The following is a 110967-nucleotide window of genomic DNA, read 5'->3' on the forward strand; positions in this document are numbered from 1 at the left end:
GCCCGATGGGCCGCCGCGTCGCCGGCTGCGTGCCGGCGGGCCTCAGGTGATCGCGCTCCGTCTTGCCCCGCCTCAGTCCAGGCGGCGGCACATGCAGTGCGTCCAGGCGCCGAAGCGGCGTTGAAATTCCCTGGACAATTCCAGCTCGGTCGGCAACTCGTCCACGGATGTCAGCGAGAAGCCATAGCGCGCAAAAAAGGCCGGATGCTCCGTCGTCAGCAGGACGGCCTTGGTGCAACCATTAGCGCGGGCGCGCATCAACAGGGCGGCAACCAGATGGGTGGCAATTCTTCGGTCCCGAAAATCGGGAAGCACGCCAACGGTCCTGACGACAAAGGTCTGGTCGAATATTTCCCCGCAGGCACAACCAGCTACGATTTCCCCGAATTCAGCGACATGGCACAGACATGCGGCCGGCTTCACATTTTCAACTGGCAACCCACATTGCTGCAGCACTTCCGAAATAGCTTGAATATCGGCAATTCCAGCGGCTCGGATACGGACGTCCCTTGGCATCGCCTCTCCTGAATCACTTGATCAGCTTCCGCCCCCACAGTGACCATCACGGCACCAGGCAAGGGCGCAGTAGTAATTTAGCGCATACATAAAAGACAGCCCAATCCGGGTAAACACACGTGCCGCGGCGCCGGCATTATGGGGACGATAATGCAGCCCCAAACCGGCAGAAAACGCAATGGGATAATCCTCGCGAGAGGTCCCGCCAGGAATAATGCACAACTTGCGATTTGCGCCAATCTCGCATTGCCGCGCGCCTGGAAAATCGTGGCGATATTCATCGATGCAGAATCCCCAAAGAAAAAAGCCGCGTAATCAGAATTACGCGGCTTTTTTCTTTGGGAGCGGGAGCGCTTCAGCGGCGGCGCATGTAGAACACAAACACCTTGTCCACTTCCGAGTGCGACAGCAGCTCATTGCCGGTCTGCTTGGCAAAGGCCTGGAAATCGCGCGTGGCGCCGGGATCGGTGGCCAGCACCTTGAGCACATCGCCGCTGGCCATGTCGGCCAGGGCCTTCTTGGTGCGCAGGATCGGCAGCGGGCAGTTCAGGCCGCGCGCATCCACTTCTTTCTGGAACTCCATTCGTCTCTTCCTTCGATTCTGGGGGCTGGGCGGCTGGCCGGAGGCCAGCCTCACCAACGGTATTGTAGCGAACCCCCGACCAGGCTGAAGTCGTGCGGGCGGCGCGGGTCCGGAATGTCGGCGCCGGTCTGGCGGTCGAAGAAGCGCACCGGATAGCCGCGCGCGGCCAGCCAGTCGGCCACCGCGAAGCCGGTGCCGGCCGACCAGACACGCACATCCTCCGGCGCCACCAGCTTGTAGTCGGCCAGCTCCTCGGACAGCGCCACGGTGCCGGTCGCCTTGACGTGGTAGGCGATGATCAGCTCGTTCTTGCGCATGAACTCGTAGACGCCGATCAGCGACACCGACTCGGTATCGAGGTTGGTCTCTTCCTTCAGTTCGCGCGCCACGCCCAGCTCGGGCGGCTCGTCGCGCTCCAGGAAGCCCGTCACCAGCGCGAACATGGTCTCCGGCCAGGCGGCATTGCGCGCCAGCAGCAGCTTGTCCTGGTACTCCACCACCGCCGCCAGCACCGGCAGCGGGTTGTTCCAGTGCACGAAGCCGCATTCCTGCTGCACGCAGGCGTGGCGTTCGCGCCCGGACAGCGGCAGCACCTCAAGCGGCGCGCCGCACTGCGGGCAGAATCGGTATTGCATTTGGGGGCTCCTGAAGGGTCTCGTCGTTATAGGTATGGGTGCCGGTCAGGCGCCGCAAGCCGCCCGCATGTCGGCGGCCAGCGCCTCGACCGTCTGCGGCTGCAGGTCCCATGAACACATGAAACGGCAGCCGCCGGCGCCGATAAAGGTATAGAAGCGCCAGCCCCTGGCGCGCAGCGCCTCGATCGCGGGCAGCGGCAGCTCGGCGAACACGGCGTTGGACTGCGTCGGGAACATGATGCGAACGCCCGGAATATCGCTGATGCGCTGCTGCAGCAGTTGCGCCATCGCATTGGCATGGCGCGCGTTGGCGAGCCATACGTCGTTCTCGAGCAAACCCAGCCACGGCGCGGAGATAAAGCGCATCTTGGACGCCAGCTGCCCGGCCTGCTTGACGCGGTAGGCAAAGTCCTCGGCCAGGCGGCGGTCGAAGAACACCACCGCCTCGCCCACCGGCAGGCCGTTCTTGGTGCCGCCGAAGCACAGCACGTCGACGCCGGCGCGCCAGGTGATCTCGGACGGATGCACGCCCAGCGACGCCACCGCGTTGGCAAAGCGCTCGCCGTCCATGTGCACGCGCAGCTGGCGGCGCTTGGCGATGGCAGCGATCGCGCGCACCTCTTCCACGCTGTAGACGGTGCCGACTTCGGTCGACTGCGTCAGCGACACCACCTTGGGCTTGGGGTAATGGATATCGGAGCGGCGCGTCACCAGCGCCTCGACCGCGTCGGGCGTGAGCTTGCCGTCGGCGCCGGGCGCGGTCAGCAGCTTGGAGCCGTTGGAGAAGAACTCCGGGCCGCCGCATTCGTCGGTCTCGATATGCGCCAGCTCGTGGCAGATCACCGAGTGGTATGACTGGCACAGCGCCGACAGCGCCAGCGAGTTGGCCGCCGTGCCGTTGAACACGAAGAACACTTCGCAGTCGGTCTGGAACAGGTCGCGGATACGGTCGCAGACCTTCTGCGTCCAGGTATCGTCGCCGTAGGCCTGCTCATGGCCGCTGGCGTTGGCTTCCAGGAAATACTTGAGCGATTCCGGGCAGAAGCCGGCGTAGTTGTCAGAGGCGAAGTGCTGCATGGTGGTCAGTGTGGGGCTGAATGGAGCCTTACTTCTTGTCGGCCCACAGCTCGCCGCCGGTGGCCCAGTTCTCGCGCTTGATGTCGGTGATGATGATGTCGACGGCCGAGGCCGAGCAGCCCAGGGTCTCGCAGCTGACGCGGGTCACTTCTTCGACAAACTTGCGCTTCTGCTCGATGGTACGGCCTTCAAACATTTCGACGTGGAAAGTCGGCATGCAATGCTCCTTTGATGTATGTGGTTGAGTCGCGGCGGGAAATCGATCCCGCTCAGTCCCGGTATGAAGGATCGATTCTATCCAGTTTGCGCAGCAGCGCGGGCCACTCCATCACGCCTTCGACGGCGCCATTGTCGTAGAGCTGCTCCGAGGTCTTGTCCGCCACGGCCGCGCCGGGCTGCACCAGCGCACCGCCCGCCTGCGCGGCAATCTGGATCTCGCAGGCCTTGATCAGCGTCGCCATCAGCACATAGGCCTCGGCCACGGTGCGGCCCACCGTCAGCGTGCCGTGGTTGCGCAACAGCATGGCCGGATGCGCACCCAGCGATGCGGTCAGCCGCGCGCCCTCGGCCGGGGTGAAGGCCAGGCCTTCGTAGTCGTGGTAGGCCATGCGGCCGTGGAAGCGCATCGCATGCTGCGACAGCGGCAGCAGCCCCTCGGCCTGCGCCGATACGGCAATGCCGGCGGTGTTATGCAGGTGCATCACGCACATCGCGTCGGCGCGCGCCGCATGCACCGCGGCGTGCAGCGCAAAGCCGGTCACATTGACCGGATGCACGGTCGCGCCGACGACCTCGCCGCGGCCGTTGATCTTGACCAGGTCGCTGGCGCGGATCTCGTCGAAGGCAAAGCCGAAGGGGTTGATCAGGAAGTGATCGGGCTCGCCCGGCACCGTGGCGGAGATATGGGTGTAGATCAGGTCGTCCCAGCCCTCGCGCGCGGCCAGGCGGTAGGCGGCGGCCAGGTCGACGCGCACGCGCTGTTCTTCGGCGGAAACGGGCTGGATGGGGGCACCCGCGGCGCGCGCGGGCTGCAAGGCAAAAGACATGGGGTCGCTCCTGCGCCGCCCGGTCTCGCGTGCCGGGTACAGCCCCGGCCTTCTGTGCCGCGCCACGGGCTGCACGCCAGGCGCGGCAGCCGCTCGCGTGGCGCGCCAGGCGGCAAAGGCAATACTTTAGCGCACCTTGCCGATCAGCTCCGGGCAGCCGCGAGCGGCCAGGCGCGGCACATCCAGGCGAACACCAGCGCGCCGAGCAGCAGCGCCGCCGCCGCGCACGCCAGCGAGCCGGCAAAGCCGCCGGTGCGCGCGACCAGCGCGGTCGCCAGCGGCGGCCCGGCGATCTGGCCCAGGCCGTAGGATGCCGTCATCAGGCCCATCAGCCGCGCCGCTTGCGGTCCCCACAGGCGCCGCGCCTCGCGCATCGCAAACGCCACCAGCGCGGTGAACGGCAGCCCCGCCAGCAGGCTGCTGAGGGCAAAGCCGGCCACGGTCGGGAACACCACCGCGATCGCCACGCCCAGCGCCTGCATGCCGTACAGCAGCGTCAGCAGCTTGCGGTTGTCGTGCGCCATGCCGACCCGCGTGACCAGGAACGCGCCCACCGTCACGCCCGCGCCGAAGATCGGCCAGAACAGGTCGGCCCAGACCGTGCCGGGCAGCGCCTCGCGCGCAATCACCGGCAGGAAGGTCGCGGTGATGATGTAGCCGAAGCCGGCCAGGCCGTAGGCAAAGGTCAGCGCCCAGGTCTGGGCATCGAGCCGCGCGGCGCCGGTGTCGGCTGCCGCCGGGGATGCCGCCGCCGTCGCCGTCATCGGCACGGCCGGCTGCGCGACGAAGATCCGCCAGACCGCCGCCGCCAGCGCCACCGCCAGCGCCGTGAACGCGAGCCAGCCATAGTCCGCATGCCAGCCCGCGCCGACCATGCCGGATGCACCCAGCCCGGTGACCACGATGCCCAGCCCCGGCCCGCAGAAGATCAGCCCGGCGAGTTCCGGCTTGCCCAGTTCCGCCAGCCGCTGCAGGCACCAGCCCGCGGTGTAGACCATCACCACCGCGCTGGCCACGCCCGCGGCGGCGCGCCACAGCGACCATGCCGGCATGCCGCCCGGCAGGGCCATGCCCAGCGTCAGCAGCACGGTTGCGGCCAGGCCCCAGCGCACCATGCGCACCGCGTCGGGCCGGATGAACATGCACACTGCGGCGCCGGCGAAGTAGCCGATGTAGTTGACCGTGGCCAGCCAGCCGCCCTGATCCAGCGTGACGGTGCCGTCATGCAGCATCATCGGCAGCAGCGGCGTAAAGGCAAAGCGGCCGATGCCCATCACCACCGCCAGCGACACCAGGCCGGCCATGGCCACCGCCACCGCGCCGGCTTCGCGCCGTGCCGACGCCCGGGTGGCCACGCGCGCAGCGGCGGGGTGTTCAGGGTCGAGGCTGTGGGGGTTCGGCATGGCTGGGGCTGGCGGAGCAGCGGTTGCATTGCGATGCCTGTATGCTACGCTGGCTTCAGCATCCCCAAAAATGAATTATCAAGATGCCATGCATCTTGATAAGAGATGGATAGCCTCAGGAGTTCCGCATGGATCTTGCCGCCCTCGAGATCTTCCGCGCCGTCGTCGAAGCCGGCGGCATCACCCGTGCGGCCGAGCGGCTGCACCGTGTTCAGTCCAATGTCACCACGCGCATCCGCCAGCTGGAGCAGTCGCTCGGGGTCGACCTGTTCGTGCGCGACGGCCGGCGCATGGTGCTGACGCCTTCCGGTCAGACCCTGTTCGACTATGCCTGCCGCATCCTCAGCATGACCGAAGAGGCACGCCAGGCGGTGCTGCCGGCGCGGCCGCACGGCCGGCTGCGCATTGCCTCGATGGAGAGCACCGCCGCCAGCCGCCTGCCCAATGTGCTGGCCGCGTACCACCAGGCCTGGCCCGCGGTGCAGCTGGAGCTGGTGACGCTGGCCACGCGCCAGGCGCTGGATGCGCTGGCGCGCTTCGAAGTCGAATGCGCCTTTGTCGCCGAGCCGCTGACCGACCCGGCACTGAGCGCCGTCCCGGTGTTCGAGGAAGAGCTGGTGGTGATCACGCGCGCGCGCCATCGCCCGGTGCGCACCGCGGCCGACCTGGAGGTGCCGACGCTGCTGGCATTCGAGCCCGGCTGCAACTACCGCGCCCGGCTCGAGAACTGGTATGTGATCGGCGATGCGCCGACGCCGCGCGTGCTGCAACTGAGCTCGTACCATGCCATCGTCGCCTGCGTCGCGGCCGGCATCGGTGCGGCGATCGTGCCGCGCTCGGTGCTGGGGCTGTACCGCGACCTGCCCGCCATCCGCCAGCACAGCCTGGGCGCGGCCGGCCGCGTGCGCACGCTGCTGGCCTGGCATCCGTCCATGGCCAGCGCGGCCTTGCATGCGCTGATCGACACCCTCACCGCCCACTCACCCGGCCCCTCGGCCAGGCCTGACCTGGCGGCGGCCTGAGCGCCCGGCGCGCGGGCCCGAGGCAGCCCGCGTGCAAGATGTGCCCGGTGGCCTACACTTGAAGTGGCGCCATCACGGCACCTTGCGTGCCCCGCCCCTCTCATGAAACCTGCCACCGCGCTGCTGCGGGCCCTTCGGCCAATGTCCGGCCGGCTGCTGGCCGGCCTGGCGCTGGCGTGCGGCGCCGTTGCCCTCGCCGGCCCAGGTGCCCGTGCGGCGCCGCCCTCCGGCGCCTCGGCGCCCGCCGCCACCGTCACGACCACGACAACCGCGCCGGTCTACGTGATTCCGCTCAAGGGTGCGGTCAGCCCCGCCAGCGCCAGCTTTATCCTGCGCAGCATGGAACGCGCGCGCGAGGGCGGCGCCCAGCTGGTGGTGCTGGAAATGGACACCCCGGGCGGGCTGGACGCGTCGATGCGCGAGATCATCCAGGCCATCCTGGCCTCGCCGATACCGGTGGCCAGCTACGTCTATCCCGGCGGCGCGCGCGCGGCCAGTGCCGGCACCTACATCCTCTACGCCAGCCATATCGCGGCGATGGCGCCGGGCACCAACCTGGGCGCGGCCACCCCGGTGCAGGTCGGCATCGGCGGGCCGCAGAAGCCAGAGGCCCTGCCCGGCGCCAAGCCCGCCTCCGCCCCCGCCAGCGAGCCAGCGCGGGCCGACGCGATGGAACGCAAGCAAATGCACGATGCCTCGGCCTATATCCGCGGCCTGGCCCAACTGCGCGGACGCAATGCCGAGTGGGCCGAACGCGCGGTGCGCGAGTCGGTCAGCCTGTCGGCCGACGAGGCGCTGGCCCAGCGCGTGGTCGACCTGGTCGCCCCCGACCTGCCCGCGCTGTTGCGCCAGGTTGAAGGCCGCACGATCACCGCTGCCGGCGGCAAGGCCGGCGTGCTGCACACCGCCAATGCGCCGGTGGTGACGCTGGAACCCGACTGGCGCAACCGCTTCCTGGCCGTGATCACCGAGCCCAGCGTGGCGCTGCTGCTGCTGATGATCGGCATCTACGGCCTGATCTTCGAATTCTCCACGCCGGGCATGGTGGTGCCCGGCATTGCCGGCGCGATCTGCCTGCTGGTGGCGCTGTTCGCGCTGCACATGCTGCCCGTGAACTACGCCGGGCTGGCGCTGGTGGCGCTGGGCATCGGCTGCATGGTGGCGGAGCTGTTCCTGCCGACCTTCGGCGCGCTGGGCGTGGGCGGCATCATCGCCTTCGCCTTTGGCGCGGTGATGCTGATCGACACCGACGTGCCGGGCTTCGGCGTGCCGCTGCCGATGGTGGCGGCGATGTCGGCGCTGTCAGCGATTTTCGTGTTCGGCATGTCGGCGATGCTGGTGCGCTCGCGCAAGCGCCCGGTGGTCAGCGGTGCCGACACCCTGGTCGGCGCCCGCGGCGAAATGCTGGACGACCTGCGCGAGGAAGGCTGGGCCACGGTGCGCGGCGAGACCTGGCGCGTGCACAGCGCCAGCTCCTTGCCGCGCGGCACGCCGGTGGTCGTCACCGCGCGCAAGGGCCTGGTGCTTGAGGTGATCGCCGCCGGCAACGCCCCGCTTGTCCCGACCACTCCACCCCAACCGACGCCAGACAAGGGAGCCTGACCATGGCCTACGGATTCAGCTTCGGCGGTTTGATCTTCCTGCTGGCACTGCTGGTGATCACCTCGTTCCGCGTGCTGCGCGAATACGAACGCGGCGTGGTGTTCATGCTCGGACGCTTCTGGCGGGTCAAGGGCCCGGGCCTGGTGCTGCTGATCCCCGCCGTGCAGCAGATGGTCAGGGTAGACCTGCGCACGGTGGTGATGGACGTGCCGCCGCAGGACGTGATTTCGCGCGACAACGTCTCGGTGAAGGTCAATGCGGTGGTGTACTTCCGCGTGGTCGATCCGGAACGCGCCATCATCCAGGTGGCGAACTTCCTGGAAGCCACCAGCCAGCTGGCGCAGACCACGCTGCGCTCGGTGCTGGGCAAGCACGAGCTGGACGAGATGCTGGCCGAGCGCGAGAAGCTCAACCTCGACATCCAGCAGGCGCTGGACGCCCAGACCGACGGCTGGGGCATCAAGGTGTCGAACGTCGAGATCAAGCATGTCGACCTGAACGAAACCATGATCCGCGCGATTGCGCGGCAGGCCGAGGCCGAACGCGAGCGGCGCGCCAAGGTGATCCATGCCGAGGGCGAACTGCAGGCTTCGGTGAAGCTGCTGGAAGCGGCCCAGATGCTGGCGCGCGAGCCGCAGGCCATGCAACTGCGCTACCTGCAGACGCTGACACAGATTGCAGGGGACAAGAGTTCCACCATCGTCTTCCCGCTGCCGATCGACATTTTCAACCGGCTCGCCGGCAAGCCGCCCGGCGACGAACGCCCATAGAAAATGGCGCCGAAGCGCCATTAGCAGTTGCCGGGCCTGAGGGGGTTGCCCCCCTCAGGCGCTCACACCTTGCCCGCCACCCACTCGCTGACACCAGCCAGCGCCTGCGGCAGCTTGGCCGGCTCGGTGCCGCCAGCCTGGGCCATGTCGGGACGGCCACCACCCTTGCCGCCCACCTGCTGCGCGACAAAGTTGACCAGCTCGCCGGCCTTGACCTTGCCCGTGGCATCGGCGGTGACACCGGCGATCAGGCTGACCTTGCCGTCGGACACCGCACCCAGCACGATGGCCGCGCTCTTCAGCTTGTCCTTGAGCTTGTCCATGGTCTCGCGCAGGGTCTTGACGTCGGCGCCGTCCAGTTGCGCGGCCAGCACCTTCAGGCCCTTGATATCGACCGCCTGCGCGGCCAGCTCGTCGCCCTGCGAGGCGGCCAGCTTGCTCTTCAGGCGTTCCAGCTCCTTCTCCAGCGCGCGCACCTGGTCCTGCACCTGGCCGATGCGCGGCACCAGCTCCGACGGCTGGGCCTTCAGCACGGCAGCGGCTTCGTTCAGCCTGGCGTCCAGGCCCTGCAGGTAGTGCAGCGCGTTGTCGCCGGTAATGGCTTCCACGCGGCGGATGCCGGCGGCAACGCCGCCTTCCACCACGATCTTGAACAGGCCGATATCGCCGGTGCGGTGCACGTGGGTGCCGCCGCACAGTTCCTTCGAGGTGCCGATCGACAGCACGCGCACGTCGTCGGCGTACTTCTCGCCGAACAGTGCCATCGCGCCGCTCTTGACGGCGTCGTCGAACGGCATGATTTCGGCATGCGTGTCGTCGTTGCGCAGGATCTCGGCGTTGACGATCTCTTCCACGCGGCGGATCTGCTCGTCGGTCAGCGCCGCGTTGTGCGAGAAGTCGAAGCGGGTCTTGTCCGCATCCACCAGCGAGCCCTTCTGCTGCACGTGGCTGCCCAGCACTTCACGCAGGGCCTTGTGCATCAGGTGGGTGGCCGAGTGGTTGCGCACGGTGCGCGCACGGCGCTGCGCGTCGACCTGGGCCGACACGGCATCGCCCACCTTCAGCGCGCCGCCTTCCAGCGTGCCCTGGTGGCCGAACACGTCGGCCTGGATCTTGGTGGTGTCAGCCACGGCGAAGACGGCATTGCCTGCCTTCAGCACGCCCTGGTCGCCGGCCTGGCCGCCGGATTCGGCGTAGAACGGGGTGTTGTCGAGCACCACCACGCCAGTCTGGCCCGGCTGCATGGTGTCGACCGCGGCACCGTCCACGTACAAGGCGGTAACCTTGGCCTGCGGCAGTTCCAGCTTCTCGTAGCCGTGGAACACGGTCTTGTCGCCGGTGTACTCCAGGCCGGCGGCCATCTTGAACTTGCCCGCGGCGCGGGCCTGCTCGCGCTGGCGGTTCATGGCCGCGTCGAAGGCGGCCTCGTCCACGCCGATTTCCTGCTCGCGGCACACGTCCTGCGTCAGGTCCAGCGGGAAGCCGAAAGTGTCGTGCAGCTTGAACGCCAGTTCGCCGTCCAGCGTCTTGCCGCCCTTGAGCTTCAGGTCGGCCAGCGCGGCGTCAAGGATCGACATGCCGTTCTCGATGGTCTCGAAGAAGCGCTCTTCCTCGGCCTTCAGCACTTCGGTCACGCGCGACTGGGCTTCGGCCAGTTCGGGATAAGCCTGGCCCATCTGCTCGACCAGATCGGCCACCATCTTGTGGAAGAACGGGGTCTTCTGGCCCAGCTTGTAGCCGTGGCGGATGGCGCGGCGGATGATCCGGCGCAGCACGTAGCCGCGGCCTTCGTTGCCGGGGATCACGCCGTCGACGATCAGAAACGAGCACGCGCGGATATGGTCGGCGATGACCTTCAGCGAGTTCTGGTTCAGGTTGTCGATATGGGTTTCACGCGCGGCGGCCTTGATCAGCGCCTGGAACAGATCGATCTCATAGTTGCTGTGCACGTGCTGCAGCACCGCGGCAATGCGCTCCAGGCCCATGCCGGTGTCCACGCACGGCTTGGGCAGCGGCGTCATATTGCCCTGCTCGTCGCGGTTGAACTGCATGAACACCAGGTTCCACACCTCGATGTAGCGGTCGCCGTCTTCCTCGGGCGATCCCGGGGGGCCGCCCCAAACGTCCGGGCCGTGGTCGTAGAAGATCTCCGAGCACGGGCCGCACGGGCCGGTGTCGGCCATCTGCCAGAAGTTGTCCGACGCATAGCGCGCGCCCTTGTTGTCGCCGATGCGCACGATGCGCTCGGCCGGCACGCCCACTTCCTTGGCCCAGATGTCGTAGGCCTCGTCATCTTCCGCGTAGACCGTCACCCACAGCTTCTCGGCCGGCAGCTGGTAGGTCTTGGTCAGCAGTTCCCACGCGTACAGGATGGCATCGCGCTTGAAGTAGTCGCCAAACGAGAAGTTGCCCAGCATCTCGAAGAACGTATGGTGGCGCGCGGTGTAGCCCACGTTCTCGAGGTCATTGTGCTTGCCGCCGGCGCGCACCGAGCGCTGCGCCGAGGTGGCGCGGGTGTACGGGCGCTTGTCGGTGCCCAGGAACACGTCCTTGAACTGCACCATGCCGGAGTTGGTGAACAGCAGCGTCGGGTCGTTCGCCGGCACCAGGCTGGACGAGCGGACCACGGTATGGCCCTTCGATTCGAAGAACTGCAGGAACTTGCTGCGAATGTCTGAGACTTTCATGGGATGGCGGACGCTTGCCCTGGCGTGGCCGGGCGCGACGAATCAGTATTGGATTTGCAAACCGTTGATTATACGGGCAAGGCAGCTTGCCGGGCACGTCAGGCATGGCGCCGGGGAGCCGGCCGGCTATCGCCCAAATCCCATCGCCACAAGCGCCTTATAAGGCACTCGAAGCCGCACCGGCGATTTGCTGGTGGTACATTGCAGGCAACCCGTGCCGGCCCCTGTTTCCAGGGGGCGCGCCGCCCCCCCTCGCCGTTGCGACCGATCCCCCGCCTTACCCACTGCATTGACTACCGCCATGGGAGCTTTAAGCCATCTCCGCGTCCTCGACCTGACCCGCGTCCTTGCCGGGCCATGGTGCGCCCAGAACCTTGCCGATTTCGGCGCCGACGTGATCAAGATCGAGCGCCCCGGCGCCGGCGACGATACCCGCACCTGGGGCCCGCCCTGGCTCAAGGACGAGGACGGCCGCGACACCGCCGAGGCCGCCTACTACCTGGCCGCCAACCGCAACAAGCGCTCGGTGACGTGCGACATCAGCACGCCGCAAGGCCAGCAGATCGTGCGCGAGCTGGCGGCGCAGAGCGACGTGGTGCTGGAGAACTACAAGGTCGGCCAGCTCAGGAAGTACGGCCTGGACTATGAGTCGCTCAGGCAGGTCAAGCCCGACCTGATCTACTGCTCGGTCACCGGCTTCGGCCAGACCGGCCCGTACGCCGCGCGCCCGGGCTATGACTTCATCATCCAGGGCATGGGCGGCTTCATGAGCCTGACCGGCGAGCGCGACGACCTGCCCGGCGGCGGCCCGCAGAAGGCCGGCGTGGCCATTTCCGACCTGATGACCGGCCAGTACGCCACCATCGCCGTGCTGGCGGCGCTGGCGCACCGCGACCGCACCGGCGAGGGCCAGTACATCGACATGGCACTGCTGGACGTGCAGGTGGCGATGCTGGCCAACATGAACACCAACTACCTGGCCAGCGGCCAGGCGCCGCGCCGCTGGGGCAATGCGCACCCCAATATCGTCCCCTACCAGACCTTCCAGGCCGCCGATGGCTGGATCATCGTGGCGGTGGGCAACGACGGGCAGTTCCGCAAGTTCGTCACCGACGGCGGCAAGCCCGAGCTGGCCGACGACCCGCGCTTTGCCACCAACCCGCAGCGCGTGGCCAACCGCGACGTGCTGGTGCCGATCCTGGCCGAGATGGTGCGCCCGCGCACCCGCGCCCAGTGGATCCGCGACCTGGAGGCCGCCGGCGTGCCGTGCGGCCCGATCAACACCCTCGACGACGTGTTCGAGGACGACCAGGTCAAGGCGCGCGGCCTGCGCGTGGACCTGCCCCACCCCAGCGCCGGCGAGGTCAAGCTGGTGGGCAGCCCGATCAAGATGAGCGCCACGCCGCCGCAGGCGCTGCGCCACCCGCCGCTGCTGGGCGAGCACACCGACACGGTGCTGGCCGACACGCTGGGCTACAGCCCTGAGCAGATCGAAGCACTGCGTGCAAAGGGTGTGCTGTAAGATTCTCCTCCTGCCGGCGGGCGGCCCTGGTGCCCCCGCCGGTGCCTTCCCGAAGCAATTCAGTCCCACTGAAGCAAAGGCAAAGGAGAATCCATGCTGACCGACGCCATACTGTCCTTCCTGCATTTCCTTGCGATCTTCGTCCTGATCACCCTGATGGCCGCCGAGGCCGTGGTGCTGCGCCCGGAAATCACGCCGGCCGCGGTGCGGCGCCTGTCGCTGTACGACCTGTTCTATTTCCTGTCGGCGATGGTGGTGCTGGGCACCGGCCTGCTGCGCCTGTTCTACGGTGCCAAGGGCGCCGACTTCTACCTGCACAACCCGTGGTTCCATGCCAAGGTGGGCGTGTTCGTGCTGATCGCGCTGTGCTCGCTGCCGCCGACCTTCGCCATTGCGCGCTGGCGCAAGCAGGCGCGCCGGCTGCCGGATTACGTGCCGCCGCCGTCCGAGTTGAAAGCCGCCCGCCGCTGGGTGATGATCGAAGCCCACCTGGTGATCCTGCTGCCGCTGTGCGCGGTCATGATGGCGCGGGGCATCGGCGCCAGATAAGAATCCCAATCCCCTGAAGTCCGAGACATGCTGAAGAAACTGCTTGCCGCCGCGCTGACCGCGGCCCTGCTGCCCGCCGCCGCCGTGGCGGCCACCAATGCCTACCCGACCAAGCCGGTCCGCTTCGTGGTGCCCTACCCCGCCGGCGGCCCGCTCGACACCGTCGCGCGCGCCATCGGCGAGAAGCTGCGCGACAGCCTGGGCCAGCCGGTGGTGGTCGAGAACAAGCCCGGCGCCGGCGGCAACCTGGGCGCGGACTACGTCGCCAAGCAGCCGGCCGACGGCTACACCATCGTCATGGGCGCGGTGGCCACGCACGCCATCAACCCGACGCTGTTCAGCAAGATGCCGTACGACCCGGTGAAAGACTTCGCGCCGATCACGCTGGTGGCCGACGTCCCCAACGTGCTGGTGATGCACCCGGGCAAGGCCGCCGACCTGCACATCAACAACGTGCGCGACCTGGTCGCGTACGCGCGCAAGAATCCGGGCAAGCTGGACTACGCCTCGGGCGGCAACGGCAGCGCCGGCCACCTGTCGGGCGAGCTGTTCAAGAGCATGGCGAAGGTCAGCATGGTCCATATCCCCTACAACGGCGCCGCACCGGCGCAGTTGTCGGTGCTGTCGGGCCAGACCGACCTGATCTTCGACAACCTGGCTTCGGCCTCGGCCAATATCAAGGCGGGCAAGCTGAAGGCCTTTGCGGTCACCACCGCCAGCCGCGCCGCGGCCTTCCCGGAACTGCCGACCATTGCGGAAGCCGGCAAGGGGCTGGGCCTGGAAGGCTTCGACATCTCGACGTGGTTCGGCGTGTTCGCGCCGGCCAACACCCCGCGCGAGATCGTCGAGCGGCTTAACCATGAGATCGTGGCAATCCTGAAGACCGACGAGATGAAGGCACGCCTGGCCCGCATCGGCGCACAGCCGGCACCGACCACGCCCGAGCAGTTCGCGGCGCTGATCCAGCGCGAGCTGAAGAAATACGCGCAGATCGTGAAGGTATCCGGGGCGAAGGTGGATTGAAGACAAGGCGGCCATGGCCGCCTTTTTTGTCATTACTCCGCCTCGGCACCCTCCCCGCTCCGCTCTGCCCCGTCCTTGCGCCGGCGCGGCCATAGCCGCCCGCCCGAATCCCCGTCCAGCCGCGGCAGCAGCAACCCCACCTGCAGGATCTGCGCGCCTTCCATGCGCGTCACCGTCAGCGGCAGGCCAGCGATCGCGACGCTGTCGCCCTCCACCGGCGGCGAGGTGAAGGCACGCTGCATCGCAGTTTCCAGCGTCAGCGGCTCCTCGTCCGGGGTCAGCGCGCGCGTGCCGTACAGCGCCGCGACGTCGCGCAGCAGCGCATCGCCCGACAACAGGAAATCATGCGAGGCCTGCTCCCAGGTGGGCGCGCGGCCCAGCGCCTGGAACAGCGCGGACAGCATCGGCAGGGTCGTCACCGGCGCCAGCACCGAGACGCTGTCGCCGGCGCGCAGCACGGTCTGGTCCAGCGCCGCCAGCGCATCGTCGCGCGCCACCGTCAGCAGCCGGCAGCGCGGCGGCAGCTCCAGCTGGTCGGCGCGCACGTTCTCCACTGGCGCGTTGGGCCCTACTTCGAACTGCATCACCTCCAGGATCGGCGCGCGCGTGCCGCGCAGGCGCGACCGCGCCAGCGGCTCGGGGTAGCCGGGGCGCCGCACACGCGCCAGGCGCGCGGCCACCGACACCGTGGTGCCCTGGAACAGCAGGCTGGCCAGCACCACGGCAAAGGCGATGCGGAACAGCAGCCCCGCTTGCGGCACCTCGCGCAGCAGCGGAAACAGCGCCAGCACGATCGGCACCGCACCGCGCAGGCCCATCCAGGCGATAAAGCCAGTCTCGCGCGCATTGAAGCGGAACGGCAGCAGCGCCAGCCACACCGCCACCGGCCGCGCCACCAGCATCAGGAAGGCCGCCACCGCCACCGCCGGGCCGGCCACCTCCCAGATCCGGTGCGGCGACACCAGCAGGCCCAGCAGCAGGAACATGGCCGACTGCGCCAGCCAGGCCATGCCGTCCATGGCGCGCATGGTGTCCGACGTCACCGCGCGCTCGCGGTTACCGATCAGCATGCCGGTCAGGTACACCGCCAGGAAACCGCTGCCGCCGGCGCTCTGCACCAGCGCGAACACCATGGCGCCGCCCGAGCACAGCAGGATCGCCTGCAGCCCTTCGGCCACGCGGATGCGCTCCAGCACGCGGGCCAGGCAATAGCCGAGCGCCAGGCCGAGCACGCCGCCCACGCCGAACTGCACCAGCAGCCGCGTGACCAGGCCCAGCGGCGTCAGGCCGTCAGGCGCGGTCAGCCATTCGATCAGCGTCAGGGTCAGGAAGATCGCCATCGGGTCGTTGATGCCGGACTCGATCTCGAGCACGCTCGCCACCCGCTCCTTCAGCCGGATGCCGCTGCTATTGAGCATCGAGAACACCGCGGCGGCGTCGGTCGAGCCGACGATGGCGCCAAGCAGCAGCCCGAGCCGCCAGTCGATGCCCAGCAGCCACGCGGCGAACACGCCGACCAGCGCTGCCGTCACCAGCACCCCCACGGTCGCCAGCGACAGCGAAGGTTTCAGCGCCACCCGGAAGGTGGCAAAGCGCGTGCGCAGCCCGCCATCGAGCAGGATCACCGCCAGCGCCAGGTTGCCGACCAGGAAGCTGAGCCAGGTATCGGAGAAACGGATGCCGCCCGGCCCGTCCACGCCGGCCAGCATGCCCACGGCCAGGAAGACCAGCAGGAACGGCACGCCCAGGCGTGCCGAGAAAGCCCCCAGCACGATGCCCAGCGACATCACGACGGCGCCGATCAGAATGATGTGGTCAATGCTCTCCAAACCGCTCCTCGCGTTGCGTAGTGGTTCCTTGCGGAACCTTTCAAACCTTTCAGCGGCGGGTAGCGCCGCGCGGCGCAAGACCGCCCCGGATAATAGCGCAGCGACTGGGGCTTCTGCCCGCCAGGCCGCTCCCAGCTTGGCTTGGCGGCACTTTTAAGCGCTCTTTCACTAGGGGATACCCTCAGCATGACCCTGTTTGCAGACATCTGAAAGGTAGCTGAAAGGTCGCCCCCTTAACTTCCACCCTGCCCGTAGGAGGGCGCCCGCAAACTGCCGCATTGATGCAATGCAACAAAGGCAGCGGAAGGGAACCCTCCTGAGATTTCAAGCAGTCTTATCGAGGAGATTCACTTTGCGCATACGTAGCCAAAAGGACTTCGCCTCCGGCCTGATGTTCATCCTGGTCGGATTCGGCTTTTCCTGGGTCGCGCGCGGTTATTCCATGGGAACCGCCGCAAAAATGGGACCGGGATACTTCCCGTTCTGGCTCGGCATCGTGCTCGCCCTGCTGGGCGTGCTGGTGCTGTGGGGCTCGTTGTCTTCCAAGTCGGAAGAAGACAACCTGGCCCGCTGGGACATCAAGACGCTCTTGTGGATCCTCGGTTCGGTGGTGCTGTTCGGCCTGCTGCTCAAGCCGCTGGGCATGGTGCTGTCGGTGCTGGTGCTGGTGCTGGTGTCGTCGATGGCCAGCCATGAATTCAGCTGGAAGGGTGCCATCCTCAACGCCATCATCCTGGTGCTGATCAGCCTGGGCGCGTTCGTCTACGGCATCAACCTGCAGATGCCGGTGTGGCCGGCTTTCCTGGCAAGCTAAGGAGGCCGCCAACATGGAACTTCTAACCAACCTGGGTCTGGGCTTCTCCACCGCCCTGACCTTCCAGAACCTCGCGTACGCCTTCCTGGGCTGCGTGCTGGGCACCCTGATCGGCGTGCTGCCGGGCCTGGGGCCGCTGGCCACCATCGCCATGCTGCTGCCGGTGACCTACACGCTGCCCCCGGTGGCCGCGCTGATCATGCTGGCCGGTATCTACTACGGCGCCCAGTACGGCGGCTCGACCACCGCCATCCTGGTGAACCTGCCTGGTGAATCGTCCTCGGTGGTAACAACCATCGACGGCTACCAGATGGCAAGGCGAGGACGAGCGGGGGTGGCGCTGGCCACAGCCGGGCTGGGCTCGTTCTTCGCCGGCTGCGTCGCCACCATGATCCTGGCCGCCTTTGCCGCGCCGCTGTCGGAACTGGCGTTCAAGTTCGGCCCCGCCGAATACTTCTCGCTGATGGTGCTGGGCCTGATCGGCGCCGTGGTGCTGGCTTCGGGTTCGCTGGTCAAGGCCATCGCCATGATCGTGCTGGGCCTGCTGCTGGGCCTGGTCGGCACCGACGTGAACTCGGGCGCGGCGCGCTTCTCGTTCGACGTGCCGGAACTGACCGACGGCCTGAACTTCGTCTCGGTGGCAATGGGTATCTTCGGCTTTGCTGAAATCATCGCCAACCTGGAGCAGAAGGAACACCGCGAGACCTTCACCGACCACATCACCAACCTGTTCCCGACCAAGGAAGACTTCAAGCGCATGATCCCGGCGGTGCTGCGTGGCACCCTGCTGGGCTCGGCACTGGGCATCCTGCCGGGCGGCGGTGCATCGCTGGCTTCGTTTGCTGCCTACTCGCTGGAGAAGAAGACCTCCAAGTATCCGCAGGAATTCGGCAAGGGTGCGATCGAAGGCGTGGCGGGACCGGAATCGGCCAACAACGCGGCTTCGCAGACCTCCTTCATCCCGCTGCTGACGCTGGGCATTCCGCCCAACGCGGTGATGGCGCTGATGGTGGGTGCGATGACCATCCACAACATCCAGCCCGGCCCGCAGGTGATGACCAGCAACCCGGCGCTGTTCTGGGGCCTGATCGCCTCGATGTGGATCGGCAACCTGATGCTGATCGTGCTGAACCTGCCGCTGATCGGTATCTGGGTGAAGCTGCTGAAGGTGCCTTACCGCTACCTGTACCCGGCCATCCTGACGTTCTGCTGCATCGGCGTGTACTCGGTCCAGAACACCACCTTCGACGTGTTCCAGACCGCGGCCTTCGGCGTGGTGGGCTACCTGTTCATCAAGCTCAAGTGCGAACCCGCGCCGCTGCTGCTCGGCTTCGTGCTGGGGCCGATGATGGAAGAGAACTTCCGCCGCTCGCTGCTGCTGTCGCGTGGTGACTTCAGCGTGTTCGTGACGCGCCCGCTGTCGCTGGGCCTGCTGATCGCCGCTGCCGTGCTGGTGCTGATCGTGGCGATGCCGTCGATCAAGGCCAAGCGCGAGGAAGCGTTCCAGGAAGAATAAGCAGGGAATATCGCCGGCCCCGGGGCCGGCGGCACAACACACTAAGGGCACCGCAAGGTGCCCTTTTTTTTTGCGCTTGCCGGCTACGTTTTGGCTCGGCCCCACCGCCACCCGACCCCCGACGACCTATATTGGTAGGACTCGGACAACGGTCGCGCTGCGCGCGTCGGAGGTTGAAATCATGACCATGTCTACCACGCTGGCGAGATGCCTGAGCAAGAAGCAGAGCCAGTTCGACACCGTCCGGCACCCCTACAGCCTCGGCAGCATGGCCACTGCGCAGGCCGCACACATTCCCGGAGACCGCCTGGCCAAGACCGTCCTGCTGGAAGACGGCAGCGGCTACGTCACTGCCGTGATTCCTTCGACTCACCACCTGAAACTGTCGGAGCTCTGCGAGCAGACCGGCCGCAAGCTGTCGCTGGCGCATGAGGATGGCGTGCGCGAAGTGTTCCGCGACTGCGACCACAGCGCGCTCCCGCCGGTCGGCATGGCCTACGGCACGCAGACCTGGCTCGACGACAGCCTGCTGACGCACCCCGACGTCTACTTCGAGGCGGGCGACCACCAGGAACTGGTGCACATGAGCACCGGGCAGTTCCTCGACCTGATGGCCGATGCGCGGCGCGGGCATTTTGCGCACAGGATGATGTAGGGTCCTGCCCTGGCAGGCCACGCGGCCGGCGCTTGCCGGCCGCTTTTCTTTCGCGTTGGCGATCGCTTCACCAGGCCGCTCGCGCGCGCATGGCAAAAAGCTGCCGCCGCCGGCCACGGTGACCGGCGAAGGATCTTCTTTCACCTCACGGACCCGGCCCCGTCAGGGGAATGACAGCCCTGACGGGACCCGGCGACCGCTCAGGCGACGTCGAACCGGTCGAGGTTCATCACCTTGACCCAGGCGGCGACGAAGTCCCGGACGAATTTCTCCTGCGCGTCCTCGCTTGCATAGACCTCGCAAAGCGCCCGCAACTGGGCATGCGAACCGAACACCAGGTCGACCCGGGTACCGGTCCACTTCTTCGCACCGGTCTTGCGGTCAAGCCCCTCGAACACTTCCCGGGCTTCCGACAGCGGCTTCCATTCCGTGCTCATGTCGAGCAGGTTGCGGAAGAAGTCATTGGTCAGCGTTTCCGGCCGGTCGGTGAAGACGCCGTGCGCATCCTGCCCGGTATGGACGTTCAGCACGCGCAGCCCGCCGATCAGCACCGTCATCTCGGGCGCGGTCAGGGTCAGCAATTGCGCCTTGTCGATCAGCAGCGCCTCCGCCGGGATGCTGTACTTCTGCTTGAGGAAGTTGCGGAAGCCGTCCGCCTTCGGCTCGAGCGCGCCGACCGACTGCACGTCGGTCTGTTCCTGCGAGGCATCCATGCGGCCCGGCGTGAACGGCACGGTCACTTGATGTCCGGCCTTCTGCGCGGCCTGCTCGATCCCGGCACTACCGGCCAGCACGATCAGGTCGGCGAGCGAAATCTTCTTGCCGCCGGACTGCGCGCCGTTGAACTCAGCCTGGATTCCTTCGAGCACCTTCAGCACCTTGGCCAGCCGCTCGGGTTCGTTGGCTGCCCAGTCCTTCTGCGGCGCCAGTCGGATGCGCGCCCCATTGGCGCCACCACGCTTGTCCGAACCGCGGAAGGTGGAGGCCGAGGCCCAGGCGGTCTGCACCAGTTGCGAGACCGGCAGCCCCGACGCCAGGATCTTCTGCTTGAGCGCGGCGACGTCCTGCTCGTTGACCAGCGGATGGTCGACCGCCGGGATCGGATCCTGCCAGATCAGCTCTTCGGCCGGCACTTCCGGGCCGAGGTAGCGCGCGCGCGGGCCCATGTCGCGGTGGGTCAGCTTGAACCAGGCGCGGGCAAAGGCATCGGCGAGCTGGTCAGGATTCTCCAGGAAGCGCCGCGAGATCTTCTCGTAGACCGGATCGAAACGCAGCGACAGGTCCGTGGTCAGCATCATTGGCCGCAGCTTCTTCGAGGGATCGTAAGCGTGCGGGATGGTTTCCCCGCCATCCTTGGCCACCCACTGGTTGGCACCAGCGGGACTCTTGGTCGGTTCCCATTCGTGGCCGAACAGGTTCTCCAGATAGCTGTTGCCCCACTTCGTCGGCGTATTGCTCCAGGTCACCTCCAGCCCGCTGGTGATGGTGTCGGCGCCCTTGCCGGTGCCAAAGGCGCTTGACCATCCCAGGCCCTGGAGTTCAAGGTCGGCGCCCTCGGGCTCGGCCCCGATGTTGTCCCCGGCGGGACCGGCACCGTGCGTCTTGCCGAAGGCATGCCCGCCGGCAATCAGCGCGACGGTCTCCTCGTCGTCCATGGCCATGCGCGCGAACGTTTCACGGATGTCGTGTGCCGCCGCGAGCGGGTCCGGGTTGCCTTCCGGGCCTTCCGGGTTCACATAGATCAGGCCCATCTGCACGGCGGCCAGCGGGTTCTCCAGGTTGCGTTCCTGGTCGGTGCGGCTGGCCTCGGCGCCATGCAATTCCTCGTCGGCGATGATCACGCCCTCGTCGTCGTACTTGCCGGCGGCACCCTTGCCGTAGCGAAAGTCACCGCCCAGCCAGGTCTTTTCATTGCCCCAGTACACATCCAGGTCCGGCTCCCAGGTATCTTCGCGGCCACCGCCGAAGCCGAAGGTCTTGAAGCCCATGGTCTCGAGCGCGACGTTGCCGCTCAGGATCATCAGGTCGGCCCAGGAGATCTTCTGGCCGTACTTTTGCTTGATCGGCCATAGCAGGCGGCGCGCCTTGTCCAGGCTGACGTTGTCCGGCCAGCTGTTGATCGGCGCGAAACGCTGCTGGCCGCGCCCACCGCCCCCGCGGCCATCGCCAATGCGGTACGTGCCGGCACTGTGCCAGGCCATGCGGATGAGCAGCGGACCATAGTGGCCGAAGTCCGCCGGCCACCAGTCCTGCGATTGCGTCATCAGCGCCGCCAGGTCCTTCTTCACCGCCGCCAGGTCGAGGCTCTTGAAGGCTTCCGCGTAGTTGAAGTCCGCGCCGAGCGGGTTGGACTTGCTGGAATGCTGGCTGAGCAGGTCCAGGCGCAATTGCTTTGGCCACCAGTCGCGATTCGTGGTACCGCCGCCGGCGGCATGAGTGACGGGACACTTTGCTTCGTTAGACATGCGTTCTCTCCTTGTGGGACGTACTGAACACGCCTGCAGCGATGGCTTGGGGGTCGCTGTTGCATCAGCGATCCCGTTCCGGCGGAGCTTGCGAATCCACGCCGGGAATCTCCTTCAAAAGCATGCCGGCTGACTTCTGCCGGTGCGCTGGGCATGCTCCGACGCGGTAGGTCGGGCGCCGCCCCATGGCAATGCGGCCGCGTCAGCGGCAGTCCGCAACCCCAATATATGCACAGCTGAGCGCCAGGAGAATGCGTTTCTGACTATCCTCCCGATAGACCCTGGTTATGGCGTGGACGCAACCCGCGCTAGGCGCCAAACAGCTCGCTGCAGGCCGCCCGCACCGCCGCGGTCACCTGCCCGCGCCCGTGGTCGCGCCGTTCCAGCATGCCGATGTGACGCATCACCGGCTCGCCGTTGACCAGCAGCGGCAGGATGCGCAGCGCCTCGTCGTCGCGCCAGCGCGCGCGGCGCAGCAGCGGCACCACGGTCACGCCGACCTCCTGCCGCACCAGTTCCACCAGCGCCTCGATCGCGTTCAGCTCCAGGAACTCGTTGACCTTCAGGTGCGCGCGGCGCAGCGCGCGCTCGACCAGCACGCCGGTGCGCTGGCTGCGGTCGAAGCGCAGGTAGGGATTGGTGGCGAGCGCCTCGCGCGCGTCGCGGCCCGGGCTGCCGCGTGCCGCGATCGCCACCAGCGGCTCCTGGTACAGCGGCGTCCAGCGCAGCGTGCCGGGCACGCGCGCGGCGCCCTCCACCAGGATGGCGGCATCCAGCTCGCCGGCCTCGACCTGTGCCGCCAGTTCGATCGACTTGGCGCCGACCAGGCGCACGTCGAGCGCAGGATAAGTGCGCTTCATATGCGCCACCGCATGTGACAGTCCGCCCATCACCGACACTACCGCACCCACTGCCACCGCACCCGCCATGGCTTCGTCCGAGGCCAGCGGCAGGCGCATCTCTTCATACAGCGCCAGCATGCGTCGCGCCAGCGGCAGCAGCGCGCGGCCGTCGGCATTGAGCACGGCCACGCGGCCGTTGCGGTCGAACAGCTCGCGGCGCAATTCGGTCTCAAGCGCGCGCATCTGCAGGCTGACGGCGGCCTGGGTCAGCGCCACCTGGCCGGCAGCGGCGGCAAAGGAGCCGTGCTCGGCCACGGCAACGAAGGTACGGAGGAAGCGGACAGTGCTCATCGGTGCACGCAAGGGAAGAGTCAGGCATATGCCGGCAAGGCGCGATCCTTAAGATTTCCTTGTGACATTGGAAAGAAATATTAGCTTTCTTTGTGACCGACAGCACGGAATAATGAAGGCAGGCTCATGAATCGGGGCCAATCGCCTGACACCGGAGACAAGAATGAAATCCTGGCTGCGCCGCTTCGGCATCGGCCTTGGCTGCGGGCTTTGCCTGGCCGCCACGCCCGCACTGGCCGATACCTATCCCAGCAAGCCGATCCGCCTGATCGTGCCCTTCCCGGCCAGCGGCGCGACCGACCTGCTGGCACGCGCCATCGCGCAGAAGGTGGGCGCCAGCCTGGGCCAGCAGATCGTGGTCGACAACCGCCCCGGCGCCGGCGGCGCGATCGGCTCGGACATGGCCGCCAAGGCAGCGCCCGACGGCTATACGCTGCTGATCGCCACCACCAGCACGCATTCGATCGGGCCGTATATCAACACTCGCCTGCCATACAACACCGAGACCGACTTCACCCCGGTCAGCCAGGTGGCGATCGCCACCAACCTGCTGGTGGTGCCGAACGGCCTGCCGGCGAAGAACGTGCGCGAGCTGATCGACTACGCCAAGAAGCATCCCGGCGAGCTGAACTACGCCTCCAGCGGCAACGGCACCGTGGTGCACCTGACCGCCGAGGCCTTCAAGGCGCAGGCGGGCGTGTTCATCACCCACATCCCCTACCGCGGCACCGCGCTGGCCGTGCCGGACCTGATCTCGGGCAAGGTGCAGGTGCTGTTCGACAGCATCGTGTCGGGCCTGCCGCATGTGAAGGACGGCAAGCTCAAGGCACTGGCAGTGACCAGCGCCAAGCGCTCGCCGCTGGCACCGGAAATCCCCACCGCGAGTGAGTCGGGCCTGCCCGGCTTCGAGTCCGATACCTGGTTCGGCATCTATGGCCCCAAGGGCCTGCCGGCCGATATCGTCAACCGCCTGAATGCCGAGTTCAACAAGGCCATCCAGTCGCCCGAGGTCAAGGAACGCCTGGGCAAGCTGGGCGCCGAGCCGGTCGGCGGCACGCCGGCGCAGTTCGCCGCGATGGTGAAGAAGGACAGCGCGCGCTGGGGCAAGCTGATCAGGGATCGCAAGATCACGGCAGAATAAGGGCCGCAGAATTTGCGCTACAGGCGCACCGAGCACAAGGACACAGACAAGCATGCAGAACTTCAACTGGACCAACCCCTACCCCTCCGTGCGCATCCCGCTGTTTGCGCGCAACGTGGTTTCCACCTCGCACCCGCTGGCTGCGCAGGCCGGCCTGCGCATGCTGCTCAAGGGGGGCAATGCGGTCGATGCCGCCATCGCCGCGGCCGCCGCCATCACCATCGTCGAGCCGGTGTCGTGCGGCCTGGGCAGCGATGCCTTTGCCATCCTGTGGGACGGCAAGGAACTGCACGGCCTGAACTCGTCGGGCGTGGCCCCGGCGGCCTGGAGCCCGGAATACTTCAAGAACAAGTACGGCACCGATGCCAACGGCCTGGCCAACCGCCCGATCCGCGGCTGGGACTCGGTCACCGTGCCCGGCGTGGTCGCCGGCTGGGCCGCGCTGCATGAGCGCTTCGGCAAGCTGCCGTTCGCCGACCTGATGGAGCCGGCAATCGAGATCGCCGAGCGCGGCTATGCCGTGCCGCCGGTGGTGGCGCACAAGTGGGCCGCCGCGGTGCCTGAACTGAAGGACCAGCCCGGCTATGCCGAGACCTTCATGCCCAATGGCCGCGCCCCCGCGGTGGGCGAGAAGTTCACCATGAAGGCTGCCGCCGAAACCCTGCGCAAGATCGGCGCGACCCGTGGCCGCGCCTACTATGAAGGCGAGATCGCCGAGCAGATTGCCGCCTTCAGCCAGCAGTGCGGCGGCGCCATGACGCTCGATGACCTGCGCAACTACCGCCCCGACTGGGTCAAGCCGATCAGCAAGTCCTACCGCGGCTACGAGCTGCACGAGATCCCGCCCAACGGCCAGGGCATCGCCGCGCTGATCGCGCTGGGCATCCTGGACCAGTTCGACATGGCTTCGATCCCGGTGGACTCGGTCGATTCTCAGCACCTGCAGATCGAGGCAATGAAGCTGGCCTTTGCCGACCTCTACCGCTACGTAGCCGACCCGCGCAGCATGGAAGTCACGCCGGAGGCAATGCTCGATGACGCGTACCTGAAGTCGCGCGCGAAGCTGATCGACATGCAGCGCGCCACGCATTTCGACTTCGGCATGCCGAAGGTGGGCGGCACCATCTACCTGACCGCCGCCGACGAGAACGGCATGATGATCTCGTTCATCCAGTCCAACTACATGGGCTTCGGCTCGGGCGTGGTGGTGCCGGGCACCGGCATCAGCCTGCAGAACCGCGGCGTGGGCTTCTCGATGGACCCGAAGTCGGCCAACGTGGTCGCGGGCGGCAAGCGTCCGTTCCACACCATCATCCCGGCCTTCCTGACCAAGGACGGCCAGCCGGTGATGAGCTTCGGCGTGATGGGCGGCGACATGCAGCCGCAGGGCCACCTGCAGACCGTGGTGCGCATGCTGGACTACAACCAGCAGCCGCAGGCCGCGTGCTGCGCGCCGCGCTGGAAGGTCAACCGCGACTTCACGCTGGACGTGGAAAGCACCATGGACCCGGCCACGGTCGAGGGCCTGAAGGCGCGCGGCCACCAGCTCAAGTCAGTGGACGATCCGTACATGGACTTCGGCTCGGGCCAGTTCATCTGGCGCCTGTCGGAAGATGCCGAGCACGGCTATGTCGCCGCCAGCGACAGCCGGCGCGATGGGCAGGCGGTGGGGTTCTGAAGCGCAAGAAGGGAGCGCGGTTTTGGGTGCACCAAAGCCGCCGGAACTAGCCTAAGCAAGGTGTTCGCCCTCTCCCGCAAGCGGGCGAGGGGAGCCTCCTGCAAGCGGCGCCGCGAACAACTCCGCCTTCCGAACTGGCCCGCCCACAAACCCGCCAACTGTCCATGGCCCGCTGGCCCGGTCTACGTACACTGTGACGGAAGATACCCGGAGCCCCCGCGCCATGACCACCTACGCCTTCCGCCTGCTCAACGTCTTTGCCGAAGCCACCTTCGGTGGCAATCCGCTATGCGTGTTCGACGATGCGCGCGGCATGGACGAGGCCACCATGCAGGCGCTGGCGCTGCAGTTCAACCTGTCGGAAACCACCTTTATCCTGCCGTCGGAACGTGCCAGCGCGCGGGTGCGCATCTTCACGCCGGGCTATGAGATGCGCTTCGCCGGCCATCCGACGCTGGGCACCGCGCACGTTGTGCGCAACCTGGCCGGAACCGGCGACGCGCTGACGCTGGAGTTCGCGGCGGGCGTGGTGCCGGTGACCGCGCAGGGCGATGTCTGGACCTTCACCGCCCCCCACAGCGGCAAGCCGAAGACCGCGCCGGTGGGCCTGTCCGATGCCGACATCGCCAGCCTGCTCGGCCTGCGGGAACACGACCTGCTGGTGTCGCCGATGTGGGTCGACACCGGCGCCGACCAGCTGCTGGTGGCAGTGCGCAGCACCGATGCCGTGCGCCGCGCCAACCCCGACAGCGCGCGCCTGCAGATCTGGCCGCAGAGCAGCCTGGGCCGCAAGACCGCCTACGTCTTTGCCTTCGACCCGGAGCAGCCCGGCCGCGTGCGGTCGCGCTACTTCTTCACCAAGCAGGGCGGCGGCGTGGCCGAGGACCCGGGCACGGGCTCGGCCTGCGCCAACCTGGGCGGCTGGCTGCTGGCCACCGGCCACGCGCTGCCGGCCGAGTATGCGATCGACCAGGGCGAGGCCGTTGGCCGCCCCTGCCGGCTGCGCCTGAAGGCCGATGCCGAAGGCGCCATCCGCGTGGGCGGCCGCGTGCTGGAGATCGGCCGGGGTACCGTGACCGTGTAACGGCATCTGCGCTACATTGACGGTTTCGCCCCCCGCCGACCCACGCCCCGCCTGCCATGACCTCGCACGCCATCACCACGCTGGCCGAACTGGAAGCGCTCTACGCGCAACCGTTGGCCCCGTCGCTGTCCAAGGAAGTCGACTACCTGCACCCGCACTACCGCGCCTTTATCGAGGCAGCGCCCTTCTGCCTGCTGTCGACGGTGGGCGAGGACTGGGCCGAATGCTCGCCGCGCGGCGATGCGCCGGGCTTTGTGCAGGTGCTGGACGAACGCACGCTGCTGCTGCCCGACCGGCGCGGCAACAACCGCATCGACAGCCTGCGCAATATCGTTGCCGATCCGCGCGTGGGGCTGCTGTTCGTGATCCCCGGCATCAACGAGACCATCCGCGTCAACGGCAGCGCGCAGATCAGCGTCGACCCGGCGCTGGTCGCGCGCTGCGTGGTCGACGGCAAGGCCCCGACCACGGTGCTGGTGGTCACGGTGCAGTCAGTGTTCTTCCAGTGCGCCCGCGCGCTGATCCGCTCGCGGCTGTGGGCAGCGGATGCGCAGGTGGCGCGCCAGTCGCTGCCGAGCAACGGCGAGATCCTGGCCACGCTGACCGACAACGCCATCGACGGCGCCGCCTACGACCGCGAACTGCCCGAGCGGCAGCGCACCACGCTCTATTAGCCTAACCGCGCGGCAGCCACTGCGGCGCGTGCGTGCCGAGCGGCTCGGACGGCAAGGTCCAGCGCGCCGGCGTTTCCGCCAGATGCGCCGCATGGCGCACCACCGTCAGCATGCCGAAGCCCGACGGCACCGCCTCGAGCAGGTCGGCCACGTCGTCGATCTTCTGCTCGGGCGCCTTGAGCCCGCCCGGCACGCGCCCCAGGCCGCGCAGCCACTGCCCCACCTGCGCCAGCGACACCCGCACATGCCAGCTGCCGCCCTCCAGCGCGCGCCGGTGCAGCGCGGCCATCGCGCCGAAGGCCAGCAGGTAGCCCGCGGCGTGGTCCAGCACCTGCGCCGGCAACGGGCGCGGCGTGTCGCTGCCGGCCGCCTGCGCTTCGGCATCGTTGAAGCCGGTGGCGCTCTGCACCAGCGAATCGAAGCCGCGCTTGTGCGACCACGGCCCCACATGGCCATAGGCGCTCAGCGACACATAGACGATGCCCGGACGCGCGCGCGCCGCGGCCTCCGGCCCCACGCCCAGCTCGGCCAGGCCGCCGGGGCGGTAGCCCTGCACCATCACGTCGGCACCGTGCAGCAGCTTGTGCAGCGTGCGCTTGTCATCGGGATCGCGCAGGTCCAGCTGGCAGCTGCGCTTGCCGCGGCCGGTGTCGATCACCAGCGGCGGGATCGACGGCAGGTGCGAGGCGGTGACCAGCAGCACGTCGGCGCCATGCGCGGCCAGCGTGCGGCCCGCCACCGGGCCGGCGATGATGCGGGTGAAATCGAGCACGCGCACGCCCGACAGCGGCTGCGCGTCCGCGGATGCGGGCGCCGGCAACGGTTGCGGCGGGGCGTCGCCGATGCGCTCCAGCGTCACCGGCGGCAGGCCGCACAAGGCGGCCGCCTGCGGATGGCGGTCCCATTCCTCGAAGCTGCGCAATGCCGCAACCACCAGGCCCGCGTCGGACGCCGCGGTCTCGAAGGCTTCGGCGTCCCGCTTTTCCAGTGCGGCCTGCACGGCCGCCTTGTCATTGGCGCAGCCCAGCAAGCGCACCACGCCGTCGCGGTGGTGCGGGAAATTGGTATGCAGGCGCACCCAGCGGCCGTCGCCGCAGCGGTAGATGCCGGCCAGCCTGTCCCACAGCTCGGGCGCGGGGCCACCATCGACGCGCAGGTAGCGTTCGCTGCGGAATTCGGTGATGGCGTGGCGCATGTCGACGCTGACGTCCTGCCAGCGGCCGGTGCGGCTGTGCCACAGCGCGGCGGCTGCCAGCGCCGCCGCGCCAAGGCTGGCCTGGGCGGCGGTGCCCACAGCAAAGCTCGACGGCAGCACCGGCTCGGCGCCGTCCAGCTTCAGGTGCGCCAGCGCCTCGGCGGGCAGGCCGGCATCGCGCCACAGCGCGGCAACGACTTCAGAGGGCTCAAGCGGCACTGGCGCCGCATCGGGTTGGGCGTTCATGGGCATTCCTGCAGCGATGGACCAAAGCCGGTCACCACGGGCCGGCACGCTCCCATGCTACTCCGACACATCACTTTCGTCGCAGCCAGGCGCATCCGCGCGGACGCAAATCCGGGACAAGGGCGGAAATCCGCGGCGGCTCGCGGCGTGCGGCGGCTCCGGCACGGTAAAATCCCGTTATTGGCATTCCGCCACGCAATCTGACGACCCGGCCCCAAGCACCCAGACGCATCAGGCCGGCCAACCGGCGCCATCATGAGCCACGACAACAAGCCTACCGACAGCACCCCCGCCGCCTCCAACTTCCTGCGCAGCATCATCGACCAGGATCTCGCCGCCAGCACCTATGCCGGCCGCCAGGACAAGGCCGGCGAACCGCTGCCGACCGTCATCACCCGCTTCCCGCCGGAGCCCAACGGCTACCTGCATATCGGCCACGCCAAGAGCATCTGCCTGAACTTCGGCCTGGCGCGCGACTATGGCGGCCGCTGCCACCTGCGCTTTGACGACACCAACCCGGTCAAGGAAGACACCGAATACGTCGATTCGATCATCGACGCGGTGCACTGGCTCGGCTTTTCCTGGGACAGCGAGGGCAAGGACGGCACCAGACAGCCGCACCTGTACTACGCCAGCGACTACTTCGACCAGCTCTACGCCTTTGCCGAGACCCTGATCGAGCGCGGCGCCGCCTATATCGACAGCCAGACCGCCGAGCAGATCGCCGCCAGCCGCGGCAATTTCTCCGAGCCGGGCAAGCCCTCGCCCTACCGCGAGCGCAGCGTCGAAGAGAACCTGCAGCTGTTCCGCGACATGCGCGCCGGCAAGTACGGCGACGGCGAGCACGTGCTGCGCGCGAAGATCGACATGAGCGCGCCCAATATCGTGATGCGCGACCCGGTGCTCTACCGCATCCGCCATGCCCATCACCACCGCACGGGCGACAAGTGGTGCATCTACCCGATGTACGACTTCACGCATTGCATCTCGGACGCGCTCGAGAACATCACGCATTCGCTGTGCACGCTGGAGTTCGAGAACAACCGCCCGCTGTACGACTGGGTGCTTGAGCACCTGCGCGACAGCGGCGTGTTCCGCGACCCGCTGCCGCACCAGTATGAGTTCGCGCGCCTGAACCTGACCTACGCCATCACCAGCAAGCGCAAGCTCAAGCAGCTGGTCGATGAAAAGCGCGTGGACGGCTGGGACGATCCGCGCATGCCCACGCTGGTGGGCGTGCGCCGGCGCGGTTACACCCCGGAATCGATCCAGCTGTTCTGCGACCGCGTGGGCGTGGCCAAGGCCGACAGCTGGATCGACATGAGCACCCTCGAAGGCGCGGTGCGCGACGACCTGGACGGCCGTGCCGCGCGCGGCGTGGCCGTGCTGGACCCGCTGCGCCTGGTGATCGACAACTACCCCGAAGGCCAGAGCGAAGAATGCTCGGCACCGGTGCACCCGAAAAAGCCCGAACTGGGCCGCCGCGTGTTCCCGCTGTCGCGCGAGCTGTGGATCGAGCGCGAGGACTTCAACGAGACCCCGCCCAAGGGCTACTTCCGCCTGTTCCCGGGCAACAAGGTGCGGCTGAAGTACGGCTACGTGATCGAGTGCACCGGCGTGGACAAGGATGCCGACGGCAACGTGATCGCCGTGCACGCCAGCTACCTGCCCGAAACCAAGAGCGGCACGCCGGGCGCCGACAGCGTCAAGGTCAAGGGCGTGATCCACTGGGTCAGCGCGGCGCACGCGTACGAGGCCGAAGTGCGCCTGTACGACCGCCTGTTCAACGACCCCAACCCGGATGCCGGCGGCAAGAACTTCCTGGATGCGCTCAACCCGGATTCCAAGCAGGTGATCACCGCCTACCTGGAGCCGGGCCTGCGCGAGGCCCAGCCCGAAGACCGCTTCCAGTTCGAGCGCCATGGCTACTTCGTCGCCGACCGCACCGATTCGCAGCCGGGCAAGCCGGTCTTCAACCGCATCGTCGGTCTGAAAGACAGCTGGGGCAAGTGATGGCCAAACCTGGCAAGGCAGCCGTGCAAACCATCACCTTCCCGCTCGAGGGCGAGTTCATCGCGCTCAATGACCTGCTCAAGCTGGCGGGCGTGTGCGACAGCGGCGGCGCCGGCAAGGCGCTGGTCGCCGCCGGCGAAGTCTCGGTGGACGGCGCGCCCGAATCGCGCAAGACTGCCAAGATCCGCGCCGGGCAGGTGGTGGGCCTGGCGGGCATCGAGATCCGCGTGGTCGCCGCCTGACCGCGCGGGCCAGGCCGGCGGCGCCAGTGACGGCGGCGCCGGCATTGCAACCGAAAGGACTGGACTATGCCGATCGCTTTCTGGTGCGTGCTGCTGGCCGGCATCCTGCCGCTGGTGACGGTGGCCATCGCCAAGGCCAGCGCGCCTGGCTATGACAACCATGACCCGCGCGGCTGGCTGGAGCAGCAGTCCGGCCGCGCGCGCCGCGCCGACATGGCGCACCGCAACCACTTCGAGGCCTTCCCCTTCTTTGCCGCCGCCGTGCTGGCCGCCAGCCACCTGCAGGCGCCGCAGGCCCGCATCGACGAGCTGGCCGTGGTCTTCATCGTGGCCCGCGTGCTCTACACCGTGTGCTACGTGACCGACCGCGCCACGCTGCGCACGCTGTGCTGGACCGTCGGCTACCTGTCGGTGGTGGGGATGTTCCTGCTGCCCGTGTTCGTCCACTGAACGCCGACTGAGCCATGGCCGCACGCGCGCTGGCACTTGCTGCCGCCCTGGGCATCACCGCCGCGCAGGCGGCGCCGCTTGAATACACCATCGATCCGGCGCACACCACCGTCTATTTCTCCGCCAGCCATTTCGAGCGCAGTTCGGTGCGCGGGCGCTTTGGCAAGATCGACGGGCGCCTGGTCTATGACGCGGACAGCGGCGCCGGCGCACTCGACGTGATCGTGGACCTGGCCTCGGTCGATACCGGCAACCGCACCCTGGACGGCGTGCTGCGCTCGGCACAATTCTTCGATGCCGCCCAGCACCCGGTGGCGCGGCTGCGTGCGGACCGCTTCCTGATGGAAGGCGGCCGGCTGGCGGCGGTCGAAGGCGAGCTGACGCTGCACGGCGTCACGAAGCCGCTGCGCCTGCAGGCCGAGCGCTTCCGCTGCGGCGAGGTCACCCTGTTCGGCGTGAGCCGGCAGGTCTGCGGCGGCGACTTCCGTGCCGAGGTGCCGCGCAGTGCCTTTGGCATGACCCGCTTCCTGCCCGAGGTAGGCGACACCGTGACGCTGCAAGTGGCGGTCGAGGCATCGCCCGCGGGCAGCACCCCGCGCTAACCCTATTCGTCACCTCCGGCGCAAATTTCTCTTGTAGAATCAGCGCTTTGCCCAATTCCCGGCACGCTCGCCTGCGTGTGCCTGATGGGGGCGCGCGAGACCGAGACCATGTTCGATATCCATTCCGGCGACATCGTGGCCGCCGCACTGGCAGCTGCCGGTGCTTGCCTGGCCTGCAGCATTCCAGGCGACTTCCTGCGCCGCTTCCCGCTGTGGGCAGTGCAAACCTACGGCCGCGGCGCGCTGCTGATGCCGTTCCTGGCGATGATGGTCGGCACCTGGCTGTTCCGCCTCGGGGTGGCCGGCCAGATCGACACCACCGCCGGGCAGGCGCTGATCGTTGCCGCCGGCTTCCTGGGCACGCTGCTGCTGTCGGCGCTGCTGCGCTTCTACCTCAAGGAATACCGCAAGCGCTGAGCCACTGCGCCAGTATGCCGTGCCCGCAGGCGGTGTCCGGCAAATGGCGTATGATGCGGCCTTTTGCGTCTCCCGCACCCCAGCCGGGGCGCCTGCCGCTCACTTCACCTCATGGCGCTCAAATCCACCATCTTCAAAGCTGACCTGTCGGTCTCCGACATGGACCGGCCCTACTACGGCAGCCACAGCCTGACCATCGCCCAGCACCCGTCCGAGAATGACGCGCGCATGATGGTGCGCCTGCTGGCCTTTGCCTGCGAAGCCACCGAAACGCTGGCCTTCACGCGCGGCCTGGACGAACCCGACGAACCCGACCTGTGGGACAAGCGCCTGACCGGCGACATCGCCCACTGGGTCGAACTGGGCCAGCCCGACGAAGCGCGCCTGAAGCGCGCCGCCGCGCGGGCCGAGCGCGTGACCGTCTATACCTACAATGCGGCCAGCGCGCGCGAATGGTGGAAGGGCATGGCGGGCAAGGCCGGCAAGCTGCGCAACGTCACCGTCTACAATGTCCCGGCGGAAGCGGTCGAAGCCCTGGCCGCGCTGGCGCAGCGCGCCATGCGCCTGTCGGTGACGATCCAGGACGGCGACATCTGGGTGGCCGACGACGACCGCAATGTGCAACTGACGCTGGATGTGCTCCAGCGCGCCCAAGCCTGAACGCAGCCGCGCTGCGTTCTCCTCTCACCACGTCTGTTCCCATCGGAAGGAAATACGCCATGCAAACCACGCCCTCTGGCCTGCAATACGAAGACACCACCGTCGGCGCCGGCGCCGAAGCCACCGCCGGCAAGCACGTCACCGTGCACTACACCGGCTGGCTGTACGAGAACGGCCAGGCTGGCCGCAAGTTTGATTCGAGCAAGGACCGCAACGACCCGTTCGTGTTCCCGCTGGGTGCCGGCCATGTGATCCGCGGCTGGGACGAAGGCGTGCAGGGCATGAAGGTGGGCGGCGTGCGCCGCCTGGTGATCCCGGCCGACCTCGGCTACGGTGCCCGCGGCGCCGGCGGCGTGATCCCGCCGAACGCTACCCTGCTGTTTGAAGTGGAACTGCTGGCGGTCTAACCCGGCAGCAAGGTTGTCGCGCCTGCACAGGCAGGGGCGACAACCGCGGCAACTACCCGTCTTGCTGGCGCTCCCGCGCCTCAGAACCCGATCGCGGCGTTGCCGACATCGACGCGGACCTTGTCCCGGTCCAGCAGCCGCGCCGCATGGCGGGCATAGTCCTGCGCCCAGGCAGGATCGCCGGAGAAGCGCGCCTCTCCGGAAAACTTGGCGACATTCAGGATCTTGTCGATCACCAGCACCTTGCCGACCGGGCTCGACGCCTGGCAGTCCAGCTCGGTATATTCCCGGTCGAACCAGCGCCACGCGGCGTCCTCGGTGACCGCGGCCAGCTCGTCCGTGCCGATCGTGAAGTCATATTCCTTGCCACTGCCGAACACCACCGTAAGCGTGCGTGCCATCGCGGGTTCCCCCTGTGAATTGAGGCCACCATTGTAAGGACATGGCAGCCGCGCCGGCCAGCAATTCACGTGCGCCTGATCGCGGACAAAGGTGCGGCAGCACGCGTCCGCGGCGAGTGACAGAGGCGGCACGCCGCGCCAAACGTTGTCAGGCGCCCACACCCGTGCCGGTTGCTCAGGCAATTCTGAGAAAAACTGGCACTTATGTCATTTCCCCCACCTTCCCGTGGCGCCGCTTTGATTTATGCTTCCACCATGGCCATCACGCGACAGGACCTCGAATCCGACCGTCTGCGCACCTCGCTGTGCAGTACTCCGGTCGCGTCCTCGCTGCTGCCGGAAGCCGTGCTCGAGCAGTCCCTTTCCGACACGCTGGCGCGCCGCCCGGAAGATCCCGCGCTTGGCGGCGATGTCTGGCTGTTCGGCTATGGTTCGCTGATCTGGAACCCGATGGTGGTGCACACCGAGCGCCAGCGTGCCACCGTACACGGCTACCACCGTGGCTTCTACCTCTATTCCCGCATCAACCGGGGCACCTGGGACAACCCGGGCCTGGTGCTGGGCCTGGACCGGGGCGGCTGCTGCCACGGCATGGTGTTCCGCATCCCCAGCCATGTGGTCGAGCAGGAATTCCGCGTGCTGTGGCGCCGCGAGATGCTGACCGGGGCCTACCATCCGCGCTGGCTGCGCATCCGCACCGGGGATGCCGGCGCGCCTGAGCAGCGCGCCCTCGCCTTCGTCATGAACCGAACGCACGAGGCCTACGCCGGCCGGCTGCCGGATCCCAGCGTGGTCGAGCGCCTGCGCCACGCTGCCGGACTGTACGGCCCCGCGCGCGAATACCTGCAGCAGACCTTGCTGGGCCTGGCCACCAACGGCGTCGACGATCCCTACCTGGGCCGGCTCTGGCGCCAGCTGCAGGCCGACGATGCCGCCGACGCCGAGCGCGCTGCGCACGCCGCCCGCGATGACGCAGCGCCCCTGCCGGCCAGCCCCCACGAAACCGTCTGAGCCAAGGAGCTGCCGCCATGACGCGCCCCGCCGCACGCACCCGCAGACAGGCACTCAACGAGCTGCTGGGCCTGATGGGATTGCTGATGGGGGGCGGCCTGCTGGCGGCCCAGGGCGGGCAGACCCTGGCGGCACGGCCCGCCGGCGGCGCGGCCAGCCAGCCCGCCGCCCGAGCGCCGCGCAGCGCGGCCATGCAGCCGCCGCCACGCCGCGACGCCATCGGCACGCTCGACCGCAACCTGATCACCGCCGCCAGCGCCGGCGACCAGGACCTGGTGGCGCGCCTGCTGGCCGCCGGCGCCTCGGCGCGCGCGGCCGACGAGCGCGGGCGCAGCGCCCTGCTGGCGGCGGTGCAGAACCGGCACACCGAAGTCGCGCGCACGCTGCTGCTGGCCGGCGCCGATGTGAACCTGAAGGACACCGAGGCCAACAGCCCCTTCCTGCTGGCAGCCGCCACCGGCCAGGCCGACATGGTGCGCCTGGCGCTGGCGCACGGCGCCGACCTGGCCAGCACCGACCGCTATGACGGCACCGCGCTGATCGCCGCCAGCCAGCATGGCCATGTCGAGGTGGTGAAGCTGCTGCTGAAGGCCGGCGTTGCCGTGGACCATGTCAACGACCTCGGCTGGACCGCGCTGCTGGAAGCGGTGATCCTGGGCGATGGCAGCACCCGCTACGAGGAAACGGTGCAGCTGCTGCTGGATGCCGGCGCTGACGCCAACCTTGCCGACCGTGAAGGCGTGAGCCCCACGCGCCATGCGCGCGAGCGGGGCTACAAGACGATGGTGAAGATGCTGATGCGGGTGCGGGGGCATTGAGGGCCGGCACCGCGTAAATAAAAAAGGCTGGCCGGTCGACCAGCCTTTTTCATTGGCTACCCGGCTGCCTCAGGCCGCGGGCCTCTCCTCCGCGCCGGTGTTGCGCGCATTCTCGCTTTCCTGCAGATGGCGCCACATCACCTTGCCGGTGCCCGACTTCGGCAGCGCCTCGACGAACTCCACCACGCGCGGGTACTTGTAGGCGGCCATGTTCTCCTTGGCCCATTCGATGATCTGCTCCGGCGTGGTCTTGCCCCTGGCATGGGCGCGCAGCACCACCACCGCCTTGACGGTCTCGCCGCGGTACGGGTCGCGCGTGCCGATGATGCAGGCCTCCTGCACGTCCGGATGCTTGTACAGCAGGTTCTCCACCTCGGCCGGCCACACCTTGAAGCCCGACGCATTGATCATGCGCTTGAGGCGGTCGGTGATGAAGAAGTAGCCCTCTTCGTCCATGCGGCCCAGGTCGCCGGTGCGGAAGAAGGCCTTGCCCTCGAACTCGATAAAGGCGTCGCGGGTGGCGTCCTCCTTGCCCCAGTAGCCCTTGAACACCTGCGGGCCGCTGACGATGATCTCGCCGATCTCGTTGGGCGGCAGTTCCTTGAGCGTGACCGGGTCGACCACGCGCGCGTCGGTGTTGAAGGTCGGCACGCCCAGGCACTGCAGCTTGGGCCGGTCCGACGGGTTGCTGTGCGTCGGCGCCATGGTCTCGGACAGGCCGTAGCCTTCCAGGTAGTTCAGCCCGAACTGCTCGCGCAGGCGCTCGGCCACGGCCTGCGGCATGGCCGCGCCGCCGCCGCCGATATAGCGCAGGCTGGCCAGGTCGAACTGGGCCAGGTTGGGGCTGGCCAGGAAGTCGATCACCATGGTCGGGATATTGGTCCAGTGCGTGACCTGGTAGCGCGAGATCAGGCGGCCGGCCACCTCGCGGTCCCAGCGCGGCAGCATCACCACGGTGGCACCGCTGTAGATCGGGCCGTTCATGCCGTACTGCATGCCGGTGACGTGGAACAGCGGCAGCACCGACAGGATCACCGATTCGGCGCCCGAGCCCGACCAGGTCGAGCCGCCGACGATGTTGTGCATCACCGAGCGGTGCGTATGGATGCAGCCCTTGGGGAAGCCGGTGGTGCCCGAGGTGTAGGGCATCACCGCCATGTCGTCCGGGCCGGCGGTGTGCGGGCCGGGCTGCAGGCCGGCGCCCAATGCCTCGGGCCACGCGGTGGCGCCCGCGGGCAGCGGATGCGGCGTGGTCAGCCAGGCCGGCGGCGCGTCTTCCGGATGTTCGTGCGCGGGCGGCAGCGCGTCGGCATACTGGGTCACCAGCATATGCTGCAGGCGCTCGGCCGGCGCCAGCTCCGCCTGCGCCTGCTCGACCCCGGCGGCCAGGTCGGCGGTGAAGATCGCCACGCGCGCCTGCGCGTCGGTCACGTAATGCTTGAATTCCTCGGCGCGGTTCATCGGGTTGACCGGCACCACCACCGCGTCGGCGCGCAGGATGGCGTAGTAGCTGACGATGAACTGCGGGCAGTTCTGCATGTACAGCAGCACCCGGTCGCCCTTCTTCACGCCCGCCTTCTGCTGCAGCCAGCCGGCCAGCGCGGTGGCCTGCGCCTCCAGCTCACGGAAGGTGATGGCATTGCCGAAGTAGCGGATCGCGGCCTTGTCGGCATAGCGGAGCGCCGAGACTTCCAGGTTGGCCCAGAGCGAGGTCTCCGGCAGCACGATGGCGGTCGGCAGGCGCTTCGGCCAGAACTGGAAATGCGGGCGAGCTGGGGTCTGCATGCAAGGTCTCCTGTGCGGTCTCGCGGACCGGGTCTTTTGGTATGATCAAGGACTATAACCGAACGATCGTTCTATTTTCAACCGCAGACTTTCCCGAACCCTGCGGGCACGGTATTGGCACAGGGCGTTGCATTCGGCGCCTTCGCCCTCACAATAGGGGTATAGATTGCCTTGCCCCTTCGGGCGGCCCGCCCGGGCTGGCCGCTCCCGCCTCTCCCCGATCCAGGATTTCCCATGAGCGACGTGACCCTGCAGAATTTCGAAACCGAAGTGATCGAGGCCTCGCGCCAGGCGCCCGTGCTGGTCGACTTCTGGGCGCCGTGGTGCGGCCCCTGCCGCACGCTGGGTCCGATGCTGGAACGGCTGGAATCCGAGGCCGGCGGCCAGTGGAAGCTGGTCAAGGTCAATGTCGACGAGAACCAGGACCTGGCCGCGCACTTCGGCGTGCGCAGCATCCCACATGTGGTGGCGATTGCCGACGGCCAGGCGGTGGACCAGTTCATCGGCGTGCTGCCCGAGTCCGGCCTGCGTGAATTCCTCGGGCGACTGATGCCCAAGCCCGCGCAGACGGCCCTGCATGACGCGCTGCAACTGGCCGCCGAGGGCGACCGGGCCGGCGCCGAGGCGAAGTTCGACGAAGCCATTGCGCTCGACCCCGAGACCGACGCCGCCCGGCTGGCCTATATCGGTTTCCTGCTGGACGGCAATGCCATCGCCGAGGCCAGGTCGCAGTTCGAGGCCCTGTCGCCGCAGGCCGCGCAGCAGGACGCCCATGCCGCGCTGCGTACCCGCATGGACGCGATGGAGGGCCTGTCCGGCCTGCCGGACGAGCCCACCCTGAGCGCGCGCATCGCCGCCGACCCGCGCGACCTGGCGGCGCGGCGGGACCTGGCCAGGCTGCTGATCGCGCGCCAGCAGTACGAGCCGGCACTGGAGCAGTTGCTGGAAATCGTGCGCGCCGACCGCACCTTCGAGGACGATATCGGCCGCAAGACCATGCTGTCGGTGTTCGAGATGCTGGCCGACCGGCCCGAAGTGGTGTCGCACTGGCGCCGCCAGCTGAGCACCGCGCTGAACTGAACGGCCGGGCCGCGGCCCCGGCGCGGTAAACTGGCGGACTCAGTTCCGCCATTTTTCCTGCCATCCGCCATGCCAGCGCCCCGCCTGATCGACTTCAAGACCGAGCCCGCCCCCAGCCACGACCGCCCGCGCCCGGACCGGCTGGTGTCAGGCAACCCCGACCGCACCACCTGGACGCACTACAGCGCGCAGCACGGCGATTTCGACTGCGGCATCTGGGCATGCGAGCCCGGGGCCTGGCGCATCGCCTTTCCGGCCGGCAAGGAAGAGTTCTTCCATATCATCAGCGGCCGCATCCGCATCAGCGACGATGCCGGCCAGGCCAGCGACTTCGGCCCCGGCGACGCCTGCGTGATCCCGGCCGGCTTTACCGGGCTGTTCGAGGTGCTGGCACCGGTGCGCAAGTATTTCGTGGTGATCGACCGCGACGCCGCCCACCCGGCCTGACTGCGCTCAGGCCGCCGTGACCGGGCCTTCGACCAGCGTGAAGCCGTGCTCGCGCATATGCTCCACCATCATCGCGTCCATCGACTTGACGTGATGGTCGAACCAGCCCGAGAGCTCGGCCACCAGGCGGCGGCCAAGCTGGAACTCGGCATCGGTGTGCACCTTGTCGCGCACCGCGACGGCCACGGCCAGCACCTGCTGGTGCTCGCCCGCGTGGCAATGGCGCGGGCCGAAGCCCATCGCCTCCATCCACTGCTCTTCCTGGGCGAAATGATGGCGGGTATGGTCGATCCATGCGTCCATCGCGGCCAGGAAGCCGGCGTCGTCGGCGCCGGCCACCGCGGCCAGCAGCTGCACGAACTCGGCATGGGTGGCGTCGGTGACCGGTTCGCCCAGATGGAGGTGGTCCGGCAGGCCGGCGGAGGAAAGCTGGTCTTTGGCGTCCATGGGATCGACGGCAATCGTGGGAGAAAACGGCAAGGATACCGAATCGGCGCGGCCCGGGCCTGATCTGGCGCAAGCCAGGGGTATGCTGTGGGCGATGCGCCCTGTCCGCTACACCTATCCCTCATGCCAAGACTGATCTTCTTCTGCGGCCATGCCGGCACCGGCAAGACCACCCTCGCCCACCGCCTGATCGGCCCGCTGATGCAGGCCACCGGCGAGCCCTTCTGCCTGCTCGACAAGGACACCCTGTACGGCCGCTACAGCGCCGCGGCCATGGCCGCGATCACCGGCGACCCCAATGACCGCGACAGCCCGGCCTACCTGGACAACCTGCGCGACCCGGAATACCAGGGCCTGCTCGACACCGCGCGAGAGAACCTGGCCCTGGGCATCAGCGTGATCGTGATCGGCCCGCTGTCGCGCGAGGTCAAGGCCCACCTGCTGCATGACCCCGGCTGGCTGCACGTGCCCGCCGGCACCACGGTGCGCACGGTCTGGGTCCATCTGCCTGAAGACGAGGCCCATGCGCGCATCATCCGGCGCGGCAATCCCAACGACGCCTACAAGCTGAGCCACTGGGAGGCCTACCGCACCCGGCGCTTCATGCCGGCGCCCGCGGACTATCCGGAACTGATCTTCTTCGACAACCAGGCACCGGGCGACGCCGAGGTAGACGGGCTGCTGCGCGCGCTGAGCGCCTGAGCGGCCCGGGCGGCTTCAGCCGCGCGCGATCTCGCCGATCACCGCCGACGCCGCGACAAAGCCGAATACCGCCGTCACCGCCACCGACGAGCCAAAGCCCGCGCACGCCAGCCCCTGCGGGCCGCGCATGGCTGGCTGGCCCGGCTGCCCGTCCAGCGGCGGCGCCTCGTCGATCTCGCAGGCCTGCTGCTCGGGTTCGGGGTATTGCAGCGGCTCGTCCGAATAGACGGCGGCGATGCCGAACTTCTTCTTCGGGTCGCGCGTGAAGCCCCATTGCTTGCGCAGGCCGGCGCGCACCTTGGACAGCAGCGGGTCCTGGATCGTGCGCGCCAGGTCGTCGATGCGCACGCGCGTGGGGTCGAGCTGGCCGCCCGCGCCGCCGCAGGTGATTACCGGCACGCCCTGGCGCCGGGCCCAGCCAAGCATCCCGGTCTTGACGCGCACTGCGTCGATGGCGTCGATGACGTAGTCATAGCCGGCGCCGAGCAGCCCGGGCACGTTGTCCGGCGTGACGAAATCATCGACCTGCGTCACCTGGCAACGCGGGTTGATGGCCACGATGCGCTCGGCCATCGCCTCGACCTTGGCGCGCCCGTAGGCATCGCCCAGCGCATGGATCTGGCGGTTGGTGTTGGACAGCGCGATATGGTCCAGGTCGATCAGCGTGATGCGCCCGACCGCGTTGCGCGCCAGCGCCTCGGCCGCCCAGCTGCCGACGCCGCCAATGCCGACCACGCACACGCTGGCCGCCTCCAGGCGGGCCAGGCCGGCGGCGCCGTAGAGCCTTGCCACGCCGCCGAAGCGGCGGTGGTAGTCATCCTCGGCCGGGCTTTCGTGGGTCAGCGGCTCGGGCAGGCCGGCCAGGTCGTGTGCGGCATCGTTCATGCTGGAGGAATCGGGTCAATGGAGAGCGGCTGGGGGTCGGCGCCTGGCTGCGCCGGGGCAAGAATCCGGCATTTTCCGGCGGCGATGTCAGCCAATCCCCGACAAAGACGAGAAGCGCGCAACTATACAATAGACGTGCAGTGGTCCGTTCGCCGCCCCGCGCTGGCGTGGGCGGCCCCGGCCCTGCCCCCCGCCAGACAGGAGAGCCCGCCTCATGCCCGTGCGCCGCAAGGTTGTTCTGTGGAGTGTGCTGACACCGGTTGCGCTGATCGCGCTGCTGGTGGTCGTGATCCTGACCTTCGACTGGAACCGCCTCAAGCCCTGGCTCAACGACCGCGTCACCGAGGCCATCGGCCGCCCCTTTGCCATCAACGGCGACCTGACCGTGACCTGGCGCCGCGGCGAAGGCGAGAAAGGCTGGCATACGCTGGTGCCATGGCCGCGCCTGTCGGCGCGCGACATCACCATCGGCAATACCGACTGGGCCAAACAGCCTCATCTGGCGACCGTGCGCGAACTGATCTTCGTGCTGCGTCCGATACCGCTGCTGGCGCACCAGATCGCGGTGCCGACCATCGTCGTCGACAGCCCGGCGGTGTGGCTGGAGCGCCTGCCGGACGCCCGCAACAACTGGACCCTCGAGTTCGGCCCCAAGAAGGGCCCGTCCGAATGGGAGCTGGATATCGGCGAGGTGGTGCTGGCGCGCGGCAACCTGGCGCTGGCCGACCAGTTCAAGAAGATCGAGCTGCAGGCGGAGCTCGACACCATCGGCGGCAGCCCGCTCTATGACAAGGCCCGCGACGGCGCGCTGGTGGCGCCCGAGGCCTCTGCGGTGCCGCCAGGGCCCCCGGCCAGTGCACCCGGCGCGGCCAGGGCAGCCTCCGCGCCAGCGGCTTCGGCGCCGGGCGCTTCCGCCCCGCCGGCCACGGCCAAGGGTCCCGACGACCGCTACGGCGTGCGCTGGAAAGCCACCGGCCGCTACAACGAGGCCACCATCAACGCCAGCGGCAAGGCCGGCACGGTGCTGAGCCTGCGCAACACCGACGTGCCGTTCCCGCTCCTGGCCGATGTGCGCGTGGGCACCACCCGCGCCGTGATCGAAGGCACCGTGACCAACCCGGCCCACCTGGCCGCGCTGGACGTGCACCTGACCCTGACCGGCGACAGCATGGCCAAGCTCTATGCGCTGACCGGGGTGGTGCTGCCGTCCACGCCCCCCTACCAGACCCGCGGCCGGCTGATGGCGACGCTGCGCAAGCAAGGCTCGATCTACGAATACCAGAAGTTCACCGGCCGTGTCGGTGGCAGCGACCTGTCTGGCACGCTGACCTTCACCAAGCGCGAGCCGCGTCCGCTGCTGGCCGGCACCCTGGTGTCCAACCAGCTGCGCTTCGTCGACCTGGCCCCGCTGATCGGCGCCGATGCCAAGCCCGGCCGCCCCGCCAAGGACAGCCCGGTGGCTCAGCCGACCGACAAGGCCCTGCCGGTGGCGCCATTCCGCACCGAGCGCTGGGACGAGATCGACGCCGACGTGCGCTTTACCGGCAAGCGCATCATCCGCGATGCCGACCTGCCGATCACCGACCTGGTCACGCACCTGAAGCTGCAGGACGGCGTGCTGCTGCTGGACCCGCTGAATTTCGGCGTGGCTGGCGGCAACCTGGTGTCGACCATGCGCCTGGACGGCAAGCGCGAGCCGATGGGGGCCACGGTCGACATGACCGCGCGGCACATGAAGCTCAAGCAGCTGTTCCCCACCTTTGACCTGATGCGCACCAGCATCGGCGAACTCAACGGCAGCGCCAAGCTCTCGGCCACAGGCAATTCAGTGGCGGCGCTGATGGCCTCTTCCAACGGCGAAGCCAAGCTGCTGGTCGAGAACGGCACGGTCAGCAAGTTCCTGCTTGAAGCGATGGGGCTGAACGTGGGCAGCGTGGTGATCCGCAAGCTGTTCGGCGACAGGCCGGTGCGGATCAACTGCGGCGTCAGCGACTTTGCCTTCACCGACGGCATCGCGCGCGCGCGCACCTTCGTGCTCGATACGGAAGATGCGGTAATCGAGACCACCGGCGGCATCGACCTGCGCAATGAAAGGCTGGCGCTGACCATCCACCCGGACTCCAAGGGCCTGCGCGTGTTCTCGCTGCGCTCGCCGCTGTACGTGGGCGGCACCATGAAGAAGCCGTCCGTCAGCCCCGATATCGGGGTGCTGGCGCTGCGCGCCGGCGGCGCGCTGTCGCTGGCGCTGCTGGCACCGGTGGCGACGGCGGTGCTGCCGCTGGTGGACCTGTCGCCGGGCGGCGAAGACAACCTGTGCGCAACGCTGCTGGCCGACCTGCGCAAGCGCCCGGTCGCGCCGCCGCCGGGCAAGACCTACAAGGATCCCAGCACCGGCAAGACTGCCGGCATGACCGCCGGCAAGCCGATCCCGAAGGAAACGCCGGGCACCGCCGCGCAGGCTGACGCCCAGACCCGCGAGCCGGCACGCCCCAGCGAGCGCGAGGTGCGCAAGCCGGCGCCAGCGCCGGCGCGCCCGGACAGCGACGCCCTGCACAAGGGCGGTTGAGGTGCGCGCAACCAGTGCACTGGCGCGTCGCCTGGCGGCCACATGTCCGCCATTGTCTGAAGCAAAATCGCAACACTTTGCCACGCTGCGACATCCTGCCGCACGCAGCCGTTGTGCCGCGCCCACGCCGGGCGCATAATTAAACGGCCATTTACAAGAAGTTTAAGCATGGCAAGCATCGGGTGCGGTGCGGGTTCGCCCGCTGCATCCTTCTGAAGGCGCGGCTGCGGCCGCCCTTTGTTTCCTCTTTGTTTCCCGCCTCGGCACGGCCGCCGGCCGCCATGAGCGCGGCCACCGCGAGCCCCCGTTCCCATGTCGCTGCCGCACGCCGCCGTCCCGCCGATCACCTGGCTGATCGCGCTGACGGTGTGCAACCACGTGGCCTTCAACGCCAGCCGCGTGGTGGTGTCGCTGTTCGCGATCTCCCTCAAAGCCTCCACCGTCACGCTCGGCGTGCTGATGTCGCTGTATGCGCTGCTGCCGATGCTGCTGGCAATCCGCGCCGGCAAGCGCATCGACGAGATCGGGCCGCGCAAGCCGATGACCGCGGGCTCGCTGATGGTGGTGGCGGGCACGCTGCTGCCGGCGCTCTGGCACGACCTCGGCGCGCTGTACCTGTCATGCGCGCTGATCGGCGTGGGCTTCATGCTGGTGCAGGTGGCGATGCAGCTGCTGATCGGCCAGGTCTCCACCAATGAGACCCGGCTGCGCAACTACACCTGGCATGCGCTGGGGCTGTCGGTGTCCGGCACGCTCGGGCCGGTGACGATGGGCTACGTGATCGAGCATGCGGGCTTCCGCCCCGCCTTCATGGTGCTGGTGGCGGTGGCACTGGTCGGCCAGGCCGGCCTGCAATGGCTGCGTCCGCGCCTGCCGGCGCACGGCGGCAATGCCGGGCGCATCGCCATCGAGGACGGCAGCCGCCGCTCCACGCTGGACCTGCTGCAGCAACCCGAGCTGCGCGCGGTCTTCATCGCCAGCGCGGTGCTGTCCGCCGCATGGGACCTGCACGCCTTCCTGATCCCGATCCAGGGCTCGCGCATCGGCCTGTCGCCGTCGTCGATCGGCTGGGTGCTGGGCGCTTTCGCCATTGCCACCTTTGCCATCCGCGTGGCGATGCCGGCGCTGTCGCGCCGGCTCTCGGAATGGAAGATCATCCGCAGCGCGCTGCTGGTGGGTGCGCTGGCCTACCTGGCCTACCCCTTCGTCACGCAGTTCTGGCTGATGTGCGGGCTGGCCTTCGTGCTCGGCCTTGCGCTGGGCAGCGCCCAGCCCAATGTCATGAACATCCTGCACACGGCGTCGCCGCACGGGCGCGCCGGCGAGGCACTGGGGCTGCGCTCGGCGGTGCTCAATACCAGCCAGGTGGTGTGGCCGCTCACGTTTGGCGTGGTCGGCACGGCGCTGGGCATGCTGCCGATCTTCCTGTCGATGGCGGGCGCGATGGGCGCGGCCGGTTACTACTCGCGGCGCCAGGGGCGCAAGGTGCTGCCACCGCCGGTTTAGCCCCGCGGCAGGTGGCGCTGCCGATACGCTTGTCGCCACGCAAATGCGATCCCCGATGCATTCGCTATACTCGAATCAGCCGGACCTGCGGCCCCGCCCCCGGGCGCACCGCGCATCCCGACCGATATCCTGATGATTGCGACATGACTCAACTTGCCGACCTTCGCCGTACCTATGTGCTGGGCTCTCTGTCCGAAACCGACGTGGCGCCCGACCCGTTGAGCCAGTTCAAACGCTGGTTCGACGAGGCGGTCACGGCCAAGCTGCCCGAACCCAATGCCATGACCCTGGCCACGGTCGACGCCGACGGCCAGCCATCCGCGCGCATCGTGCTGCTCAAGGGCATCGACGACCGCGGCTTCACCTTCTTCACCAATTATGAAAGCCGCAAGGGCCTGGACCTGGCGGCAAACCCGCGCGCGGCGCTGCTGTTCCACTGGGTGCAGCTGGAGCGCCAGGTACGCGTCGAAGGGCACGTCGAAAAAGTCTCGGACGACGAGAGCGACGCCTATTTCGCCACGCGCCCGCTGGGCTCGCGCGTGGGCGCCTGGGCCTCTGCGCAAAGCCGCGAGGTGCCCGGCCGCGACGTGCTGGAGCAGCGCGAGCAGGAATACCGCAGCAAGTTCGGCGAAAACCCGCCGCGCCCGCCGCACTGGGGCGGCTACCGCCTGGTGCCGACCGCGCTCGAGTTCTGGCAGGGCCGCCCGTCGCGGCTGCACGACCGCATCGCCTTCCGCCTGCAACCCGGCGGCGACTGGCAGATCGTGCGGCTGTCGCCCTGAAACGGTTGGCACGCGCCTGAACATGCGCCAACTGCGCCGAACGGGTCGGTAGTGGGGTCTTCCGGACGGTGCGCTGCACAAGCTGCGGAATTGGACTAAAGTGAGACCGGCGTCGCTTGGTTACTCTTTTCTTGCAGCGCTCGAGACGGATTGGGCAAGGTTCCAGCTCAGTACCAACCTTGTCTGATGCGTCGGCCGCAGCGTGTGCCGCAACCATCGGGAGGTAAAGCGCATGTTCTTCAAGCAAGCCCTGGAAAAGCAACTCGACAACTGGATCGCCGACCTGCGAGAGAATGCCAATCTGCCGGTCAGCTTGCGGCTGTGGAATGGCACCGAATACTCGCTCGGGCACTTCGACAAGCCGGCTGTCACGCTGACCGTACGCGAAGCCGCGGCCCTGCCGCTGCTGCTGACGCCGAGCCTGGACAACCTGGGCGAAGCGTATGTGCAGGAGAAAATCGACTTCGAGGGCAGGCTGACGGACATCATCAAGGTCGCCTACGGCTTCTCGGCCGCGGCCACGCACCGCGCCGGCGGCGCGCTGTTCAAGGTGGCGCAGCACTTCACGCATACCAAGCAGGAAGACAAGAACTCGATCCAGTACCACTACGACGTCTCCAACGACTTCTACCAGCTCTGGCTCGACCCCAACATGGTCTACTCCTGCGCCTACTTCGAGCACGGCGACGAAGACCTGGCCACGGCGCAAATCAAGAAGATCGACCACATCCTGACCAAGATCCGGCTGCAGCCGGACCAGACGCTGCTCGACATCGGCTGCGGCTGGGGCGCACTGGTGCTGCGCGCCGCGCAGAAGTTCGGTGCGCGCTGCGTGGGCATCACGCTGTCGCAGAACCAGTTCGACCTGGCCACCGAGCGCGTCAGGGCCGCGGGCCTGTCCGACCGCATCGAGATCCGGCTGCAGGACTACCGCGACACCGCCGGCACCTTCGACCGCATCACCAGCGTCGGCATGTTCGAGCATGTGGGCAAGGACAACCTGCCCGGCTACTTCAGCCGCATCCGCGAACTGCTGGCCGACGACGGCTATGTGATGAACCACGGCATCACCTCGCCCGACCCCGACAACGGCGCGACGCCGATGGACGGCGCCGAGTTCATGGACCGCTATGTGTTCCCGCAGGGCGAGCTGCCGCATATCGGGCTGGTGCTGCGCACGCTGCAGCAAGGCGGGCTGGAAGCCTTCGACGTCGAACTGCTGCGCCGCCACTACGCGCAGACGCTGCACTACTGGGCCGACAACTTCGAGGCCCGCGGCGACACCATCCGCAGCCTGGTCGGCGAGAAGAAATACCGCATCTGGCGGGTCTACCTGGCCGGCTGCGCACATGCCTTCGAGACCGAGAAGATGTCGATCTACCAGGTGCTCTGCCACAAGGCCGGGCTGCCGGCCGATACGCTGCCGTGGTCCCGCCGCTATATCTACGACCAACCAATTGGCCGCAACGACTGAAGGCAACGCTGACGTTTGACTGAAGACCTCTTTGGCGGGCTGCCCCTGCCCGCCCCAACTGCCCCTCCGGAACGGCCCGCTTCCCACCCGGGCGCGGCCGTCCCGCCCGCCCCCTCCGGCAAACCTGCGCGTGGCAAGAGCGTGCAACCCGCACAGGCGGACGAAACCCTGCGCGCGCTCGCTGCGCAGCTGCCATCGAACCTGTACTTCGGCACGTCCTCCTGGGCCTACCCCGGCTGGAACGGGCTGGTCTATGACGGCGAGTACGGCGACAGCCTGCTGTCGCGCAAGGGCCTTTCCGCGTATTCGCGCCATCCGCTGCTGCGCGCCGCCGGCATCGACCGCGGCTTCTACGGGCCGATCCCGCTGGCGGACTACCTGTCCTATGCCGCGCAGGTCCCCGACGGCTTCCGCTTCCTGGTCAAGGCGCCCGCCAGCGTCTGCGATGCCTGGCTGCGCGGCTCCGACGGCGCCGGCCGGCTGGCCAACGCCGCCTTCCTCGATGCCGAGATCGCGGTGCGCGACTTCATCGTGCCCGCCACCAGCGGGCTGGGCAGCAAATGCGGGCCGCTGCTGTTCCAGCTGTCGCCGATGGGTCCGCTGGCCGACAGCGCCGTGTTCCTGGAACGGCTCGATGCCTTCCTGGGCGCGCTGCCGGCACTCGATCCGTCGATCACCCCGCATGCGTGCTACACGGTAGAGCTGCGCGACCCGGCATTGCTGACGCCACGCTATATCCGGCTGCTGCGCCGCCACGGGGTGCGCTTCTGCCTGTCGGCACGCGACCGCCTGCCGCCGGTGCCGCGCCAGGCCGCGGCGCAGGCGCTGATGGACGAGGAAGCGCCAGGCCCGCTGGTGCTGCGCTGGATGCTGCATGGGGGCCGGCCCTACGCCTACGCGGAAAAGCTCTACGCACCCTTCGACCGCATCGTCGACGACGACCCCGACACCCGCCATGCCATCGCCGATGTAGTGGCGCGCACGCTGCGCGCGGGGCAGCCTGCCATCGTCATTGTCAGCAACAACGCTGAGGGCTGCGCGCCGCTGAGTTGCGTGCGCCTGGCCGAGGCGATCATTGCGAGGCTGGCGCGGTGAATGGCTGGCGACCGGTGCACAGTGGCCGATAGGACGCTCCCGCGGGCAACGGCCATCACTGCCTGAAGACTTGTGCATAATGTGCACAGCTGGAGGCCATGCGCTTGTCGCCACCCACGCGATCGGCTTGAATCGGGGCACCTTCCGACCGAGGAAGGATGGAGACGACGATGCCCCTTCCCACTACGGCGCGCACACCGGGCCGCGCCGCCCTGCCGCAGCTGCTTGATCCTGCCTCGATAGCCGTGATCGGCGCCTCGCGCGATACCAGCCGCATCGGCGGCGTGGCGTTGGACCACCTGCAGCGCCTTGGATACCAGGGCCAGGTGTATCCGGTCAATCCTCGCTATGGCGAGATCGCCGGCCTGGCGTGCTATCCCGATATCGAATCCGTGCCGCAGGTGCCTGACGTGGCGGTGCTGGCGCTCGGCGCGGACGAGGTGCTGCCGCAGCTGCAGCGCTGCCATGCCCGCGGAATCCGTGCCGCCATCGTCTACGCCTCGGGCTTTGCCGAGGCCGGCGCAGCGGGTGCCGGGCGCCAGGCCGCACTTGCGGCCTTCGCCCGCGACAGCGGCATGGCGATCGCCGGACCCAACTGCATGGGGCTGGCCAACCTGACCACGCGCGCCATCACCGCATTTGCCACCACCTTCCGCGCGTTCCCGCCGCAGGACGGCCCGGGTGCCGTGAGCCTGCTGACCCAGAGCGGCAACGTCTGCGCCATCGTCTACGCCACCGGAAGGCAGATGGACGTGGGCTTCCACCAGTTCATCAATACCGGCAACGAAGCCTGCCTGGACTATGCGGATTACCTCGACTACCTCGCGGACGATGCGCAAACCGCGGCTGTGGTCGGTTACGTTGAGGGCCTGCGCAACGGCAGTGGCTTCATCGAAGCCGCGGCGCGCCTGCGCGCGGCAGACAAGCCGCTGATCCTGCTGAAGGCCGGCGAGAGCGAGGCGGGATCGGCGGCTACGCAATCCCATACCGCTGTGCTGGCCGGCAACCAGGCCATCTACCGCGCCGCCTTCGCCCAGGTCGGCGCGATGCAGGCGAGTGATCCGACCCACCTGACCGACCTGGCATACCTGGCCGGCTTCCGCCAGCGCAGCGCGGGGCGCCGGGTGGTGGTGGCTTCCGTGTCGGGCGCGATGGGTGCGCTGTCGGCTGACCTGCTCAGCGCGGCCGGACTCGACGTGCCGCGCCTGCCCGAGGCGGTCCAGCAGCGCCTGCTGGCGGGCGTGCCGGAGCTCGGCGCAGTGGCGAACCCCGTCGACCTGACCGGCCAGCTGTTCAACCGCAGCGGCCTGGCCTACGCCGTGCTCGACAAGCTTGCCGCCACTGACGGCATCGACGTCATCTTCCTCTACGCCACCGCCTACCTGCTCGATCGCGTGGCCGACGAGCTGATCGAGGTGGCGGGCAAGACCGATCGCCTGATCGTGGTCGCCACCACGGGCGAGCCGGCCAGCCGCGCACGGCTGGCCGAAGCCGGTGTGGCGCTGTTCCCGGATTGCGCACGCGCGGCGCGGGCCCTGGGCACATACGTGGGCTGGCTCGGCACGGCGGCGCCGACCGCGCACTGGATGGCGCTGCGCGCGCGGGCCGGCGCCGACGCGGCCGCCCGTGCGCCTTCCGCCGCCATGGACGAGCACCAGGCCAAGCAGTGGCTGGCGGGCTTCGGCGTGCCGGTCGGCGCGGAGGCGGCCGCGGCCACGCCCGACGACGCCGCGCGCGCCGCCGAAGCCATCGGCTTCCCGGTCGCAGTGAAAGTGCTGAGCCCGGACATCGTGCACAAGACCGAGGTCGGCGGCGTCCGGCTGGGACTGGCCAACGCGCAACAGGTGCGCGAGGCAGCGGCCGAGGTCGCTGCCGCCGCCGCGCAAGCCCTGCCGCAGGCACGACAGCGCGGCGTGCTGGTGCAGCAAATGGCGAGCGGCGTGTGCGAGCTGATCGTCGGCGTAACGCGCGATCCGGTCTTCGGCCCGGCCATGACGGTAGGCATGGGCGGGATCTTCACCGAGATCTTCCACGACGTCGCGCACCGGCTGCTGCCGGTGGACCGCGCCATGGCGCGCGACATGCTGGCCAGCCTGCGCGGCTACCGGCTGATGACCGGCTTCCGCGGCAAGCCCGCGGCCGACATCGATGCGGCGGCCGACGCGATCGCCGCGCTCTCCGACGCCACCATGTCGCTGGGCGACAGCCTCGCCGAAATGGAAGTGAATCCCCTGCTGGTGCGCGCTGCCGGACGCGGCGCCGTCGCCCTCGATGCCCTGGTCCTCCGCCTGACGGCCAATCCATGATCCGCCAACTGGCACGCAAGGTGCAGCTGCAGCGCCTCGGCACCGAAGCCGAAGTCTCCGGCCTGCTGCAGCCGGGCTTTCCGGAAGCATACGGTGGCGCCCCATGCGATGCCTTCTATCGCATGATCCTGTTCGAAGAGCGCGCCTGGGGCGGCTCGGGCGGAATCGCCTCGGGGCTGTTCTCGCACACCATCGGCGCGCCGCCGATCGCCGCGGTGGGCAGCGAAGCGCTGAAGGCGCGCGTGCTGCCGCAGATCCTTGCCGGCGAGAAGATCTCCGCGCTCGCCATCACCGAGCCCGACGCCGGCTCCGACGTGGCGCAGCTTTCCGCCAGCGCGCGGCGCGAGGGCGGCCACTACGTGGTCAACGGCACCAAGCTCTACAGCACCTCAGGCATGCGCGCCGACTACTTCACCGTGGCAGTGCGCACCGGCGGCCCGGGTTCCGGCGGCGTGTCGCTGCTGCTGATCGAGGGCGATACGCCGGGCCTGGCGCGCACGCCGCTGAAGAAGATGGGCTGGTGGGCATCCGACACCGCGCAGCTGTTCTTCGACGGGTGCCGCGTTCCGGTGGAGAACCTGATCGGCGAGGAAGGCAAGGGCTTTGCCGCCATCACGAAGAATTTCAACCACGAGCGGCTGGCGCTGGCCGCAGCCGCTTGCGGCTATGCGCAGGTCTGCTTCCATGACGCGCTGGCGTGGGCGCGCGGACGGCGCACCTTCGGCAAGCGGCTGGCCGACCACCAGGTGGTGCGCCACCAGCTGGTGGACATGGCCACGCGCATCGAATCCACGCGCGCCCTGCTGGACGACCTGGCCGCGCGCCTGGACGACGGCGCCGCGCCGGTGGCGCAGATCGCGATGGCCAAGAACATGGCCACGCGCACTTTCCAGTTCTGCGCGGACCGCGCGGTGCAGTTGCTGGGCGGGATGGGCTATATGCGCGGCAGCCGGGTGGAGCGCCTGTATCGCGAGGTCAAGGTGATGATGATCGGCGGCGGCGCCGAGGAAATCATGAAGGACCTGGCAGCGAAGCAACTGAGCCTGTAGCAGGCTGCGGACGGCGTCGCCAGGTGCCGTCCGCAGCCGCCTTCCTCTTACTCCAGCCGCACTCCGCTTTTCTTCACCACTTCACCCCATCGCACCGCTTCGGCCTTGATGAACGCCTGGAACTGCTCCGGCTTGCCGCCGACCGGATCAATCCCATAGTCGATCAGCCTTGACCGTACGTCAGGCTGCTGCAGCACCGCTTCCATTTCCCGGGCCAGCCTTGCCTGCACCGCCGGCGGCGTCATCGCCGGTGCGATCAGGCCGATCCAGCTGCCTGCCGTGACGCCCGGATAACCGGCTTCGGCCATGGTCGGCACCTCCGGCGCGGCCGGCCAGCGCGTCGGGCTGGAGATCGCCAGCGCGCGCACCTTGCCCGCCTTCACCTGCGGCATCATGGTCTGCACCGAATCGAAGATGATGGCGACCTGCCCCGAGAACAAATCAGGCAGCGCCGGCGCAATGCCCTTGTAAGGCACGTGCGTCATCTTCATGCCGACCGACTGCGCGAACAGCTCGCCCGCCAGGTGCGCGCCGGAGCCATTGCCGCTGGAGGCAAAGGTCATCTTCGCGGGATTGGCCTTGCCCCAGCCCACCAGCTCTTTCACCGTGGTCGGCGGCAGCTGCGCGCTGGAGACCAGCAGCAGCGGAATCCGCCCGATCATGCTGACGCCGGTGAGGTCCTTGAGCGGGTCATAGCTCATCTTCGGATACAGGCTCGGGTTGATGGCGTGCCCGGCCACCACCACCAGCAGCGAGTAGCCGTCCGGCGCGGACCTGGCGACGTTCTCCGAGCCGATCATGCCGTTGGCGCCGGGGCGGTTCTCCACCACCACCGGCTGGCCGATGCGTTCCGCCAGCTTCTGCATCACCAGCCGCGTCACGGCGTCCGACACACCACCGGGCGTGTACGGCACGACCACGCGGATCGGGCGGTTGGGATAGGCGTCGCCCTGCGCCATGGCGGGCATGGGGCCGGCGAGGCTGCCTGCCGCCAGTCCTGCGAACAGGCCCAGGCATAGCTGGCGCCGGATGCGCGTGTCGGGCTTGGGTCGGGTCATGTCTCCTCCTGGTTGCGCGCGCCAGTGCCGGCGCGCAAGGTCTCTGGCCGGGTCTATGCCCAGCTGCGGGGTACGGATAGCGGAAAGTCCAGCAGCATCTGCGCGTAGCTCTTGCCCAGCGGGTCCGAGCGCAGGCTCGCCACGCCGCCACCGCCCAACGCGCCGTGCATCAGGAAGTTCAGCGCGTGCAGGCCAGGCACGTCGAAGCGCTCGACCTCGCCCTGCACCAGGTGGGCAAAGTACGCGCGCACGGCTTGCGGGGTGAGCTGCTCGCGCAGCAGTGCCAGGTACTCAGGCTTGCGGGCGATCACGCCGATGTTCTCGTCATCGCCCTTGTCGCCGCTGCGCGCATAGGCGAGCGTGACCAGTGGCCGCTCGACGCGCGGCTCGCGGGGAAGCGCAGGCGATGCCGGCGCCTCGAGCGCGAGCGGCGGCATCGCCTGCGGCGCGCTCACTGCCGCGTTGGGCAGCAGGATCTCGCCAGCCTCGAACTCCACGCGCATCGGCACCTCCGGCTTGGGCACCAGGAAGGAGAACACCTTCACCACGGGCTGGATGTCGACCCGACCCGCGAAGGAAGAGCGCGTGCCCGCCGCCATGGACGTCCCCGCAGAAGAGCATTCGCGCTGCAGGAAGCTCAGCCCCCTGGCGAGCGGATGGCGCGCGCCGATGCGCAGCACCACTTCCCGCGTCGGCAATGCGCGCGCATGCGGGCCATATTGCGATTCGCAGCCGAGCAGCTCGACCACGGTCTCGGTGTAGTCCGGCATCTGGCGTTCTGCCAGCATGGCACGGGTGCGCGCCAGCAGCGCCTCCGCAGTGCGGCGCGCCTTGGCGGGGGCATCGATGCCGCGGATCGCCATCATCAGGCTGATCTGGTAGCCGTCCTGCCAGGTGGCATTGCCCTTGTAGTGCGTGCCAGGTGCCCGGCCACGCGCGCCATGCACGCGTACGCGCCCGGCCTCGACCAGTTCGGTGCGCACCATGCGGAAGTCGCAGGTCACGTCCGGCATCAGGTAGTTGGCGGGATCGCCGACCTCGTACAGCACCTGTTCCGCGACCGCGGCCGGGTCGACCAGTCCCCCAGTGCCCTCTGGCTTGCTCAGCACGAAGCTGCCGTCGTGCGCGCAGTCGATCACGGGATACCCCATGCGCTCCCACCCGGGCACGCGCTGCCAGTCGGTAAACAGCCCGCCCGTGGCCTGGGCGCCGCACTCGATCACGTGGCCCGCCAGCGTGCCGGCGGCGAGGCGGTCCCAGTCGGTCCAGTTCCAGCCGAACTCGTGGGCCAGCGCGCCCACCACGACGGCGCTATCGACGCAGCGCCCGGCAATGACGATATCCGCGCCCAGCGCCAGCGCGCGGGCAATGCCTTGCGCGCCGGTGTAGGCGTTGGCCGACCAGGGCTCGGTGGTTGGCACCGGATTGCCGGCAAGGTCAGTCAGACCCTCGGCGCACCACTGCGCGAAGCGCGGCTGCACGTCGTCGCCGCTGACCACCGCGATGCGCGGCGACAGTCCCTGCTGCGCCGCCACCTTGAGCAGTGCGTCGCGGCAGCCGTGCGGATTGAGGCCGCCGGCATTGGCAACGACACGGATGCCCCGCCGCAGGATTTCACCGAGGTTCGGCCCCATCGCCGCGTGCACGAAGTCGGTGGCGTATCCCTGCGCCGGATCCTTGGCGCGGGCGCGTGCCAGGATCGACATGGTGGTCTCGGCCAGGTAGTCATAGACCAGGTATTGCAGGCCGGGCACTGCCAGCAGTTGCGGCGTGGCGATGGCGGAATCGCCCCAGAAGCCGGAAGCGCCACCGATGCGCACAGTCTTGCCGGCGCGCGCTTCGCCTTGCACGGATTCGCTCATGCTTCCTCCTTTGCGGCCACATCGGCCTCCACCCGTGCCAGCAACGACCCGGCACTGGCCTGCCCGCCGGCGCGCGCCGGCAGTTCCGCCACCACGCCGGCAAACGGCGCCACGATGGCGTGCTCCATCTTCATGGCCTCCAGCACCACCAGCGCCTGGCCCGCTTGCACGTGGTCGCCCTCGGCCACATTGACCGCGACGATGCGGGCCGTCAGCGGCGCCTGCAGCACGCCGTCGGCGTCGCCGGCATCGCGGCGGCGGCGCGGATCGTGCAGCGGGAAGTGCCAGGCGCGGCCGGACTGGAACAGGTGCAGGGCGTGCTTTTCGGCGGCGAACACCAGCGGATAGGCCACGCCGTCGCATTCGACCAGGGCCGTGCCGCTGGCGGCATCGGCGCGCAGCACGCGCAGCCTGCATTCCACCGGCGGGTGGTCTTCACCGCGCTGGCACAGGCTCACGCGCCAGCCGTCGGCGCACACGCGCAGGAACGCTTCCCAGTCCTTGCCGGCCGCATTCAGCACCACGCTGGAGGCCGCACGCGCAAGCGTGGCCGGCTTGCCGTTGCCGCCCAGCAGCCCCGACGCGGCCAGCGCGGCGCTTGCCGTCACATGCACCGGAGGCACCGGGGCCTGCAGCGCCGCCTGCATATGGGTGTCGACAAAGCCCGTATGCACGTCATTGCCGGCGAATGCCGGGTGCGCCAGGCACGCGGCCAGGAACCCCTGGTTGGTCGGCACGCCCAGCAGCGTGCAGTCCTGCACCGCGCGCAGCAGCTTGCGGCGCGCCTCTTCGCGGTCGGCGCCATGCGCGACCAGCTTGGCAACCATCGAGTCATAGTGGGTGGGGATGGCACCGCCCTCTTCCAGCGCATGGTCCACACGCACGTCGCGGCCGGCGGCAGGCGGGCGCCAGCGCAGCAGCGGCCCACCCTGCGGCAGGAAGCCGGCCGGCACGTCCTCGGCGGTGAGTCGCACTTCGATGGCATGGCCGTTGAGCCGGACCTGGTCCTGCGTGACCGGCAGCGGCTCGCCTGCCGCCACGCGCAGTTGCCATTCGACCAGGTCGAAGCCGGTGATGGCCTCGGTCACGGCGTGTTCGACCTGCAGCCGGGTGTTCATCTCCATGAAGTAGAAGCTGCCCTCGGCATCGAGCAGGAACTCCATGGTGCCGGCGCCGACGTAGCCGATGGCCTTGGCCGCGCGCACGGCGGCCTCGCCCATGCGCGCGCGCAGCACCGGGCCGACCGCGGGCGACGGTGCTTCCTCGATGACCTTCTGGTGGCGGCGCTGCACGGAGCAGTCGCGCTCGCCGAGATGGATGACATTGCCGTGAGTATCGGCAAAGACCTGGATCTCGACGTGGCGCGGCGCGATCACGGCGCGCTCGAGGATCAGCTCGTCGCAGCCGAAGGCAGCCGCCGCCTCGGAGCGTGCGCTCGACAGCGCCGCGGGCAGCGCCGCCGCGTCGCGCACCAGCCGCATGCCGCGCCCGCCGCCGCCCGCCGCGGCCTTGACCATCAGGGGGAAGCCGATGGACCCGGCCTCGGCCAGCAGCGTGGCGTCATCCTGCGCGGCCCCCTGGTAGCCGGGCACGCACGGCATGTCGGCAGCCAGCATCAGCCGCTTGGCTTCGGCCTTGTTGCCCATGGCGCGGATCGCCGCGGCGGGCGGGCCGACGAAGACCAGGCCGGCGGCGCTGACCGCCTCGGCAAAGGCGGCGTTCTCGGCCAGGAAGCCATAGCCGGGGTGGACCGCATCGGCACCGCTGGCGCGGGCAGCTTCGATGATGGCGGCAAGGTTCAGGTACGACTCGCGCGGCGCGGCCGCGCCGATGCACACGGCACGGTCGGCGCAGGCAAGGTGCGGGCTGTGGCGGTCGGCTTCGGAATATACGGCCACGGTGGCCAGCCCGAGGCGGCGGGCGGTGCGCATGATGCGCACCGCGATCTCGCCGCGATTGGCGACGAGCAGCGTATGGAAGGATCGGCGGGTAGCAGACATGGGAAATCCTGTGAATCTCTTGGAAGATGCGGCCGGCGCGGTCAGCCGGTCGACTGCGCGGCGCGCACCGTGTCGGCATCGAAGCGAACGGTCCAGGCGGCATCGCGCTTGTCGCGGAATGCCGCCACGCCTTCGGCGCCCTCGCGCCGCATGCATTGCGCAAACTGGCGCGAGGCCTGATCCAGCAGCGGGCCCAGCGGCTCGTGGCCGCAGCGGCCGACCAGTGCCTTGAACACGCGATTGGCGTTGGGGGCGCAACGGCCGATGCGCGTCAGCCACTCGGCAATCAGGGCGTCCAGCTCCGCGCTGTCGGCCGCGAGCTGGTCGACCAGGCCGATGGCTGCCGCTGCCTCGCCACTGACGCGCTCGCCGGTCAGGCCCAGGCGGCGCGTGGCGGCAGCGCCCAGCCTTTGCACCACAAAGGGGGCGATCTGCGCGGCGACGATGCCCAGCGTGGTCTCCGACAACGCAAAGCGCGCATCGCGCGTAGCCAGCACGATGTCGGCCGCGCAGGCCAGGCCCATGCCGCCGCCCATGGCCGCGCCCTCAACCGCGGCGATCACCGGCACCGGCAGCACGCTCAGCCGCTCCATGAAGTAGCCGAACTGGCGGTTGCGCGTGGCGACCGGGTCTTCCTGGCTGGTGTCGGCATCGAGCCGGGACTGGAAGCTGCCCACGTTGCCGCCTGCGCTGAAGCTGCCGCCGGCGCCGCGCAGCACCAGCGCGCGGACTTCCGGGTCGGCTTCGGCCTGCGCCACGACGGCGGCCAGCGCGGCCACCACTTCGGGCGCCAGCGCATTGCGGGTGGCAGGAATGTTGAGGGTGGCGAACAGTACGCCGCCGGCGCGGCGCACGATCACGGCATCGTTGCATGAGCTGTCAGGCATGGCGATCCTGGCTGGTAGTTGGTTCAGGATCGCGTCAGCCGCGCGACATCAGGCCCATCTGCTTGGCAATGACCTGGAGCATGACCTCGTCCGCCCCGCCGCCGATCGAGCCCAGCCGGAAATCGCGATAGGCGCGCGACGCGTGGTTGTCCCAGGTGTAGCCCATGCCGCCCTGGAACTGCATGCACCAGTCGGCCACCTCGCGCGACAGCCGCCCGGCCTTGAGCTTGGCCATCGACGCCAGTTCAATCACATCGCCCCCATCGATATAGGTCTGCGTGGCCATGTAGACCAGCGCGCGCAGCGCCTCCATCTCGGTCTTGAGCTCGGCCAGCTTGAACTGGATGAACTGGTTGTCGAGCAGCGGCTTGCCGAAGGCGACGCGCTGGCGCAGGTAGTCGGCGGTCTCCTCGATCAGCGCGTTGCAGGCCAGCCGGCGCGCCGCGCCGTTCAGCCGCTCTTCCTGGAACTGCTTCATCTGGTAGATAAAGCCCATGCCCTCGTCGCCGATGCGGTTGCGCACCGGCACGCGCACTTCGTCAAAGAAGATCTGCGCAGTGTCGGACGACCACATGCCGAACTTCCTGATCTTCTGCACTTCCACGCCGCGCACGCGCTTGCCGTCTTCCCTGAGAGGCACCACGATCAGCGACTTGTTCTTGTGGACCGGACCGTCGGAAGTATTGCACAGCAGGCAGATCCAGTCGGCCTGGGTGCCGTTGGTGATCCACATCTTGGAGCCGGAGATGACATAGTCGTCGCCATCACGCACCGCACGGGTCTTGAGCGAGGCCACGTCGGAACCGGCGCCGGCTTCGGACACGCCGATGGAGCACACCATGTCGCCGGCGATGGCAGGGGCCAGGTAGTTGCGCTTGAGCTCGTCCGAGCCGAACGCGGTCAGCGCCGGCGTCGCCATGTCGGTCTGCACCCCCACGCCCATGCCCACGCCCTGTGCGCGGGCATAGCCCAGCGCCTCGGCGGCGGCAACGGCGTAGGAGAAGTCGAGTCCCATGCCGCCGTATTCGATCGGCTTGGTGATGCCGAGGAAGCCGAGGTCGCCCATCTTCTTGAACAGCGCATGCGCCGGGAAAATCTCGGCGGCTTCCCACTCGTCGACGAAGGGATCGATCTCCGCCGAGACGAAGCGGCGGATGCTGTCCATGATGTTGCGGTGGTCTTCCGTGTAAAGCATGGTGGTCTCCTGGTGTCTTGTTCGTTTGGGACGTGTCTGGATGGCGCCGGCGCTCAGAAGCGCCCGACGCCAAACTGGATCGCATGCGGCTTGCGCAGGCTGGCCTCGCGCGCGGTGGCCAGCACGAAGGCCAGCACGGCGCGCGTGTCGCGCGGGTCGATCACGCCGTCGTCCAGCAGCAGCCCGCTGGTGATGAAGGCGCTGGCCTGGCGCTCGAAGTTGGCAACGATATCGGCGGTCTGGCTGGCCAGCTGCGCCTCATCGACCGGCACGCCCTTGCGCGCGGCCTGCTGGCGCGCCACGATCTCAAGCGTCATGGCGGCCTGCTCGCCGCCCATCACGGCGGTGCGCGCGTTCGGCCACGAGAAGCAGAAGCGCGGCCGGAAGCCCCGCCCGCACATGCCGAAGTTGCCCGCCCCGAACGAGGCCCCGCAGTACAGCGTGACCTGCGGCACCGTCGAGTTCGACAGCGCCTGGATCATCTTGGCGCCATGCTTGATCATGCCGGCCTCTTCCGAGGCGCGGCCGACGATAAAGCCGGTGGTGTTCTGCAGGAACACGATCGGCGTGTCCGACTGGTTGCATAGCTGGATGAACTGCGCGGCCTTGGTGGCGCCGGCCGGGTCGATGGGACCGTTGTTGGTGATGAAGCCGACCGTATTGCCTTCGATGCGGGCGTGGCCGCACACCGTGCCGGGGCCATAGTCGGGCTTGAACGGCAGCCAGGCGGAGTCGTCGACGATGCGCGCGATCACCTCGCGCATGTCCACCGGGCGCTTCATGTCGAGCGTCATCACGCCATCCAGCTCCGACGGGTCGAGCCGCGGCGGGCGCGCGGGCTGCGCGGGCCCTGCCGCGACGGTCGGCCAGTCCAGGCTGGCGACAATATCGCGCGCGGTGGCAAGCGCGTGCTCGTCGTCCTCGGCCAGGTATTCGGCCAGGCCGCTGAGCGTGGCGTGCAGGTCGGCGCCGCCCAGTTCCTCGTCCGTGGCGATCTCGCCGGTGGCGGCCTTCAGCAGCGGCGGCCCCGCCAGGAAGGCGCGCGCGCGATTGCGCACCATCACCACGTAGTCGGACAGCCCCGGCATGTAGGCGCCGCCCGCCGTGGACGAGCCATGCACGACCGTGATCACCGGCAGCCCGGCCGCGGACAGGCGAGCCAGGTTGTAGAACAGCGCGCCGCCGCGCACGAACTTGTCAACGCGGTACTTGCGCAGGTTGGCGCCGGCCGATTCCACCAGGTGGATGAATGGCAGCCGGTTTTCCAGCGCGATTTCCTGGCAGCGCATCAGCTTCATGTTGCCGGCCTCGGTCATGGCACCGGCGTCGATGCCGGAATCCGTGGCCAGCACCATGCAGCGCACGCCGCAGACGAAACCGATGCCGGCCACCAGCGAACCGCCGGGGATGGAGGTCTCGGGGTCGGGGTCGTCCATGCCGAAGCCGGCCAGCGTGGCAATCGGCAGGAACGGCGCGCCTGCGTCCAGCAGGCGGCCGATGCGCTCGCGCGGCAGCAGTGCCCCGCGTTTGGCAAAGGTGGGCCGGGCGCGCTCCGAGGCGGCCACGGCACGCTGTTCGAGGCCATGGAGGCGGTCGATCAGGGCCTGCATGCCGGCGCGCTGGCTGGCGAAGGCGTCGGAAGATGAGTCGATGCGTGAGTCGATGGGAATCATGGCGCTTGCGTGAGGTTCCGTGATGCATGGATTGCAAACCACCACGCCGCCCGGGACAACCGCAATCGCTCAGTCTGTGCATAATGTGCACAAGCCAGAAACCCAGGACGCGGGGCGCGGCATCCGCCACCCCCAAAGCGTCCCCCGACGCACCTTTCCATGCCAACCAAGACCCCCTCGCCCGGCGGCGTGCAGAGCCTGTCCCGTGCCTTCGCCCTGCTCCGGCTGCTTGCCGAGCATCACGAGGCGGGACTGACCCTGCCGGAACTCGCCGCGATAGCGGAGATTGACCGTACCACCGCGCACCGGATGGCGCGCTTCCTGGAATCCGCGGGGTATATCGAGCGCGAGTCGGCGGGCAAGCGTTATCACCTGGGCACTGCCGCCATGGCGCTGGGCCTGCGTGCGATGAACCGGCCGCCGCCCAACAGCGTGCTGGTGAGCAAGATGAAGGCGCTGGCCCGGCTCACGGGCGATGCGGTGTTCCTGACCGTGCGCATCGGCGACCACGGGCACTGCCTGCATACCGAGGAAGGCAGCCACCGCATCAAGACCTTCCACTTGCTGACCGGCACCTCCCGCCTGCTGGGCCAGGGCACCGGCAGCATGGCCTTGCTGGCGACGATGGACAACGAGGCGGTGCGCGCGCATTACGAGCGGCACCGCGCCGAGTACGCGGCCGGTGGCCTGAGCCTGCTCAGGCTGTTGCGCGGCGTAGAGCGCGCCCGCAAGCTGGGCTATGCGCTTGCCGGCGCGGAGGGGGTGGCAGGCGTGGGCTATGCACTGCCCCTGGAAATGGGCGCCGAGGCCGCCATCAGCATCATGTCGACCGCCTCGCGGATGCCGGCGGCGCGGCGGCATGAGATGGGGGCGATTGTCGGCGCGATGTTTGCGCAGGGAAACTAGGGTCGGCTTTTGGCGCCGACCCGGGCGCCCGGTCCCTACTTCCTCAACTTCCCTCCAAACTGCTTTCGAAACTTGGCCAGTTTCGGCGAGATCACAAAGGCACAGTACCCCTGGCTCGGATGGTCCTGATAGTAGTTCTGGTGACTTGCCTCGGCGCGCCAGTACGGCTGCTCCGGCTCGACCTGCGTCACGATCGGCGCATCAAAGACCTTGGCGGCAGCCAACTCCCGCATCACGTATTCCGCCGTGGCCCGCTGCGCCTCCGAATGCGTAAAGATCGCCGACCGGTACTGCGGCCCCACGTCGTTGCCCTGCCGGTCCGGCGTGGTCGGGTCATGGATGGCGAAGAAGATCTCCAGGATCTGGCGAAAGTTGATCACCGACGGATCGAAGGTGACACGGACCACCTCGACGTGCCCGGTATCCCCCTCGCAAACCTGCTGGTAAGTCGGGTGATCCACGTGCCCGCCGGTATAACCGGACTCCACCGCCACCACGCCATCGACCTGCTGGTAGACCGCTTCCAGGCACCAGAAGCACCCGCCCCCCAGCGTGGCCGTTTCAAGTCCATGTTCCATTTGCGCCGCCCCCTTGCGTTGTCGTCTGTGGTGTCACGGCCTCAAGCATAAGCGCAGATTGGCGCCCTTGCAGCAGATTCAGCCAGGCTGGCGCCGCGCCTCCAGCATCGCGCGCAGTTGCGGCTTGAGCACCTTGCCCAGCGCGCTGCGCGGCAGGTCGTCCAGCAGCACCACCTCGCGCGGCAGCTTGAAGCGGGCAATGCGCGTGGCCAGCAGTTCGCGCAGCGGCTCCGCCCCCAGCGCGTCGCGCGGCGCGCCCGGCGCGGGCACGATCACCGCCACCGGCACCTCGCCCCAGCGCGCATCGGCCACGCCGACCACCGCGCACTCCTGCACCCCGGGCAGGCCGACCAGCACGTTCTCGATCTCGGCGGGATAGATGTTCTCGCCACCCGAGATGATCATGTCCTTGCTGCGGCCGACGACTTCGATGCAGCCGCCGGCATCGCGGTGCGCGAGGTCGCCGGAATGGAACCAGCCGTCGGCCAGGCCGTTATCAGGCTGGTTCCAGTAGCCAGCCATCACGTTGGCGCCGCGCACCCACAGTTCACCGACTGCGCCCTGCGCCACCTCGGCACCGTCCGGGCCGGCCAGCCGGACTTGCGCTTCCGGCTGCGGCCAGCCGGCATAGCCAGGCCGGGCCACCGCATCCTGCAGCTTCAGCACCACCGACACCGGACCGGTCTCGGTCGCGCCATAGACCTGCCCCAGCGGCACGCCGCGCGCATGGAAGGCCTCGATATACGACAGCGGGATGGTCGACGAACCTGCCATCACGCCGCGCAGCGCCGACAGGTCGGCCCCGGGCCAGCCGGGATGCTCAAGCACCGCGCGCAGCGTGGCCGGCACCATCAGCGACAGGCTCGGCCGCGCCTGCGCAACCGCGCCGAGCCAGGCATCCGGCGCAAAGCGGTCGTGCAGCGTGACCTGCGCCCCGGCCAGCAGCGCCGGCAGCGTCTGGATGCACAGCCCGCCGACATGGAACATCGGCAGCACCGACAGCACGTGGTCGTCCGCGGTCATGCCGTGCGCCCACCAGCTGGCGCGCGCATTGGCCAGCAGCCCGGCCTGCGTATGCACCGCGCCCTTGGGCTTGCCGGTGGTGCCGGAGGTGTAGGCGAGCAGCAGCGGCGCATCGTCCGGCACCGGCGCATGGGCCAAGCCGAACGGCGCGGGATGGTCGATCAGCCGGTCGAGATGCGCGGCCTGGCAGCCGCCGCCAGCCTCCCGCGCCAGCCCTGCATGGCGCTCGTCGTGGAACAGCGCGGCCAGTTGCGCGTGGGCGGCGATGGTACGCAGCTCCGCCGGCGCCAGCCGGTAGTTCAGCGGCACGAACATCGCCCCGATACGCGCGCAGGCGAACAGCAGCACCAGCTGCAGCTCGTGGTTCAGGCACAGCGTGCCGACGCGGTCGCCCGCGCGGATGCCCCACGTCGCTGCCAGGTGGGCGCTGGCACGCTCGACGCGCCGCCACAGCTTGCCGTAGGTGAAGGTGCGGCCCAGGTAGTGCAACGCCGGCCGCCCCGGCGCCGCGGCGGCATGGCCATGCAGCATGGCCGGCAGCGCGCCCAGCCCGGCGGCGCCCGCGCGCATGGCGCGGCTGGCGGCGCTCATTCGTCGCGCTCGCCGGATTCGTACAGGGTCTCGCGCCCCATGCGGTCCAGGATCAGCTCGGCGGTCCAGGGCAGCATCAGCGCGCCGCAGCGCGAGTCGCGGTAGAGCCGCTCCAGCGGCAGGTCCTTGAGCATCGACTGCCCGCCGCAGGTGCGGATCGCCAGCCGGGCGATGTCGTTGGCGCCTTCCATCACGGTGTAGTGCGCGGCGTACAGGCGCAGGCGCTCGTCCTTGGTTGGATTGGGCCTGGCCTCATGGATCACGCGCCAGAAGAGCGAGCGCATGGTTTCCAGCTGGATGCGCATCTGCGCCACCGCGATCTGCTTGGTCGGGTACATGCGGCGCCTGACCGGCGGCTGGCCCGGCACCTCGCCGCGCAGGTACTGCACGGTGAAGTCGTAGGCGGCCTGGGCTACGCCCAGGTAGGTCGGCGACAGCGTGAAGAACATTGCCGGCCAGGTCTGCGCAGCACGATAGTAGACGCCGCGCGGCATCAGCTGCTCATGGTCGGGCACGAACACGTCCTTGAGCAGCAGCGTGCGCGATACCGTCCCGCGCATGCCCATCGGGTCCCACTCGCCGGTCACGGTCAGCCCTTCCGCATTGCCGGGCACGGCGATATAGAGCGTGTCGCGCATGTCGGGATGCTGGTCGCCGCGGTCCTCGGTGCACAGGATGCCGTAGTAGTCGGCCGCGCCCGACAGCGAGGCGAAGATCTTGCGCCCGTTCAGCACCCAGCCGCCCTCGACCTTGCGCGCGGTGGTGCCGAACGGCGCCTTGCCCGCGGCAGCAGCGGAGCCTTCGGAGAACGGCTGCGCATAGACCGCGCCGTCGCGCACCACGCGCGAGAAATGCAGCTCGCGCCGGGCTGCGTGCTCGGCGCGCTGCTCAGGCGTCATGTCGATGCCGTCGGACAGCACGCCGGTCCACATGGTCGAGCAGATATGCATGTTGTACGTCAGCGCCGTGGCCCCGCAGAAGCGGCCGATCTCGGCGCCAACCATGCAGTAGGTGGCAAAGTCCGCGCCCTCGCCGCCGAACGCCTGCGGCACGCACAGGGCCAGCAGGCCGGCCTCGCGCAGGTCGGCATAGTTGGCGAAGGGGAAGCTGGCCTCGCGGTCCCAGGTGGCTGCGCGCGCCGCGAAGCGCTCGCGGCCGAGGCGGTTGGCCAGCGCCAGCAGGCGCGCTTGTTGCGGGGTGAAGTCCGCCGTACCGATGGCGGGAATGAAGTCGAGCTGGCCGGATGGCATGTCGCGGTCTCCTGTTTTCCTGCTCGCGCCGGATGCAGTGGCGGCGCGGCGGCGGTTCTTGTGTTGCGTTGCCGGGAAGCGGCGTGGTTCAGTGCACGGGGAAGTGCCGGTGCAGGAAATCCAGCACTGCCTCGTTGAACAGCGCCGGCCGCTCCATGCAGGCCAGGTGGCCGACATCCGGCAGGCAGCGGTACTCGGCGCCGGGAGTGCGCTGCGCCATGCGCTCCATCACCTCGGGCGCGGCATTGGTGTCGTGCTGCCCGGCCAGCGCCAGCACCGGCACCGCGATGCGCGGCAGCGCGTCGCGCTGGTTGAAGCGCACCAGCGCACCCAGCGCCGCGCGGTAGGTGGGCGCCGGCACTGCCGCCATCACCGCCGTGGCAAAGGCCACGGCTTGTGGCTCGGCATCGGGCGCGACCATGGTGCGCACCAGCCCGGCGGCCATCTCGGCCATGGTCCTGCCGGCGTCCAGCGGCGCGGTGCGCGCGGCGATGAAGTCGCGCTGCCAGGGCCCGTCGCCCTTGCCAAAGGCGGGCGAGGTGCCGGACAGCACCATGCCGTCGATCAGCGCGGGCGCGGCCGCGCAGGCCTGCTGCGCCACCATCCCGCCCATGCTGTGGCCCAGCAGCACCACGCGCCGGCCGGCGTCGCGCTCGGCCTGCAGCAGCGGCGCCAGCGCTTGCGCCAGCCCGTCGAAGTCATAGGGATCGATCAGGGCGCTGTCGCCGTAGCCGGGCATGTCCCAGGCCACGGCGCGGTAGCCGGCCTGCGCCAGCGCCTCGCCCTGCGCGGGCCAGGCGGCCTTGCCGCCGCCGATGCCGTGCAGCATCACCACCGCCACCGGGCCATCGCCCCAGGCCAGCGTGGCGATGCCGTTGGCGTGGCGTTGCATCGTCGCGCTCGCGCTCATGCCGCCACCTCCACCAGCGTGCCCGCTTCCAACTCGTTGCGGCCATCCAGCGACACCGTGCAGTTGCGCAGCGGCAGGTCGAAATGGCCCAGCGTATGCCGTCCGGCGACCTCGTTGGCGCCGGTCGAGAACAGGAAGTTGCCGGCAAACGCGCGCAGCTCGGTGCCGTTGCAGTCGCGCTTGTCGTAGAAAGTCATCGCGTCCCAGCGTGCCAGCCGGTTCAGGCCCCAGCCCACGTGCGAGACGGCATACGCATCGCGCGTGCCCTCGCGGTCGGCCCAGGCCTGGTAGTAGCCGCGCATCATGTCGGCGTCGACGCCCTGCCCCTCGACGCCGACGATGTAGTCGTCCTCGATATGGCAGACCACGGTATCGCGCAGGTAGGTCTTGAAGGTCAGGTTGACGTCGCCCGGCGCCAGCACCAGCGTGCCGTTGACCTGGCGGCTGGCCGGGAACGCCAGGCACAGCCCGCCGGGCCAGTGCGAGACCTGGCCGGGCTTGTTGCAGAAGCCCCAGACCCCGCCGACGCGGGCGTCGGCCAGGCCGATGCGCAGCTCGGTGCCGGCCGGCGAATGCACGCGCATCTCGCGCGCGCCGCGCAGGCGCTTCATGGCGGCGCGCACGGTGCCTTCCAGCGCCGGGTCGGGCTGGCAGCGTTCCAGGATCTCGGGATGTTCGTTGCTGACCATCAGCATGCGCGGCACGATGCCGTCGGCACCGCGCAGGATCAGCGGCAGTTCCGGCGCGTGCAGCAGGCCCTCCACCGTGCAGTCCAGCACCAGGTGACAGCGTGACAAGGCCGCCACCACCGGCGCGAGACCCTGCAAGGCATCGCTGGCGCCGGTGGAGCGCACCGGCGCGGGCGCGCTAAGTGCCGGTGTCGACACCTGGATCCGCACCGGGGTGGCGCCCAGCGACTGCACGGCCAGTTCGGCCAAGGCCACGTTGACAGGGCGGGATTGCGACTCCGTTACAATTCCAACGACTTCCGCACCCTGCAGGGCACAGAGTTCCAGCGTGCGCCGGAACGCCGCCAGCCAGCGGTGTTCGATCTGCTCGATGAGCATGACTTGTCTCCGGTTGTTCTTGTCTGGCGGCAGGGCTCGCCTGTTTTTGTGCGCCAGCCAACGCACGCATCGCGGATTGGTGGTCGCCGGGCTTGTACTCGATGCCCATGGCGCGAATAATATATATGAAATTTCATGAACTCCAGCGGAGCCCCCATGGGCATGCCTGAGGCCCAGCCACAGATCACCAGCGCCGCCGCACCAGATTTCGATGCGCAGCACTTCCGCCGCACCCTGTCGCAGTTCGCAACCGGGGTGACGGTGATCACTACGCGCGCCAGCGCCGCGTCGGTCGCCGCCGGCGCGGCGCCGTTCATCGGCATCACCGCCAGTTCGTTCAATTCGGTGTCGCTGGATCCGCCGCTGGTGCTGTGGAGCATGGCCACGCGCGCCAACAGCCTGCCGATGTTCCGCGACGGCACCCACTACATCATCAACGTGCTGTCGGCCTCGCAGCTGGAGCTGTGCCAGCGCTTCGCCACCCTCAAGGGCGACCGCTTCGCCGGCGTCGACTACCGGCTCTCGGCCACCGGCCTGCCGATCCTGTCCAATGCCCTGGCCTGGTTCGAATGCCACAACCGCAGCCGCTACGACGAGGGCGACCACATCATCTTCGTGGGCGAGGTCGAGCGCTGCGGCGTGCTCGATGGCAGCGACGGCCCGCTGGTATTCCAGGGCGGCCAGTTCACCACCACCGCCCCCCTCGTCCCCTGACCGCACCGGGCCCATCATGGCGGACCTGCCCGCGCACTCCCCCCTGCCCTTTGTCGATGGCTACCTGGCCTACCTGCTGGCCCGCGCGAGCCACCTGATCTCGGGCGAATTCCACCGCGAAGTGGAGGCCAGCGGCCTGTCCGTGCAGGAATGGCGCGTGCTGGCCACGCTGGCCGACCGCCCCGACTGCACCATCGGCACGCTCGCCGAAATCACGCTGACCAAGCAGCCGACGCTGACCAAGCTGGTCGACCGCATGGCCGCCGACGGGCTGGTGACGCGCCGCGCCGGCCAGGCCGACCGCCGCCAGGCGCTGATCTCGATCACCCCGCGCGGCCTCGCGCTGGCCCAGCCGCTGCTGGCGCGCGCCGCCCAGCACGAGCGCGCAGTGCTGGACGACTTTGGCCCGCGCCAGGGTGCGCTGCTGAAAGAAACCCTGCGGCAGCTGATCGCGCTGCATACGCAGCGCTAGGCGCCCTCCGCCGCCTTCAGGATCGCCAGCGGCGAACTGTCCACCTTGATCCGCTGCAACACGATGTTCGAGCGGATATCCATCACGCCCTTGGTGCGGTACAGCCGGTTCACGATGAAGTCCGAGTAGTGCTTCAGGTTGCGCGCCTGCACCCGCAGGATGTAGTTGCTGTCGCCAGTGATGATGTACGCCGACAGCACTTCCGGCCATGACTGAACCGCGGCGATAAAGGTGTCGTGCCAGCCTTCCACGTCATGGCGCATCGACACCTGCACGATCGCCTCAAGCTCCAGCCCGAGCTGCTCGGCGTCGAACCAGGCGCGGTAGCCGCCGATCACTCCTGACTCTTCCAGCAGCCGCACCCGCCGCAGGCATGCCGAAGGCGACAGCGCCACGCGGTCGGCCAGGTCCTGGTTGCTGATGCGGCCGTTCTCCTGCAGGCAGGTCAGGATGCGCAGGTCGGTGGGATCGAGGTTCATTCGAATTTCCTTCGACTAATCATCAATTCTTCGCATTTTATGCGAAAGATGATGGCATCGGCGGTCCATTTAGCAAGCCTCTTGCCGGCAATTTTGACTATGATTTCCGTCATCGAGGCAGACAACGACGGCGCCTTGCAAAGGCGCCGCGCACCCTTATGACCGCCCCCAATCAAGACCCGCGCCGGCTCTGGGACATCAGCCCGCCGCTCTCCCCCGCCACCCCGGTCTGGCCCGGCGACACGCCGTTCCAGCAGCAGCCGGCCTGGCAGATAGACGAGCACTGCCCGGTGAATGTCGGCCGCATCACGCTATCCCCGCATACCGGCGCGCACGCCGACGCCCCGCTGCACTACGCTGCCGACGGCGCGCCGATCGGCGCCGTGCCGCTCACGCCCTACCTCGGCACCTGCCGCGTGATCCATTGCATCGGCGCCTCGCCCGTGGTCGAGCCGCGCCATATTGAACACGCGCTGGCCGGCCTGCCGCCGCGCGTGCTGCTGCGCACCTACCGGCAGGCGCCGCTGGCGCAGTGGGACCCGCATTTCTGCGCGGTCGCGGCCGAGACCATCGCGCTGCTGGCCGCGCACGGCGTGCAACTGGTGGGCATCGACACACCGTCGCTGGACCCGCAGGAATCCAAGACCATGGATGCGCACAACGCCGTGCGCCGGCACGGGCTGGCCATCCTGGAAGGCATCGTGCTGGATGAGGTCGATGCCGGCGACTACGAACTGATCGCGCTGCCGCTGCGCTTTGCCGGGCTCGATGCCAGCCCGGTGCGCGCGGTGCTGCGCAGCCTCGACTGAACCATTCCCGAACAACCCCTGGCCAATCCCACGACATGACGACATTTGACCGCGAGCACTGTATCCGGCTCGACCAGCAAGACCCGCTGCGCCCGCTGCGCGACCAGTTCGCGCTGCCCGAGGGCGTGATCTACCTCGACGGCAACTCGCTGGGCGCGCGCCCGCGCGCCGCCGCCGCGCGCGCCGCCCAGGTGGTGGCCGAGGAATGGGGCGAGGGCCTGATCCGCAGCTGGAACACCGCCGGCTGGTTCGAGCTGCCGCAGCGGCTGGGCAACAAGCTGGCCCCGCTGGTCGGCGCCGGCCAGGATGAAGTGGTGGTGACCGACACCACTTCGATCAACCTGTTCAAGGTGCTGGCCGCGGCGCTGCGCGTGCAGCAGTCGCGTGACCCGGCGCGCAAGGTGATCGTGTCGGAGGCCAGCAACTTCCCCACTGACCTGTACATCGCGCAAGGCCTGGCCGATCTGCTGCAGCAGGGCTATTCGCTGCGCCTGGTCAATTCGCCGGCCGAGATCGACGCCGCCGTGGGCGCCGACACCGCCGTGCTGATGCTCACGCACGTCAACTACAAGACCGGCGAGATGCTCGACATGGCCTCGCTGACCGAACTCGCCCACGCCCGCGGCGCGCTCACGGTGTGGGACCTGTGCCACTCCGCCGGCGCGGTGCCGGTCAACCTGAAGGCGGCCGGGGCCGACTACGCCATCGGCTGCACCTACAAGTACCTGAACGGCGGCCCGGGTTCGCCCGCCTTCGTGTGGGTCGCGCCGGCGCTGCGCGATGCCTTCTGGCAGCCGCTGTCGGGCTGGTGGGGCCATGCCGCGCCGTTCGCGATGGATCCGCAGTATCGCCCGGTGGAAGGCGTGCGCCGCTTCCTGTGCGGCACGCAGCCTGTGACCTCGCTGGCGATGGTCGAATGCGGCCTGGACATCTTCGCCCAGACCAATATGCAGGTGCTGCGCGCCAAGTCACTGCTGCTGACCGACCTGTTCATCGAACTGGTGGAGGCGCGTTGCGGCCACCACCCGCTGACGCTGGTCACGCCGCGCGAGCACGCGCGCCGCGGCAGCCAGGTCAGCCTGGAGCACCCGGACGGCTATGCGCTGGTGCAGGCCCTGATCGAGCGGGGCGTGATCGGCGACTACCGCGAGCCGCGCATCGCCCGCTTCGGCTTCACGCCGCTGTACACCAGCTTCGCCGAGGTGTGGGATGCTGTGGAAATCCTGCGCGACGTGCTGGACAGCGGCGCCTATCGCGACGCGCGCTTCCAGACGCGCGGCCAGGTGACCTGATCGGGAGCGCATCATGAGTGAATTCAAGGGATGCCCCTTCTCCGCCGCGGCCAGCGAGGCAGGCACGAAAGCACAGGGCGACGGCTGGCACGGCGCGCAGATGGATTTCGCCAAGGACATGAGCTATGGCGACTATCTCGGCCTGGACCAGATCCTGAATGCGCAGCACCCGCTGTCGCCGGACCACAACGAGATGCTGTTTATCGTGCAGCACCAGACCACCGAGCTGTGGATGAAGCTGATGCTGCACGAGCTGCGCGCCGCGCGCGAGTCGGTCAAGGCCGACAGCCTGCCGCCTGCGTTCAAGATGCTGACGCGGGTGTCGCGCATCATGGACCAGCTGGTGCAGGCGTGGAACGTGCTGGCGACGATGACGCCGCCGGAGTATTCCGCGATGCGGCCTTACCTGGGGATGTCGTCGGGCTTCCAGTCGTTCCAGTATCGCGAGATCGAGTTCATTCTCGGCAACAAGAACGCGGCCATGCTGAAACCGCATGCGCACCGGCCGGAGCACCTGGCCTTGGTGGAGACCGCGCTGAAGACGCCGTCGCTTTATGACGAGGCGATCCGGCTGATGGCACGACGTGGTTTTGCGGTCGATGCGGATTGCGTGGAGCGGGACTGGACCCAGCCGACTGCGTACAACGCCTCGGTCGAGGCGGCGTGGCTGGAGGTCTATCGCAATCCGTCGGCGCACTGGGAGCTGTACGAGCTGGGCGAGAAGTTCGTGGACCTGGAGGATTCGTTCCGCCAGTGGCGCTTCCGCCATGTGACCACGGTCGAACGCGTGATCGGCTTCAAGCGCGGCACCGGCGGCACCGAGGGCGTCAGCTACCTGCGCAAGATGCTGGATGTGGTGCTGTTCCCGGAACTGTGGAAGCTGCGCACCGACCTGTAACGCCTTGCGCGTCGGACCTGGCCGTCACCCCGCCGGGTCCGACAACCTTGCCGCGAGCGCCCGCAACGCCGGCGCCAGCGTCTGGTGGAACACCGATTCATCCACCGCCCCATAGGAAGCACTGCAACTCAGCATGTGCAGCTCCTTCTCCCCCACCGGCCGGAACGCCACCGCACAGGCATGGATGGCCGGATGCCAGTCGCGGAACGACGCCGCATAGCCGCGCTGCTGCGCCTCGGCCAGGGCGGCGCGCGTGGCCGTCTCCTGCTGCTTCCACTGTTCCGGGAACGCCTGGCTGAACTCAGCCATGACCCGCTCGCGCCGCGCCGCCGGCAGCGCGGCCAGGTATGCCCGCCCCATCGAACTGGACACCAGCGACAGCCGCGAGCCCACGCCCAGCCCCAGCATCACGCCCGCATCGTTGCGGATCGATTCCAGGTAGATCACTTCCATGCGCTCGCGCTTGCCCAGCGAGACCGAGACCCCGTACGACTGCGCGAACGCCAGCATATGCGGCCGCGCCAGCGACACCACGTCCGACGCCGACAGGTAGGCATAGCCCAGCGCCAGCACGCCGGCATCCAGCGCGTACTTGCCCAGGCTTTCGTCATAGCGCAGGTAACCGAGCTGCACCAGCGTGCCGGCCAGCCGGCTCACCGTGGCCTTGGGGAAGCCAGTGCGGCGCACGAAGTCCTGGTTGCCGAGCATTGCCTCGCCGGTGCGGAAGCAGCGCATCAGCTCCAGCCCGCGCGCCAGCGCGGTAACGAAGTTGGGATCGCTGTCGCGCACCGGCGCGGGCGGCGTGGCATCGGGAGAAAGTGACGGACTGGTCAAGGCGGCTCCTCTCAGGTCGGCGGTTGTCCGCTCATCGCACAAAGGCATGGGTGTCGGGGGTTTTGCCTGTTGCACGGCAAAGCCATTGCGATATACTAATTCAACGGAACACAGTTCCGCAATGCGGAACAACAAATAACCCTCCGCGAAGATCACCGAACCCGTCATGATTCCCGGAAGCGCCGGTGCGGCAAGCGACCATTCGCCCCGCCCCCGACGCTTCCCCCCGCGCTACCGAAGGAGACCTGCATGGCTGCCAACGCCGAATTCCACTGGGCCGACCCCCTGCTGCTGGACCAGCAACTGACCGCCGACGAACGCATGGTGCGCGACGCCGCCGCGGCGTACTGCCAGGACAAGCTGATGCCGCGCGTGCTGCAGTCGTTCCGCAACGAGAAGACCGACGTGGAGATCTTCCGCGAGATGGGCGAACTGGGCCTGCTCGGCCCCACCATCCCGGAGCAATACGGCGGCCCGGGCCTGAACTACGTCAGCTACGGCCTGATCGCCCGTGAAGTCGAGCGCGTCGATTCGGGCTACCGCTCGATGATGAGCGTGCAGTCGTCGCTGGTGATGGTGCCGATCTTTGAATTCGGCACCGAAGCGCAGAAGCAGAAGTACCTGCCCAAGCTGGCCACCGGCGAATGGATCGGCTGCTTCGGCCTGACCGAGCCGAACCACGGCTCCGACCCGGGCTCGATGGTCACCCGCGCCAAGAAGGTCGACGGCGGCTATGAGCTGACCGGCGCCAAGATGTGGATCACCAACTCGCCGATCGCCGACGTGTTCGTGGTCTGGGCCAAGCTGCAAGGCGACGACGGCAAGGAAGCGATCCGCGGCTTTATCCTCGAAAAAGGCTGGAAGGGCCTGTCGGCACCTGCCATCCACGGCAAGGTCGGCCTGCGCACCTCGATCACCGGCGAAATCGTGCTGGACCAGGTGTTCGTGCCGGAAGAGAACATCATGCCGGGCGTGAGCGGCCTGAAGGGCCCGTTCACGTGCCTGAACTCGGCCCGCTACGGCATCGCCTGGGGCGCGCTGGGCGCCGCCGAATTCTGCTGGCACACCGCGCGCCAGTACACCCTGGACCGCAAGCAGTTCGGCCGCCCGCTGGCCGCCACGCAGCTGGTGCAGAAGAAGCTGGCCGACATGCAGACCGAGATCACGCTCGGCCTGCAAGGCTGCCTGCGCCTGGGCCGCATGAAGGACGAAGGCACCGCCGCAGTGGAAATCACCTCGATCATGAAGCGCAACTCGTGCGGCAAGTCGCTCGACATCGCCCGCGTGGCGCGCGACATGCTGGGCGGCAACGGCATCTCGGATGAGTTCGGCGTGATCCGCCACGTGGTGAACCTGGAGGTGGTCAACACCTATGAAGGCACCCACGACATCCACGCGCTGATCCTGGGCCGTGCCCAGACCGGCCTCCAGGCCTTCTTCTGATCGCATCCGCGACCAACGGACAGCTCTCCGCAATAAAAAAGCCCGGCTGCAAAGCCGGGCCAAGCACACTACCAAGGAGACGACGAGGCTGCCCCCGTCGATAAAACGCCTGTCCTGCACGCCGGCCCCGCCTTCACGCGGGGCCGCGTTCATTTGTTGGGTTGGGGCGTCAGGCGCAGGTACGGCCGCACCGCCTGGTAGCCCTTGGGGAATTTCTCGCGGATCACCGCCTCGTCCTTCAGCGAGGGCACGATCACCACGTCGTCGCCGTCCTGCCAGTTGCCCGGCGTGGCCACGCTGTGGTTGTCGGTCAGCTGCAGCGAGTCGATCACGCGCAGGATCTCGTTGAAATTGCGCCCGGTGCTGGCCGGATAGGTGATGATCAGGCGCACCTTCTTCTTCGGGTCGATGATGAACAGCGAGCGCACCGTCAGGGTCTCGTTCGCGTTCGGGTGGATCATGTCGTAGAGTTGCGACACCTTGCGGTCGCCATCGGCCAGGATCGGGAAGTTGACCGTGGTCGACTGGGTCTCGTTGATATCCTGGATCCAGCCGCGGTGCGAGTCCACGTTGTCCACCGACAACGCGATCGCCCTGACGCCGCGGCGTGCGAATTCATCCTTCAGCTTCGCGGTCAGGCCCAGCTCGGTGGTGCACACGGGGGTGTAGTCGGCCGGGTGCGAGAACAGCACGCCCCAACTGTCGCCAAGCCACGCATGGAAGCCAATGCGGCCTTCGCTCGAATCCTGCTCGAAGTCCGGGGCGATATCGCCAAGACGCAAAGCCATGTTCTGTTCTCCTGATTTCGGGGTGGAACCAGAGTATCCGGATTGATATCCAACCCAAACGAATATAAAGTCACTACAAAATCACTCGAAGTCATATAGACATTTTCTGACATTCATCACGCTTGCTTTCCGGCATGCTGACGATACTAGGCAGCGAAGCGGCACGCGCACTGGCTTGCAGCCTTGAAACCACGGCCGCCCGCCACATATGCTAAGTATCAGACCGACAATTGCCGTTAGCCTCGGAGCGTAGAAAATGTCAGAATCCGCACAAACCGAACCAACCGCCCGCAAACAGGAGAAACTGATGAGCGATGTCAAGACCGTTCTGTCCGACGCCGAGGAACTGCTGAAGCAAGCCGCCTCGACCACCGGGGAAAAGGCCGCCGAACTGCGCGAGCGTGGCATGGGCCTGCTCAAGCAAGCCAAGGAAAAGGCCCAGGACCTGCAAGACGCCGTCGTGACCAAGAGCAAGGCCGCGGCACGCGCCACCGACGACTACGTGCATGACCACCCGTGGCGCGCCGTGGGCGTGGCGGCCGGCGTAGGCCTGCTGATCGGTCTGCTGCTGAACCGCAAGTAAGCGATTCCAACCCGGCGCGGCGTGCTGGTGTGCCGCGCCTGAGCGGCAACCCGGTCATCGGGTTGCCAGTGGCCGGGGCTGGCGACACAACAGCCGCCACACCCGGCCCGCCTGCTGGAAAGGCGCGTACGGCCCACGCCGTCGCGCCGCTCTTTCACGCCGGAGCCGCATGAGCGAATCCCCCCCTTCCCCCAAGCTCCTCGAATCCGTGCGCAACCTGGCCGGCTCGCTGGTGGCCATGGTCCAGACCCGCCTCGAACTCGCCAGCGTGGAGCTTGCCGAGGAACGCACGCGCCTGATGAAGGTCGCGCTGCTGGCCTGCTTCGGCCTGGTGTTCTTTGGCATCGGGCTGGTCACGCTGACCGGGCTGATCGCCATCCTGTTCTGGGACACCTACCGCTGGCAGGCACTGGGCGCACTGACGGTCCTTTACCTGGTGCTGTGCGCGATTTGCCTGGCGTACGCACGCAACCTGGTGTGCAACGCCCCGCCGATGCTGGAGGCCACGCTCGCCGAAATCGACAAAGACCGGGAGATCCTGCGCCGATGAGCCCCCTGGAACCCGACGACAGCGCTGCCGGACACGACCGCCGCGAACACCCGCGGCGGGCCCGGTTCACGCAAGAGGTGCGTCTGCCGCTGGCGGTGCGCAAGGAACTGCTGCTGACCCGCGCCGCGCTGGAACGCTACGACTGCCTGCAGGCCCTGCATGAGGTGCGGGCTGGCGCGCACCGCCTGGGCACTATCGGCCACTGGCTGCCGCGCATCGCCCGTCCGGGGTCGTGGATGAAAGTGGTCGGCATGACCAAGGACTACCCGCTGCTGAGCACCGTAATGACGCTGGCGCTGCCGCTGGTCAAGCGCACGCCGGTGCTGCGCTGGACCTGGAAGCTGTCCAAGGTCGGCCTGGCAGCCGGCGCCGCCTACTGGGTGTACAACACCTGGCGCGAAGCCAGGCACCAGGCCGTGCCGCCCGCAACCGCGCCGACGCCCGCGCCGGCCGGCACCCCGCCCGGCGCCGATACCGGCTTCCGCGACCCGCTCGTTCCCTGACCCGCCGCCGGGCCTGGCGGCTCAGCCCGCCAGCGCCAGCGCCGCCCGGTCGCCGGCGTTGGGATCCGCCGGGGCAAACGGCACCGGCTGCGCAATGTGGTAGCCCTGCACCAGGTCCACGCCCAGCTCGCGCAGCCGTTCGAGCATGGCCTCGCTCTCAACGAATTCCGCAATGGTCTGCTTGCCCATGGCGTGGCCGATGCGCTGGATCACCTCCACCATCACCAGGTTGACCGGGTCGGCCAGCATGTCGCGCACGAAGCTGCCGTCGATCTTCAGGTAGGCCGCCGGCAGGTGCTTCAGGTAGGTGAACGAAGACATGCCCGCGCCGAAGTCATCCAGCGCAAACTTGCAGCCCAGCTGCTGCAGCTGCAGGATGAACGCGCCGGCCTGCGCCAGGTTGGAGATCGCTGCGGTTTCCGTGATCTCGAAGCAAATGCCGTCCAGCGCAATGCCGAAGCGCTGCGCCTGCTCGCGCACGAAGTCGGGAAACTGGAGGTCCGCCAGCGACGAGCCTGACAGGTTGATCGCGCAGGTGGCAATCTCCGCCTGCCGTCCCGCCAGGGTGCGAAACGCGGTCTCGACCACCCAGCGGTCGATCATCGGCATCAGGTTGTAGCGCTCGCAGGCCGGCAAGAAGGCCATCGGCGGCACCAGCCGGCCACGTTCATCGACCATGCGCAGCAGCAGTTCCACATGGCGGCCCGTCTGCGGCAGCGCGCCATCGTGCGCCGGCACGATCTCCTGCGAGTACAGGCAGAAGCGGCCAGCCGCCAGCGCCGCATGCACGCGGCTGACCCACTCCATCTCGCCGTGGCGCGCCTGCACCACGCTGTCCAGCGGATGGTAGACCTGCACGCGGTTGCGCCCGCCCTCCTTGGCCACGTAGCAGGCCGCGTCGGCCGCGCTCAGCGCCTCGGCGACGTTGACGGTCTGGCGGTCCAGCGTCACCAGGCCAATGCTGACACCCAGCGTGAAGGTGCGCTGGCGATGCGCAAAGCGGAAACAGGCAATGGCGTGGCGCAAGGCCTCGGCCACGCGTTCGCCGTCGGCGTGGCCGCATTGCTCCAGCAGCACGCCGAACTCGTCGCCGCCCAACCGGGCCAGCGTGTCGCTGCGGCGCAGCTGGCTGCGCATGACCTCAGCCATCTGCCGGATCAGCTCGTCGCCGGCGGCATGGCCGCAGGTGTCGTTGACCACCTTGAACTGATCCAGGTCCAGGTACATCAGCGTATGGGTGGTGCCCTGCACCCGTGCCCGCGTGATCGCCGCGTCCAGCCGGCGCTCGAACTCGGCGCGGTTGACCAGGCCGGTCAGCGCATCGTGGCTGGCCTCGTACGCCAGCCGCGCCGCATGGGCGCGTTCCTGGCTGATATCGTGCAGCACCACCACCACGCCGATGGCCTGCGCGGCACGGTCGCGGATCAGCGCTACCGATGGCTTGACCGCCAGCGCCTGTCCGGGCAGCCCGGACACATCGCGCTGCACCAGCTGCGCCGACCGGCTGCGCCAGCGCTGCCGCAACGCCAGCGTGACAATATCGGGCAGCGGCGCCAGGCTTTCCTCGTCGCGCAGCACGCACACGCTGCTCAGCGGCAGGCCGCGGGCGTCGGCTTCGCGCCAGCCGGTCAGGGCCTCGGCCGCGGGGTTGAGCGATTCCACGCGCCCCCACACATCGGCCGTCACCACCGCGTCGCCGATGGCCTGCAGCGTGACCTGGGCGCGCTCCTTCTCGGCAAAGAGCTGGGTCTCGTAGCGCTTGTGGTCGGAAATATCCGTGAGCGACCCCGCCATGCGCGCGCGCCGGCGCCCCGCCCCGCGCACCAGCCGGCCGCGGGCGCGCACCCACAGGTAATCGCCGGCACGGTTGCGCAGGCGGAATTCGGCATCGTAGGGCTCGCCGCTGCGCAGATGGTGCGCCAGCTTGGCCTCGAAGGCAGCCAGCTCGGAAGGATGCAGCAGGCCCAGCACGGTTTCGCGCGCATGCGGCAGCTCGGTGTCCTGGTAGCCCAGCATCTGCGCGCAGCGCGGCGAGAAGTACAGCTCGCCGCGGCCGAGATGCCAGTCCCACAGGCCGTCGTTGCTGCCCTCCACCGCCAGCTGCAGCTGCTCTTCGCGCTGCGCCAGCGCCTCGCGCAGCCGGCGCTCGCGCCGCAGCGGCCCCACCGACAGCAGGATCGCCGACATCAGCAGCGCGGCCGCCATCACCGCGCTGCCGTTGGTCAGCAGCCGCGTCACGCGGCGCGAGGCCTGGCCCAGATGGCCCGAAAAGGCCCGCTCCAGCGGCGTCAGCCTGGCGTCGATCCGCGCAATGTTGCGCAGCACCGGCGCCACGCACTCATCGCCGCAGCCGGGCTGGCTGGTCAGCCGGCGCAGGGTCAGCGCCTGTTCGTGCAGCGCAAAGATCTCGATGTCGCCCGCGGCCCACACGCGAATCGCGGCATCGACCTCCTGGATATGGCGGAAATTCCGGTAGAGCCGCACCATCCGCGGAATGTCTTCGGGATGGTTGCCGCCGGCAAGCAGCCCTTCATGGATGCGCTCCAGGTCAGGCTCGTCGCGGTCGAGCTCCAGGCGCGCGCGGTGGTCGCCCAGCGGGATCGCGATCGACTCCAGGTATGCCTCGAAATCCGCCGGATCACGATCCTCGCCGTAGCGCAGCAGGTGCAGCACGGCGTTCTTCTGGCCTTTGGACCACTGGCTCTCGCCCGCGACAAAGGCGCGCGCGGCCGACAACAGGTCCAGGCTGGCGATGCAGAACAACGCCAGCGCAACGACCACCGGTACGAACGGCCAGATAATGCGCAGCACGTGCCCGCTGGCCGGCAAGGAAACGCCTGCTTGCCGCATAGGGTCTTGTTGGTGGGCCGTGTCTCGCGGCCATCCTGATGGACCGCGGTCAACACGCCGCGGCTGATCCATTGTGCTGCGCAGGCAGTCCTAAGTCTCTACCTCGAACTAGTTAAAGCACCCCCCCGTTAGCGGGGCATGCCAGACGCAAAAAGGGCCTGTGGCTTGCGCCACAGGCCCTTCGTAATACTGGTGGGTCGTGCGTGACTCGAACACGCGACCAACGGATTAAAAGTCCGCTGCTCTACCGACTGAGCTAACGACCCGAAAAAACAGAACCGCGATTATAGGGATGCGGTTCTCGATGTGTCAAGCACGCTCCTCAGGCCATGCGCTCCAGACGCCATATCTGGTAGCGGAATGCCAGCACTGCACCGGCCAGGATACCCGCCAGCGCGATAAACGAGCCAAGCGCCAGGGTCGACACGCCCGACAGCCCCTGCCCGACCGTGCAGCCCAGCGCGGTCACGCCGCCCGCACCCATCAGGATGCCGCCGACCATATGGTTGGCGACGTCCTCGGCATTGCCGAAGCCTTCCCAGCGGAATGTGCGCGTGGCCAGGGCATAGGCCGCCGCGCCGGCGATCACGCCGAACACGCTGACGATGCCGACCGTCACCACCTTGCTCTTGTCGCTGAACATCATCAGCCAGTCGAGCGTGTAGGCATAGGGGGCGACAAAGCTCAGGCTTTCCATGCGGCCGCTGTTGGTCGAGACGAACAGTTCCTCAAGCGTATTGGGGTCTTCGGCTACATAGCCGAGGTGGCCCGAGACATACCACATTGCCACGATGATCAGCCCGACGCCGATGCCGCCAAGCAGGTTGTCGAACGAGCGGAAGCCGCGGCCCGCCAGCGCCCACACCACCAGCACGCCGCCCAGCGCCAGGCCCAGGCCCAGCTGCAGCGCGCCGCGCGCGAGCCCCGTGCCCTGCGCCAGCATGGACGGCAGGTCTTGCGTGGTGGGCAGCGTCAGCGCCACCGCATCGACGGTATTCACTCGCACCACGCCGAACAGCCCGCGCAGCGTCATGTAGGCCGACAGGCCCAGGAAGACAAAGACCACCAGCGACTTCAGGTTGCCCGCGCCGATGCGCACCAGCGTCTTGCTGCCGCAGCCCGACGCCAGCACCATGCCGAAGCCGAACATCAGCCCGCCGGCCAGCGCCGACAGCCAGCCCAGCTTGCTGGCGGTGTAGATGGTCTTGGTAGGGTCGATCGCGCCGGTCCAGGCCAGCACGCCGGTGCCGATCATGGCCACGCCGATCGCCAGCACCCACATGCGCATGCGGCTCCAGTCGCCCATGTTGACGATGTCGGAGACCGCGCCCATGGTGCAGAAGTGCGTGCGCTGCAGCACGGCGCCAAACAGGAAGGTCAGGACGAACGTGCTCAGCAGCACGGTGCGCGAGAGCGCGGCGAGGTCGATTTCAGGCATGTAGGGGCGTGGACGTCGGCTTGTGATCAGGCAGCGGCCTGGTAGCGGGTCGGATCGGGCACACCGGCGGCTTCAAAGCCGGCCCGGCGGATGCGGCACGAATCGCACACGCCGCAGGCGCGGCCGTCGTCGTCGGCCTGGTAGCACGACACCGTCAGGCTGTAGTCCACCCCCAGCGCGATGCCGGCGCGGATGATCTCGCCCTTGGTCATGTCGATGATGGGCGCATGCACGCGGAAGCGGTCGCCCTCGACCCCGGCCTTGGTGGCGAGGTTGGCCAGCGTTTCATAGGCCGCGACGTATTCCGGGCGGCAGTCCGGGTAACCGGAGTAGTCGACCGCATTGGCGCCGAAGAACAGGTCGCGCCCGCCGACGGCCTCGGCCCAGCCGAGCGCCAGCGACAGCATGATGGTGTTGCGCGCCGGCACGTAGGTGACCGGGATGCCGTCGGAAGCGCCGTCGGTCGGCACCGCCAGCGCGTCGTCGGTCAGCGCCGAGCCGCCGAAGCGGCGCAGGTCCAGGTCGATGATCTCGTGGCGGGTGGCGCCCAGCGCGGCCGCCACGCGCTTGGCAGCTTCCAGCTCAGAGGAGTGGCGCTGGCCATAGCGCATCGACAGCGCATAGGTCTCGAAGCCCTGGGCGCGGGCCATGGCGAGTACGGTGGCAGAGTCTAGTCCGCCGGACAGCAGGACGATGGCGCGTTTGGTCATGATGGGAAGCGCGCCGCCTCGGCGCGCAAAAGATTCAGGCGAATCGCGTATTTTAGCGCGACCCAAGAAAAAGGCCCGCCGAAGCGGGCCTTGCAGACAGGACCGGGCGTACCGGCCGCTTCCGGTGTTATTTCAACGTCTTCAGCCGGTTGCTGGCCGCCTGCGCGCCTTCGGTGCCCGGATACTTGGCCACCACCTGCTCCAGTGTCTTGCGCGCGGCCGCCTTCTGGCCGGACTCGAGCTGGTTGTTGGCGACCGCGATCATCGCATCCGGCACCTTGGGATGCGTCGGGTTGTTATTGATCATGGTCTGCAGCACCGAGGTGGAGCCCTTGTAGTCGCGCTGCGCATACAGCGAGTTGCCGAGCCAGTACTGCGCCAGCGGCACGTACGGGCTCTGGGGGTACTTCTTGACGAACGCCGAGAACGAACTCCCGGCGCTCTTGAAGTCGCCCGCCTGGAACTGCTTGAGCGCGGCATCGTATTCGGGCTTTTCGCCCGGCTGCGACAGGCCTTCGCGGCCTTCGACAGTGACCTGCTGCGGCTCGAATTTCTTCAGGCGCGCATCCAGGTCGGCGTAGTAGTCCTTCTGCTGCTTCTGCAGCGTGTCCACCGTGTTCTGCAGCACTTCGTTCTGGCCGCGCAGCCGCGCCACTTCCTGGCGCAGGCCCTCGAGCTGGTTCTGCATGTCGAGCGTGGTACGGCTGTTCTGCTCGATGCGCTGCGTCGCGGTTGCCTGGAAACCGTTGAACTGGTCGCGCAGGCTGATGACCGCCTTGCGCGCCTCGTCATCATCGAACACTCCGGCATGCGCCTGCGACAGCGGCAGCATGCCGCCGCCGGCGACGGCGGCGAGCCACAACAGGGTGGAAACGCGTGCTTTCATGAAAGGCAGTCCAGAGATCAGTAGTTGATGTCCGCGCGGCGGTTTTCGGCCCACGAGGCTTCATCATGGCCGGTGGCCTTGGGCTTTTCCTTGCCCAGGCTGACGGCTTCCATCTGGCCGTCGGGCACGCCCATCGAAGCCAGCGAGCGGCGCACGGCTTCGGCGCGCTTCTGGCCCAGCGCCAGGTTGTACTCGCTGGTGCCGCGTTCGTCGGTGTTGCCCTGGATCAGGATCTTGCGACCCTTGTTCGAGCCCAGGTACTTGGCGTGCTCGCCCAGCATGCCCTGGTAGTCGGACTTGACCGAGTAGCTGTCGAAGTCGAAGTACACGCTGCGCTTGGCCAGCGGGCTGTTCGGATCGTTGAGCGGATCGGCGGCCGTGACCGGGGTCACTGCGCGCGGATCGGCACCGGTGCCCGCGCCGGCACCGGCTTTGGCGGTGTCGTCCAGCTTGACGCCGGAGCTGCAGGCGCCAAGGGCCAGCAGTGCGGCAACGGCAAGGGTTTTGCTCATCAGTTGGGGCATGGTGAATGACTCCTGTTATTGCATGAAAGGACCCCAGGACGGCTCGCGAACATCGCCGGACTGGAGGGACAGAACCTGCCGGGTACGCCCGTCAGTGGAAACCGCCGCCAGCACCGCGCGACCGCCCACGCGGGTGGCATAGAGGATGTACTTGCCGTTGGCGGCAAAGCTGGGCGCTTCGTCGTTGGCCGTATCGGTCAGCGACGTCACGTCGCCGTTGCTCAGGTCCTGCAGCTGCAGCTTGAAGCCGCCCGCGCGCGAGATGTACGCCAGGTACTTGCCGTCTGGCGAAACCCGCGGGCTGACGTTGTAGCTGCCCTTGAAGGTGACACGCTGCGCACCGCCACCTTCCTCGCCGGAAGCGGGCATGCGGTAGACCTGCGGCGCACCGCCGCGGTCGCTGGTGAAGTAGATGCTCTTGCCGTCCGGAGAATACTGCGGCTCGGTGTCGATGGCGCTGCTGCGCGACAGACGGCGGATGCCGGAGCCGTCGGCATTGACCTGGTAGACCTGGGTATTGCCGTCTCGCGACAGCGCCAGCGCCAGGTGCCGGCCATCAGGCGACCACGACGGCGCGCTGTTGTTGCCCTTCTGGTTCGATACCAGGGTGCGCTTGCCGCTGGCGAGGTCGTGCACGTACACCACCGGCTTCTTGGCCTCGAACGAGACATAGGCCACGCGCGCGCCGTCCGGCGACCACGACGGCGAAATGATCGGCTCGTTGCTGGTCAGGGCCACCTGCGCGTTCTGGCCATCGGAATCGGAAATCAGCAGCTGGTAGCGGCCGCCGACCTTCGACACGTAGGACAGGCGCGTGGCAAACACGCCGCGCTCGCCGAGCAGCTTTTCATAGATGTAGTCGGCGATCTTGTGCGCGGTCACGCGCAACTGGGACTGGTTGACGGTAAAGGCAAGCCCGCCCAGGCTCTGGCCCTTGACGGTGTCGTACAGGCGGAAGCGGACCTCATACTTGCCGCCGGCGGCCGGAGTCACGCTGCCGGCGACGAAGGCATCGGCGCCGCGCGACTTCCAGCTGCCCAGGTCGACATTGGCGGATTCCGCCACCGTGGCGCCGCCCGGATCGACATTGCGCAAGCGCCCGCTGCGCGCCAGGTCGGCGCGGATGATCGCGGTCAGGTTCTGCGGGGACTGGGCCTCGCCCTGGAAGTTGGCGGTCGCAACCGGGATCTGGCTGGACCCGACCCCGGAGATCTCAACGTTGAGTTGCGCGTGCGCGGCGCCGGCTGCCATCGTCATCGCCGCGGCCAGCCAGGCCATCAGCGCGCGGCGGCCGGCCAGCGGATGCCGGCCGATGGCGCGTTGGGATTCGGGTTGGGTTGCGTTGTGCCGCCTCGCGGACAGCCAGTTGGGGGCCCAAAGCTTTCGCATGCTGCTCCTCAGTCGATTTCAAGTTTCGTCGGGCACGGCAGGCAATCGGCAACACGGGCAAATGGGCATTGCAGCGCGTGGCGCATGCCCCGTCTGCGTGCGTATCGCACACTGCCGGCCGCGTCAGGCAACCTGTCATGCTAGCGCTGGGACCAAGACCCGGCGATGAAGGTTGCATTATGTTGCAAATCATGCCGCCCAGGCCACTCAGTCCTTCGGCCGGAAGGTAATGGTGAAGCTGGCCGGCGCCTTGCCGTTCTCATCACGCGGCAGCGGGTCGGAACGTTCCACCGCGCGCAGCACGGCATTATCCCAGCCCGAGTTGCCGCTGGACTTGGACAGCCGCGCCGACAGCAGCGAACCATCCGGCGCCAGCTGCACCGACACCACCGCGGTCGGGTTGCCCGGCACGTCCTCGCCAAAGACGATATTCGGCTTGACGCGGCGGCGCACGCGGTCGGCATAGCCCGGCGACGCCTTGCCACCGCCGCCGGCACCCGCGCCGGCCGTACTGCCCACGCCGCCGCCGCCCGCGCCGGAGCCGCCGGCCAGCGCCTGCAGGCGCGCCAGCTCGCTCTTGCGCTGGGCATTGGCCGCAGCCTCGCGCTTGGCCTTGGCGTCGGCATCCGCCTTGGCCTTGGCCTTGTTCTCGGCGTCAGCCTTGGCCTTGGCGTCCGCCTGGGCCTTGGCCCTGGCGTCCGCTTCCTTGCGTTCTGCTTCCTTGCGCTCGGCCTGTTCCTTGCGCTGCTGTTCCTGCTGCGCTGCCTTCTTCTTCGCGTCGTCCTTGCGCTGGGCTTCCTTGCGCTCGGCCTCGCGCTGCTCCGCTTCCTTGCGCGCAGCTTCCTTGCGTTCCGCTTCTTTACGCTCGGCTTCCTTGCGGGCAGCCGCCTGCTTGCGCTCGGCCTCTTCGCGCGCCGCCGCCTCGGCGCGGCGCTTCTGGCGCTCCAGCGCGATGTCGGCGTCGTCCTCGACCTTGCTCTTCACCTCGGGCAGCGGCGGGGCCGGGCGCGGCTGCACCACCGGCTCCGGCTCCGGCGGCGGCGGCGGCGGGGGCGCGGTGGCGGCCGGAATCTCTTCCCACAGCTCGGCCTCGGCGCCGACGGGGGTGCTGCTCTGCAAGCGCACGCCGTAGTACAGCACGACAGCCAGCAGCATGTGCATGAAGAGCGCGAACAGGAAGGAACGCAGGGTTCCCCGCTCCTTGACCGGCTGGTAGGGATAGGCGGCGACGGTCTTCATCAGGCGCAACGGCAATCAGATAGGCGCTTCAATGCGTCAGGAGGTCTTGGACTTGACCATCAGGCCGACGCGCTTGACGCCGTCGGCTTTCAGGATCGACATCACGTCCAGCACCGCCTCGTACTTGACCGCGCGGTCGGCGGCAATCACCACCGGCTGGTCGGGATTCTCGTTCTGGCGCTGGTGCACGAAGTCGAGCAGGCCCTGCTTGTCGAGCTTGCGCTCGAAGGCATTGCCGGCGCTGTCCTTGCCGCGCGCGGTCAGCTGGCCGCTCTCGTGCACGGTGACCACGATCGGCGGCGCCTTCTGCTGCGGCGTGGCGTTGGCCACGGTGGGCAGGTCGACGGTGGCGGGGCTCACGATCGGCGCCGCCACCATGAAGATGACCAGCAGCACGAGCATGACGTCGATGTACGGCACGACATTGATGTCGGCGCTGGCCCGGCGGCGCGAGCCGCCGCGGCGCTGAATGGCTGCCATTGCAGGACTCCTGGAAACGCCGGCCCGGGCTTGCGCCCGGACCGTCTGGATTAGATTCGATACGTTGCAGTTAACGCGCCTGCCGTTGCAGGATGTTCAGGAACTCCTCCATGAAGCTCTCGAACCGGATCGCCAGGCGGTCGATCTCCGTGGCATAGCGGTTGTAGGCGATCACGGCAGGAATGGCAGCAAACAGGCCGATCGCGGTCGCCACCAGCGCCTCGGCAATCCCGGGGGCCACCGATGCGAGCGTCGCCTGCTGCACATTCGACAGGCCGCGGAAAGCGTTCATGATCCCCCAGACCGTGCCGAACAGGCCGATATACGGGCTCACCGAACCCACCGACGCCAGGAACGGCAGATGCGATTCCAGCACATCCATCTCGCGCTGGTAGGCCGCGCGCATCGCGCGCCGGGCCGCATCGAGCAGCGCGCCGGCTTCGTTGCCGCGCTCGCGCGCCTTCAGGAACTCGCCCATGCCGGATTCAAAGATCCGCTCCAGCGCGCCGGTGTTGTGGCGGTTGTTGACGGCACTGTTATATAGCGCCTGCAGGTCGCCGCCGGCCCAGAAGTCGCGTTCGAACCCCTCGGTCTGGGTGCGCGCCGAGCGCAGCGCCAGGTGCTTGCGGAAGATATAGGTCCACGAAAACAGCGACATGACGAGCAACAGCGCCATGACGGCCTGTGCCAGCAGGCTGGCGTGGAGCACCAGCGTTACGATCGACATGTCTTGCGTGACGGTCACGGGATTCATCGTGCGGACTTGATGGTAGCTAGAACGGGGTCGGGAATCGGGGCGGGACGGAAAGTGCTTCGATCGACACACCCAACACGGATCGCGCCAGAGGCCAGCATCAGCTCGCCACGCCAGGCTTCCTGGGTGAACTGGACCGACGCCGGGCCGACCCGGTCGATGCGCGTGCGGATTTCGAGCTGGTCATCCAGCCGGGCGGGCGCATTGTAGTCCACCGCCGTGCTGCGGACGATAAAGACCACGCCCGCCTCGTCGGCGAGCGATTGCTGCTCGATGCCGAGCGCACGCAGCCACTCGGTGCGGGCGCGCTCGAAGAACTTCAGGTAGTTGGCGTAGAACACTACGCCGCCCGCGTCGGTGTCTTCCCAGTACACCCGCAGGGTCCAGACAAAGTTTGTCATGGCCGCGATTGTAACGGAGAGCGATAGCGGTTTCGTGTAAACCCGCATGACGACTTTGCAACAGCAAGTTGCTGGCCAGCCCTTGCCAGTGCTTGCCTGGCGGGGCCGACGGCTTGCGGCGGGCGCCCGCCTCGCGCTACACTGCGCGCAACCATTCCATCTTGCGCGACTGGCGAAGTCAGTGGGCACTACCACGAGGAAGCGCAAGTTCTCTGGCGTGACGTTCATTGCGCGTTCGCGTAACGTTCAGCACGCCTAGGCGTGAAGTTGCTTGCGCCTGCCGCTCGCCTGGGCAGCGAATGGGAAGCAGGGTGCGCCCTGCACCGACGGTTACAACGAGCCGCCGGTGCTGGTCGCCGCTAGCCTTCCCCGCGCGCCCTATCCCCGATGCGTGAATCGGATTCCCTATTTTTCAGACGAGTTTCGCCATGTTCGAACGCAGCCGTTTTACGATCGACCAGATCGACCCCGAGGTCTTTGCCGCCATCCAGCAGGAGAACCAGCGCCAGGAAGACCACATCGAGCTGATCGCCTCCGAGAACTACACCTCGCCGGCCGTGATGGCCGCCCAGGGTTCGCAGCTGACCAACAAGTACGCCGAGGGCTACCCCGGCAAGCGCTACTACGGCGGTTGCGAGTACGTCGACGTCGTCGAGCAGCTGGCCATTGACCGCGTCAAGCAGCTGTTCGGCGCCGAAGCCGCCAACGTGCAGCCCAACTCGGGCTCGCAGGCCAACCAGGGCGTGTACTTCGCCGTGCTCAAGCCGGGCGACACCATCATGGGCATGAGCCTGGCCGAAGGCGGCCACCTGACCCACGGCATGGCCCTGAACATGAGCGGCAAGTGGTTCAACGTGGTCAGCTACGGCCTGAACGCCCAGGAAGACATCGACTACGACGCGCTGGAAAAGCTGGCCCAGGAGAAGAAGCCCAAGCTGATCATCGCCGGCGCCTCGGCCTTCGCGCTGCGCATCGACTTCGAGCGCATCAGCAAGGTTGCCAAGTCGATCGGCGCTTACTTCATGGTCGACATGGCCCACTACGCCGGCCTGATCGCCGCGGGCGTCTACCCGAACCCGGTGCCGCACGCCGACTTCGTCACCACCACCACGCACAAGAGCCTGCGCGGCCCGCGCGGCGGCGTGATCCTGATGAAGGCCGAGCACGAGAAGGCCATCAACTCGGCCATCTTCCCCGGCATCCAGGGCGGCCCGCTGATGCACGTGATCGCCGGCAAAGCCGTCGCCTTCAAGGAAGCGCTGACGCCCGAGTTCAAGGAATACCAGCAGCAAGTGGTGAAGAACGCCGCCGTGCTGGCCGAGACCCTGATCGCGCGCGGCCTGCGCATCGTCTCGGGCCGCACCGAAAGCCACGTGATGCTGGTCGACCTGCGCGCCAAGAACATCACCGGCAAGGAAGCCGAGCGCATCCTGGGCGAGGCGCATATCACCGTCAACAAGAACGCCATCCCCAACGATCCGGAAAAGCCGTTCGTGACCTCGGGCATCCGCCTGGGCTCGCCGGCCATGACCACGCGCGGCTTCAAGGAAGAAGAAGCCCGCATCGTCGGCAACCTGATCGCCGATGTGCTGGACAACCCGCACGACGCCGCCAATATCGCCAGCGTGCGCGAGCAGGCGGCAGCCCTGACCAAGCGTTTCCCGGTCTACGGCTGATGCATCGAGGCCGCCCATGCGGATTTCGCATGAGCGGCCGGCAGCTCCGCAAGCCGGCGTCCTCGGGCACCGGCTTGCGGGCCTCGCCAACCCGCCCCGCCTCCGCAGAACGACAACACGGACAAGGCGACGGGGTTCAACTGAAGGTGGTCCGGCATGAAATGCCCCTTTTGCGGTCATTCCAATACCCAGGTACTCGACACGCGCATGTCGGAAGACGGCGATGCCGTGCGCCGGCGCCGCCGCTGCGAAGCCTGCGACCGCCGCTTCACCACCTATGAGCGGATCGAGCTGTTCTTCCCCGCCATCGTCAAGAAAAACGGCTCGCGCGTGGACTACACCCGCGCCAAGCTGAAGGACTCCATGCGCCTGGCGCTGCGCAAGCGCCCGGTCTCGGCCGAAGCCATCGACGAAGCCATCACCCGCATCGAAGAAAAGCTGCTGGCACTGGGAGAGAAAGAAATCCCAAGCAGCCAGGTCGGCGAACTGGTGATGCGCGAATTGCGCAAGCTCGACAAGATCGCGTATATCCGCTTTGCTTCGGTGTACCGGAGCTTTGAGGACGTGTCGGAATTCCGCGACGTGCTGGATGAGTTTGCGGCGTCCACCCCTCGGAAGGGGTAGCAAAAGTAACAAAATCGTTGTTTAATCCCCGTTGCATTTCCGCAAGGCCCGCTGTCGCATATTAAAAGGGCCCGGGATTGCAGACCAAAAAAAAGAAGTTAACGAAGTCGGACGTCTTTTGACGGGGGTCAGAATGGGTCAACGCTGCCGCGGGGCAGCCGGCTTTGCCATGCTCGAAGCATTGGTGGCAATTGTCGTTCTGGCGGTTGGCGTGCTCGGCGTCGCCAGCCTGCTGCTGAATTCATCCCGCTTCACGCAACAAGCTTCCTACGACACCACTGCCATGCAGCTGGCCACCGAGATGGCCGAGCGCATGCGTGCCAATCCGGCCGTCTCGCAAACCGGCGCGGCGGCGGAAGCCATCACCCCGAACCGCTACTTCATCGACACGGCCAGCGGGCAGCCGCCTGCGCTCACGGCGGCAAACAGCCCGTACGCTGTCGCCTGCCCGGGCACGGCGGCCGGGTGCGCGCAGCAACTGGCGGATTTCGATGTCGCCGAGTTCTGGGAACGTGTCAGCACAGGCCTGCCTGGCGGACGCGCCGTGATTTGCCGGGACATGGTCGCCTACGACCAGGCCACCGGCTTCTCATGGGGATGCACGCCCTCGGCCACTGGCCGCGCGGACGACGCCCCGATAGTCATCAAGATCGGCTGGATCTCCCGGCTTGCAGCCAAAACGGTCGCGGCACGGGTCGACATGTCCGATATGGGCACGCGCCCCCAGGTGGTCATCGTGGCCACGCAGGGTACGGTGAACTGACATGCGCAACGCCAGGACGTATCCCAACGCCGGTCGGCATCGTCAACTGGGGCTGTCGCTGGTGGAGCTGATGGTGGCGATGACGCTGAGCCTGCTCCTGATCATGGCTGCCGCGGCGCTCTACCTGACCGGGCGAGCCAACTACAACAGCATCGACGACACCACTGCGCTGGATGAGAAAGGCCGCTTTGCGGTGGATACCGTGGTGCGGATCGTGCGCCAGGCCGCCTGGAGCAACTATGCGGGCAACAGCGCCGCGGCCTCGCCCGGCGCCAGCGGGCCACCGGCGCCCAGCCCTGGAGGCGTCATGCTCACCACCACGAGCCTGTCGCCGACCATCAGTGGGCTCGACAGCTGCGGCGCCCCCACGCAAGACCTCGGCAATCCGGCGCAAAACCTCGCGTGTCCAGCCCAGGCGGGCGCCGTGAACAAGAGCGACGTGCTGCAGGTCCGCTTCTTCGGCTCCGGCACACAGCAGGACCGCACCGTTCCGGACAACAGCATGATCGACTGCTCCGGCAATGGCGTCGCCGAGCCGCAGGCCTGGGAAGACGCAGACCTCGCGCGCGGCATGGCGGTCTTCTATGTCAGCAACGATGCCAGCGGCATGCCTCAGCTGATGTGTGGCTATCGTCCACGGGACGCCGCCAACAAGGAAATCCTCACGGCCGGCACGGCAGCATATCAGGCTGTTTCGCTGATCTCAGGCGTCGAAGTCTTCCAGGTGCTCTACGGCGTGGATACGAATTTCGACCAGACCCCGGACCGCTTCCTGTCGGCCACCGAGGTGCTGGCCCTGCCCACCACCTGGCAGAACGTCGTCGCCATAAAGATGGCCATGGTGCTGATGGGCGATACCGCCAGCGCATCGCCTCAGGATCCACCAACCTTTCGCCTGTTCGGGCGCTTGTTCCCGGGCTCACCGGGCAACGACACGTCCTTCACGCCGGCCACGCAACTGCAGCGGATGCGGCGCCTGTACACCGTCACCGTACAGCTCCGGAACATGGCCACCTGCACCACCTGCTCGCCGACATGAACGTCCGCACCGCGCACCCCAGCCCGCGTGGCATCGCGCTGATCACCGCCCTGGTGATGCTGCTGATCATCAGCGTCATCGCCATCGCCGGTGCCCGGCTGGCCATTGGCAGCAAGCGCATGGCATCGAACCAGCGCGACCGGGACCTGGCTCAGCAAGCGGCCGAGGCAGCCTTGCTGGATGCAGAAATCGACATCCAGGGTGTTTCCGCCCCAACCAGCCGGTCGGCCATCTTCTCCGGCACCACGATGAATGTGCTGCCGTTCGTGGCGGGCTGCAATACGGGCGTGACCGGCGCCTCACCCTTCCAGGGATTGTGCGACCCGGTGCTCGACGGCACGCCGAACTGGCTTGCCGTTGACTTCAGCCAGACGGGCGCCAACGCACGCACCACCGCCTACGGCACCTTCACCGGCCGCAGGTTCCCGACCGCGACAGGCGGGCTGCTGCCTGCGGCCTTGCCGCGCTACATCATCGAGCCGATCAGCGACATGTCGCCAGGCGCGAGCGAGGGCGCATACATCTTCCGCGTCACGGCCGTCGGCTTTGGCGCTAACCCGGCGACCCGGGTCATGTTGCAGTCGTACTACCGGAAGGGGGAATGAATGGCAACGTCCATGCCTGTCGCGGAGCACGGCAAATGAGCCGCATCCGGAAATTCATTTTCGCGGCAATGGCTGCGCTTCTCAGCCTGCCCGCGGGCCCGCTGCTTGCCGCAACGGAACAGAGCAGCCTCGCGACCGTCAAGATCGCGCAGGCGCCGCTGTACGGCCGCAACCAGAATATCCATCCCAACCTGCTGCTGACGCTCTCGGTGGAGTTCCCCACGGTTGGGGCAGCCTATCGCTCCGGCTCGTATTCGCCGACCACCGAATACATTGGCTACTTCAATCCGCTCAAGTGCTACACCTACAGCGGAAGCGCCAGCAATGGCTATTTTGTCATTGCCGGCGACGCCAACACGGCCGATCACACATGCGTGGGCCAGTTCAGCGGCAACTTCATGAACTGGGCCACGGCCTCGGCCATCGATATGCTGCGCTACGCGCTGACCGGGGGCGACCGCGTCGTTGACACCGCCACGCAGACCATCCTGCAACGTGCTGTGCTGCAGGAGAGTTTTTTCAACAGCAACTCCTACTTCCCCCGCAAGACCTACGACAAGGCGTCCTCGGTCACGCCTTTCAGCAGCAGGACCTTGTACATCACCTCATGTGGCAACAAGCTGTTCTTTGGGGACAGCACCGAATCCGGCGCCAGCTGCTCGAGCCCCGGCAAGTACAGGAACCAGGGCACCTACCTGGTACGGGTGCAAGTCTGCGATGCAAGCGAAGCCAGGTCCCGCACCGATCTCTGCAAGCTGTATCGCACCGGGTACAAGCCGGTTGGCGAAATGCAGCGCAATGCCGACAAGGTCCGCTTTGGCGCGTTTGGCTACCTGAACGACAGCGCCAATACCCGTTATGGCGGTGTCTTGCGGGCGCCCCTGAAGTATGTGGGGCCGAACACCGTCGACAGCAATTTCAACCAAGCCAGCAACCTGCGCCGGGAATGGGATGACGACGGCGTATTCATCCAGAACCCCGAGAGCGCGTCAGAGAATATCAGCGGCGTCATCAATTACCTGAATCAGTTCGGGCGTTCCGGCGCCTACAAGTCATTGGATCCGGTCGGCGAACTCTACTACGAGAGCATCCGCTACCTGCAAGGCCGGCAACCAACGCCCGAAGCCATCGACAATGCCAGCGCCTACAAGGATGGATTCCCGGTCTACACGCAATGGACAGACCCCATCCTTGCCAGCTGCCAGAAGAACTACGTCCTTGCCATTGCCGATATCAATACGCACTGGGACCGATACATCCCAGGCAACATCAGGACGACCTACCTCTCCGGTGGCAAGCCGGTCTCTGCCAACGATTCGGCCCGGCCGGCGGACGCGATATCGAAATACAGCAAGTACAGCTTCGATGTCAGGACCTGGACGCAGGCGGTGGCCGATCTCGAGAGTTCGGGAACATCCGGCAACAGCCGCCCCGACAGCTCGCTCGCCAACCTGGCTGGCGCCGACACCGGCTCCGGCGGCCACGGCACCTACTATATGGCCGGCGTCGCGTATTGGGCGCATACCTACGGCTTCCGCCCGGATATGCCGGAATTGCGCGTCACCACGTTCAGCATCGACGTCAATGAGAACGGGAACGGCAGCGTCGGCGACGAACAGCGCCGCAGCCAGATGTACCTGGCGGCAAAGTACGGCGGCTTTGACGACCAGAACGGTGATGGCAATCCGTTCCGCACCAAGGGGGCCAGCGGCGCCACCGTCACCAGCAATGCCGAATGGGAATCGTCGGGCGGATCCAACGTCCCCGCCAACTGGTTCCTGGCCGGGCAGCCGGCCGCCATGATCGCTTCCATCAAGAGGGTCTTCGCGCAAATCGTCAACGCGGCCGGCACATTGTCTGGCGTGGCACTGACCTCTTCCCAGGTGGCGAGCGACACCCTCTTGTTCACTCCCGGATTCGACCAGCGATGGAACGGGCGCCTGTCGGCACTGGCGGTGATCAATGATCCCAATACCGGCGTTCAGATCTCCAATACCGAAACCTGGGAGGCCGGCAAGGTGCTGACTGCCCGCACCGCTGCCCGCAATCTGCTGACCTGGGTCCCGTCGGGCACGGCCGACAATGCGGGAACCGGCGCGGGTGCGGGCGCCACCTTCGAGTGGAAATCCCTCAACGCCGCGCAGAAGGCCGCACTGAAGCTCGCGCCGACAGAGACTGACACCGTGGCCCAGGGCCGGCTCAGCTATTTGCGCGGCGAACGCAGCCAGGAGCAATCCACCGGCAGCACGGGGACCATGCGCTTGCGCGACTCACTGCTGGGCGACATCGTCAACTCGGGCCCCGTCTACATGGCGGCCCCGTCCAGCACCATCGCCGAACGCGACTACACCGCCTTCTACAAGGCCCACAGCGAGCGTACCGCCTCCGTTTATATCGGCGCCAACGATGGCATGCTCCACGCATTCAATGCCGCCAATGGCTCTGAACTGTTTGCCTACGTGCCAAACGCGGTGTTCGCCAGCCTGGCCCAGCTGACCTCGCCGAGCTATATCCATCGTCCGTACGTGGACGCCACGCCTGCCGTGGCGGAAGCCCGGGTCGGCAACGCCTGGCAGACCGTGCTGGTTTCTGGCATGGGTGGCGGCGCGCAAGGCCTCTTTGCGCTGAATGTCAGCGATCCCGCCAGCGTCGGAAGCGGCAATGTCTTGTGGGAGTTCACGGACAAGGATGATGCCGACATGGGCAACGTCATGTCGCCGCCCCAGATCGTCAAGCTGTTTGCCGGCAAGGACTCCGACAACAAGCCTGTGTACAAGTGGTTTGCCATGACGGGCAACGGCCTGAATGCCAACGATGCGGATGGCGCGAGCAATCCGGCCGCGCCTTCGGTGCTGTTCATCGTGGCACTGGACAAGCCGGCCGGGACGCCGTGGCAACTGGGCGTCAATTACTGGAAGATCTCGATGGCGGCGGACGCCACCGCAGGCATTGCCAACGGGCTGAGCTCGCCGGCGCTGGTGCGGCTTACCGACGGACAGACCGTCGCCGCCTACGCCGGCGACCTCCAGGGCCGCCTCTGGAAGTTCATCCTCAATGGCGGCCCATCCACCTGGAACGCTGCCGGGGCCCTGCCCTACTACGGCGGCGGCAACTACGGCCGGCCGCTGTTCCAGGCTCGCGATGCCAGCGGAAAACCGCAGCCGATCACGGTCCAGCCCAAGTGGGTCTACGCGCCCGGCGGCTACATGGTGGTGTTCGGCACCGGGAAGTACCTGGAGCCTGCCGACACCATCACCACCGGCACGCTGACCCGGAACGCCATGTACGGCATCTACGATGCGGGGGGCTCCCAGTCGATCGCAGACCGCAGCATGCTGAACCCGGTCACCCTGACCCGCAACAGCAAGGGCGCTTACGAATATTCGTCACGCAGCTATAGCCTCGGCTCAAAGACTGGGCAGAAAGCGGGGTGGTACTTTGATTTCCCGGGCAACGGAGAACGCCAGGTCACCGCGCTCGTGCCAGCCTACGGAAAGATCTGGTTCAACTCGCTGATGACCGGCGATGACCTTTGCGGTGCCTCCAGCAACAGCGGCCGCTACCAGATCAATGCGCTGACCGGCATGCCCGCCACGGGGACATCGACCGGCGATCTCTCCACCTTCGGCATCCTGGGAGCGCCGGTGCTGATCCAGACCAAGACCACGGTGGATCCACAGCGCAATGCAGTCGGCCAGATCACCACGCTGAAGTTCATCGACGTGTTTTCGTTCGGTGCATCGGGTGGCGGCCGCAGCGGAGGCGCGTCGTTGTCCAGCAGGCCGCTTGTGTCCGGCAACACAGCCACCGACGGGGGGCACCCCGCCACCGGGCGCCTTGGCTGGCGCGAGATTCGTAATTTCGGAGCCGCAAAATGACGCTCTGCCACCGTGACCGGCGTCGCCACGCCAGCGGCTTCACGCTGATGGAGGTGCTGATTGCCATCGCCATCCTTGGCATCCTCGCCGGCATTGCCTATCCCAGCTACGCCGAACATGTTGCCCGCGGGCGCCGCACCGAAGCCAAGGCCGCATTGATGACGGCCATGCAGGCACTGGAGCGTCGTTATGCACAGGCCAACTCCTATGTCGACCCCGCCGACAGCACGCGCGCCTGGCGCGGCTTCCCGCAAGCCTCGGAAAGCGGCAACTACACGATCGCATCCGGCGCGTGCGCAGGCCTGGCATTCAACGAATGCGTGCAGGTCAGCGCCACGCCCGCCATCGCCGACAACCGGTGCGGCACGCTGCTGCTGCGCAGCACCGGCGAGCGCGGCGTGCTGATCAACAATGTCGCCGCCTTCGCGAACCTGCCCCAGGAGTGCTGGTGATGCGCGCCCAAGCCCCCCGACCCCAGACCGGGTTCACGCTGATCGAACTGCTGGTCACGCTGGTCGTGCTGGTCATCCTCGCCGGCATGGCGGCACCCGCCTACACCTCCTTCATTCAGCGCAACACGCTTGCCACTGAAGCAGACGCGCTGGCTTCGTCGCTTTCCCTGGCACGGGCCAATGCGCTATCGCGCAATAGCTGGGTTACCGTGGCGCCGGTCAGTAATGACTGGCGCAACGGCTGGACTGTCTGCCTGAACCCAAATCGAAGCGCGGACTGCACGGGCCAAACCGTGCTGGTTCAGCATGTACCCTCCGCCCAGGGATTGACCGTAGCATTCTCCAGCACGCCGCAGTCGGGGGTCCTCTCCTACTCGCCCGTAGGCTATACACGCACGCTGGCAGATGCGATGCAGTCTGCCCAGGTGCTGATGGGACTGGGCACCGGCAACCAGAAACTCATCGATATCAGCCAGTTGGGCAGGGTCCGCGTATGCGCGCCCGTGCCGACACAAGCCACGGTGTGCCAGTAAGCGAGGCTGCCTGGTAGCTGTTCCCAGGAAGACCGAAACAACATTCTGCAAATCCTCCACGCTTAGGCACGTATTCGCCTGCTCGCGACAGCTAGTCTGACGGTCCCTGCCAGTCTCGGTGACCGCCCATGCCGGATCTTCGCAAGCCAGCACATCAACCTGCCCGCCCGCGCCGCAGACCGCGCTGCGCCGGCCGCCCCGCGGGATTCGCGCTGTATGAAACGCTGTGCGCGCTGATCGTCCTTGGTGCCGGGCTGATGCCAATGATGGGGCTGGCGCCGAAGGCGCTGGCCCAGCTGCGCGAACTCGACGCGCTGGCCCGGTCCGCCCGCCTTGCCGTGGAGATAGCTGAGCTGGATACAGCGCAGCCGGCACTGCAAAGCGGGCGACCAGACCTCTGGTCGAGCCGGTGCGGGAACAACCCGGCGTTTCCGTGCCCGGAAGATTCGCCACTGATCATGGCAGGATGGCTTGGCGGGCAGGCCGGCATACCCGCGATCGCCTTGTGGAGGCAGCCATGAGGCGGGACGCATCCAGGGCATTCTCGCTGGTCGAGCTGCTGGTCGGACTGATACTCGGCCTGATCGTCACCGCGGCAGCCGTTGCGGCATTCCATGCCACTCGTACCGCCTACCTCACCGCCACCGACCGCATCCTGCTCGAAGAACGCGGCCAGCGCGCCCTGACGATCATCGCCGCGCTGCTGCGCCAGTCCGGCTGGCCGGGCGAGCCCCTTTCCGCCACCTCCTACCCTGCGCCATCGGCCGTCAGCGGCGCCGACGACTGCGGCCAGCCTGCCATCGGTGCGGTGCCGTCCTGCGGCAGGGCCGGCGTCGGCCGCAGCGATGCGCTGCTGGTCCGCTTCAGCGGCAGCGGCCTGCCGGCGGCGCCGTCGCAGCCCGATGAAACCATGACCGACTGCAGCGGCTACGCCGTCGCCGCGCGCGTGGCCAGTGCTGACGCGCGCAGTGGCTACGTCGCAGCCAACCTGATCTATGTCGCGGCGGGCAGCGATGGCGTGCCGCAACTGCTGTGCCGCTACCCGGCACGCCGCGGTGGCGTGATCGACGGCACTGGCTGGACCTCCGGCGCGCTGGTCCGCGGCGTTGAATCACTGCAAGTGCGCTACGGCCTGGATACGGACCGCGACGGCCGGGCCGACCGCTTCGAGACGGCATCCGCGATCCACTCGCTGGATGAATCCGCCTGGCATCGCGTGGTGGCCGTGCAGATTGCCATTGCCGTGCGCGGCGAACGCCCGGGTTCGGCGGCGGCGGCAAGCCCGGGCAAAGGCGACGACCCGTTGCCAGCACCCGGCACCGCCGCCGGCGATCTGGCGCCGGTGCCGCCGTCGCAGGCCAGCACCGCCCGCCGCGTCTTCGCCACCACGGTGCGGCTGCGCAATGCGCCACGCTGCCAGGAGACGCTGTGCTAGCCCGCCGCCTTCCACGTCGCCACAATGCAGGCGCCGTCACGCTGCTGCTCTGCGCCACGATGCTGCTGCTGATAGTGCTGACCGCTGCCGGCACGCTGCACATGCTGCTGTCCGCGCGGCAACTTGCCGTCATGCAGCTCGAACGCGAAATCGCATTCCGGGCCGCCGAGGTCGCGTTGCTTGATGCCGAGTCGGACCTGCTTGCGGCCGCCATATCGCAAGACATGATGGGCCGGCTTGGCATCTGGCCGGCACCGGGACACTGCGGCAGCGGCCAACAGGCTGGCGTGTGCCGGCCAGCGGTGACCGGCCCGCCCGTGTGGCAGCCCTGGCTGCTGGCCGACACCAGCGCGGACACCGTCGGCGTGCCATTCGGCCGCTTCACCGGTGCGACGCTGCCGGTGCTGCCCGCGGGTGCCGCCGGTACGCGCGAACTGCCGCGGTATGTCGCCGAGATTCTGGAAGAGCCACCGTCCGGCTACAGCGCTCCGGATGTCCCTTCCGCTACCACACCGGCACCACGGATCCGGATCACGGCCATCGGCTTCGGCCGCAGCCGTGCGACACGTGCCGTGGTACAGAGCGTGATCCAGCCGTGAATCGCCTCGTTGCCTTTGCCCTCGCCTGCCTGGCCATCGCCATTGCACCAGCGTCCGCCGCCACCGGATCCGAAACAGGCCGGCTGCCCCTGGCTTACCGGACCGCGGCGGGCGCATATCCATGGACCGGGCGCTTGTTCGCTGTCGGCTGGCAAGGACCGGCGCCAGTGCTGTCGCCTTATCTATGGGAGGCCGGCGCAAGCCTCGACCATCGGCCTGTCGGATCGCGTCGCATATTCACGTCGTCAGCGCCGCCGCAGCGCGTCATCGCGCTGCAATGGGATGCCATCGATGCCGCCTTCCGGAATACGGATAGCGCCGACATGCTTGGCCGCCTTGACCGCGCTCACCTCGAATGGCTGCGCGGCGACCGCACCGAGGCGGCCCTGCGCCAGCGCGACACGCGACTCGGCAATGCCGCAGGCGCGCGCGTGCGGGTGGTGGCGCCTCCGGCCTGGGCGCCTGGCAAACCCGGGCACGCCGGCTTTCGCACGCGCTACAGCCTGCGCCCGCATGTCGTCTGGCTGGGCACCAACGACGGCCTGCTGCACGGGTTCGACGCCGTGACCGGCGAGGAGCGCGCCGCCTATCTGCCCGGCGTGCTGTTGCCCCATGCCGCCGCCACGCCGGCGAACGACGCGCCGCTGGCGCCCCCGCCCTGCCCTCGCCCCGAAGCGCAGGATGTGACGATCCATGGCGAGTGGCGCACGGTCTTGCTGTGCGGCATCCCTGGCAGCGCCAGGACCGGCAACCCCGCTGCGGCATTCGCGCTAGACATCTCGGATCCCGACGGTCCGATGCCCTTTGCATTGCTGTGGGAGATCGCCGCCGCGGACACATTGCCACTATCAGCGCGCGGCCCGGTGCGTGCCGCCGGCATTCCCGGCCAGGACGGATTGCGCTGGTACGCAGTCGTGACGCTGGCTGCCGCGACCCATGACAAGTCGGAGGCAGCCCGCTCCGGCCTTGCGCTGCTGCCATTGGACAAGCCTGCCGGCGCGGCATGGGCCGGGCAGTACGCCGTCCGCACCTTGCCATTGCCGGAGCACGACTGCCTGGGCTGGCCGGCAACCGGCAACCTGGTGGCGGCCAGCGTGCTGTCTGACATGACAGGCACGGCACGCGCTGCCTATGCGACGGACGATGCCGGCCAGCTATGGCGCTTCCCCCTCACGGAGGCGCCCCAGCCGGGCGGTGCGCCCGCGGTGTCATGCCTCCACCGGATGCAGGCGTCGGCGCAACCGCTCATGCCCGAAGCGCCCGTGCTGCTCGGATCGCCGACTGCGCCGGTCGTGGTCTATGGCGCGGGCAACGAACTTGCAGCGGTGCCCGACCTGTCGTCCACGCGCGCCGCCACGGCGGGCCCGTTGGTGGAAGTCGCGGCGCAGGCCGCAGATGGCGGGCACATCCTGCGCGCGCAGCCTGCCGGCGCCGGTGATGCCGGCTGGCATCTGACCCTGCCCCATGCCGGCGAACAGGTGGTGGAGGTCCAGCCGGTCTTCCCCGGCCATCTGCTGTTCGTGACGCGCACGCCCGATGGCGCGCAACGCAGCTACCTGGTGCTGGCGGCAACCGGGGAATCGGTCAGCCAGAGCGGAACCGGCGAACGCCTGCACGTGGCCACCGGCCAGTTGCTGCCTCCAGGCGCCAGCGTGTTCGTGACCGCTGCCGAATTGCCCGCCGCACCGGTGCAGCCGGGCCGCACCGCGCACCAGGCTTATGAGCTGTCGCTGTGGGCTGTCGATGGCAACTCGGTCACGCGGGTGTCGCAAACCATGGCCAGCCGGCGCACCGGGCGCCTGCGCTGGCGCGAGCTCGTCGGACCGGCACGGGAGGATTTGCCATGACTGCCGCGGCGCCTGCCTCCCGGCCCCGGGCCGGGTTCAGCCTGGTCGAGCTTGCGGTTGCGCTGGCCGTCCTCGCCATCCTCGCGGCCGTCGCCGTGCCCGCTTGGCACGGCCACCTGATGCGGGGATGGCGGGCGCAGGCGCGTACCGCGCTGACCGAGGGAATGCTGCAACTGGAACGCCATGCCGTCGGCGCCATGACGTTTGCCGCCGAACCCGGTGCCGGAGTGGCCGCCGGGGAATGGCCACTTCCCGTACCGGACACCGGCACCGTGCGTCATGTCGTGACAGCCGCGGCATGCCCGCAGGCCGGCCTGGATACCTGTGTTGAATTGCGTGCCGTGCCGCAGCGGCCAGATCCGGAGTGCGGCGTGCTGATCCTGCGCAGCACCGGACAGTGGCTGACGCTGCCCGAAGGTGAAGCCGTGCCACGGCCGCTTCCGTCCCATTGCTGAAGGCGCGATGAACAGCCACGCACCCCGCCGCAACCATGGCCTGACCCTGGCCGAACTGCTCGCCGGCCTGGCCATCCTGGCACTGCTGGCGGCGGCATCCTATCCGGTGTTCAGCGGCCTGCTCGCCCGGCAGCAGGTCACACTGGCGGCCGACCGGCTGGCGGCATCGCTGGCGCTGGCGCGGGCCACCGCACTGGCGCGCCGCCTCGAGGTGACGCTGCAGCCGCTGCCGGGCGAGGCCACGCTGGGCCCTGGCTGGCAACTGGTCGCGGCAGACGGCGACCCGGAGCGCCGCGCGGTGCTGGCCGTGGTCGAACCGGCCATGCCCTGCCTGTGGGTGACGCTGCGCCAGACCGCCCGCGGCACGAATGTGCTGAAATTCCTGCCTGTGGGATACTCTCGTTCTGAGCAGGGCGGTTTCCAGGCCGCCACTTTCACGCTCGGCTGCCGTGGCGAGCAGCGGCAAGTCAGGCTGGGCGCGCAGGGACGTATCCGACTCTGCACCCCCGGCCGCGACGCTGACTGCGATGCGACGGAGTCCTCCGGACCACCATAACCCGGCAGCCCTGTATTCCAGATCGCTGCGCCAAGGCAAACGCAACCGCCGAATGTTTTCCGATACCGACCACGCCGCCATGGAACAGGCCCTCGCGCTCGCCGCGCGGGGCATGTTCATCACCACGCCCAACCCGCGCGTCGGCTGCGTGCTCGTCAAGGATGGCCAGGTCATCGGCCAGGGGTTCACCCAGCCGGCCGGGCAGGACCATGCCGAGATCCAGGCGATGAAGGACGCGCTGGCGCGCGGGCTGGACCCGGCCGGCTCCACCGCCTATGTCACGCTGGAGCCGTGCAGCCATTTCGGACGCACGCCGCCGTGCGCCGAAGCGCTGGTGCGCGCGGGCGTGGCGCGCGTGGTGGCGGCCATGGAAGATCCCAACCCGTCGGTATCCGGGCGCGGCCTGCAGCGGTTGCGCGAGGCCGGCGTCGACGTGCGCTGCGGCCTGCTGGAGAAGGAAGCGCGCGACCTGAATATCGGCTTCGTCTCGCGCATGACGCGCGGGCTGCCGTGGGTGCGCGTCAAGGTGGCGGCATCGATAGATGGCGGCACCGCGCTGCATGACGGCACCAGCCAGTGGATCACCGGCCAGGCCGCGCGCGACGACGGCCATGCCTGGCGCGCACGTGCGTGCGCGATCCTGACCGGCATCGGCACCGTGCGCGACGACAACCCCGCGCTGACGGTGCGGGCCATCGCCACGCCGCGCCAGCCCCAGCGGGTGCTGGTCGATTCGCGGCTGGAGGTCCCGCTGGACGCGCAGATCCTGACGCCGGACACCGGCGAGTTCGCCAAGCCGGTGCTGGTGTTCTGCGCGGTGGAGGACCGGGAACGCCAGCGCGCACTGGAAGGCCGCGGCGCCGAAGTCGTGGTCCTGCCCAACCCGCACGGCAAGGTCGAGTTGCGCCGCATGCTGGAAGAACTCGGCCGGCGCGGCATCAATGAGCTGCACGTGGAAGCCGGCTTCAAGCTCAACGGTTCGCTGGTGCGCGAGCATTGCGCCGACGAGCTGCTGATCTACCTCGCACCCAAGCTGCTGGGCGATGCCCAGGGCATGTTCAACCTGCCGCCGCTGGCGCGGCTGCAGGACGCCGCGCAGTTCCGCTGGCATGAGATCCGGCAGATCGGCGACGACCTGCGCCTGATTGCCCGGCGCAACGACGCGTAGCGCGCCACCCACCGGCACCGCGTATCCAGATTCCAAATACCCAAAGCAGAAGACACCACCATGTTTACAGGCATTGTCGCGGCAGTCGGCCGCATTGATTCCGTAACCCCGCTGGGCGCCGCCGATGCCGGCGTGCGCTTGCATATCGCCGCGGGCGGGCTGGACCTGTCGGACGTCATCATCGGCGACAGCATTGCCATCCAGGGCGCCTGCATGACCGTGATCGCCATGGCGCCCGACAGTTTCGACGTCGAGGTCTCGCGCGAGTCGCTGGACAAGACCGTGGGGCTGGAGAGCACCGGCCGCGTCAACCTGGAAAAGGCACTGCGCCTGGCCGACCGCCTGGGCGGCCACCTGGTGTCCGGGCACGTCGACGGCCTGGGCGAAGTTGTGCACTTCGCGCCGGTGGGCGAATCGCATGAACTGCGCATCCGCGCCCCGCGCGAGCTGGCGCGCTACCTGGCCTACAAGGGCTCGGTCGTGGTCAACGGCGTGTCGCTGACCGTCAACCGCGTCAATGACGAAGCCGACGGCTGCGTGTTCTCCATCAACCTGATCCCCCACACCGTGGAAGTCACCACGCTGCAGGAACTGAAGCCGGGCGCGCGCGTGAACCTGGAGATCGACCTGATCGCCCGCTATGTGGAGCGGATGCTGTCGACCGCGCAGGCCCCCGCGTAATAGCGCGGGCTACCTGCCCTCGTCGGGCACGTTATAGGCCTCGCGCAGCTTGTCGGTGAAGGGGCGCAGCGCTTCCACGCAGGCGCTGCTGTTGCCGCCTTCCATCGTGGACAGGCTCCAGTTGCAGCCGCCGGCGTCCGGCGCGTGCCAGACCACGTCGCCAAAGCAGGCGCCCTCGCAAGCGGCGAACTTCGATTGCTCGGCGCGTACCAGGGCACGCAGTTCGGCCTTGTGCTTGATCTGCCTCGACATGGTTGTCTCCCTTTGTAGTGCAAAGTCCGCGGGCGCGATCGGGCCGGCGCCCTGATTTGAAGTCCGGGCCGCCGCTTGCCAGCACGGCGGCATTCAGGGCGGGGCGTGCCCTTTTGTCGCGAGCATACGCTGACAAACCCCTCCTGTGGCAATTTGCTTGCACCGCCGGCCCCCTGGGAGGTGCGCCGCGCGGGGCCTGGCAGCTTTGTTGTAAGTCAGCTGGTGCCTGCAGCGCCCGAAGCCTAGAATGGTTGAGCAGCGCTTGCAGTCCATGTATGCCCACAGGCGCTCGCCACTCGTTCCCGGGCCTCCCCCCTCGACAACGTCTAGCACCGGTGACTGCTGAAGTCACTCACGGGGACCACCTGGACCTTCATGCTCCCCTGCCCGCCGCGCCGCGCGCTCGTCCGCGAGCTGGCGCTCCCGCCGTTGCTTTCAACTGCCGGCCGGATTGCTGCCCGGCACCCATGAAGGAACTCACTGTGCCCGATCCCACCGCCAGAATCCTGTATCAGCGACTTCCGGCCACGCGCCTGCTGCGTGACCGGCATCCCACTGCGCCGATGCGCGCGCGCCTGGGCTTTGTGCGCCTGGCCGCGACCCACCTGCACCGTGCCGCCACGCTGCTGATCGACTGGGACCAGGCCGTGGGCAACGGATGGCCGCGGCTGCAGCCGCCGTCCTCCCCCCTGGCGAAGACATTCCGGCGCCCAGGCGCCCGGCGCTTCGCAGGCTTTCCGTGGTCCAGCGGCAAATGGACCTGACACCAAGCGAGGCATGACCATGCTCACCCTGTTGTATTTCCGGCTGAACGACATTGCCGCGGCAAGGCACGCGCACGCACAGCTTGGCGAGCTGGCCGCGACTCCCGCACGCATCGACGGGCCATGGTTCTTCCAGCGCGACAACCAGCCGGCCGAAGGCCTGCCCGCGCCCCACGCGGCGCAGATCACCTATCGCAATGAAGTCGCGGCGGCCGGCATGGCCGCCGGCGCGCTGCTGGTGGCCTGGATCGTGTTCCGCTACGGCACGCCGGTCAACGCGGCCACGGGCTTCATGGCCTACCTCGGCGGCATGGCGCTGGGCGCCGTGGTCGGCCGGTGGCTGGGCAGCGTGATCGGCGCCGGCATCATGCGCGCCGGCCTGAGGCGGCAGAAGCGACAAATGACCGCAGGCCAGCTGATGATGATCTGCGCATGCGACCCGCACGCAAAGGGGCGGCTCCGCGAGATCGCCCAGGATGCCGGCGCCGCCGCCATCGACCCACAGGATGGCCGGCTGCCCCTGCGCGGCTGGCTGACAGACCGCCACTGGCCCGCATGGCTTGCAGGCCATGGCCAGCGCGCTGTCCCACACAGGAAACAAGCATGAGCGAGAGTTTTTTCTATCAGCATTGCCACGTTGTCGTGACACTGGCCGAGGTCACCTTCGGCAAGTGGGAATGGACCTATGCGCTGGATGCGCATGCCAGGTTCACCAAACCCAACGCCGGCTTCCTCACGCGCGAGCTCGCGCTGGCTGACGCGACCCGCGCGGCCAGGGCGCGCATCGCCAGGACCTCGCGGCTGCGTGCCGCAGGCCACGACGGCACCGCGCTGGCCGCCGCCGCATAGCCCCGGCCGGGCCAGGCGCCGGCACCCTGCCGGCAACGGGGCGGCCCATGCATCACCGCGCTCCCCACCCGCTTCAGGCAGGCGCCGTACTTTCCGGCGCCGTCGCCTCACGCCTTGCCTGCCTTGGCGTACAATACCCGGCTTGACTGGGCAACCTGCCGGGCGTATATGGCCTGGCCGGCCCGGCCCGACGCCCCGCCTCAGTCCGGCCGCTTTCAACCGCGGCCATGTTTCCTGCCCCAGCTATTCGCCGGTTTTTCGCTCGATTCGCCCCAATTTGCCGTTCAGCACGCCATGAAAATCGCCCGTACCGAAGACATCATTGCCGACATCCGCGCCGGCCGCATGGTCATCCTCGTCGATGAGGAAGACCGCGAAAATGAAGGCGACCTGGTGCTGGCTGCCGATTTCGTCACACCGGAAGCGATCAACTTCATGGCCAAGCACGGCCGCGGGCTGATCTGCCTGACCCTGACCGCCGAGCGCTGCCGCCAGCTGGACCTGCACCCGATGGTCAGCCGCAACGGCACCCAGCACGGCACCAACTTCACCGTGTCGATCGAGGCTGCCGAGGGCGTGACCACCGGCATTTCCGCCGCCGACCGCGCCCGCACCGTGCAGGCCGCCGTCGCCCGCGACGCCAGGCCGGCCGACCTGGTCCAGCCCGGCCATATCTTCCCGCTGACGGCCCAGCCCGGCGGCGTGCTGATCCGCGCCGGCCATACCGAGGCCGGCTGCGACCTGGGCGCGCTGGCAGGCCTGACGCCGGCGGCTGTGATCTGCGAGATCATGAAGGACGACGGCACCATGGCGCGCCTGCCGGACCTGATCGAGTTCGCGCAGGAACATGACCTGAAGATCGGCACCATTGCCGACCTGATCCACTACCGCAGCCGCACCGAGAGCATTATCGAGCGTGTGGGCGAGCGCGCCATGCAGACCCCCTACGGCACCTTCCACAGCATCGCCTACCGCGACAAGCCCACCGGCCAGGCGCACCTGGCGCTGGTCAAGGGTTCGCCCGCGCCGGACCAGGAAACGCTGGTGCGCGTGCATGAGCCCTTCTCGGTGCTGGACCTGCTGGAAGTGAAGTGCACCACGCATTCCTGGAGCATTCCGGCGGCAATGAAAGCCATCGCCGAGGCCGACAGCGGCGTGATCGTGCTGCTTAACTGTGGCGACTCGGCCGACCAGCTGTTCACGCAGTTCAGCGCGCTGGACGCGCCGCAGTCGCGCCCGCGCCGCAAGCCGGACCTGCGCACCTACGGCATGGGCGCGCAGATCCTGAAGGACGTGGGCGTGGGCAGGATGCGCGTGCTGGCGTCGCCGCAGCGCATGCCCAGCATGACCGGGTTCGACCTTGAAGTCACCGGCTACCAACCCATGAACGGCCAGGCCGACTGAGCCTGCGCCACCCGGACACCCCGGCAGCGCGCACCAGCGCCGTTGCCGCCCCCGAAAACTGGAGAACTGAACAATGGATCACGGCTTCTACCCCAGCAACCTCGACGGTGAAGGCCTGCGTATCGGCATCGTGCAGGCCCGCTTCAACGAGCCGGTCTGCGCCGAACTGCTCGAAGCCTGCGTGGCCGAGCTGGAAAAGCTCGGCGTCGAGGGCGAAGACACCCTGGTGGTGACCGTCCCCGGCGCGCTGGAAATCCCGCTGGCGCTGCAGAAGATGTGCGAGAGCGGCCAGTTCGACGCCCTGGTCGCCCTGGGCGCCGTGGTGCGCGGCGAGACCTACCACTTCGAGCTGGTCTCGAACGAGTCGGGCGCCGGCATCACCCGCGTCGGCCTGGACTTCAATGTGCCGATCGCCAATGGCATCCTGACCGTGGATACCGACGAGCAGGCCCACGCCCGCACCCGCGAGAAGGGCCGCGACTGCGCCCGCGCCGCGGTGGAGATGGCCAACCTGGTCGCCGCGCTCGATTCGCTGCGCGGCCAGGAAGATGAAGACGAGGACGACGATGAGTGATACGTCGAACACCCCCGACAACGACGGCGTCAAGGCAGCCGGCGGCAAGCCCGCCGCAGCCCGCACCGAGGCCAAGGCACCGCCCAAGAGCGCGCGCCGCCGCTCGCGCGAGCTGGCGCTGCAAGGGCTGTACCAGTGGCTGCTGAACCGCAATGACATCGGGGCGATCCAGGCTCACCTGCATGATGCGCAAGGCTTCAACAAGGCCGACCGCGAGCACTTCGACGCGCTCCTCAACGGCGCCGTACGCGAGGAAGCCCGCCTGACCGCCGCCTTCGAGCCGTTCCTGGACCGCAAGGTCGAAGAACTGTCGCCGGTGGAGCGTGCCGCCCTGCTGGTCGGCAGCTATGAGCTGGTGCACTGCCTCGACATCCCGTACAAGGTCGTGATCAACGAAGCCGTCGAGCTGACCAAGACCTTTGGCGGCGTCGAAGGCTACAAGTACGTCAACGGCGTGCTGGACAAGCTTGCCGCCCAGGTGCGCGCGGCCGAGGTCGCGGCGCGCCGCTGAGTTGCCAACTGAGCCGCCCGCGGGCCGGCCCACGCCATCACGGCTGGCTTGCGCCGGCAGTGATGAGGACGGCACCCGCCCCGGCGGGTGTTTTCATTCCTACCTACCCTCTTGCTGAACGGGCCCCAGGCCCGTCCCGGACCACCATGGACATGCAGCGCCTGGCCACCGCCTCCCGCCTCGCCAATATCGACGCCTTCCACGTGATGGAGCTGGCCAAGCAGGCCGCCGCGCTGGAGCGCGCCGGACGCCACATTGTGCACATGGGCATCGGCGAGCCGGATTTCACCGCCGCCGAGCCGGTGGTGCGCGCAGCCGAAGCCGCCATGCGCCGCGGCGTGACGCAGTACACCGGTGCGCTCGGCATCCATCCGCTGCGCGAGGCCATCGCGGGCTATTACAAGACGGCCTACGGGCTGGATATCCCGGCCCGGCGCGTGATCGTCACGGCCGGCGCCTCGGGCGCGCTGCTGCTGGCGTGCGCGGTGCTGGTCGAGATCGGCGCCGAGGTGCTGATGCCCGACCCCAGCTACCCCTGCAACCGGCACTTCGTCGCCGCCTTCGACGGCGCCGCGCGCATGATCCCGAGCGGGCCGGCCGAGCGCTTCCAGCTGACCGCCGCGCAGGTCGAGGCCAACTGGGGCGAGCAGACCCGCGGCGTGCTGCTGGCATCGCCCTCCAACCCCACCGGCACCTCGATCCTGCCCGACGAGCTCGCCCGCATCCTGCAGGCCGTGCGCGCGCGCAACGGCTTTGCCATCCTCGACGAGATCTACCAGGGCCTGTCCTATGACGCCCCGCCGGTCTCGGCACTGAGCCTGGACGAGAACGTGGTCACGGTGAACAGCTTCTCCAAGTACTTCAACATGACGGGCTGGCGCCTGGGCTGGCTGGTGGTGCCGGAGGCGCTGGTGGAAGCCTTCGAGAAGGTCGCGCAGAACCTGTTCATCTGCGCGTCGGCCGTGGCGCAGTACGCTGCGCTGGCCTGCTTTACCCCCGAGGCCCTGGCGATCTACGACGAACGCAAGGCCGAGTTCCGCCGCCGCCGCGACCTGATCGTGCCAGCGCTGGAGGCCCTTGGCCTGCGCGTGCCGGTGCGCCCGGACGGCGCCTTCTATGTCTACGCGGACTGCCGCGGCGTCAACCACCCCGCCGCCGGCGATGCCGACCGGCTGACGCAGGCAATGCTGCACGATGCGGGCGTGGTCATGGTGCCGGGGCAGGATTTCGGCCCGCATACTGCGAAGGACTACATCCGGATCTCGTACGCGACCTCGCGCGAGAATATCGAGGAGGCGATGGCGCGCCTCGGCAAGCTGTTCCGCTGACCGGCCTCTGCCGCGGCTGAAGCAGGCAAAAGAAAAGCACCCCGCGGGGTGCTTTTCTGATTGGCGGTACCGTTCCGAGCTCAGGCGTTGTGCGGACCGTTGTTCGCTTCCAGCTTCTCGGTCGGGGCCAGCTGCTCGGCCGGGGCCTTGACCTCGACCGGCTTGTCGGCGTTGGCGGGCGCGTTGCGCACGCCCAGCAGCTGGCGCAGGCGGGCACGCTCGGCCAGCACCTTGGCGCCGTAGCCGCCATCGGTAGCCGTGGTGGCACCGACGTAATACTTCAGGCCGCCTTCGATCGAGCCGGCGCGGGCGATGCAGTCCTTGAGCACCAGCGCGCCGATCTTGATATTGGCGTACGGGTTCAGTGCCGCGGCAACGCCGCCTACGGCCTCGTACTTGTCCTGGTGGACCTTGGTCATGACCTGCATCAGGCCCTGCGCTCCCACGCCGCTTTCAGCGTACGGGTTGAAGCTGGACTCGATCGCGATCACGCCCAGGATCAGCAGCGGGTCGATGCCGACCTCGCGGCCGGTCAGGTAGGCCGCCTTCACCAGCTGCGCGGTGGCCTGCGCCGCCACGCGGTACTTGCGGGCGATATAGTCGGCCACGGCCGCCTGCTCGCGCGCGCTGCCCAGCGTGGCGGTGCTGCGGGCGTCTTGCGCCACGCGCGTGACCGGGATCCGCGCGGCGAGGTGCGCGACCGACGGCACCTTGGCGGATGCCGCCAGGCTCCATTCGTCCACGCCCGACACCGTCGGCAGGCCGGCCTTGCCAAAGGCAAGCTTGGCCGCGGCGACGTCCGCCGAATGCGGCGGCACGGCAGTGCTGGCCACGGCAGGCGCGGCCGGCATGGCGGCGCCAACCAGCACCGCGGGCGCTTCGTCACCCGCCAGCAGCGCGGCCAGCGTGGTGCGCCATTCCTGGCTCAGCGACAGCGACACGGCCGAAACGACCGCGACCACGCCCAGGCTGTTCAGGGCGTACTTCAGCGTTGTGCGGCCACCGCGCAACGCGCGGCCCGCGACCGGATGCGCAAGACGGACCTGCAATGCCCGACTCACTCCGGGTACCGGCTGTCGGAGACGGACCTGCAAGGCCCGCCCGATGCCGGGAAGATGAAGGGTTTTCCAACCGCTCATGCTTACCTCCATCCGTTGCCCGCTTCGCGCGCCCGACTGCGGCACGCGCCCGATCTCAACGTACTCAAGTAAGGATGCCGCGCCGTCCAGCAGTGACGACCAAGCATCTGTTGGCAGGCGCTCCCCGTGCGCCCAACTGGAAACAGGCTACGCTCTGGGGGAGCGCACCCTGCCACGACTAAACTCACTACGCTCCGGCAAGTCGCCGGAGGCGACCGGTCGGCCCGCTTTGCTTCGGGTCCATACATCGGTCCTTGCTGGAGGGACTTTCTGGCACATTTTCTTTATGTGCACCCCTTGACACAGGGGGAAAATCCATGTTGCGACGCAACACTCCATGGAGCAAGACCGGATTGTAGGAACGGTGTTATATCCCGTCAAGAATAATAATTTCGATTTCTACTACTTACAGTTATTTGTAACAATGGTTGCCATGTCGCCATCGGATCACCCGATTGCCCGCAAACGCAGGCGTGGCCTTGGCTGGTCGCCCGGAAAAGTACGCTGTCAGCGACAAAAAACTTACAATTTGCGTGGCTTGATTTTGATGATTTTTTTGCCGCGGCGCCGGTGAATGTGTATCGTCACCGACTTCGACGCCGCCTTGCAGAGGCTTTCCCCCAGCCCCGCACCACAACAGAATTCACTATGCAATACAAAGACTTGCGCGACTTCATCGGCCAACTCGAAGGCATGGGCGAGCTGCGGCGCATCGCCCGGCCGGTCGCG

107 protein-coding genes, 1 tRNA gene, 1 pseudogene and 1 riboswitch (1 of these 110 only partly in view) are annotated in these 110967 nt (G+C 68.1%); of the genes and pseudogenes, 66 read left to right on the forward strand and 43 right to left on the reverse strand.

Going from position 1 to position 110967, the window contains the following annotated elements:
- Positions 1 to 72: 72 nt before the first annotated feature.
- From AC3WVS_RS11495 to AC3WVS_RS11525, 7 genes are all read right to left on the reverse strand, one after another.
- Positions 73 to 516, reverse strand: coding sequence for a GNAT family N-acetyltransferase (locus AC3WVS_RS11495; RefSeq protein WP_492318737.1), 444 nt, complete (start codon positions 514 to 516; stop codon positions 73 to 75).
- Between the two features lie 355 nt (positions 517 to 871).
- Positions 872 to 1099: a sulfurtransferase TusA family protein gene (locus tag AC3WVS_RS11500; RefSeq protein ID WP_010813669.1), complete on the reverse strand. Its 228-nt coding sequence runs from the start codon at positions 1097 to 1099 to the stop codon at positions 872 to 874.
- Between the two features lie 50 nt (positions 1100 to 1149).
- Positions 1150 to 1734 (reverse strand): NUDIX domain-containing protein, encoded by a 585-nt coding sequence (locus tag AC3WVS_RS11505; RefSeq protein ID WP_010813670.1) that lies wholly within the window; start codon positions 1732 to 1734, stop codon positions 1150 to 1152.
- A gap of 45 nt (positions 1735 to 1779) precedes the next feature.
- Complete coding sequence (locus tag AC3WVS_RS11510; RefSeq protein WP_492318738.1) at positions 1780 to 2811, reverse strand: threonine aldolase family protein; 1032 nt, start codon at positions 2809 to 2811, stop codon at positions 1780 to 1782.
- A 28-nt stretch (positions 2812 to 2839) separates the two neighbouring features.
- Complete coding sequence (locus AC3WVS_RS11515) at positions 2840 to 3028, reverse strand: 4-oxalocrotonate tautomerase (RefSeq protein WP_010813672.1); 189 nt, start codon at positions 3026 to 3028, stop codon at positions 2840 to 2842.
- A 52-nt stretch (positions 3029 to 3080) separates the two neighbouring features.
- Positions 3081 to 3857, reverse strand: coding sequence for a class II aldolase/adducin family protein (locus AC3WVS_RS11520; protein ID WP_492318739.1), 777 nt, complete (start codon positions 3855 to 3857; stop codon positions 3081 to 3083).
- A 143-nt stretch (positions 3858 to 4000) separates the two neighbouring features.
- On the reverse strand, positions 4001 to 5260 hold the full coding sequence (locus AC3WVS_RS11525; RefSeq protein ID WP_492318740.1) for a YbfB/YjiJ family MFS transporter: 1260 nt from the start codon (positions 5258 to 5260) through the stop codon (positions 4001 to 4003).
- Between the two features lie 128 nt (positions 5261 to 5388).
- On the opposite strand from AC3WVS_RS11525, the gene AC3WVS_RS11530 reads away from it, so the two are divergent.
- The 3 genes from AC3WVS_RS11530 to AC3WVS_RS11540 all read left to right on the forward strand — a co-directional run bounded on the left by AC3WVS_RS11530 (position 5389) and on the right by AC3WVS_RS11540 (position 8654).
- On the forward strand, positions 5389 to 6282 hold the full coding sequence (locus tag AC3WVS_RS11530) for a LysR family transcriptional regulator (protein ID WP_010813675.1): 894 nt from the start codon (positions 5389 to 5391) through the stop codon (positions 6280 to 6282).
- Positions 6283 to 6384: 102 nt separating this feature from the next.
- On the forward strand, positions 6385 to 7884 hold the full coding sequence (locus tag AC3WVS_RS11535; protein ID WP_492318741.1) for an NfeD family protein: 1500 nt from the start codon (positions 6385 to 6387) through the stop codon (positions 7882 to 7884).
- A gap of 2 nt (positions 7885 to 7886) precedes the next feature.
- On the forward strand, positions 7887 to 8654 hold the full coding sequence (locus tag AC3WVS_RS11540) for a slipin family protein (RefSeq protein WP_492318742.1): 768 nt from the start codon (positions 7887 to 7889) through the stop codon (positions 8652 to 8654).
- 62 nt (positions 8655 to 8716) lie between these two features.
- Here the strand turns inward: AC3WVS_RS11540 and alaS are convergent, their stop codons facing one another.
- Positions 8717 to 11341: an alanine--tRNA ligase gene (gene alaS / locus AC3WVS_RS11545; protein WP_492318743.1), complete on the reverse strand. Its 2625-nt coding sequence runs from the start codon at positions 11339 to 11341 to the stop codon at positions 8717 to 8719.
- Between the two features lie 301 nt (positions 11342 to 11642).
- Between alaS and AC3WVS_RS11550 the strand changes: the two genes are divergently transcribed.
- The 3 genes from AC3WVS_RS11550 (at position 11643) to AC3WVS_RS11560 (ending at position 14435) form a co-directional block, all read left to right on the forward strand.
- Positions 11643 to 12863, forward strand: a complete 1221-nt coding sequence (locus AC3WVS_RS11550) for a CaiB/BaiF CoA transferase family protein (RefSeq protein ID WP_492318744.1) — start codon at positions 11643 to 11645, stop codon at positions 12861 to 12863.
- A 93-nt stretch (positions 12864 to 12956) separates the two neighbouring features.
- On the forward strand, positions 12957 to 13412 hold the full coding sequence (locus AC3WVS_RS11555) for a DUF2214 family protein (RefSeq protein WP_011615824.1): 456 nt from the start codon (positions 12957 to 12959) through the stop codon (positions 13410 to 13412).
- A 27-nt stretch (positions 13413 to 13439) separates the two neighbouring features.
- Positions 13440 to 14435, forward strand: a complete 996-nt coding sequence (locus tag AC3WVS_RS11560) for a Bug family tripartite tricarboxylate transporter substrate binding protein (protein WP_010813681.1) — start codon at positions 13440 to 13442, stop codon at positions 14433 to 14435.
- Positions 14436 to 14467: 32 nt separating this feature from the next.
- Here the strand turns inward: AC3WVS_RS11560 and AC3WVS_RS11565 are convergent, their stop codons facing one another.
- The gene (locus AC3WVS_RS11565; protein WP_492318745.1) at positions 14468 to 16264 is read right to left on the reverse strand and encodes a potassium/proton antiporter; all 1797 of its coding nucleotides are present in this window, start codon (positions 16262 to 16264) and stop codon (positions 14468 to 14470) included.
- Positions 16265 to 16616: 352 nt separating this feature from the next.
- Here AC3WVS_RS11565 and AC3WVS_RS11570 point away from each other — a divergent pair, with 352 nt between their 5' ends.
- The 3 genes from AC3WVS_RS11570 to AC3WVS_RS11580 all read left to right on the forward strand — a co-directional run bounded on the left by AC3WVS_RS11570 (position 16617) and on the right by AC3WVS_RS11580 (position 19249).
- Entirely contained in the window at positions 16617 to 17078 is a 462-nt protein-coding gene (locus tag AC3WVS_RS11570) for a tripartite tricarboxylate transporter TctB family protein (protein ID WP_010813683.1), read from the forward strand.
- Positions 17079 to 17091: 13 nt separating this feature from the next.
- Positions 17092 to 18594, forward strand: a complete 1503-nt coding sequence (locus AC3WVS_RS11575; RefSeq protein WP_492318746.1) for a tripartite tricarboxylate transporter permease — start codon at positions 17092 to 17094, stop codon at positions 18592 to 18594.
- A 181-nt stretch (positions 18595 to 18775) separates the two neighbouring features.
- The gene (locus AC3WVS_RS11580) at positions 18776 to 19249 is read left to right on the forward strand and encodes an aminoacyl-tRNA deacylase (protein ID WP_492318747.1); all 474 of its coding nucleotides are present in this window, start codon (positions 18776 to 18778) and stop codon (positions 19247 to 19249) included.
- A 200-nt stretch (positions 19250 to 19449) separates the two neighbouring features.
- Here the strand turns inward: AC3WVS_RS11580 and katG are convergent, their stop codons facing one another.
- Both katG and AC3WVS_RS11590 read right to left on the reverse strand, forming a co-directional pair.
- Complete coding sequence (gene katG, locus AC3WVS_RS11585; RefSeq protein ID WP_492318748.1) at positions 19450 to 21714, reverse strand: catalase/peroxidase HPI; 2265 nt, start codon at positions 21712 to 21714, stop codon at positions 19450 to 19452.
- Positions 21715 to 22022: 308 nt separating this feature from the next.
- Complete coding sequence (locus AC3WVS_RS11590) at positions 22023 to 22907, reverse strand: LysR substrate-binding domain-containing protein (protein WP_492318749.1); 885 nt, start codon at positions 22905 to 22907, stop codon at positions 22023 to 22025.
- Between the two features lie 163 nt (positions 22908 to 23070).
- Here AC3WVS_RS11590 and AC3WVS_RS11595 point away from each other — a divergent pair, with 163 nt between their 5' ends.
- From AC3WVS_RS11595 to AC3WVS_RS11610, 4 genes are all read left to right on the forward strand, one after another.
- Positions 23071 to 24048: a Bug family tripartite tricarboxylate transporter substrate binding protein gene (locus AC3WVS_RS11595; RefSeq protein WP_492318750.1), complete on the forward strand. Its 978-nt coding sequence runs from the start codon at positions 23071 to 23073 to the stop codon at positions 24046 to 24048.
- 52 nt (positions 24049 to 24100) lie between these two features.
- A complete protein-coding gene (gene ggt, locus AC3WVS_RS11600; protein WP_492318751.1) occupies positions 24101 to 25726 on the forward strand; it encodes a gamma-glutamyltransferase in 1626 nt (541 codons plus the stop codon).
- A 223-nt stretch (positions 25727 to 25949) separates the two neighbouring features.
- Positions 25950 to 26810, forward strand: a complete 861-nt coding sequence (locus AC3WVS_RS11605; RefSeq protein ID WP_492318752.1) for a PhzF family phenazine biosynthesis protein — start codon at positions 25950 to 25952, stop codon at positions 26808 to 26810.
- Positions 26811 to 26866: 56 nt separating this feature from the next.
- Complete coding sequence (locus AC3WVS_RS11610; protein WP_492318753.1) at positions 26867 to 27484, forward strand: pyridoxamine 5'-phosphate oxidase family protein; 618 nt, start codon at positions 26867 to 26869, stop codon at positions 27482 to 27484.
- 1 nt (position 27485) lies between these two features.
- Here the strand turns inward: AC3WVS_RS11610 and AC3WVS_RS11615 are convergent, their stop codons facing one another.
- Positions 27486 to 28925: a CoA transferase gene (locus AC3WVS_RS11615; protein ID WP_492318754.1), complete on the reverse strand. Its 1440-nt coding sequence runs from the start codon at positions 28923 to 28925 to the stop codon at positions 27486 to 27488.
- Between the two features lie 255 nt (positions 28926 to 29180).
- Between AC3WVS_RS11615 and AC3WVS_RS11620 the strand changes: the two genes are divergently transcribed.
- The 7 genes from AC3WVS_RS11620 to AC3WVS_RS11650 all read left to right on the forward strand — a co-directional run bounded on the left by AC3WVS_RS11620 (position 29181) and on the right by AC3WVS_RS11650 (position 33716).
- A complete protein-coding gene (locus AC3WVS_RS11620) occupies positions 29181 to 30938 on the forward strand; it encodes a glutamine--tRNA ligase/YqeY domain fusion protein (RefSeq protein ID WP_492318755.1) in 1758 nt (585 codons plus the stop codon).
- Positions 30938 to 31180 (forward strand): RNA-binding S4 domain-containing protein, encoded by a 243-nt coding sequence (locus tag AC3WVS_RS11625; protein ID WP_010813694.1) that lies wholly within the window; start codon positions 30938 to 30940, stop codon positions 31178 to 31180. The genes AC3WVS_RS11620 and AC3WVS_RS11625 overlap by 1 nt, the downstream gene beginning before the upstream one ends.
- A gap of 66 nt (positions 31181 to 31246) precedes the next feature.
- The gene (locus AC3WVS_RS11630) at positions 31247 to 31630 is read left to right on the forward strand and encodes an MAPEG family protein (protein WP_492318756.1); all 384 of its coding nucleotides are present in this window, start codon (positions 31247 to 31249) and stop codon (positions 31628 to 31630) included.
- 14 nt (positions 31631 to 31644) lie between these two features.
- Positions 31645 to 32232: a YceI family protein gene (locus AC3WVS_RS11635; RefSeq protein ID WP_492318757.1), complete on the forward strand. Its 588-nt coding sequence runs from the start codon at positions 31645 to 31647 to the stop codon at positions 32230 to 32232.
- A 108-nt stretch (positions 32233 to 32340) separates the two neighbouring features.
- A complete protein-coding gene (locus tag AC3WVS_RS11640) occupies positions 32341 to 32649 on the forward strand; it encodes a hypothetical protein (RefSeq protein WP_492318758.1) in 309 nt (102 codons plus the stop codon).
- Between the two features lie 111 nt (positions 32650 to 32760).
- Positions 32761 to 33309 (forward strand): YaeQ family protein, encoded by a 549-nt coding sequence (locus AC3WVS_RS11645; RefSeq protein ID WP_010813698.1) that lies wholly within the window; start codon positions 32761 to 32763, stop codon positions 33307 to 33309.
- 59 nt (positions 33310 to 33368) lie between these two features.
- A complete protein-coding gene (locus AC3WVS_RS11650; protein WP_010813699.1) occupies positions 33369 to 33716 on the forward strand; it encodes an FKBP-type peptidyl-prolyl cis-trans isomerase in 348 nt (115 codons plus the stop codon).
- An 80-nt stretch (positions 33717 to 33796) separates the two neighbouring features.
- Here the strand turns inward: AC3WVS_RS11650 and AC3WVS_RS11655 are convergent, their stop codons facing one another.
- Positions 33797 to 34117 carry a hypothetical protein gene (locus AC3WVS_RS11655; protein WP_013957577.1) on the reverse strand — a complete coding sequence of 107 codons (321 nt, stop codon included), beginning with the start codon at positions 34115 to 34117 and terminating at the stop codon, positions 33797 to 33799.
- A 204-nt stretch (positions 34118 to 34321) separates the two neighbouring features.
- On the opposite strand from AC3WVS_RS11655, the gene AC3WVS_RS11660 reads away from it, so the two are divergent.
- Both AC3WVS_RS11660 and AC3WVS_RS11665 read left to right on the forward strand, forming a co-directional pair.
- On the forward strand, positions 34322 to 35128 hold the full coding sequence (locus tag AC3WVS_RS11660) for a gamma-glutamylcyclotransferase (protein WP_492318759.1): 807 nt from the start codon (positions 34322 to 34324) through the stop codon (positions 35126 to 35128).
- A gap of 17 nt (positions 35129 to 35145) precedes the next feature.
- Positions 35146 to 35946 carry an ankyrin repeat domain-containing protein gene (locus AC3WVS_RS11665; protein WP_081050144.1) on the forward strand — a complete coding sequence of 267 codons (801 nt, stop codon included), beginning with the start codon at positions 35146 to 35148 and terminating at the stop codon, positions 35944 to 35946.
- Positions 35947 to 36015: 69 nt separating this feature from the next.
- Here the strand turns inward: AC3WVS_RS11665 and AC3WVS_RS11670 are convergent, their stop codons facing one another.
- A complete protein-coding gene (locus tag AC3WVS_RS11670) occupies positions 36016 to 37731 on the reverse strand; it encodes a long-chain fatty acid--CoA ligase (protein WP_492318760.1) in 1716 nt (571 codons plus the stop codon).
- A 234-nt stretch (positions 37732 to 37965) separates the two neighbouring features.
- Here AC3WVS_RS11670 and trxA point away from each other — a divergent pair, with 234 nt between their 5' ends.
- Complete coding sequence (gene trxA / locus AC3WVS_RS11675) at positions 37966 to 38811, forward strand: thioredoxin (RefSeq protein WP_492318761.1); 846 nt, start codon at positions 37966 to 37968, stop codon at positions 38809 to 38811.
- 69 nt (positions 38812 to 38880) lie between these two features.
- Positions 38881 to 39258 (forward strand): cupin domain-containing protein, encoded by a 378-nt coding sequence (locus AC3WVS_RS11680; RefSeq protein ID WP_492318762.1) that lies wholly within the window; start codon positions 38881 to 38883, stop codon positions 39256 to 39258.
- A 6-nt stretch (positions 39259 to 39264) separates the two neighbouring features.
- Here AC3WVS_RS11680 and AC3WVS_RS11685 read toward each other — a convergent pair whose 3' ends face one another.
- Positions 39265 to 39705, reverse strand: a complete 441-nt coding sequence (locus AC3WVS_RS11685) for a bacteriohemerythrin (protein WP_114131860.1) — start codon at positions 39703 to 39705, stop codon at positions 39265 to 39267.
- A gap of 123 nt (positions 39706 to 39828) precedes the next feature.
- Between AC3WVS_RS11685 and AC3WVS_RS11690 the strand changes: the two genes are divergently transcribed.
- Entirely contained in the window at positions 39829 to 40407 is a 579-nt protein-coding gene (locus tag AC3WVS_RS11690; protein ID WP_492318763.1) for a P-loop nucleotide/nucleoside kinase family protein, read from the forward strand.
- 15 nt (positions 40408 to 40422) lie between these two features.
- On the opposite strand, the gene tcdA is transcribed toward AC3WVS_RS11690, so the two are convergent.
- Positions 40423 to 41292, reverse strand: a complete 870-nt coding sequence (gene tcdA, locus AC3WVS_RS11695) for a tRNA cyclic N6-threonylcarbamoyladenosine(37) synthase TcdA (protein WP_492318764.1) — start codon at positions 41290 to 41292, stop codon at positions 40423 to 40425.
- Positions 41293 to 41506: 214 nt separating this feature from the next.
- Between tcdA and AC3WVS_RS11700 the strand changes: the two genes are divergently transcribed.
- From AC3WVS_RS11700 to AC3WVS_RS11730, 7 genes and pseudogenes are all read left to right on the forward strand, one after another.
- A complete protein-coding gene (locus AC3WVS_RS11700) occupies positions 41507 to 43858 on the forward strand; it encodes an AsmA family protein (protein ID WP_492318765.1) in 2352 nt (783 codons plus the stop codon).
- 312 nt (positions 43859 to 44170) lie between these two features.
- The gene (locus AC3WVS_RS11705; RefSeq protein ID WP_492318766.1) at positions 44171 to 45364 is read left to right on the forward strand and encodes an MFS transporter; all 1194 of its coding nucleotides are present in this window, start codon (positions 44171 to 44173) and stop codon (positions 45362 to 45364) included.
- Between the two features lie 143 nt (positions 45365 to 45507).
- Complete coding sequence (pdxH, locus tag AC3WVS_RS11710; RefSeq protein ID WP_492318767.1) at positions 45508 to 46146, forward strand: pyridoxamine 5'-phosphate oxidase; 639 nt, start codon at positions 45508 to 45510, stop codon at positions 46144 to 46146.
- Between the two features lie 232 nt (positions 46147 to 46378).
- Entirely contained in the window at positions 46379 to 47620 is a 1242-nt protein-coding gene (locus AC3WVS_RS11715) for a class I SAM-dependent methyltransferase (protein ID WP_492318768.1), read from the forward strand.
- Between the two features lie 15 nt (positions 47621 to 47635).
- Positions 47636 to 48715 carry a DUF72 domain-containing protein gene (locus tag AC3WVS_RS11720; protein ID WP_492318769.1) on the forward strand — a complete coding sequence of 360 codons (1080 nt, stop codon included), beginning with the start codon at positions 47636 to 47638 and terminating at the stop codon, positions 48713 to 48715.
- A 170-nt stretch (positions 48716 to 48885) separates the two neighbouring features.
- Positions 48886 to 51021, forward strand: a complete 2136-nt coding sequence (locus tag AC3WVS_RS11725) for an acetate--CoA ligase family protein (RefSeq protein WP_492318770.1) — start codon at positions 48886 to 48888, stop codon at positions 51019 to 51021.
- A 53-nt stretch (positions 51022 to 51074) separates the two neighbouring features.
- Positions 51075 to 52070: pseudogene (locus AC3WVS_RS11730) on the forward strand (acyl-CoA dehydrogenase family protein); the annotation flags it as partial.
- Between the two features lie 47 nt (positions 52071 to 52117).
- Here AC3WVS_RS11730 and AC3WVS_RS11735 read toward each other — a convergent pair.
- From AC3WVS_RS11735 to AC3WVS_RS11760, 6 genes are read right to left on the reverse strand one after another with little or no spacing between them, the layout of a single operon-like run.
- Positions 52118 to 53128, reverse strand: a complete 1011-nt coding sequence (locus AC3WVS_RS11735; protein ID WP_492318771.1) for a tripartite tricarboxylate transporter substrate binding protein — start codon at positions 53126 to 53128, stop codon at positions 52118 to 52120.
- A gap of 53 nt (positions 53129 to 53181) precedes the next feature.
- Positions 53182 to 54990 (reverse strand): acyclic terpene utilization AtuA family protein, encoded by a 1809-nt coding sequence (locus tag AC3WVS_RS11740; RefSeq protein WP_492318772.1) that lies wholly within the window; start codon positions 54988 to 54990, stop codon positions 53182 to 53184.
- The gene (locus AC3WVS_RS11745) at positions 54987 to 56990 is read right to left on the reverse strand and encodes an acetyl/propionyl/methylcrotonyl-CoA carboxylase subunit alpha (protein WP_492318773.1); all 2004 of its coding nucleotides are present in this window, start codon (positions 56988 to 56990) and stop codon (positions 54987 to 54989) included. The genes AC3WVS_RS11740 and AC3WVS_RS11745 overlap by 4 nt, the downstream gene beginning before the upstream one ends.
- Positions 56991 to 57031: 41 nt before the next feature.
- On the reverse strand, positions 57032 to 57877 hold the full coding sequence (locus tag AC3WVS_RS11750; protein WP_492318774.1) for an enoyl-CoA hydratase/isomerase family protein: 846 nt from the start codon (positions 57875 to 57877) through the stop codon (positions 57032 to 57034).
- Positions 57878 to 57911: 34 nt separating this feature from the next.
- Positions 57912 to 59072, reverse strand: coding sequence for an acyl-CoA dehydrogenase family protein (locus AC3WVS_RS11755; RefSeq protein WP_492318775.1), 1161 nt, complete (start codon positions 59070 to 59072; stop codon positions 57912 to 57914).
- 53 nt (positions 59073 to 59125) lie between these two features.
- On the reverse strand, positions 59126 to 60745 hold the full coding sequence (locus AC3WVS_RS11760) for an acyl-CoA carboxylase subunit beta (protein ID WP_492318776.1): 1620 nt from the start codon (positions 60743 to 60745) through the stop codon (positions 59126 to 59128).
- Positions 60746 to 60904: 159 nt separating this feature from the next.
- Here AC3WVS_RS11760 and AC3WVS_RS11765 point away from each other — a divergent pair, with 159 nt between their 5' ends.
- Positions 60905 to 61651 (forward strand): IclR family transcriptional regulator, encoded by a 747-nt coding sequence (locus AC3WVS_RS11765; RefSeq protein ID WP_492318777.1) that lies wholly within the window; start codon positions 60905 to 60907, stop codon positions 61649 to 61651.
- Between the two features lie 35 nt (positions 61652 to 61686).
- Here the strand turns inward: AC3WVS_RS11765 and msrA are convergent, their stop codons facing one another.
- The 5 genes from msrA to AC3WVS_RS11790 all read right to left on the reverse strand — a co-directional run bounded on the left by msrA (position 61687) and on the right by AC3WVS_RS11790 (position 67070).
- Entirely contained in the window at positions 61687 to 62229 is a 543-nt protein-coding gene (msrA, locus tag AC3WVS_RS11770; RefSeq protein ID WP_492318778.1) for a peptide-methionine (S)-S-oxide reductase MsrA, read from the reverse strand.
- 78 nt (positions 62230 to 62307) lie between these two features.
- Positions 62308 to 63843 carry a class I adenylate-forming enzyme family protein gene (locus tag AC3WVS_RS11775; RefSeq protein ID WP_492318779.1) on the reverse strand — a complete coding sequence of 512 codons (1536 nt, stop codon included), beginning with the start codon at positions 63841 to 63843 and terminating at the stop codon, positions 62308 to 62310.
- Positions 63840 to 65093, reverse strand: coding sequence for an acyl-CoA dehydrogenase family protein (locus AC3WVS_RS11780; protein WP_492318780.1), 1254 nt, complete (start codon positions 65091 to 65093; stop codon positions 63840 to 63842). Before AC3WVS_RS11780 ends, AC3WVS_RS11775 begins: the two co-directional genes overlap by 4 nt.
- A gap of 88 nt (positions 65094 to 65181) precedes the next feature.
- Entirely contained in the window at positions 65182 to 66003 is an 822-nt protein-coding gene (locus tag AC3WVS_RS11785; RefSeq protein ID WP_492318781.1) for an alpha/beta fold hydrolase, read from the reverse strand.
- Complete coding sequence (locus AC3WVS_RS11790; RefSeq protein ID WP_492318782.1) at positions 66000 to 67070, reverse strand: 2,5-dihydroxypyridine 5,6-dioxygenase NicX family protein; 1071 nt, start codon at positions 67068 to 67070, stop codon at positions 66000 to 66002. Before AC3WVS_RS11790 ends, AC3WVS_RS11785 begins: the two co-directional genes overlap by 4 nt.
- Before the next feature lie 156 nt (positions 67071 to 67226).
- Between AC3WVS_RS11790 and AC3WVS_RS11795 the strand changes: the two genes are divergently transcribed.
- Positions 67227 to 67784, forward strand: a complete 558-nt coding sequence (locus AC3WVS_RS11795; RefSeq protein WP_492318886.1) for a flavin reductase family protein — start codon at positions 67227 to 67229, stop codon at positions 67782 to 67784.
- 16 nt (positions 67785 to 67800) lie between these two features.
- Positions 67801 to 68256, forward strand: coding sequence for a MarR family winged helix-turn-helix transcriptional regulator (locus AC3WVS_RS11800; RefSeq protein ID WP_492318783.1), 456 nt, complete (start codon positions 67801 to 67803; stop codon positions 68254 to 68256).
- Here AC3WVS_RS11800 and AC3WVS_RS11805 read toward each other — a convergent pair.
- Positions 68253 to 68735, reverse strand: a complete 483-nt coding sequence (locus AC3WVS_RS11805; protein ID WP_010813722.1) for an Lrp/AsnC family transcriptional regulator — start codon at positions 68733 to 68735, stop codon at positions 68253 to 68255. The genes AC3WVS_RS11800 and AC3WVS_RS11805 overlap by 4 nt on opposite strands.
- 158 nt (positions 68736 to 68893) lie before the next feature.
- Between AC3WVS_RS11805 and kynB the strand changes: the two genes are divergently transcribed.
- From kynB to kynA, 3 genes are read left to right on the forward strand one after another with little or no spacing between them, the layout of a single operon-like run.
- Entirely contained in the window at positions 68894 to 69544 is a 651-nt protein-coding gene (gene kynB, locus AC3WVS_RS11810; RefSeq protein WP_340525972.1) for an arylformamidase, read from the forward strand.
- Positions 69545 to 69579: 35 nt separating this feature from the next.
- The gene (gene kynU, locus AC3WVS_RS11815; RefSeq protein ID WP_492318784.1) at positions 69580 to 70836 is read left to right on the forward strand and encodes a kynureninase; all 1257 of its coding nucleotides are present in this window, start codon (positions 69580 to 69582) and stop codon (positions 70834 to 70836) included.
- Positions 70837 to 70849: 13 nt separating this feature from the next.
- Positions 70850 to 71734: a tryptophan 2,3-dioxygenase gene (gene kynA / locus AC3WVS_RS11820; RefSeq protein WP_492318785.1), complete on the forward strand. Its 885-nt coding sequence runs from the start codon at positions 70850 to 70852 to the stop codon at positions 71732 to 71734.
- 24 nt (positions 71735 to 71758) lie between these two features.
- On the opposite strand, the gene AC3WVS_RS11825 is transcribed toward kynA, so the two are convergent.
- The gene (locus AC3WVS_RS11825; RefSeq protein ID WP_340526275.1) at positions 71759 to 72568 is read right to left on the reverse strand and encodes an IclR family transcriptional regulator; all 810 of its coding nucleotides are present in this window, start codon (positions 72566 to 72568) and stop codon (positions 71759 to 71761) included.
- A gap of 249 nt (positions 72569 to 72817) precedes the next feature.
- Between AC3WVS_RS11825 and AC3WVS_RS11830 the strand changes: the two genes are divergently transcribed.
- Entirely contained in the window at positions 72818 to 74011 is a 1194-nt protein-coding gene (locus tag AC3WVS_RS11830; RefSeq protein ID WP_010813727.1) for an acyl-CoA dehydrogenase, read from the forward strand.
- A 149-nt stretch (positions 74012 to 74160) separates the two neighbouring features.
- On the opposite strand, the gene AC3WVS_RS11835 is transcribed toward AC3WVS_RS11830, so the two are convergent.
- Complete coding sequence (locus AC3WVS_RS11835) at positions 74161 to 74799, reverse strand: peroxiredoxin (protein ID WP_492318786.1); 639 nt, start codon at positions 74797 to 74799, stop codon at positions 74161 to 74163.
- 256 nt (positions 74800 to 75055) lie between these two features.
- On the opposite strand from AC3WVS_RS11835, the gene AC3WVS_RS11840 reads away from it, so the two are divergent.
- The 3 genes from AC3WVS_RS11840 to AC3WVS_RS11850 all read left to right on the forward strand — a co-directional run bounded on the left by AC3WVS_RS11840 (position 75056) and on the right by AC3WVS_RS11850 (position 76435).
- Positions 75056 to 75382 (forward strand): ElaB/YgaM/YqjD family protein, encoded by a 327-nt coding sequence (locus AC3WVS_RS11840; protein ID WP_010813729.1) that lies wholly within the window; start codon positions 75056 to 75058, stop codon positions 75380 to 75382.
- 169 nt (positions 75383 to 75551) lie between these two features.
- Positions 75552 to 75932, forward strand: a complete 381-nt coding sequence (locus AC3WVS_RS11845; protein ID WP_492318787.1) for a phage holin family protein — start codon at positions 75552 to 75554, stop codon at positions 75930 to 75932.
- Positions 75929 to 76435 (forward strand): DUF3318 domain-containing protein, encoded by a 507-nt coding sequence (locus AC3WVS_RS11850; RefSeq protein ID WP_492318788.1) that lies wholly within the window; start codon positions 75929 to 75931, stop codon positions 76433 to 76435. The genes AC3WVS_RS11845 and AC3WVS_RS11850 overlap by 4 nt, the downstream gene beginning before the upstream one ends.
- 21 nt (positions 76436 to 76456) lie before the next feature.
- Here the strand turns inward: AC3WVS_RS11850 and AC3WVS_RS11855 are convergent, their stop codons facing one another.
- From AC3WVS_RS11855 to ybgC, 11 genes are all read right to left on the reverse strand, one after another.
- Complete coding sequence (locus AC3WVS_RS11855) at positions 76457 to 79357, reverse strand: EAL domain-containing protein (protein WP_492318789.1); 2901 nt, start codon at positions 79355 to 79357, stop codon at positions 76457 to 76459.
- Between the two features lie 118 nt (positions 79358 to 79475).
- Positions 79476 to 79551: transfer RNA gene (locus tag AC3WVS_RS11860), tRNA-Lys, on the reverse strand.
- 56 nt (positions 79552 to 79607) lie between these two features.
- A complete protein-coding gene (locus tag AC3WVS_RS11865; protein ID WP_492318790.1) occupies positions 79608 to 80723 on the reverse strand; it encodes a YeeE/YedE family protein in 1116 nt (371 codons plus the stop codon).
- Positions 80724 to 80749: 26 nt separating this feature from the next.
- Positions 80750 to 81433 (reverse strand): 7-cyano-7-deazaguanine synthase QueC, encoded by a 684-nt coding sequence (queC, locus tag AC3WVS_RS11870; RefSeq protein ID WP_492318791.1) that lies wholly within the window; start codon positions 81431 to 81433, stop codon positions 80750 to 80752.
- Positions 81434 to 81560: 127 nt separating this feature from the next.
- Positions 81561 to 82319, reverse strand: coding sequence for a tol-pal system protein YbgF (ybgF, locus tag AC3WVS_RS11875; RefSeq protein ID WP_010813735.1), 759 nt, complete (start codon positions 82317 to 82319; stop codon positions 81561 to 81563).
- Between the two features lie 17 nt (positions 82320 to 82336).
- On the reverse strand, positions 82337 to 82843 hold the full coding sequence (pal, locus tag AC3WVS_RS11880; RefSeq protein WP_340521164.1) for a peptidoglycan-associated lipoprotein Pal: 507 nt from the start codon (positions 82841 to 82843) through the stop codon (positions 82337 to 82339).
- 15 nt (positions 82844 to 82858) lie between these two features.
- On the reverse strand, positions 82859 to 84232 hold the full coding sequence (gene tolB / locus AC3WVS_RS11885) for a Tol-Pal system beta propeller repeat protein TolB (protein ID WP_492318792.1): 1374 nt from the start codon (positions 84230 to 84232) through the stop codon (positions 82859 to 82861).
- 207 nt (positions 84233 to 84439) lie between these two features.
- A complete protein-coding gene (tolA, locus tag AC3WVS_RS11890) occupies positions 84440 to 85471 on the reverse strand; it encodes a cell envelope integrity protein TolA (protein WP_492318793.1) in 1032 nt (343 codons plus the stop codon).
- Positions 85472 to 85507: 36 nt separating this feature from the next.
- Positions 85508 to 85951 (reverse strand): protein TolR, encoded by a 444-nt coding sequence (tolR, locus tag AC3WVS_RS11895; RefSeq protein ID WP_010813739.1) that lies wholly within the window; start codon positions 85949 to 85951, stop codon positions 85508 to 85510.
- Positions 85952 to 86021: 70 nt separating this feature from the next.
- The gene (gene tolQ, locus AC3WVS_RS11900; protein ID WP_011615851.1) at positions 86022 to 86705 is read right to left on the reverse strand and encodes a protein TolQ; all 684 of its coding nucleotides are present in this window, start codon (positions 86703 to 86705) and stop codon (positions 86022 to 86024) included.
- Entirely contained in the window at positions 86702 to 87106 is a 405-nt protein-coding gene (gene ybgC, locus AC3WVS_RS11905; RefSeq protein ID WP_010813741.1) for a tol-pal system-associated acyl-CoA thioesterase, read from the reverse strand. Before ybgC ends, tolQ begins: the two co-directional genes overlap by 4 nt.
- A gap of 155 nt (positions 87107 to 87261) precedes the next feature.
- Positions 87262 to 87407: riboswitch (ZMP/ZTP riboswitch) on the forward strand.
- A gap of 127 nt (positions 87408 to 87534) precedes the next feature.
- Between ybgC and glyA the strand changes: the two genes are divergently transcribed.
- The 16 genes from glyA (at position 87535) to AC3WVS_RS11985 (ending at position 103417) form a co-directional block, all read left to right on the forward strand.
- The gene (gene glyA / locus AC3WVS_RS11910; protein WP_010813742.1) at positions 87535 to 88782 is read left to right on the forward strand and encodes a serine hydroxymethyltransferase; all 1248 of its coding nucleotides are present in this window, start codon (positions 87535 to 87537) and stop codon (positions 88780 to 88782) included.
- Between the two features lie 156 nt (positions 88783 to 88938).
- Positions 88939 to 89406, forward strand: a complete 468-nt coding sequence (gene nrdR, locus AC3WVS_RS11915) for a transcriptional regulator NrdR (RefSeq protein WP_010813743.1) — start codon at positions 88939 to 88941, stop codon at positions 89404 to 89406.
- Between the two features lie 133 nt (positions 89407 to 89539).
- Positions 89540 to 90169, forward strand: a complete 630-nt coding sequence (gene pilV / locus AC3WVS_RS11920; protein WP_492318794.1) for a type IV pilus modification protein PilV — start codon at positions 89540 to 89542, stop codon at positions 90167 to 90169.
- A 1-nt stretch (position 90170) separates the two neighbouring features.
- Positions 90171 to 91208 carry a PilW family protein gene (locus tag AC3WVS_RS11925; RefSeq protein ID WP_492318795.1) on the forward strand — a complete coding sequence of 346 codons (1038 nt, stop codon included), beginning with the start codon at positions 90171 to 90173 and terminating at the stop codon, positions 91206 to 91208.
- Entirely contained in the window at positions 91205 to 91813 is a 609-nt protein-coding gene (locus AC3WVS_RS11930; protein WP_492318796.1) for a pilus assembly PilX family protein, read from the forward strand. The genes AC3WVS_RS11925 and AC3WVS_RS11930 overlap by 4 nt, the downstream gene beginning before the upstream one ends.
- Before the next feature lie 35 nt (positions 91814 to 91848).
- Positions 91849 to 95691 (forward strand): pilus assembly protein, encoded by a 3843-nt coding sequence (locus tag AC3WVS_RS11935; protein ID WP_492318797.1) that lies wholly within the window; start codon positions 91849 to 91851, stop codon positions 95689 to 95691.
- On the forward strand, positions 95688 to 96143 hold the full coding sequence (locus AC3WVS_RS11940) for a type IV pilin protein (protein WP_492318798.1): 456 nt from the start codon (positions 95688 to 95690) through the stop codon (positions 96141 to 96143). Before AC3WVS_RS11935 ends, AC3WVS_RS11940 begins: the two co-directional genes overlap by 4 nt.
- Positions 96143 to 96676 (forward strand): GspH/FimT family pseudopilin, encoded by a 534-nt coding sequence (locus AC3WVS_RS11945; RefSeq protein ID WP_492318799.1) that lies wholly within the window; start codon positions 96143 to 96145, stop codon positions 96674 to 96676. The genes AC3WVS_RS11940 and AC3WVS_RS11945 overlap by 1 nt, the downstream gene beginning before the upstream one ends.
- A 128-nt stretch (positions 96677 to 96804) precedes the next feature.
- Positions 96805 to 97197, forward strand: coding sequence for a type IV pilus modification PilV family protein (locus AC3WVS_RS11950; RefSeq protein WP_492318800.1), 393 nt, complete (start codon positions 96805 to 96807; stop codon positions 97195 to 97197).
- Positions 97194 to 98111: a PilW family protein gene (locus AC3WVS_RS11955; protein ID WP_492318801.1), complete on the forward strand. Its 918-nt coding sequence runs from the start codon at positions 97194 to 97196 to the stop codon at positions 98109 to 98111. The genes AC3WVS_RS11950 and AC3WVS_RS11955 overlap by 4 nt, the downstream gene beginning before the upstream one ends.
- Positions 98105 to 98710, forward strand: coding sequence for a pilus assembly protein (locus AC3WVS_RS11960; RefSeq protein ID WP_492318802.1), 606 nt, complete (start codon positions 98105 to 98107; stop codon positions 98708 to 98710). The genes AC3WVS_RS11955 and AC3WVS_RS11960 overlap by 7 nt, the downstream gene beginning before the upstream one ends.
- Before the next feature lie 323 nt (positions 98711 to 99033).
- Positions 99034 to 100557, forward strand: a complete 1524-nt coding sequence (locus AC3WVS_RS11965; protein ID WP_492318803.1) for a pilus assembly protein — start codon at positions 99034 to 99036, stop codon at positions 100555 to 100557.
- Complete coding sequence (locus tag AC3WVS_RS11970) at positions 100554 to 101012, forward strand: type IV pilin protein (RefSeq protein ID WP_492318804.1); 459 nt, start codon at positions 100554 to 100556, stop codon at positions 101010 to 101012. Before AC3WVS_RS11965 ends, AC3WVS_RS11970 begins: the two co-directional genes overlap by 4 nt.
- Positions 101013 to 101019: 7 nt before the next feature.
- Complete coding sequence (locus tag AC3WVS_RS11975; RefSeq protein WP_492318805.1) at positions 101020 to 101568, forward strand: GspH/FimT family pseudopilin; 549 nt, start codon at positions 101020 to 101022, stop codon at positions 101566 to 101568.
- Between the two features lie 52 nt (positions 101569 to 101620).
- Complete coding sequence (gene ribD / locus AC3WVS_RS11980; RefSeq protein ID WP_492318806.1) at positions 101621 to 102736, forward strand: bifunctional diaminohydroxyphosphoribosylaminopyrimidine deaminase/5-amino-6-(5-phosphoribosylamino)uracil reductase RibD; 1116 nt, start codon at positions 101621 to 101623, stop codon at positions 102734 to 102736.
- Positions 102737 to 102796: 60 nt separating this feature from the next.
- Positions 102797 to 103417: a riboflavin synthase gene (locus AC3WVS_RS11985; protein WP_010813757.1), complete on the forward strand. Its 621-nt coding sequence runs from the start codon at positions 102797 to 102799 to the stop codon at positions 103415 to 103417.
- 9 nt (positions 103418 to 103426) lie between these two features.
- On the opposite strand, the gene AC3WVS_RS11990 is transcribed toward AC3WVS_RS11985, so the two are convergent.
- A complete protein-coding gene (locus AC3WVS_RS11990) occupies positions 103427 to 103669 on the reverse strand; it encodes a hypothetical protein (RefSeq protein ID WP_492318807.1) in 243 nt (80 codons plus the stop codon).
- Positions 103670 to 104136: 467 nt separating this feature from the next.
- Here AC3WVS_RS11990 and AC3WVS_RS11995 point away from each other — a divergent pair, with 467 nt between their 5' ends.
- The 7 genes from AC3WVS_RS11995 (at position 104137) to AC3WVS_RS12025 (ending at position 109099) form a co-directional block, all read left to right on the forward strand.
- Positions 104137 to 104433 (forward strand): hypothetical protein, encoded by a 297-nt coding sequence (locus tag AC3WVS_RS11995; protein WP_010813759.1) that lies wholly within the window; start codon positions 104137 to 104139, stop codon positions 104431 to 104433.
- Between the two features lie 13 nt (positions 104434 to 104446).
- Entirely contained in the window at positions 104447 to 105040 is a 594-nt protein-coding gene (locus AC3WVS_RS12000) for a hypothetical protein (protein ID WP_492318808.1), read from the forward strand.
- Positions 105037 to 105282 (forward strand): hypothetical protein, encoded by a 246-nt coding sequence (locus AC3WVS_RS12005; protein ID WP_492318809.1) that lies wholly within the window; start codon positions 105037 to 105039, stop codon positions 105280 to 105282. The genes AC3WVS_RS12000 and AC3WVS_RS12005 overlap by 4 nt, the downstream gene beginning before the upstream one ends.
- A gap of 294 nt (positions 105283 to 105576) precedes the next feature.
- On the forward strand, positions 105577 to 106686 hold the full coding sequence (gene ribBA / locus AC3WVS_RS12010; RefSeq protein ID WP_010813762.1) for a bifunctional 3,4-dihydroxy-2-butanone-4-phosphate synthase/GTP cyclohydrolase II: 1110 nt from the start codon (positions 105577 to 105579) through the stop codon (positions 106684 to 106686).
- A 73-nt stretch (positions 106687 to 106759) separates the two neighbouring features.
- Positions 106760 to 107260 carry a 6,7-dimethyl-8-ribityllumazine synthase gene (gene ribH, locus AC3WVS_RS12015; protein WP_010813763.1) on the forward strand — a complete coding sequence of 167 codons (501 nt, stop codon included), beginning with the start codon at positions 106760 to 106762 and terminating at the stop codon, positions 107258 to 107260.
- Positions 107253 to 107771: a transcription antitermination factor NusB gene (nusB, locus tag AC3WVS_RS12020; protein WP_492318810.1), complete on the forward strand. Its 519-nt coding sequence runs from the start codon at positions 107253 to 107255 to the stop codon at positions 107769 to 107771. Before ribH ends, nusB begins: the two co-directional genes overlap by 8 nt.
- A gap of 146 nt (positions 107772 to 107917) precedes the next feature.
- Positions 107918 to 109099, forward strand: a complete 1182-nt coding sequence (locus AC3WVS_RS12025) for a pyridoxal phosphate-dependent aminotransferase (RefSeq protein WP_492318811.1) — start codon at positions 107918 to 107920, stop codon at positions 109097 to 109099.
- A gap of 80 nt (positions 109100 to 109179) precedes the next feature.
- Here AC3WVS_RS12025 and AC3WVS_RS12030 read toward each other — a convergent pair whose 3' ends face one another.
- Positions 109180 to 110238 (reverse strand): lytic transglycosylase domain-containing protein, encoded by a 1059-nt coding sequence (locus tag AC3WVS_RS12030; protein WP_492318812.1) that lies wholly within the window; start codon positions 110236 to 110238, stop codon positions 109180 to 109182.
- A gap of 648 nt (positions 110239 to 110886) precedes the next feature.
- Between AC3WVS_RS12030 and ubiD the strand changes: the two genes are divergently transcribed.
- Positions 110887 to 110967 carry the beginning of a 4-hydroxy-3-polyprenylbenzoate decarboxylase gene (gene ubiD / locus AC3WVS_RS12035; protein ID WP_456804338.1) on the forward strand. It continues 1449 nt past the right edge of the window, so 81 of the gene's 1530 nt are visible here — the first part of the coding sequence; the start codon lies at positions 110887 to 110889; its stop codon lies beyond the right edge, outside the window.

This window comes from Cupriavidus sp. CPT47-8839-RL05A (genome assembly GCF_058792255.1).

What these genes read in the sequence shown, in the direction of transcription:
- AC3WVS_RS11760 (WP_492318776.1), bottom strand. Translation starts at nt 60,745, where the DNA reads ATGATTCCCATCGACTCACGCATCGACTCATCTTCCGACGCCTTCGCC.
- AC3WVS_RS11990 (WP_492318807.1), bottom strand. Translation starts at nt 103,669, where the DNA reads ATGTCGAGGCAGATCAAGCACAAGGCCGAACTGCGTGCCCTGGTACGC.
- AC3WVS_RS11855 (WP_492318789.1), bottom strand. Translation starts at nt 79,357, where the DNA reads ATGGATCAGCCGCGGCGTGTTGACCGCGGTCCATCAGGATGGCCGCGA.
- AC3WVS_RS11550 (WP_492318744.1), top strand. Translation starts at nt 11,643, where the DNA reads ATGGGAGCTTTAAGCCATCTCCGCGTCCTCGACCTGACCCGCGTCCTT.
- AC3WVS_RS11955 (WP_492318801.1), top strand. Translation starts at nt 97,194, where the DNA reads ATGAGGCGGGACGCATCCAGGGCATTCTCGCTGGTCGAGCTGCTGGTC.
- AC3WVS_RS12000 (WP_492318808.1), top strand. Translation starts at nt 104,447, where the DNA reads ATGACCATGCTCACCCTGTTGTATTTCCGGCTGAACGACATTGCCGCG.
- AC3WVS_RS11865 (WP_492318790.1), bottom strand. Translation starts at nt 80,723, where the DNA reads ATGCCTGAAATCGACCTCGCCGCGCTCTCGCGCACCGTGCTGCTGAGC.
- tolR (WP_010813739.1), bottom strand. Translation starts at nt 85,951, where the DNA reads ATGGCAGCCATTCAGCGCCGCGGCGGCTCGCGCCGCCGGGCCAGCGCC.
- AC3WVS_RS11995 (WP_010813759.1), top strand. Translation starts at nt 104,137, where the DNA reads ATGAAGGAACTCACTGTGCCCGATCCCACCGCCAGAATCCTGTATCAG.
- tolQ (WP_011615851.1), bottom strand. Translation starts at nt 86,705, where the DNA reads ATGAATCCCGTGACCGTCACGCAAGACATGTCGATCGTAACGCTGGTG.
- AC3WVS_RS12025 (WP_492318811.1), top strand. Translation starts at nt 107,918, where the DNA reads ATGGACATGCAGCGCCTGGCCACCGCCTCCCGCCTCGCCAATATCGAC.
- AC3WVS_RS11630 (WP_492318756.1), top strand. Translation starts at nt 31,247, where the DNA reads ATGCCGATCGCTTTCTGGTGCGTGCTGCTGGCCGGCATCCTGCCGCTG.
- AC3WVS_RS11625 (WP_010813694.1), top strand. Translation starts at nt 30,938, where the DNA reads ATGGCCAAACCTGGCAAGGCAGCCGTGCAAACCATCACCTTCCCGCTC.
- AC3WVS_RS11640 (WP_492318758.1), top strand. Translation starts at nt 32,341, where the DNA reads ATGTTCGATATCCATTCCGGCGACATCGTGGCCGCCGCACTGGCAGCT.
- msrA (WP_492318778.1), bottom strand. Translation starts at nt 62,229, where the DNA reads ATGGAACATGGACTTGAAACGGCCACGCTGGGGGGCGGGTGCTTCTGG.
- AC3WVS_RS11925 (WP_492318795.1), top strand. Translation starts at nt 90,171, where the DNA reads ATGCGCAACGCCAGGACGTATCCCAACGCCGGTCGGCATCGTCAACTG.
- ggt (WP_492318751.1), top strand. Translation starts at nt 24,101, where the DNA reads ATGCAGAACTTCAACTGGACCAACCCCTACCCCTCCGTGCGCATCCCG.
- AC3WVS_RS11735 (WP_492318771.1), bottom strand. Translation starts at nt 53,128, where the DNA reads ATGACCCGACCCAAGCCCGACACGCGCATCCGGCGCCAGCTATGCCTG.
- kynA (WP_492318785.1), top strand. Translation starts at nt 70,850, where the DNA reads ATGAGTGAATTCAAGGGATGCCCCTTCTCCGCCGCGGCCAGCGAGGCA.
- nrdR (WP_010813743.1), top strand. Translation starts at nt 88,939, where the DNA reads ATGAAATGCCCCTTTTGCGGTCATTCCAATACCCAGGTACTCGACACG.
- AC3WVS_RS11790 (WP_492318782.1), bottom strand. Translation starts at nt 67,070, where the DNA reads ATGCTCATCGAGCAGATCGAACACCGCTGGCTGGCGGCGTTCCGGCGC.
- AC3WVS_RS11515 (WP_010813672.1), bottom strand. Translation starts at nt 3,028, where the DNA reads ATGCCGACTTTCCACGTCGAAATGTTTGAAGGCCGTACCATCGAGCAG.
- katG (WP_492318748.1), bottom strand. Translation starts at nt 21,714, where the DNA reads ATGTCTAACGAAGCAAAGTGTCCCGTCACTCATGCCGCCGGCGGCGGT.
- AC3WVS_RS12005 (WP_492318809.1), top strand. Translation starts at nt 105,037, where the DNA reads ATGAGCGAGAGTTTTTTCTATCAGCATTGCCACGTTGTCGTGACACTG.
- AC3WVS_RS11590 (WP_492318749.1), bottom strand. Translation starts at nt 22,907, where the DNA reads ATGAGCACTGTCCGCTTCCTCCGTACCTTCGTTGCCGTGGCCGAGCAC.
- ybgC (WP_010813741.1), bottom strand. Translation starts at nt 87,106, where the DNA reads ATGACAAACTTTGTCTGGACCCTGCGGGTGTACTGGGAAGACACCGAC.
- AC3WVS_RS11575 (WP_492318746.1), top strand. Translation starts at nt 17,092, where the DNA reads ATGGAACTTCTAACCAACCTGGGTCTGGGCTTCTCCACCGCCCTGACC.
- AC3WVS_RS11985 (WP_010813757.1), top strand. Translation starts at nt 102,797, where the DNA reads ATGTTTACAGGCATTGTCGCGGCAGTCGGCCGCATTGATTCCGTAACC.
- queC (WP_492318791.1), bottom strand. Translation starts at nt 81,433, where the DNA reads ATGACCAAACGCGCCATCGTCCTGCTGTCCGGCGGACTAGACTCTGCC.
- AC3WVS_RS11615 (WP_492318754.1), bottom strand. Translation starts at nt 28,925, where the DNA reads ATGAACGCCCAACCCGATGCGGCGCCAGTGCCGCTTGAGCCCTCTGAA.
- pilV (WP_492318794.1), top strand. Translation starts at nt 89,540, where the DNA reads ATGGGTCAACGCTGCCGCGGGGCAGCCGGCTTTGCCATGCTCGAAGCA.
- AC3WVS_RS12030 (WP_492318812.1), bottom strand. Translation starts at nt 110,238, where the DNA reads ATGAGCGGTTGGAAAACCCTTCATCTTCCCGGCATCGGGCGGGCCTTG.
- AC3WVS_RS11665 (WP_081050144.1), top strand. Translation starts at nt 35,146, where the DNA reads ATGACGCGCCCCGCCGCACGCACCCGCAGACAGGCACTCAACGAGCTG.
- AC3WVS_RS11650 (WP_010813699.1), top strand. Translation starts at nt 33,369, where the DNA reads ATGCAAACCACGCCCTCTGGCCTGCAATACGAAGACACCACCGTCGGC.
- AC3WVS_RS11540 (WP_492318742.1), top strand. Translation starts at nt 7,887, where the DNA reads ATGGCCTACGGATTCAGCTTCGGCGGTTTGATCTTCCTGCTGGCACTG.
- AC3WVS_RS11850 (WP_492318788.1), top strand. Translation starts at nt 75,929, where the DNA reads ATGAGCCCCCTGGAACCCGACGACAGCGCTGCCGGACACGACCGCCGC.
- tolB (WP_492318792.1), bottom strand. Translation starts at nt 84,232, where the DNA reads ATGCGAAAGCTTTGGGCCCCCAACTGGCTGTCCGCGAGGCGGCACAAC.
- kynB (WP_340525972.1), top strand. Translation starts at nt 68,894, where the DNA reads ATGACCGCCCCCAATCAAGACCCGCGCCGGCTCTGGGACATCAGCCCG.
- AC3WVS_RS11800 (WP_492318783.1), top strand. Translation starts at nt 67,801, where the DNA reads ATGGCGGACCTGCCCGCGCACTCCCCCCTGCCCTTTGTCGATGGCTAC.
- AC3WVS_RS11505 (WP_010813670.1), bottom strand. Translation starts at nt 1,734, where the DNA reads ATGCAATACCGATTCTGCCCGCAGTGCGGCGCGCCGCTTGAGGTGCTG.
- AC3WVS_RS11610 (WP_492318753.1), top strand. Translation starts at nt 26,867, where the DNA reads ATGACCTCGCACGCCATCACCACGCTGGCCGAACTGGAAGCGCTCTAC.
- AC3WVS_RS11975 (WP_492318805.1), top strand. Translation starts at nt 101,020, where the DNA reads ATGAACAGCCACGCACCCCGCCGCAACCATGGCCTGACCCTGGCCGAA.
- AC3WVS_RS11765 (WP_492318777.1), top strand. Translation starts at nt 60,905, where the DNA reads ATGCCAACCAAGACCCCCTCGCCCGGCGGCGTGCAGAGCCTGTCCCGT.
- tcdA (WP_492318764.1), bottom strand. Translation starts at nt 41,292, where the DNA reads ATGAACGATGCCGCACACGACCTGGCCGGCCTGCCCGAGCCGCTGACC.
- AC3WVS_RS11830 (WP_010813727.1), top strand. Translation starts at nt 72,818, where the DNA reads ATGGCTGCCAACGCCGAATTCCACTGGGCCGACCCCCTGCTGCTGGAC.
- AC3WVS_RS11660 (WP_492318759.1), top strand. Translation starts at nt 34,322, where the DNA reads ATGTCATTTCCCCCACCTTCCCGTGGCGCCGCTTTGATTTATGCTTCC.
- AC3WVS_RS11655 (WP_013957577.1), bottom strand. Translation starts at nt 34,117, where the DNA reads ATGGCACGCACGCTTACGGTGGTGTTCGGCAGTGGCAAGGAATATGAC.
- trxA (WP_492318761.1), top strand. Translation starts at nt 37,966, where the DNA reads ATGAGCGACGTGACCCTGCAGAATTTCGAAACCGAAGTGATCGAGGCC.
- AC3WVS_RS11965 (WP_492318803.1), top strand. Translation starts at nt 99,034, where the DNA reads ATGCTTGGCCGCCTTGACCGCGCTCACCTCGAATGGCTGCGCGGCGAC.
- AC3WVS_RS11525 (WP_492318740.1), bottom strand. Translation starts at nt 5,260, where the DNA reads ATGCCGAACCCCCACAGCCTCGACCCTGAACACCCCGCCGCTGCGCGC.
- ribH (WP_010813763.1), top strand. Translation starts at nt 106,760, where the DNA reads ATGGATCACGGCTTCTACCCCAGCAACCTCGACGGTGAAGGCCTGCGT.
- AC3WVS_RS11685 (WP_114131860.1), bottom strand. Translation starts at nt 39,705, where the DNA reads ATGGACGCCAAAGACCAGCTTTCCTCCGCCGGCCTGCCGGACCACCTC.
- AC3WVS_RS11940 (WP_492318798.1), top strand. Translation starts at nt 95,688, where the DNA reads ATGACGCTCTGCCACCGTGACCGGCGTCGCCACGCCAGCGGCTTCACG.
- AC3WVS_RS11700 (WP_492318765.1), top strand. Translation starts at nt 41,507, where the DNA reads ATGCCCGTGCGCCGCAAGGTTGTTCTGTGGAGTGTGCTGACACCGGTT.
- tolA (WP_492318793.1), bottom strand. Translation starts at nt 85,471, where the DNA reads ATGAAGACCGTCGCCGCCTATCCCTACCAGCCGGTCAAGGAGCGGGGA.
- AC3WVS_RS11795 (WP_492318886.1), top strand. Translation starts at nt 67,227, where the DNA reads ATGGGCATGCCTGAGGCCCAGCCACAGATCACCAGCGCCGCCGCACCA.
- alaS (WP_492318743.1), bottom strand. Translation starts at nt 11,341, where the DNA reads ATGAAAGTCTCAGACATTCGCAGCAAGTTCCTGCAGTTCTTCGAATCG.
- AC3WVS_RS11520 (WP_492318739.1), bottom strand. Translation starts at nt 3,857, where the DNA reads ATGTCTTTTGCCTTGCAGCCCGCGCGCGCCGCGGGTGCCCCCATCCAG.
- AC3WVS_RS11935 (WP_492318797.1), top strand. Translation starts at nt 91,849, where the DNA reads ATGAGCCGCATCCGGAAATTCATTTTCGCGGCAATGGCTGCGCTTCTC.
- AC3WVS_RS11555 (WP_011615824.1), top strand. Translation starts at nt 12,957, where the DNA reads ATGCTGACCGACGCCATACTGTCCTTCCTGCATTTCCTTGCGATCTTC.
- AC3WVS_RS11500 (WP_010813669.1), bottom strand. Translation starts at nt 1,099, where the DNA reads ATGGAGTTCCAGAAAGAAGTGGATGCGCGCGGCCTGAACTGCCCGCTG.
- AC3WVS_RS11945 (WP_492318799.1), top strand. Translation starts at nt 96,143, where the DNA reads ATGCGCGCCCAAGCCCCCCGACCCCAGACCGGGTTCACGCTGATCGAA.
- AC3WVS_RS11930 (WP_492318796.1), top strand. Translation starts at nt 91,205, where the DNA reads ATGAACGTCCGCACCGCGCACCCCAGCCCGCGTGGCATCGCGCTGATC.
- kynU (WP_492318784.1), top strand. Translation starts at nt 69,580, where the DNA reads ATGACGACATTTGACCGCGAGCACTGTATCCGGCTCGACCAGCAAGAC.
- AC3WVS_RS11840 (WP_010813729.1), top strand. Translation starts at nt 75,056, where the DNA reads ATGTCAGAATCCGCACAAACCGAACCAACCGCCCGCAAACAGGAGAAA.
- AC3WVS_RS11605 (WP_492318752.1), top strand. Translation starts at nt 25,950, where the DNA reads ATGACCACCTACGCCTTCCGCCTGCTCAACGTCTTTGCCGAAGCCACC.
- AC3WVS_RS11680 (WP_492318762.1), top strand. Translation starts at nt 38,881, where the DNA reads ATGCCAGCGCCCCGCCTGATCGACTTCAAGACCGAGCCCGCCCCCAGC.
- pal (WP_340521164.1), bottom strand. Translation starts at nt 82,843, where the DNA reads ATGCCCCAACTGATGAGCAAAACCCTTGCCGTTGCCGCACTGCTGGCC.
- AC3WVS_RS11705 (WP_492318766.1), top strand. Translation starts at nt 44,171, where the DNA reads ATGTCGCTGCCGCACGCCGCCGTCCCGCCGATCACCTGGCTGATCGCG.
- nusB (WP_492318810.1), top strand. Translation starts at nt 107,253, where the DNA reads ATGAGTGATACGTCGAACACCCCCGACAACGACGGCGTCAAGGCAGCC.
- AC3WVS_RS11805 (WP_010813722.1), bottom strand. Translation starts at nt 68,735, where the DNA reads ATGAACCTCGATCCCACCGACCTGCGCATCCTGACCTGCCTGCAGGAG.
- AC3WVS_RS11845 (WP_492318787.1), top strand. Translation starts at nt 75,552, where the DNA reads ATGAGCGAATCCCCCCCTTCCCCCAAGCTCCTCGAATCCGTGCGCAAC.
- AC3WVS_RS11535 (WP_492318741.1), top strand. Translation starts at nt 6,385, where the DNA reads ATGAAACCTGCCACCGCGCTGCTGCGGGCCCTTCGGCCAATGTCCGGC.
- AC3WVS_RS11745 (WP_492318773.1), bottom strand. Translation starts at nt 56,990, where the DNA reads ATGTCTGCTACCCGCCGATCCTTCCATACGCTGCTCGTCGCCAATCGC.
- AC3WVS_RS11620 (WP_492318755.1), top strand. Translation starts at nt 29,181, where the DNA reads ATGAGCCACGACAACAAGCCTACCGACAGCACCCCCGCCGCCTCCAAC.
- AC3WVS_RS11970 (WP_492318804.1), top strand. Translation starts at nt 100,554, where the DNA reads ATGACTGCCGCGGCGCCTGCCTCCCGGCCCCGGGCCGGGTTCAGCCTG.
- AC3WVS_RS11510 (WP_492318738.1), bottom strand. Translation starts at nt 2,811, where the DNA reads ATGCAGCACTTCGCCTCTGACAACTACGCCGGCTTCTGCCCGGAATCG.
- AC3WVS_RS11670 (WP_492318760.1), bottom strand. Translation starts at nt 37,731, where the DNA reads ATGCAGACCCCAGCTCGCCCGCATTTCCAGTTCTGGCCGAAGCGCCTG.
- AC3WVS_RS11580 (WP_492318747.1), top strand. Translation starts at nt 18,776, where the DNA reads ATGACCATGTCTACCACGCTGGCGAGATGCCTGAGCAAGAAGCAGAGC.
- AC3WVS_RS11690 (WP_492318763.1), top strand. Translation starts at nt 39,829, where the DNA reads ATGCCAAGACTGATCTTCTTCTGCGGCCATGCCGGCACCGGCAAGACC.
- ribD (WP_492318806.1), top strand. Translation starts at nt 101,621, where the DNA reads ATGTTTTCCGATACCGACCACGCCGCCATGGAACAGGCCCTCGCGCTC.
- ybgF (WP_010813735.1), bottom strand. Translation starts at nt 82,319, where the DNA reads ATGAAAGCACGCGTTTCCACCCTGTTGTGGCTCGCCGCCGTCGCCGGC.
- AC3WVS_RS11595 (WP_492318750.1), top strand. Translation starts at nt 23,071, where the DNA reads ATGAAATCCTGGCTGCGCCGCTTCGGCATCGGCCTTGGCTGCGGGCTT.
- pdxH (WP_492318767.1), top strand. Translation starts at nt 45,508, where the DNA reads ATGACTCAACTTGCCGACCTTCGCCGTACCTATGTGCTGGGCTCTCTG.
- AC3WVS_RS11645 (WP_010813698.1), top strand. Translation starts at nt 32,761, where the DNA reads ATGGCGCTCAAATCCACCATCTTCAAAGCTGACCTGTCGGTCTCCGAC.
- AC3WVS_RS11495 (WP_492318737.1), bottom strand. Translation starts at nt 516, where the DNA reads ATGCCAAGGGACGTCCGTATCCGAGCCGCTGGAATTGCCGATATTCAA.
- AC3WVS_RS11530 (WP_010813675.1), top strand. Translation starts at nt 5,389, where the DNA reads ATGGATCTTGCCGCCCTCGAGATCTTCCGCGCCGTCGTCGAAGCCGGC.
- ribBA (WP_010813762.1), top strand. Translation starts at nt 105,577, where the DNA reads ATGAAAATCGCCCGTACCGAAGACATCATTGCCGACATCCGCGCCGGC.
- AC3WVS_RS11715 (WP_492318768.1), top strand. Translation starts at nt 46,379, where the DNA reads ATGTTCTTCAAGCAAGCCCTGGAAAAGCAACTCGACAACTGGATCGCC.
- AC3WVS_RS11780 (WP_492318780.1), bottom strand. Translation starts at nt 65,093, where the DNA reads ATGCCATCCGGCCAGCTCGACTTCATTCCCGCCATCGGTACGGCGGAC.
- AC3WVS_RS11725 (WP_492318770.1), top strand. Translation starts at nt 48,886, where the DNA reads ATGCCCCTTCCCACTACGGCGCGCACACCGGGCCGCGCCGCCCTGCCG.
- glyA (WP_010813742.1), top strand. Translation starts at nt 87,535, where the DNA reads ATGTTCGAACGCAGCCGTTTTACGATCGACCAGATCGACCCCGAGGTC.
- AC3WVS_RS11750 (WP_492318774.1), bottom strand. Translation starts at nt 57,877, where the DNA reads ATGCCTGACAGCTCATGCAACGATGCCGTGATCGTGCGCCGCGCCGGC.
- AC3WVS_RS11560 (WP_010813681.1), top strand. Translation starts at nt 13,440, where the DNA reads ATGCTGAAGAAACTGCTTGCCGCCGCGCTGACCGCGGCCCTGCTGCCC.
- AC3WVS_RS11755 (WP_492318775.1), bottom strand. Translation starts at nt 59,072, where the DNA reads ATGCTTTACACGGAAGACCACCGCAACATCATGGACAGCATCCGCCGC.
- AC3WVS_RS11835 (WP_492318786.1), bottom strand. Translation starts at nt 74,799, where the DNA reads ATGGCTTTGCGTCTTGGCGATATCGCCCCGGACTTCGAGCAGGATTCG.
- AC3WVS_RS11635 (WP_492318757.1), top strand. Translation starts at nt 31,645, where the DNA reads ATGGCCGCACGCGCGCTGGCACTTGCTGCCGCCCTGGGCATCACCGCC.
- AC3WVS_RS11740 (WP_492318772.1), bottom strand. Translation starts at nt 54,990, where the DNA reads ATGAGCGAATCCGTGCAAGGCGAAGCGCGCGCCGGCAAGACTGTGCGC.
- AC3WVS_RS11950 (WP_492318800.1), top strand. Translation starts at nt 96,805, where the DNA reads ATGCCGGATCTTCGCAAGCCAGCACATCAACCTGCCCGCCCGCGCCGC.
- AC3WVS_RS11775 (WP_492318779.1), bottom strand. Translation starts at nt 63,843, where the DNA reads ATGAGCGCCGCCAGCCGCGCCATGCGCGCGGGCGCCGCCGGGCTGGGC.
- AC3WVS_RS11785 (WP_492318781.1), bottom strand. Translation starts at nt 66,003, where the DNA reads ATGAGCGCGAGCGCGACGATGCAACGCCACGCCAACGGCATCGCCACG.